The organism is Corynebacterium tuberculostearicum, assembly GCF_046097255.1.
Classification (GTDB): domain Bacteria; phylum Actinomycetota; class Actinomycetes; order Mycobacteriales; family Mycobacteriaceae; genus Corynebacterium; species Corynebacterium tuberculostearicum_J.
Window position 1 is genome coordinate 450,341 of sequence record NZ_CP175770.1, and the last position, 112,516, is coordinate 562,856.

Annotated in this window: 107 protein-coding genes, 4 tRNA genes and 6 pseudogenes (1 of these 117 only partly in view); 49 read left to right on the forward strand and 68 right to left on the reverse strand. The window is 60.5% G+C overall.

Features of this window, described 5'->3' with window-relative positions; translation table 11 throughout:
• On the reverse strand, positions 1–561 hold the 5' portion of the coding sequence (locus ACKFRY_RS02290) for a TSUP family transporter (protein WP_408923111.1). Its footprint begins 210 nt before the window's first position; the window shows 561 of its 771 coding nt (coding positions 1–561); its start codon is at positions 559–561; the stop codon falls past the left edge of the window.
• Between the two features lie 113 nt (positions 562–674).
• On the opposite strand from ACKFRY_RS02290, the gene ACKFRY_RS02295 reads away from it, so the two are divergent.
• Positions 675–1,766 (forward strand): AbrB family transcriptional regulator, encoded by a 1,092-nt coding sequence (locus tag ACKFRY_RS02295; protein ID WP_408923112.1) that lies wholly within the window; start codon positions 675–677, stop codon positions 1,764–1,766.
• Here ACKFRY_RS02295 and ACKFRY_RS02300 read toward each other — a convergent pair.
• A complete protein-coding gene (locus tag ACKFRY_RS02300; RefSeq protein ID WP_408923113.1) occupies positions 1,763–3,433 on the reverse strand; it encodes a DUF885 domain-containing protein in 1,671 nt (556 codons plus the stop codon). The two genes, ACKFRY_RS02295 and ACKFRY_RS02300, sit on opposite strands and share 4 nt — an antisense overlap.
• Positions 3,434–3,502: 69 nt before the next feature.
• Positions 3,503–4,072 carry a TIGR00730 family Rossman fold protein gene (locus tag ACKFRY_RS02305; RefSeq protein WP_408923114.1) on the reverse strand — a complete coding sequence of 190 codons (570 nt, stop codon included), beginning with the start codon at positions 4,070–4,072 and terminating at the stop codon, positions 3,503–3,505.
• Between the two features lie 108 nt (positions 4,073–4,180).
• On the opposite strand from ACKFRY_RS02305, the gene ACKFRY_RS02310 reads away from it, so the two are divergent.
• A complete protein-coding gene (locus ACKFRY_RS02310) occupies positions 4,181–5,314 on the forward strand; it encodes an ROK family transcriptional regulator (protein WP_408923115.1) in 1,134 nt (377 codons plus the stop codon).
• On the opposite strand, the gene ACKFRY_RS02315 is transcribed toward ACKFRY_RS02310, so the two are convergent.
• From ACKFRY_RS02315 to kdpF, 12 genes are all read right to left on the reverse strand, one after another.
• The gene (locus ACKFRY_RS02315) at positions 5,297–5,893 is read right to left on the reverse strand and encodes an HAD-IA family hydrolase (protein ID WP_179387232.1); all 597 of its coding nucleotides are present in this window, start codon (positions 5,891–5,893) and stop codon (positions 5,297–5,299) included. The two genes, ACKFRY_RS02310 and ACKFRY_RS02315, sit on opposite strands and share 18 nt — an antisense overlap.
• Before the next feature lie 13 nt (positions 5,894–5,906).
• Positions 5,907–6,260 carry a hypothetical protein gene (locus tag ACKFRY_RS02320; protein WP_179387231.1) on the reverse strand — a complete coding sequence of 118 codons (354 nt, stop codon included), beginning with the start codon at positions 6,258–6,260 and terminating at the stop codon, positions 5,907–5,909.
• 82 nt (positions 6,261–6,342) lie between these two features.
• Positions 6,343–6,843 carry a ferritin gene (locus ACKFRY_RS02325; protein ID WP_005326358.1) on the reverse strand — a complete coding sequence of 167 codons (501 nt, stop codon included), beginning with the start codon at positions 6,841–6,843 and terminating at the stop codon, positions 6,343–6,345.
• Between the two features lie 284 nt (positions 6,844–7,127).
• Positions 7,128–8,609, reverse strand: coding sequence for a SulP family inorganic anion transporter (locus ACKFRY_RS02330; protein WP_408923116.1), 1,482 nt, complete (start codon positions 8,607–8,609; stop codon positions 7,128–7,130).
• A 21-nt stretch (positions 8,610–8,630) separates the two neighbouring features.
• Positions 8,631–9,143 (reverse strand): phosphoribosyltransferase, encoded by a 513-nt coding sequence (locus ACKFRY_RS02335; protein WP_005326355.1) that lies wholly within the window; start codon positions 9,141–9,143, stop codon positions 8,631–8,633.
• Between the two features lie 73 nt (positions 9,144–9,216).
• The gene (gene amn / locus ACKFRY_RS02340) at positions 9,217–10,620 is read right to left on the reverse strand and encodes an AMP nucleosidase (RefSeq protein WP_408923117.1); all 1,404 of its coding nucleotides are present in this window, start codon (positions 10,618–10,620) and stop codon (positions 9,217–9,219) included.
• Between the two features lie 88 nt (positions 10,621–10,708).
• Positions 10,709–11,428 carry a response regulator gene (locus ACKFRY_RS02345; RefSeq protein WP_179387227.1) on the reverse strand — a complete coding sequence of 240 codons (720 nt, stop codon included), beginning with the start codon at positions 11,426–11,428 and terminating at the stop codon, positions 10,709–10,711.
• Entirely contained in the window at positions 11,421–14,015 is a 2,595-nt protein-coding gene (locus ACKFRY_RS02350) for an ATP-binding protein (protein WP_408923118.1), read from the reverse strand. Before ACKFRY_RS02350 ends, ACKFRY_RS02345 begins: the two co-directional genes overlap by 8 nt.
• Before the next feature lie 12 nt (positions 14,016–14,027).
• The gene (locus ACKFRY_RS02355) at positions 14,028–14,579 is read right to left on the reverse strand and encodes a potassium-transporting ATPase subunit C (RefSeq protein ID WP_200436192.1); all 552 of its coding nucleotides are present in this window, start codon (positions 14,577–14,579) and stop codon (positions 14,028–14,030) included.
• 17 nt (positions 14,580–14,596) lie between these two features.
• Entirely contained in the window at positions 14,597–16,660 is a 2,064-nt protein-coding gene (gene kdpB / locus ACKFRY_RS02360; protein ID WP_408923119.1) for a potassium-transporting ATPase subunit KdpB, read from the reverse strand.
• On the reverse strand, positions 16,657–18,372 hold the full coding sequence (gene kdpA, locus ACKFRY_RS02365) for a potassium-transporting ATPase subunit KdpA (protein ID WP_005326333.1): 1,716 nt from the start codon (positions 18,370–18,372) through the stop codon (positions 16,657–16,659). Before kdpA ends, kdpB begins: the two co-directional genes overlap by 4 nt.
• A complete protein-coding gene (gene kdpF / locus ACKFRY_RS02370; RefSeq protein ID WP_005328272.1) occupies positions 18,369–18,464 on the reverse strand; it encodes a K(+)-transporting ATPase subunit F in 96 nt (31 codons plus the stop codon). Before kdpF ends, kdpA begins: the two co-directional genes overlap by 4 nt.
• A gap of 535 nt (positions 18,465–18,999) precedes the next feature.
• On the opposite strand from kdpF, the gene ACKFRY_RS02375 reads away from it, so the two are divergent.
• Entirely contained in the window at positions 19,000–19,989 is a 990-nt protein-coding gene (locus tag ACKFRY_RS02375) for an esterase/lipase family protein (RefSeq protein WP_408923120.1), read from the forward strand.
• Here the strand turns inward: ACKFRY_RS02375 and ACKFRY_RS02380 are convergent, their stop codons facing one another.
• From ACKFRY_RS02380 to bioB, 3 genes are read right to left on the reverse strand one after another with little or no spacing between them, the layout of a single operon-like run.
• Entirely contained in the window at positions 19,990–20,913 is a 924-nt protein-coding gene (locus tag ACKFRY_RS02380) for a Sir2 family NAD-dependent protein deacetylase (protein WP_150850253.1), read from the reverse strand. It abuts the gene before it with no gap.
• 10 nt (positions 20,914–20,923) lie between these two features.
• Positions 20,924–21,196 (reverse strand): hypothetical protein, encoded by a 273-nt coding sequence (locus tag ACKFRY_RS02385; protein WP_239282944.1) that lies wholly within the window; start codon positions 21,194–21,196, stop codon positions 20,924–20,926.
• Positions 21,196–22,176: a biotin synthase BioB gene (bioB, locus tag ACKFRY_RS02390; protein ID WP_239194695.1), complete on the reverse strand. Its 981-nt coding sequence runs from the start codon at positions 22,174–22,176 to the stop codon at positions 21,196–21,198. Before bioB ends, ACKFRY_RS02385 begins: the two co-directional genes overlap by 1 nt.
• A gap of 78 nt (positions 22,177–22,254) precedes the next feature.
• Between bioB and ACKFRY_RS02395 the strand changes: the two genes are divergently transcribed.
• Positions 22,255–23,565, forward strand: coding sequence for a M20/M25/M40 family metallo-hydrolase (locus ACKFRY_RS02395; protein ID WP_408923121.1), 1,311 nt, complete (start codon positions 22,255–22,257; stop codon positions 23,563–23,565).
• A gap of 22 nt (positions 23,566–23,587) precedes the next feature.
• Positions 23,588–24,148, forward strand: coding sequence for a hypothetical protein (locus tag ACKFRY_RS02400; protein ID WP_408923122.1), 561 nt, complete (start codon positions 23,588–23,590; stop codon positions 24,146–24,148).
• On the opposite strand, the gene ACKFRY_RS02405 is transcribed toward ACKFRY_RS02400, so the two are convergent.
• From ACKFRY_RS02405 to ACKFRY_RS02415, 3 genes are read right to left on the reverse strand one after another with little or no spacing between them, the layout of a single operon-like run.
• A complete protein-coding gene (locus ACKFRY_RS02405) occupies positions 24,145–24,450 on the reverse strand; it encodes a CHY zinc finger protein (RefSeq protein WP_408921678.1) in 306 nt (101 codons plus the stop codon). The genes ACKFRY_RS02400 and ACKFRY_RS02405 overlap by 4 nt on opposite strands.
• Positions 24,428–25,267: a hypothetical protein gene (locus tag ACKFRY_RS02410; protein WP_316981373.1), complete on the reverse strand. Its 840-nt coding sequence runs from the start codon at positions 25,265–25,267 to the stop codon at positions 24,428–24,430. The genes ACKFRY_RS02405 and ACKFRY_RS02410 overlap by 23 nt, the downstream gene beginning before the upstream one ends.
• A complete protein-coding gene (locus tag ACKFRY_RS02415) occupies positions 25,267–25,632 on the reverse strand; it encodes a heme transporter (RefSeq protein WP_408923123.1) in 366 nt (121 codons plus the stop codon). Before ACKFRY_RS02415 ends, ACKFRY_RS02410 begins: the two co-directional genes overlap by 1 nt.
• Positions 25,633–25,750: 118 nt before the next feature.
• Here ACKFRY_RS02415 and ACKFRY_RS02420 point away from each other — a divergent pair, with 118 nt between their 5' ends.
• From ACKFRY_RS02420 to ACKFRY_RS02435, 4 genes are all read left to right on the forward strand, one after another.
• Positions 25,751–26,185 carry a hypothetical protein gene (locus tag ACKFRY_RS02420; RefSeq protein ID WP_408923124.1) on the forward strand — a complete coding sequence of 145 codons (435 nt, stop codon included), beginning with the start codon at positions 25,751–25,753 and terminating at the stop codon, positions 26,183–26,185.
• Positions 26,182–26,982, forward strand: a complete 801-nt coding sequence (locus tag ACKFRY_RS02425) for a PrsW family intramembrane metalloprotease (protein WP_408923125.1) — start codon at positions 26,182–26,184, stop codon at positions 26,980–26,982. Before ACKFRY_RS02420 ends, ACKFRY_RS02425 begins: the two co-directional genes overlap by 4 nt.
• 95 nt (positions 26,983–27,077) lie before the next feature.
• Positions 27,078–28,274, forward strand: coding sequence for an HNH endonuclease signature motif containing protein (locus ACKFRY_RS02430; protein ID WP_408923126.1), 1,197 nt, complete (start codon positions 27,078–27,080; stop codon positions 28,272–28,274).
• Positions 28,275–28,302: 28 nt separating this feature from the next.
• On the forward strand, positions 28,303–28,881 hold the full coding sequence (locus ACKFRY_RS02435; RefSeq protein ID WP_005326299.1) for an LURP-one-related/scramblase family protein: 579 nt from the start codon (positions 28,303–28,305) through the stop codon (positions 28,879–28,881).
• 90 nt (positions 28,882–28,971) lie between these two features.
• Here the strand turns inward: ACKFRY_RS02435 and ACKFRY_RS02440 are convergent.
• The 5 genes and pseudogenes from ACKFRY_RS02440 to ACKFRY_RS02460 form a co-directional block, all read right to left on the reverse strand.
• Positions 28,972–29,683, reverse strand: a pseudogene (locus ACKFRY_RS02440) (IS6 family transposase).
• A gap of 93 nt (positions 29,684–29,776) precedes the next feature.
• Complete coding sequence (locus ACKFRY_RS02445) at positions 29,777–32,011, reverse strand: copper-translocating P-type ATPase (protein WP_034668361.1); 2,235 nt, start codon at positions 32,009–32,011, stop codon at positions 29,777–29,779.
• Between the two features lie 51 nt (positions 32,012–32,062).
• The gene (locus tag ACKFRY_RS02450; RefSeq protein ID WP_005328297.1) at positions 32,063–32,389 is read right to left on the reverse strand and encodes a heavy-metal-associated domain-containing protein; all 327 of its coding nucleotides are present in this window, start codon (positions 32,387–32,389) and stop codon (positions 32,063–32,065) included.
• A gap of 140 nt (positions 32,390–32,529) precedes the next feature.
• Positions 32,530–33,657: a cell wall metabolism sensor histidine kinase WalK gene (locus ACKFRY_RS02455; protein ID WP_005328299.1), complete on the reverse strand. Its 1,128-nt coding sequence runs from the start codon at positions 33,655–33,657 to the stop codon at positions 32,530–32,532.
• Positions 33,654–34,376, reverse strand: a complete 723-nt coding sequence (locus ACKFRY_RS02460; protein WP_100067814.1) for a response regulator transcription factor — start codon at positions 34,374–34,376, stop codon at positions 33,654–33,656. The genes ACKFRY_RS02455 and ACKFRY_RS02460 overlap by 4 nt, the downstream gene beginning before the upstream one ends.
• Before the next feature lie 404 nt (positions 34,377–34,780).
• On the opposite strand from ACKFRY_RS02460, the gene ACKFRY_RS02465 reads away from it, so the two are divergent.
• Positions 34,781–35,356, forward strand: a complete 576-nt coding sequence (locus tag ACKFRY_RS02465; RefSeq protein WP_040425527.1) for a CueP family metal-binding protein — start codon at positions 34,781–34,783, stop codon at positions 35,354–35,356.
• A gap of 71 nt (positions 35,357–35,427) precedes the next feature.
• The gene (locus tag ACKFRY_RS02470; protein ID WP_200436179.1) at positions 35,428–36,909 is read left to right on the forward strand and encodes a multicopper oxidase family protein; all 1,482 of its coding nucleotides are present in this window, start codon (positions 35,428–35,430) and stop codon (positions 36,907–36,909) included.
• On the opposite strand, the gene ACKFRY_RS02475 is transcribed toward ACKFRY_RS02470, so the two are convergent.
• Together ACKFRY_RS02475 and ACKFRY_RS02480 are read right to left on the reverse strand one after the other, a co-directional pair.
• Complete coding sequence (locus ACKFRY_RS02475) at positions 36,900–37,196, reverse strand: 3'-5' exonuclease (RefSeq protein WP_200436178.1); 297 nt, start codon at positions 37,194–37,196, stop codon at positions 36,900–36,902. The two genes, ACKFRY_RS02470 and ACKFRY_RS02475, sit on opposite strands and share 10 nt — an antisense overlap.
• 342 nt (positions 37,197–37,538) lie before the next feature.
• Positions 37,539–37,626, reverse strand: a tRNA-Leu gene (locus tag ACKFRY_RS02480).
• 199 nt (positions 37,627–37,825) lie between these two features.
• On the opposite strand from ACKFRY_RS02480, the gene ACKFRY_RS02485 reads away from it, so the two are divergent.
• From ACKFRY_RS02485 to ACKFRY_RS02525, 9 genes are all read left to right on the forward strand, one after another.
• Entirely contained in the window at positions 37,826–38,659 is an 834-nt protein-coding gene (locus tag ACKFRY_RS02485; protein ID WP_005326268.1) for a DUF3662 and FHA domain-containing protein, read from the forward strand.
• 25 nt (positions 38,660–38,684) lie between these two features.
• The gene (locus tag ACKFRY_RS02490; RefSeq protein WP_005329668.1) at positions 38,685–39,137 is read left to right on the forward strand and encodes an FHA domain-containing protein; all 453 of its coding nucleotides are present in this window, start codon (positions 38,685–38,687) and stop codon (positions 39,135–39,137) included.
• Positions 39,134–40,498 (forward strand): PP2C family protein-serine/threonine phosphatase, encoded by a 1,365-nt coding sequence (locus ACKFRY_RS02495; protein WP_408923127.1) that lies wholly within the window; start codon positions 39,134–39,136, stop codon positions 40,496–40,498. The genes ACKFRY_RS02490 and ACKFRY_RS02495 overlap by 4 nt, the downstream gene beginning before the upstream one ends.
• Positions 40,499–40,501: 3 nt before the next feature.
• A complete protein-coding gene (locus ACKFRY_RS02500) occupies positions 40,502–41,854 on the forward strand; it encodes an FtsW/RodA/SpoVE family cell cycle protein (RefSeq protein ID WP_408923128.1) in 1,353 nt (450 codons plus the stop codon).
• A complete protein-coding gene (locus ACKFRY_RS02505) occupies positions 41,851–43,281 on the forward strand; it encodes a penicillin-binding transpeptidase domain-containing protein (RefSeq protein ID WP_408923129.1) in 1,431 nt (476 codons plus the stop codon). Before ACKFRY_RS02500 ends, ACKFRY_RS02505 begins: the two co-directional genes overlap by 4 nt.
• A complete protein-coding gene (locus tag ACKFRY_RS02510; RefSeq protein ID WP_005329675.1) occupies positions 43,281–44,726 on the forward strand; it encodes a serine/threonine-protein kinase in 1,446 nt (481 codons plus the stop codon). Before ACKFRY_RS02505 ends, ACKFRY_RS02510 begins: the two co-directional genes overlap by 1 nt.
• 3 nt (positions 44,727–44,729) lie before the next feature.
• Positions 44,730–46,688, forward strand: a complete 1,959-nt coding sequence (gene pknB / locus ACKFRY_RS02515) for a Stk1 family PASTA domain-containing Ser/Thr kinase (protein ID WP_408923130.1) — start codon at positions 44,730–44,732, stop codon at positions 46,686–46,688.
• Between the two features lie 64 nt (positions 46,689–46,752).
• Complete coding sequence (gene crgA / locus ACKFRY_RS02520) at positions 46,753–47,022, forward strand: cell division protein CrgA (RefSeq protein WP_005326260.1); 270 nt, start codon at positions 46,753–46,755, stop codon at positions 47,020–47,022.
• Between the two features lie 74 nt (positions 47,023–47,096).
• The gene (locus ACKFRY_RS02525; RefSeq protein WP_286688558.1) at positions 47,097–47,660 is read left to right on the forward strand and encodes a hypothetical protein; all 564 of its coding nucleotides are present in this window, start codon (positions 47,097–47,099) and stop codon (positions 47,658–47,660) included.
• On the opposite strand, the gene ACKFRY_RS02530 is transcribed toward ACKFRY_RS02525, so the two are convergent.
• The 3 genes from ACKFRY_RS02530 to ACKFRY_RS02540 all read right to left on the reverse strand — a co-directional run bounded on the left by ACKFRY_RS02530 (position 47,632) and on the right by ACKFRY_RS02540 (position 50,663).
• A complete protein-coding gene (locus tag ACKFRY_RS02530; RefSeq protein ID WP_408923131.1) occupies positions 47,632–49,065 on the reverse strand; it encodes a phytoene desaturase family protein in 1,434 nt (477 codons plus the stop codon). The two genes, ACKFRY_RS02525 and ACKFRY_RS02530, sit on opposite strands and share 29 nt — an antisense overlap.
• Before the next feature lie 306 nt (positions 49,066–49,371).
• Complete coding sequence (locus tag ACKFRY_RS02535) at positions 49,372–50,025, reverse strand: rhomboid family intramembrane serine protease (protein WP_408923132.1); 654 nt, start codon at positions 50,023–50,025, stop codon at positions 49,372–49,374.
• Between the two features lie 107 nt (positions 50,026–50,132).
• Complete coding sequence (locus ACKFRY_RS02540) at positions 50,133–50,663, reverse strand: peptidylprolyl isomerase (protein WP_005326254.1); 531 nt, start codon at positions 50,661–50,663, stop codon at positions 50,133–50,135.
• 69 nt (positions 50,664–50,732) lie between these two features.
• Between ACKFRY_RS02540 and ACKFRY_RS02545 the strand changes: the two genes are divergently transcribed.
• Positions 50,733–51,392, forward strand: a complete 660-nt coding sequence (locus ACKFRY_RS02545) for an HAD family hydrolase (protein WP_408923133.1) — start codon at positions 50,733–50,735, stop codon at positions 51,390–51,392.
• On the opposite strand, the gene ACKFRY_RS02550 is transcribed toward ACKFRY_RS02545, so the two are convergent.
• Positions 51,352–52,989, reverse strand: coding sequence for a dihydroxyacetone kinase family protein (locus ACKFRY_RS02550; protein WP_408923134.1), 1,638 nt, complete (start codon positions 52,987–52,989; stop codon positions 51,352–51,354). The two genes, ACKFRY_RS02545 and ACKFRY_RS02550, sit on opposite strands and share 41 nt — an antisense overlap.
• A gap of 142 nt (positions 52,990–53,131) precedes the next feature.
• Here ACKFRY_RS02550 and ACKFRY_RS02555 point away from each other — a divergent pair, with 142 nt between their 5' ends.
• Positions 53,132–53,770, forward strand: coding sequence for a DedA family protein (locus tag ACKFRY_RS02555; RefSeq protein ID WP_200436172.1), 639 nt, complete (start codon positions 53,132–53,134; stop codon positions 53,768–53,770).
• Between the two features lie 50 nt (positions 53,771–53,820).
• Here the strand turns inward: ACKFRY_RS02555 and metE are convergent.
• Both metE and ACKFRY_RS02565 read right to left on the reverse strand, forming a co-directional pair.
• Positions 53,821–56,092: pseudogene (gene metE / locus ACKFRY_RS02560) on the reverse strand (5-methyltetrahydropteroyltriglutamate--homocysteine S-methyltransferase).
• Positions 56,079–57,011: a methylenetetrahydrofolate reductase gene (locus ACKFRY_RS02565; protein WP_179387196.1), complete on the reverse strand. Its 933-nt coding sequence runs from the start codon at positions 57,009–57,011 to the stop codon at positions 56,079–56,081. Before ACKFRY_RS02565 ends, metE begins: the two are co-directional and overlap by 14 nt.
• A gap of 283 nt (positions 57,012–57,294) precedes the next feature.
• Between ACKFRY_RS02565 and ACKFRY_RS02570 the strand changes: the two genes are divergently transcribed.
• From ACKFRY_RS02570 to ACKFRY_RS02580, 3 genes are all read left to right on the forward strand, one after another.
• Complete coding sequence (locus tag ACKFRY_RS02570; RefSeq protein WP_239228757.1) at positions 57,295–58,035, forward strand: hypothetical protein; 741 nt, start codon at positions 57,295–57,297, stop codon at positions 58,033–58,035.
• Between the two features lie 133 nt (positions 58,036–58,168).
• Positions 58,169–58,372, forward strand: a complete 204-nt coding sequence (locus ACKFRY_RS02575; protein ID WP_005326240.1) for a hypothetical protein — start codon at positions 58,169–58,171, stop codon at positions 58,370–58,372.
• A 100-nt stretch (positions 58,373–58,472) separates the two neighbouring features.
• Positions 58,473–58,943, forward strand: a complete 471-nt coding sequence (locus tag ACKFRY_RS02580; RefSeq protein WP_150851190.1) for a GNAT family N-acetyltransferase — start codon at positions 58,473–58,475, stop codon at positions 58,941–58,943.
• On the opposite strand, the gene ACKFRY_RS02585 is transcribed toward ACKFRY_RS02580, so the two are convergent.
• Both ACKFRY_RS02585 and ACKFRY_RS02590 read right to left on the reverse strand, forming a co-directional pair.
• Positions 58,940–59,188: a hypothetical protein gene (locus tag ACKFRY_RS02585; protein WP_408923135.1), complete on the reverse strand. Its 249-nt coding sequence runs from the start codon at positions 59,186–59,188 to the stop codon at positions 58,940–58,942. The two genes, ACKFRY_RS02580 and ACKFRY_RS02585, sit on opposite strands and share 4 nt — an antisense overlap.
• Before the next feature lie 256 nt (positions 59,189–59,444).
• Positions 59,445–59,517 (reverse strand) — tRNA-Ala (locus ACKFRY_RS02590).
• Between the two features lie 167 nt (positions 59,518–59,684).
• Between ACKFRY_RS02590 and ACKFRY_RS02595 the strand changes: the two genes are divergently transcribed.
• Positions 59,685–60,542, forward strand: coding sequence for a polysaccharide deacetylase family protein (locus ACKFRY_RS02595; RefSeq protein ID WP_408923136.1), 858 nt, complete (start codon positions 59,685–59,687; stop codon positions 60,540–60,542).
• The gene (locus ACKFRY_RS02600) at positions 60,542–61,090 is read left to right on the forward strand and encodes a DNA-3-methyladenine glycosylase (RefSeq protein WP_284811928.1); all 549 of its coding nucleotides are present in this window, start codon (positions 60,542–60,544) and stop codon (positions 61,088–61,090) included. The genes ACKFRY_RS02595 and ACKFRY_RS02600 overlap by 1 nt, the downstream gene beginning before the upstream one ends.
• An 18-nt stretch (positions 61,091–61,108) precedes the next feature.
• Here the strand turns inward: ACKFRY_RS02600 and ACKFRY_RS02605 are convergent, their stop codons facing one another.
• Together ACKFRY_RS02605 and ACKFRY_RS02610 are read right to left on the reverse strand one after the other, a co-directional pair.
• A complete protein-coding gene (locus tag ACKFRY_RS02605) occupies positions 61,109–61,594 on the reverse strand; it encodes a MarR family winged helix-turn-helix transcriptional regulator (protein ID WP_408923137.1) in 486 nt (161 codons plus the stop codon).
• Between the two features lie 66 nt (positions 61,595–61,660).
• A complete protein-coding gene (locus tag ACKFRY_RS02610) occupies positions 61,661–62,038 on the reverse strand; it encodes an MmcQ/YjbR family DNA-binding protein (protein WP_408923138.1) in 378 nt (125 codons plus the stop codon).
• 347 nt (positions 62,039–62,385) lie between these two features.
• Between ACKFRY_RS02610 and ACKFRY_RS02615 the strand changes: the two are divergent.
• A pseudogene (locus ACKFRY_RS02615) lies at positions 62,386–63,593 on the forward strand (IS110 family transposase).
• A gap of 316 nt (positions 63,594–63,909) precedes the next feature.
• Positions 63,910–64,389 (forward strand): esterase/lipase family protein, encoded by a 480-nt coding sequence (locus ACKFRY_RS02620; RefSeq protein ID WP_408923139.1) that lies wholly within the window; start codon positions 63,910–63,912, stop codon positions 64,387–64,389.
• A 281-nt stretch (positions 64,390–64,670) separates the two neighbouring features.
• On the opposite strand, the gene ACKFRY_RS02625 is transcribed toward ACKFRY_RS02620, so the two are convergent.
• The 7 genes from ACKFRY_RS02625 to ACKFRY_RS02655 form a co-directional block, all read right to left on the reverse strand.
• A complete protein-coding gene (locus tag ACKFRY_RS02625) occupies positions 64,671–66,404 on the reverse strand; it encodes an ABC transporter ATP-binding protein (RefSeq protein ID WP_408923140.1) in 1,734 nt (577 codons plus the stop codon).
• Positions 66,401–68,179 carry an ABC transporter ATP-binding protein gene (locus ACKFRY_RS02630; protein ID WP_238801895.1) on the reverse strand — a complete coding sequence of 593 codons (1,779 nt, stop codon included), beginning with the start codon at positions 68,177–68,179 and terminating at the stop codon, positions 66,401–66,403. Before ACKFRY_RS02630 ends, ACKFRY_RS02625 begins: the two co-directional genes overlap by 4 nt.
• The gene (locus tag ACKFRY_RS02635) at positions 68,176–68,859 is read right to left on the reverse strand and encodes a trans-aconitate 2-methyltransferase (protein ID WP_034668635.1); all 684 of its coding nucleotides are present in this window, start codon (positions 68,857–68,859) and stop codon (positions 68,176–68,178) included. Before ACKFRY_RS02635 ends, ACKFRY_RS02630 begins: the two co-directional genes overlap by 4 nt.
• Positions 68,860–68,932: 73 nt before the next feature.
• Positions 68,933–69,670 carry an ABC transporter permease gene (locus ACKFRY_RS02640; protein ID WP_005325972.1) on the reverse strand — a complete coding sequence of 246 codons (738 nt, stop codon included), beginning with the start codon at positions 69,668–69,670 and terminating at the stop codon, positions 68,933–68,935.
• A complete protein-coding gene (locus ACKFRY_RS02645) occupies positions 69,667–70,419 on the reverse strand; it encodes an ABC transporter permease (protein ID WP_005325973.1) in 753 nt (250 codons plus the stop codon). Before ACKFRY_RS02645 ends, ACKFRY_RS02640 begins: the two co-directional genes overlap by 4 nt.
• Complete coding sequence (locus tag ACKFRY_RS02650) at positions 70,416–71,459, reverse strand: ATP-binding cassette domain-containing protein (RefSeq protein WP_086589202.1); 1,044 nt, start codon at positions 71,457–71,459, stop codon at positions 70,416–70,418. The genes ACKFRY_RS02645 and ACKFRY_RS02650 overlap by 4 nt, the downstream gene beginning before the upstream one ends.
• Complete coding sequence (locus ACKFRY_RS02655; RefSeq protein WP_284788909.1) at positions 71,456–72,127, reverse strand: hypothetical protein; 672 nt, start codon at positions 72,125–72,127, stop codon at positions 71,456–71,458. Before ACKFRY_RS02655 ends, ACKFRY_RS02650 begins: the two co-directional genes overlap by 4 nt.
• A gap of 553 nt (positions 72,128–72,680) precedes the next feature.
• On the opposite strand from ACKFRY_RS02655, the gene ACKFRY_RS02660 reads away from it, so the two are divergent.
• Together ACKFRY_RS02660 and ACKFRY_RS02665 are read left to right on the forward strand one after the other, a co-directional pair.
• Positions 72,681–73,001 (forward strand): transposase, encoded by a 321-nt coding sequence (locus tag ACKFRY_RS02660; RefSeq protein ID WP_408923141.1) that lies wholly within the window; start codon positions 72,681–72,683, stop codon positions 72,999–73,001.
• Positions 72,925–73,143: pseudogene (locus tag ACKFRY_RS02665) on the forward strand (IS110 family transposase); the annotation flags it as partial. The gene ACKFRY_RS02660 and the pseudogene ACKFRY_RS02665, both read left to right, overlap by 77 nt.
• A 355-nt stretch (positions 73,144–73,498) precedes the next feature.
• Here ACKFRY_RS02665 and ACKFRY_RS02670 read toward each other — a convergent pair.
• The 4 genes from ACKFRY_RS02670 to gyrA form a co-directional block, all read right to left on the reverse strand.
• Positions 73,499–73,571 (reverse strand) — tRNA-Ala (locus ACKFRY_RS02670).
• Between the two features lie 9 nt (positions 73,572–73,580).
• Positions 73,581–73,657 (reverse strand) — tRNA-Ile (locus ACKFRY_RS02675).
• A 162-nt stretch (positions 73,658–73,819) separates the two neighbouring features.
• Positions 73,820–74,158 carry a DUF3566 domain-containing protein gene (locus ACKFRY_RS02680; RefSeq protein ID WP_408923142.1) on the reverse strand — a complete coding sequence of 113 codons (339 nt, stop codon included), beginning with the start codon at positions 74,156–74,158 and terminating at the stop codon, positions 73,820–73,822.
• Positions 74,159–74,161: 3 nt separating this feature from the next.
• Positions 74,162–76,714 carry a DNA gyrase subunit A gene (gene gyrA / locus ACKFRY_RS02685; RefSeq protein ID WP_005326873.1) on the reverse strand — a complete coding sequence of 851 codons (2,553 nt, stop codon included), beginning with the start codon at positions 76,712–76,714 and terminating at the stop codon, positions 74,162–74,164.
• Between the two features lie 79 nt (positions 76,715–76,793).
• Here gyrA and ACKFRY_RS02690 point away from each other — a divergent pair, with 79 nt between their 5' ends.
• From ACKFRY_RS02690 to ACKFRY_RS02710, 5 genes are read left to right on the forward strand one after another with little or no spacing between them, the layout of a single operon-like run.
• Positions 76,794–77,015, forward strand: a complete 222-nt coding sequence (locus ACKFRY_RS02690; protein WP_250409439.1) for a CopG family transcriptional regulator — start codon at positions 76,794–76,796, stop codon at positions 77,013–77,015.
• Positions 77,016–77,021: 6 nt separating this feature from the next.
• On the forward strand, positions 77,022–77,282 hold the full coding sequence (locus ACKFRY_RS02695; protein ID WP_408923143.1) for a cell filamentation protein Fic: 261 nt from the start codon (positions 77,022–77,024) through the stop codon (positions 77,280–77,282).
• A gap of 38 nt (positions 77,283–77,320) precedes the next feature.
• Positions 77,321–77,677: a hypothetical protein gene (locus ACKFRY_RS02700; protein ID WP_239283037.1), complete on the forward strand. Its 357-nt coding sequence runs from the start codon at positions 77,321–77,323 to the stop codon at positions 77,675–77,677.
• A 20-nt stretch (positions 77,678–77,697) separates the two neighbouring features.
• On the forward strand, positions 77,698–78,135 hold the full coding sequence (locus ACKFRY_RS02705) for a DUF6918 family protein (protein ID WP_150850214.1): 438 nt from the start codon (positions 77,698–77,700) through the stop codon (positions 78,133–78,135).
• Positions 78,136–78,177: 42 nt separating this feature from the next.
• Positions 78,178–79,653 (forward strand): MFS transporter, encoded by a 1,476-nt coding sequence (locus tag ACKFRY_RS02710; protein WP_408923144.1) that lies wholly within the window; start codon positions 78,178–78,180, stop codon positions 79,651–79,653.
• 69 nt (positions 79,654–79,722) lie between these two features.
• Here the strand turns inward: ACKFRY_RS02710 and gyrB are convergent, their stop codons facing one another.
• The 5 genes from gyrB to dnaA all read right to left on the reverse strand — a co-directional run bounded on the left by gyrB (position 79,723) and on the right by dnaA (position 87,236).
• Positions 79,723–81,792 carry a DNA topoisomerase (ATP-hydrolyzing) subunit B gene (gene gyrB, locus ACKFRY_RS02715; RefSeq protein ID WP_150850216.1) on the reverse strand — a complete coding sequence of 690 codons (2,070 nt, stop codon included), beginning with the start codon at positions 81,790–81,792 and terminating at the stop codon, positions 79,723–79,725.
• Between the two features lie 157 nt (positions 81,793–81,949).
• Entirely contained in the window at positions 81,950–82,519 is a 570-nt protein-coding gene (locus ACKFRY_RS02720) for a DciA family protein (RefSeq protein WP_150850217.1), read from the reverse strand.
• Positions 82,512–83,687, reverse strand: coding sequence for a DNA replication/repair protein RecF (gene recF, locus ACKFRY_RS02725; RefSeq protein WP_408923145.1), 1,176 nt, complete (start codon positions 83,685–83,687; stop codon positions 82,512–82,514). The genes ACKFRY_RS02720 and recF overlap by 8 nt, the downstream gene beginning before the upstream one ends.
• Positions 83,687–84,868: a DNA polymerase III subunit beta gene (gene dnaN / locus ACKFRY_RS02730; protein WP_005325994.1), complete on the reverse strand. Its 1,182-nt coding sequence runs from the start codon at positions 84,866–84,868 to the stop codon at positions 83,687–83,689. The genes recF and dnaN overlap by 1 nt, the downstream gene beginning before the upstream one ends.
• Before the next feature lie 745 nt (positions 84,869–85,613).
• The gene (dnaA, locus tag ACKFRY_RS02735) at positions 85,614–87,236 is read right to left on the reverse strand and encodes a chromosomal replication initiator protein DnaA (RefSeq protein ID WP_150850218.1); all 1,623 of its coding nucleotides are present in this window, start codon (positions 87,234–87,236) and stop codon (positions 85,614–85,616) included.
• Positions 87,237–87,906: 670 nt separating this feature from the next.
• On the opposite strand from dnaA, the gene rpmH reads away from it, so the two are divergent.
• From rpmH to ACKFRY_RS02775, 8 genes are read left to right on the forward strand one after another with little or no spacing between them, the layout of a single operon-like run.
• Positions 87,907–88,050, forward strand: coding sequence for a 50S ribosomal protein L34 (gene rpmH / locus ACKFRY_RS02740; RefSeq protein ID WP_003847033.1), 144 nt, complete (start codon positions 87,907–87,909; stop codon positions 88,048–88,050).
• Between the two features lie 3 nt (positions 88,051–88,053).
• Positions 88,054–88,416, forward strand: coding sequence for a ribonuclease P protein component (gene rnpA / locus ACKFRY_RS02745; RefSeq protein ID WP_005326013.1), 363 nt, complete (start codon positions 88,054–88,056; stop codon positions 88,414–88,416).
• A gap of 47 nt (positions 88,417–88,463) precedes the next feature.
• Positions 88,464–88,679: a membrane protein insertion efficiency factor YidD gene (gene yidD / locus ACKFRY_RS02750; protein WP_005326014.1), complete on the forward strand. Its 216-nt coding sequence runs from the start codon at positions 88,464–88,466 to the stop codon at positions 88,677–88,679.
• Between the two features lie 13 nt (positions 88,680–88,692).
• Positions 88,693–89,670: a membrane protein insertase YidC gene (yidC, locus tag ACKFRY_RS02755; RefSeq protein WP_005326885.1), complete on the forward strand. Its 978-nt coding sequence runs from the start codon at positions 88,693–88,695 to the stop codon at positions 89,668–89,670.
• Between the two features lie 29 nt (positions 89,671–89,699).
• The gene (gene rsmG / locus ACKFRY_RS02760; protein WP_225747357.1) at positions 89,700–90,299 is read left to right on the forward strand and encodes a 16S rRNA (guanine(527)-N(7))-methyltransferase RsmG; all 600 of its coding nucleotides are present in this window, start codon (positions 89,700–89,702) and stop codon (positions 90,297–90,299) included.
• A gap of 10 nt (positions 90,300–90,309) precedes the next feature.
• On the forward strand, positions 90,310–91,158 hold the full coding sequence (locus ACKFRY_RS02765; protein WP_005326017.1) for a ParA family protein: 849 nt from the start codon (positions 90,310–90,312) through the stop codon (positions 91,156–91,158).
• Positions 91,159–91,164: 6 nt separating this feature from the next.
• Positions 91,165–92,205, forward strand: coding sequence for a ParB/RepB/Spo0J family partition protein (locus ACKFRY_RS02770; protein WP_250411830.1), 1,041 nt, complete (start codon positions 91,165–91,167; stop codon positions 92,203–92,205).
• 9 nt (positions 92,206–92,214) lie between these two features.
• Positions 92,215–92,793: a hypothetical protein gene (locus tag ACKFRY_RS02775; RefSeq protein ID WP_198492269.1), complete on the forward strand. Its 579-nt coding sequence runs from the start codon at positions 92,215–92,217 to the stop codon at positions 92,791–92,793.
• A 9-nt stretch (positions 92,794–92,802) separates the two neighbouring features.
• Here the strand turns inward: ACKFRY_RS02775 and ACKFRY_RS02780 are convergent, their stop codons facing one another.
• The 7 genes from ACKFRY_RS02780 to ACKFRY_RS02810 all read right to left on the reverse strand — a co-directional run bounded on the left by ACKFRY_RS02780 (position 92,803) and on the right by ACKFRY_RS02810 (position 99,632).
• The gene (locus tag ACKFRY_RS02780; protein ID WP_040425444.1) at positions 92,803–93,984 is read right to left on the reverse strand and encodes an N-acetylmuramoyl-L-alanine amidase; all 1,182 of its coding nucleotides are present in this window, start codon (positions 93,982–93,984) and stop codon (positions 92,803–92,805) included.
• Between the two features lie 87 nt (positions 93,985–94,071).
• On the reverse strand, positions 94,072–94,395 hold the full coding sequence (trxA, locus tag ACKFRY_RS02785; RefSeq protein WP_005326021.1) for a thioredoxin: 324 nt from the start codon (positions 94,393–94,395) through the stop codon (positions 94,072–94,074).
• Between the two features lie 6 nt (positions 94,396–94,401).
• Complete coding sequence (trxB, locus tag ACKFRY_RS02790) at positions 94,402–95,328, reverse strand: thioredoxin-disulfide reductase (protein WP_005326896.1); 927 nt, start codon at positions 95,326–95,328, stop codon at positions 94,402–94,404.
• An 84-nt stretch (positions 95,329–95,412) separates the two neighbouring features.
• Positions 95,413–95,961 (reverse strand): RNA polymerase sigma factor, encoded by a 549-nt coding sequence (locus ACKFRY_RS02795; RefSeq protein WP_005326897.1) that lies wholly within the window; start codon positions 95,959–95,961, stop codon positions 95,413–95,415.
• Between the two features lie 82 nt (positions 95,962–96,043).
• Positions 96,044–98,569, reverse strand: a complete 2,526-nt coding sequence (gene pepN / locus ACKFRY_RS02800) for an aminopeptidase N (RefSeq protein ID WP_408923146.1) — start codon at positions 98,567–98,569, stop codon at positions 96,044–96,046.
• 252 nt (positions 98,570–98,821) lie between these two features.
• Entirely contained in the window at positions 98,822–99,055 is a 234-nt protein-coding gene (locus tag ACKFRY_RS02805; RefSeq protein ID WP_150850460.1) for a hypothetical protein, read from the reverse strand.
• A 4-nt stretch (positions 99,056–99,059) separates the two neighbouring features.
• Positions 99,060–99,632 (reverse strand): hypothetical protein, encoded by a 573-nt coding sequence (locus tag ACKFRY_RS02810; RefSeq protein ID WP_150850461.1) that lies wholly within the window; start codon positions 99,630–99,632, stop codon positions 99,060–99,062.
• 240 nt (positions 99,633–99,872) lie between these two features.
• Here ACKFRY_RS02810 and ACKFRY_RS02815 point away from each other — a divergent pair.
• Positions 99,873–100,073, forward strand: a pseudogene (locus ACKFRY_RS02815) (IS256 family transposase); the annotation flags it as partial.
• Between the two features lie 190 nt (positions 100,074–100,263).
• On the opposite strand, the gene ACKFRY_RS02820 reads toward ACKFRY_RS02815, so the two are convergent.
• The 5 genes and pseudogenes from ACKFRY_RS02820 to ACKFRY_RS02840 all read right to left on the reverse strand — a co-directional run.
• On the reverse strand, positions 100,264–100,689 hold the full coding sequence (locus tag ACKFRY_RS02820; RefSeq protein WP_150850462.1) for a hypothetical protein: 426 nt from the start codon (positions 100,687–100,689) through the stop codon (positions 100,264–100,266).
• A gap of 286 nt (positions 100,690–100,975) precedes the next feature.
• Positions 100,976–101,509, reverse strand: a complete 534-nt coding sequence (locus ACKFRY_RS02825; protein WP_408923147.1) for a YceI family protein — start codon at positions 101,507–101,509, stop codon at positions 100,976–100,978.
• 183 nt (positions 101,510–101,692) lie between these two features.
• Positions 101,693–105,121: a murein biosynthesis integral membrane protein MurJ gene (gene murJ / locus ACKFRY_RS02830; protein WP_408923148.1), complete on the reverse strand. Its 3,429-nt coding sequence runs from the start codon at positions 105,119–105,121 to the stop codon at positions 101,693–101,695.
• 18 nt (positions 105,122–105,139) lie between these two features.
• Complete coding sequence (locus ACKFRY_RS02835) at positions 105,140–107,335, reverse strand: DUF6049 family protein (protein WP_408923149.1); 2,196 nt, start codon at positions 107,333–107,335, stop codon at positions 105,140–105,142.
• Positions 107,335–107,838, reverse strand: a pseudogene (locus ACKFRY_RS02840) (NUDIX hydrolase); the annotation flags it as partial. The pseudogene ACKFRY_RS02840 and the gene ACKFRY_RS02835, both read right to left, overlap by 1 nt.
• A gap of 178 nt (positions 107,839–108,016) precedes the next feature.
• Between ACKFRY_RS02840 and ACKFRY_RS02845 the strand changes: the two are divergent.
• From ACKFRY_RS02845 to ACKFRY_RS02860, 4 genes are read left to right on the forward strand one after another with little or no spacing between them, the layout of a single operon-like run.
• Positions 108,017–109,453 (forward strand): CCA tRNA nucleotidyltransferase, encoded by a 1,437-nt coding sequence (locus tag ACKFRY_RS02845; protein WP_239282568.1) that lies wholly within the window; start codon positions 108,017–108,019, stop codon positions 109,451–109,453.
• Entirely contained in the window at positions 109,453–110,049 is a 597-nt protein-coding gene (locus ACKFRY_RS02850; protein WP_150850467.1) for a YqgE/AlgH family protein, read from the forward strand. The genes ACKFRY_RS02845 and ACKFRY_RS02850 overlap by 1 nt, the downstream gene beginning before the upstream one ends.
• Positions 110,050–110,088: 39 nt before the next feature.
• Positions 110,089–110,817, forward strand: coding sequence for an AzlC family ABC transporter permease (locus ACKFRY_RS02855; RefSeq protein WP_200435899.1), 729 nt, complete (start codon positions 110,089–110,091; stop codon positions 110,815–110,817).
• Entirely contained in the window at positions 110,818–111,150 is a 333-nt protein-coding gene (locus ACKFRY_RS02860; RefSeq protein ID WP_200435898.1) for a branched-chain amino acid transporter permease, read from the forward strand.
• 12 nt (positions 111,151–111,162) lie between these two features.
• Here ACKFRY_RS02860 and ACKFRY_RS02865 read toward each other — a convergent pair whose 3' ends face one another.
• Entirely contained in the window at positions 111,163–111,471 is a 309-nt protein-coding gene (locus ACKFRY_RS02865; RefSeq protein WP_034667948.1) for a hypothetical protein, read from the reverse strand.
• A gap of 15 nt (positions 111,472–111,486) precedes the next feature.
• A complete protein-coding gene (locus ACKFRY_RS02870) occupies positions 111,487–112,452 on the reverse strand; it encodes a bile acid:sodium symporter family protein (protein ID WP_200435897.1) in 966 nt (321 codons plus the stop codon).
• Between the last annotated feature and the right edge of the window lie 64 nt (positions 112,453–112,516).

The following is a 112,516-nucleotide window of genomic DNA, read 5'->3' on the forward strand; positions in this document are numbered from 1 at the left end:
ATTGACCACCTTGGCCATGGCCGCAGAGGTCAAGAAGTTCTGCGCAAAGATAGAGGTGAAGGCCATGATCAAAAACATGCCGGTACCCGGCCCGAAGATGCCATCATAAAAGGAAATGATGCCGGAGAGCACCAGCACCACGACGGTCCGCCAACCACCACGGGTACCGGCCGAATCGCTGCTGCCAAAATCTGGCTTGAACGCAACAAAGATGCCCACGGCCACCATGAGCACGATGATGATGGGGCGCATGACGTCCTTATCGAGGCTCGAGGCCACGCTCGCGCCTAGGCCTGAGCACACCAGCGCGATGAGGAGGAAGCGCGCCATTTCCGCTTTATCCAGCTTCACCTTGCGCGCAAGCGTTACGGCCGCAGAACCAGTGCCGGTCACCGCGGCAAGCTTGCTGGTACCCAGGGCCGCCGCGGGCGCGAGGCCCGGCAGAACCGCAAGCAGCATCGGAATCAGGATCAATCCGCCACCGCCAATGACCGCATCGACCCACCCCGCGGCCGCGGTACCGAAGAAAAGAATCACCCACTGCGCTACATCGATTTCCATGCCCACGATCATAAATCTTGAACGATGTAAGGTGATAACCCGCCTATCGCCCTCTCCGTAGGGGAGCAGAAAGAGGCACTATACTTTTGTCGCAGCAGAACTAGGAGGCTCGCATGGCCGCACAGCAGGAAGGCACCGGGCTTAGTGCCCATACCGTGGCACGGTGGGCCATTGTCGTTCCGGCATCGGTCGTATTGGGTTGGCTGTTTAGCATGTGGCACGTACCCGCGGCCTGGATCTTGGCAGCGATCCTCTCCTCCGGCGCCATGGCGCTTTTTACTGGGGAAGATCTGCGCGTGAACCGCAGTTTTTATAGCATGTCGCGTGGTTTTATCGGCATGATGGCTGCCATCCCGCTGACCGTGGTGCCGGTGGGCCAATTGCTTGGCTTCCTGCCTGCTGCCCTGACGATCTCCTTTGTCACACTGATGGTGGGAGTTATCGGCGGCCAACTCTTACACCGCGCGCAGCCCCACGATGTCTCCTCCGAAACCGGCATTTTATCCATGCTGCCGGGTGGTGCTTCGATCATGCCCGCGCTTGCCGACGAACTCGGTGCCGACTTCCGCTACGTCGCCCTTACTCAATACCTGCGCCTATTGGTGGTTTCGGTATCGCTACCGGCCGTGGTCGCCTTATTAGACACGCCCGCCGGCGAGGGCGCGGATCTTTCGGTTGACGGCGAAACCACCTGGTGGATAGTTGCCCTAGTGATCGCCATTGCCTTCATCGGCGAAAAGGTAGGCTCGTTTCTCCACCTCCCCGCCGCCGCGGTGCTCGGGCCCTTGCTGCTGACGGTGCTGGTCTCTTTCGTGCTGCCGGAGGGCCACACGCTCGAGCCGCTCTACGTCTTTAAGGTGATGGCGTTTTTGTCCATTGGCTGGGTCTGTGGCGGCGGGCTTTCGCTGCCCGCACTCAAGGCCTTTGCCAAGCAATTGCCCGCGACAGTGCTTTTCATCGTGGCCATCATCGGCATCTGCGCGGCCACCGCCTGGCCGCTAACCAAGTGGCTGCATATCACCTACTTCGAGGCCTACCTGGCCACCAGCCCCGGCGCGCTGGAGACCGTTCTCGCGCTCTCAGCCGAGGGCGGAGCCGGGCCCGCGGTCATCGCAGTCCAGCTCACCCGACTCATCGCGGTCCTGGTCGTAGCGGGCTACCTGCCGCAGTTGCTGCGGCTGGCCCAGCGGCTGCTACGCCGCTAGTTGTCCAAGACGGCCTCGCGCAGGACGGACATCGGCACGGAGCCTAGGGCGAGGGCCTCGGAATGGAACTCGCGCGCGCTCATGCCCTGCTTTTCGGCCTCGGCGCGGGTTTCCTGCCACAGGCGCTGGCCCAAAGCATAGGACGGCGCCTGGCCCGGCCAGCCCAGGTAGCGGTTGACCTCGAAGTTGAGGTTCGCATCATCCATAGCGGTGTTCTCACGCATGAAGGTCTTCACGTGCGCCTTGTCCCACACGCCGGAGGTCGAGCAATCCGGCAGCTGCTTGCCCAGGTGCAATCCGATGTCCACGACCACGCGGGCGGCGCGCAGGCGCTGGGCATCCAACATGCCCATGCGGAAGCCCGGATCGTCCATGTAGCCCAGCTCGGCCATGAGCTGCTCGGCGTAGAGCGCCCAGCCCTCGCCGTGGCCGGAGTTCCACGTCACGGCGCGGCGCCACAGGTTGAGATCTTCTTGCACCAGCGCGGATCCGAGCTGCAGGTGGTGGCCCGGCACACCCTCGTGGTGGACGGTGGTCAGCTCCTGCCAAGTATGGAAGGTGTCCTGGCCCTCCGGCACGGACCACCACATGCGGCCCGGGCGGGAGAAATCATCGCTCGGCGGGGTGTAGAAAATGCCGCCGGTGCCGGCCGGATCGATGCAGCACTCGATCTCTTCTACTTCCTCCGGAATATCGAATTCCTTGCCGTTGAGTTCAGCAATGACGCCATCGGCGGTGGACTGCATCCACTCCACCAGCGCATCGGTGCCACGCAGGGTATAGCGGTCCTCATGGTTGAGCTTGCGCATCGCCGAGCGCACCGAACAATCGGAGCCGTAGAGCTCGTGGGCGATCTTTTCCTGCTCCGCGCGCAGGCTCCGCACCTGATCCAGGCCCCACTCATAGGCCTCATCGAGGTTAACGGCATCGCCCACAAAGAGCTTGGAAAAACGCTCGTAGCGCTCGCGGCCCACGGCGTCCTTATTAGGCGCCTGGGGCTGCAGGTCATTGGAGAGCCAATCGGAGAACTCACCAAAGGCCTCCTTGGCCTGCTGCACCTCGGCGGAGTCGGCGTCGAGGCCGAGGGACTCGAGCATCGAGTCGGCGTCGGCAAGCCGCTCGCACTGCACAATGACCTCGGAGAGCTGGCGGTGCGGTGCCACCATGCCGTGGGAGGCCGCTTCCTCCAAGGAGCTGCGGTAGCCGGCCAGGGAGGTCTTCACCTTGGACAGGCGGGAGCGAATGGCATCGCGGTCCTCGTCCGTGTCCTGCGGCATAAGCAGCAGGGTATCGCGGATGGTCTGGACCGGGGAGGCGATGTTATTCAGGCAGCGCACATCCTCGCTGTGGTGGTGCAGATCTAGTTCAAGGCAAAGGCGATCGCGCAGGACGGCCGCGGTGACATAGTCCACGTCATCAAAGTCATCCTCATCATCGGACTCATCGGTGGTGTCATCCAAGGCATCCAAGTCCGCCACCATTTCGCGGGTGCGGTCTGCGATGGCGGTAAAGTACTCGGGGGAGAAATCCTGCAATTCGCCCTCGTAGCCGTCAATGCCCCACGCGGTGGCATCGGTGGGGGAAAGCTCGGCTAGGTCGTGAACGAAGTTATCGCACGAAGCGTCCAGTAGAGAGGGCTGGCGCTTAGCGGTCTGCTCAGAACTCATAACGAGGAAGTCTATCCCTAAGTATCGCCTATAGGCCACCCAAGCGGGCCGAAGTTGCGAACTTGTTAACTAATCGTTGTCCCACTTTGTACCGGGATAGCTCCAGCTGCTGAATTTATCCAGGATATCCTGCGGTTTCTCTTCCATCACCAAGGCATCGACAAAGCGCGGCAAGATGAAGCCGGACTCGGCCATGGCGGCGTACATGGCATGGAACGGGCGCCAAAAATCCTCCGTATTAACTAGACCTACCGGGCCGCGGAGGTGGCCCAGCTGCTGCAAGGTGAGCACCTCGGTGAGCTCTTCGAGGGTGCCGACGCCACCGGGGAGACAAATATAGGCGTCAGCAAGCTGCTCCATGCGGGTCTTGCGCTCGGCCATGGAGCCGACTACTTCGAGGGTGGTCAGGCCGGGGTGGGAGATCTCCAGATCCACCAGGGACTGTGGCATCACGCCGGTGACGGTACCGCCGGCGGCCAGGCAGGCCTCTGCAACCTCGCGCATCAAGCCGATATTGCCGCCGCCGTAAACCAAGGTGAGGCCGCGTCGGGCCAGCTCCGTACCCAATTCCTGTGCCGCCTGCGTATAGGCCGGGGAGTTTCCTGTTGCTGAACCACAATAAACCGCTACTGACTGCATGCTCTCCAGCATAGGTATCTGCGCGCCCACCACCACCTTTAGACCATTCGGTACATGGTGAGTTTATGAGATTAGACAAAGCAGTCTGGAATATTTATACTTCTTTTTATGATCAAACCTGGCCCAGTGTTCACGCGGCCCCGCACGCCGGCCGCAAAGTGCCTCCATTTGGTGCGCCTGAACCCGATCATCACCCGGAGCGAGCTGGTGGAAGCCACCGGACTTTCCCAGCCCACCATCACGCGCGCTACTACTTCCCTACTCAACGCGGGCCTTATCCAGGAACGCACCGACCTCACCCAGTCCCGCGGGCGCGGCCGGCCCACAGTGCCGCTCGAGGCGGCCGATAATGACTGGGCGCTCGGCGGAATCTCCGTGGGCACCAAGCAGACCTACATCGGCCTCTATGACACCAAGGGCCGCACCTTGAGCGAGGAAGAACTAGCTACCCCGGTGGCCGCGCTCAGCGAGGATGACTTCCTCGAGCACATCATGGCCGGCATCAATCGCATGATGACGAACCTGGATCACCGCCTGGTGTCCCTTGGCGTGACTACCTCCGGCACCGTGGATGATAACGGCCTGGTCACCGCGGAAAACCTCAACTGGCACGGCGTGGACATTGCCGAGCGCCTGCGCTTCCAGTTCGGCGTGCCCGTGGTGGTCTCCTCCGCCATCCCGGCCATCCTCGGCTCCGAGACCCAGGCGGCCGAGATTGGCACCAGCGAGCGCGTTCTGGTGCTCTTCGCGGACGATTCCATCGGCTCGGCGCTCTCCGTCGAGGACGAGGTCAGCCCCATTATTCCCGTACCCCAGACGCACTCCGAACTCCTGGGCCATGGCGCGTCCGAGCACCTGCTGGCCACCCAGCACATCCTGGAGGCGGTCCGCCACGAAGGCGTGGAGGCCGCCTCGCTTGCCGACGCCGCCCACGTAGCCGACTCCCACCCCGCCGTCCGCGCCATTTTGGACGAGCGTGCCCGCCAATTGGGCACCATCACTGCGGAACTAGTCAAAGCCCACTCCCCGGCCACCGTGGTTATCGCCGGCGGCGCGTTTACCGACGACCCACATACCCCCAAACAATTTGCCGCCACCGTCCGCGCCTCCGCGGGCGATGAGTTGCAGCTGCGCATGATCCCCAGCCATAAGGAGATTGTCCGCGCGGTAGCCCGCACCGTGGCCACCGACCAGCTCCTGCGCCAACCGCTGGAGCTAGGCCGCTCACTCCAGTGTGCTTAGCACCTCACGTACCGAGTCGATGCCGCGAAAGAGATGGGCATTGAGCCCGCAGTAGCTAGCGCCCTCCACGTAGTCGATGCGGTCATCAAAAAAGTGCGTATCCTTCGGCTGCGCGGAGAGCGCATCCACGGCCACACGATAGGCTTCTGGGTGCGGCTTGGCCACGCCAATATCGCAGCTAAACGTCACCGCCGCACAATCCTCCAGCCACGGCTGCTTCTTTCGCACTTGGCCCGCCAGCGTGGTGGGGATATTGGACAAGATGCCCACGCTATAGCCTTCCCCGATAAGCCCCTTGACCAGCGCCACCATGTCCGGGTCCGCCTCCAGTAGGCCGCTGTTTTCGCACGCTACCGCCTCCGCGACGGGAACCTCCCCCAACCCGGCGCGGGCCGCTACCTCGTTCCAGTAGTGGCTATCGCTAAAGATACCGGCATCGTAGTCCGGCCGATAAAACCCGTAGGCCTCCCACATCGCCTCTGTATTTGGCGGCGCGAGGAGGCGCTCCAAGTCCGCATGGCTTTCTGGGGTGGCCGGGCGCATGAGCACGCCATACATATCAAAGAGGAGTTTGGGCATAACGGGGGCCAGTTTATGCGCGTTTAGGCGCTTGGGTCAGCACGGCCACGATCCCCACGCCCGCACCAGCGACAAAGAGAGGCAGCATCGCAGACGCCTGGTCCATGGACAGGGCGAAGATGCCGCCGATGGCTCCAATGAGCAGCATGCCGCCGAGGCTATAGAGCGAGCGCGTGACTACCCCACGCTTGCCGGCGACGCCATAAACCAGCAGTGCGAGCCCGGCGAATGGGCCGAGCATCAGCGCCGCAGTGGTCAGAAATACCCCCAAGGCCATGTGCGTGGACATGATTGCCGCTCCCACGATGAGAAAGAGCGCCAGAACTAACAGGGTTATGGCGCACAAAGCCTTGCGTTGCGTTGACATAGAAACAATCCTCCCACCGCACCGCAGTGCCATGGGAGGATTGAGCTAAATCTTGATGGGTTTGTTATTCACCCACGCGCGCTTAGGCAGCACCGCCATCGGGGCGGCCGGCCAGGCGCTCATCGATACGCAGCAGGCCAGAGCCGTCATTGCCCACCAGCTTGATCTGGTCCAGAATCTCAGAAACGGTAGCTTCTTCTTCCACCTGCTCGCTCAGGAACCAGTCAACGAGCTGGCGGGATTCCAGATCCTGTGCGTCCAGCGCCGCGCGAGCGATGGTGCGGATTTCCTCGGAGACCTTCTGCTCGTGCTCCAGGGAAGCCTGGAAAGCATCCTGCGGGTTAGCAGCCTTCACGGAACCAACCGGGATGTCAGTGAGCTCTACGCGATAACCGCGGGAGAGCAAGTGGTCCGCAATCTTCTCGGCATGCACGCGCTCTTCAGCGGCTTGGCCCATAAACCAATCGCGCATACCCGGGAAGGAGAGGTTGTCCATCTCGAAGGCCAGCTGGGTATAGACCATGGAAGCGCCGTACTCGCTAATGACCTGGTTATTCAGGAGGGTTTGCAGTTTCTCGTCCATTGTAAAAACCTTTCTGTGCAGGGAAATCAATAAGTGCTAAACACTACACTACCGAAGATTCTCCCGTGATCCAGCAAGGCCTACTTAAGTAAACTTGCACGTCATTATGCTTTTTAGATTGGATAACCTAAGTTAGCCAAGACAAAGCTAGCCATCGCGCGCAGGCAAAGTTCCCCTAAGAACGCGAGGTCATCGCGGATCCTTTGCATTTACGCCAACGCGAACTCAAGGTCAGTTCGGCGCCTACTGCTTGAGCCCTCACACCCCAGTCCATAAATGTGATGTTAGTCACCTAAGCGGCCGCTAAGGTGATTCAGGCGCTGCGCACTAGCTCCCTCCAGGCCACGAAACTCTACTTCGATGCCCCGCTCGGCATATTTCTTCTGCACCGCATCCAGCGTCGCCACCGTAGAGGCATCCCAGACCTCGGCCTCCGTCATATCTACCACTACACGCTGGGTGTCCAGCGTGTAGTCAAAGGCATAGACCAAGTCATTGGAGGAGGCGAAGAACAGCTGGCCACGCACCGCATACTCGGCATCGCCTACTTGCTCTACCTCCACCAGGTGAGCCACGCGGCGGGCAAAGCCAATGGATGCTGTCACCACACCGAGCACCACACCGACCGCCAAGTTATGCGTGGCCAGCGTGCCTACCACCGTTACCAGCATCACCAGCGTTTCTGATAGCGGCATGAGCTTAAGCGTGCGCGGGTGAACTGAATGCCAATCCACCGTAGTTGCGGCCACGATGATCATCACCGCCACCAAGGCGGCCATCGGAATGCGACCGACGGTCTCGCCAAGAAGAAGGCACAGGATAAGGAGGAAGGCGCCCGCGAGGAACGTCGACAAGCGCGTGCGCGCCTGGGATGCCTTCACGCCGATCATGGTCTGGCCAATCATGGCGCACACGCCCATGCCGCCAATGGCCGCGGCGAGGATATTGCCCACGCCCTGGCCAAAGGACTCGCGCGTCTTATCGGAGTGGGTATCCGTAATATCATCGACCAGCTTAGCCGTCAGCAGCGATTCCATCAGGCCCACCAAAGCCATGCCAAAGGCATACGGAGCAATAAGCTGCAGAGTATCCAGGTTCCACGGAATATCCGGCACGAAAAGCCCCGGCAGCGAGGTGGGCAGCTCGCCTTGGTCCGCCACATCGGGCACCTTCCACCCAGCCGCCACCGCAATGATGCTGACCACCACGATGGTAACGAGCGGGGCGGGAATCACCGTGGTCAACCGCGGTAGCCCCAGCATGATAGCCAGACCAATGGCCACCAGCACATAGACCATCCATGGCACATCGATAAGGTGCGGCAGCTGCGTAGTAAACATCATGATTCCCAACGCATTCACAAACCCCGTCATCACCGAGCGCGGGATAAAGCGCATGAGCTTGGCGACGCCCACCGCGGCCAGCACCACCTGCATGATTCCCGCCAAGAGTACCGCGGCGACCACGTAGTCATGCCCATGTTCATGCGCGAGCGGTGAGACAACGAGTGCCACCGCGCCGGCCGCCGCGGAAATCATCGCCGGCCGGCCACCGGTAAAGGCAATGGACATTGCCATCACGACGGAGGAAAACAATCCCACCCGCGGGTCCAAGCCCGCAAGGATGGAAAAGCTTAAGACCTCCGGGATCAAAGCAAGCGCCACCGCTAGCCCGCCGAATACCTCCTTGCGCAGGCGCGCAGGCGAGGAACATGCATAACGGAAACTGGCGATGACGCCGGTTGGGGCAGGCTGTTCTTTAATCACGCCTGCACATCCTAGTGGACTTTAGGAGCCTTCCTTAAAGGAGCCATCTGCAGTGATAACTGGCAGCACGGACCAGGCGAAGTTGATCCACTGATCGGTCTTCTTCCACGAAAAGTCCGGTTCAAAAATGGTCTTCGGCTTGGTGTAAATGACGGCCGAGCGCACCTCGTCTGCGGTTTCCTTAAGCAGATTTACCACCAGATCCAGGGTCTTGCCGGAGTCCGCGACGTCATCTACGACCAGTACCTTCTTGCCCTTGAGCGAATCCGTGTCCAGCTGCGGGGACAAGATGATCGGCTCTTCCAGGGTCTGTCCGATATCGGTGTAGAACTCCACGTTGATAGCGCCCATGGCCTTGACACCGATGGCATAACCGATAGCACCGGCTGGGATGAGGCCGCCGCGGGCAACACCCACGATAAGGTCAGGGAACCAACCAGATTCCACAATCTGTTCCGACAGGTTACGGCTCGCCTCGCCGAAGACCTCCCAGGTGAGGTTTTCCCGGTCCGGGTGGATCCAATTTTCAGTCACGATTGTGTGGCTCCTTTTGCGTCATGGGATTTCTTTGTAGTTTAACGAGCATTGCCTGCCAAAGAAAAGGCACCTACCGGAATGGAACCTCGCCCAAAGTCCGGCGCAGCTTGCGCGTGCGCAGGCGCTCCGGATTTTCGGCTAGATGCTCCATCGCCCGCACCGCGCACATTACGTGAGCTTCCTTCGAGTTGGAGTAGAAGGCCTGCGCCTGAGCCGGCAGCTTCGGCACCGCATGCAATGGCAGGTCAGAGACCGAAAGGAGTGTGCCATAGGGAACGCGGTAGCGATAACCGTTGGCCGCGAGGGTGCACGATTCCATATCTACGGCCACCGCGGTAGAGGTACGCAGCCACTCCCACAGATCCCGGTTAGTGCGCCACTCCCAATTGCGATCATCAGTGGAGAGCACCGTACCGGTGCGCATGAGCGAATTATCGTCGCCATATACCGCCTTCACCGCAGACTCGAGCATGCGCTGTACCTCCGGAATCGCCGGGATGGGAGAGCTCGCCGCGACCTTTTGGTCCAGGATGTGGTCATTGCGTTGATAGGCATTGCCCAAAATTAGGTCACCGATGCGCATGCGGCCGTCCATGCCAGCGCAGTGGCCGATCATGATCCATGCTTCCGGCCGCAGCACCGCCAAGCAATCCGTAATGGTCTTGGCATTCGAGGGGCCTACGCCGATATTAATCATCGTGATGCCATCACCACCGGCAGTAATCAGATCAAAGCGCGGCATCTGGTACCGAGAGGTTAAAGTCAGACCATCCACATCAAGGTCCACCGCATCGTTGGGGTGAATAGTCTCCCCATTGGGCAGCACCAAGGCGGTATAACGCGAGTCTTCCCTAGTCAGCTCGCGCAGACCAAATTTCACAAACTCGGTGGTGTGCATCGCGTAGTTAGTAAACAAAATGTACTTTTGCACCGTATCGACCTCGATGCCGGTGTAGTGCTCAATGCGTGCACACGCGATATCAAAGCGCTGGGCGCCGAAATGAAAAAGCGGCTTTTCCGCACCGTGGAAGGCATCCCATTCGCCATCAATGATTGCATCATTGACCTCATCCAGCGTCGGACGCGGAATAGGCCCGCGTTCCTGCGGGGCTTTCCTTGTGTCCTTGATGTACTCCGGTGGAATGCGCTGGTCGGATTGGCCAACAAAGATATCGCACGGATAATTCCCCGCCAAACGAGTCAGCTGCTCGTGCAGGTAGTCCCGAATGATGTGCGGCTTGGAGATTACCGCCGAGTACTTGCCGGCCTCGTTAACGTAGCCGAAGGGCTCGGAACGATCGATCGGCTGCCATTTGCGGATATCCACCGTGACCTTGGGATAAACCACATAGCGATAGTCATCAAGGTTTCCTGATTCCAAAGTCTTGCGCGCGAGCTCGCAGGAATTCTCGTAAATCTCGATCAGGCGGTTTACCGCCTCATCAACGGAGTGGACATGCTGCAGATCGGTCATAAGCGCGAGTGTAGCGGGGACTTTGCAGTGCGGCAGCGGTCCGCGCATTTCATTATCAACAACAAGGCGCAGTAAAGTCGAAGGATGCCTAAGCCTGTACTTCTGGGGAGGTAACGAAGCGGTATCCCAATCCGGGTTCAGTGAGCAGGTATTGGGGGTTAGATGGATCGGTTTCCAATTTGCGGCGCAATTGCGAGGTGTAGATGCGCAGGTAGTGGCTTTGTCCTTCGAAACCCGGGCCCCAGATTTCTGCGAGAAGGTCTTCTTTGCGCACTAAACCGCCGTGGGCACGCAGCAGCGTCGTAAGCACGCCCCACTCAGTGGGGGTCAGGTGAAGGGGCTTTCCTGCCTTGGTGATGGAGTGTCGAGGGACGTCGATAAGCACATCGCCCGCCCGCACCATCGTGGCTTCCCGCTGGGCAGATGGATGCTGGGGACTGCCATGCCGCAAAGCCACGCGCACACGGGCCAAGAGCTCTTCCATGGAAAAGGGTTTGGTCACATAATCGTCAGCACCGCGATCTAGGGCCGAGGCACTAAATAGGGGATCGGACCGGGCTGTAAGAATCAGAACTGGGATTGCTGACCACCCACGAATCCCGTCGAGGACCTCCCGCCCATCCATATCCGGCAGACCCATATCCAAAATCACCACATCGGGCTGGTGCTGGGAGACCACCTGCAGACCCTCCGCCCCGGTGCTGGCTGAATACACCTCATACCCACGCGCTTTAAAATTAATACTCAAGGTGGTGAGCAAACGCGGATCATCATCCACAATGACAATCGTGGCCTTCTTATCAGTCATGGCTTTTCTCCTCCCGCAGCGGGAAACTCAGGATAAAGGTCGCTCCTGGAGTGGCCTCTACGGTGATAGTACCGTCCATGGCCTCCACAAATCCGCGTACGACGGAGAGGCCTAAACCCACCCCGTTGTCATTGCTAGTATCTCCCAAGCGCTGAAAGGCTTGGAAAAGCTCCCGCTGCTTTTCCGGTGAAATTCCCGGCCCCTCATCGCTCACACTCAGCTCCACGCGCCCATCCCTAACCTGCGCATCAACGTTGACTGGTCCGCTCGGCGCATAGCGCAAAGCGTTATCGAAAAGGTTCGCCAGCACGCGTTCCAGCAAAACGCTATCCGCGCAACAGGTGCGGCCACGGAGTCCAGAACCAATATGAATGCGACCAAGTTGGTCCTTGCTATGTCCAAAGGCACAGGAAGCAATAGCCCGATTGGCTACCTCGTATAACTCCACAGTATCCCGGCGTGCAGTTACCGCTCCTGCACTCAAACGCGAGTGATCCAATAGGTTGGTCACGAGCAGCGTGAGTTGATCGATGCTAGCTGCGGTTTCCGCCAGCAGTATTTCTTGATCCTCTGGACTGAATTCGATTTCGGAATTCCGCAAAGAGGACACAGCCAGCTTGGCCGTTGCTAGGGGCGTGCGCAGATCGTGGCTCACGCTCGATAGCAGCGCACGACGCAATTCATCAGCGGCAGCAATGGCATCGGCACGTGCGGCTTCAGCCGAAAGCTTGTCGCGGCGCACGATGCCGGCTAAGTAACCTGCCACAACCGCCACCAAAGCACGGTCGCGGGCGGATAACGCTGGACCCTCCATCACAATCTGGACCGTAGTGTCCTCGCTGGAAACCAACGTTTCTACCTCGCGTTTATGAGTCTTAGCGGGGATATGCAGGTGTTTACTCTGCCGGGGCGAGGCCGCCGAAGCGTGCCAGGTAGAGAGTATGTCCCCGGAGGCGTCAAGAAGCACGGCCTTATGGCAGCCGAAAGTCTCTCCTACCTTGCGAAGCACTGCGTCGATGGGAGATACGTCCGCACGGCGGTTGAGGGCTGCGCGGGAAAAGACCGTCAAGAGCTCAGCATCGCGCGTGGCAATGGCCGCATTATGGTGCTCTATTTTGGTGCGCCGTACTTGTAAACCCACGGCCAGGGCAATGGCTACCATGACCACGAGGATGACAGCGTTAGCTGGCTCAGCAATATCGAACGTGTACAGGGGCTCGGTAAAGAACCAATTGACCGCCAAGCCCGAGGCAAACGCAATAATTACCGCCGGCCACAGGCCAGCGAGCATGCTCACGAGGAGGATCAGCGCAAAGTAAAAAGCAGAACACGTGCCTGTTCCCAATGCTGAGCCGTCGATGCCTTGCAACAGTGCGGTCAAGGCGATGAAAGCGACAGCCGCGCCCACCCAAGACACCGCCCGGCGCGGAAGGGAATGCAATGGTCGCAGCAGTGGTGAAAGAGGCGAGGGTTTATCAGACGGAAGATTAACAATGTGACAATCGATCTTGCCTGAATCCCGCAACACGGCCTCAGCAACGGTGCCGCGCCAGTGCAGGCCTAAGCGACGCCGTGGTGAAACCCCCAGGACCAACTGGGTGGCGTTAACGCTGCGGGCAAAATTAAGCAGCGCTTCTGGCACCGAGTCACCGGTGACCTGATGCAAACGGGCACCCACGTCCTGAGCCAAGGATTGTAATTTGGACAGTTGTTGAGCGGAACCTGCAACAGAAGATTCACCGGAAGAAAAGGAGTCCCCAAAAATTACGTGGACGACATGTAGCTCGGCTGAGGATTTGGACGCGATGCGGCGCCCGCGGCGAATGAGCAGTTCTGCGTGCGCGACGTTCTGAATGGCCACAACCACCCGTTCCCGCGCTTCCCAGGTATCAGTAATGTCTTGTTCAGAGCGGTAGGACGCGAGAGCCTCATCAACCTGGTCCGCCAACCACAACAGGGCAAGCTCCCGCAGTGCAGTCAGATTGCCCACCCGAAAATAATTATTCAACGCTGGGGCAATGCGCGCTTCTTTATAGATTTGGCCATCACTCAAGCGGGTACGCAAGAGCTGCGGGGATACATCCACCAACTCGATCTCGTTCGCCGCACGCACCACCTCGTCTGGCACCGTCTCCTGCGGGGAAATACCGGTGATCTGCTTTATTACGTCATTGAGGCTTTCAAGGTGCTGGATGTTCAGGGTAGAAATCACATCGATTCCTGCGGCTAGGATTTCCTCTACGTCTTCCCAGCGCTTAGCGTGTTCCTCACCGCGCGGATTGGAATGGGCATATTCATCGACCAGAACGGTTTCCGGCTGGCGCGAGATGATGGCTGCAGTATCGAGTTCTCCGGTAGATAGCCCGGCGGCGTAGCGCCGCGGGATGGTCTCAAGGCCATCACACAGCGCCCGAGTGAATTCGCGCCCATGATCTTCCACGATGCCAATGACCACATCGCGGCCGGCCAGCACAAGGCCGTGCGCCTCGTTGAGCATTGCACAGGTCTTACCAGACCCAGGCGCCGCGCCGAGGTAGATCTTCAAAGCGCCACGCTTGGTGCGCGCCGGAACTTTCTTGTCGTTCATATGGCACTCATCTTATGAGCAGGACGGTGGAATGGGCAGTGCTCGGTTGAGAGTAGTGACGTTGACTGCGTCTTCGCCCAGGAACCCGAGGCTGGCATGCTCTGTGTTGTCTTCGATGAGGCTTCGCACTTCTTCGGTGCTCATCCCCTGCTCTCGTGCGACACGCGGAGCCTGTAGTTCAGCGTACGCAGGGCTAATGCCAGAATCGACACCAGAGCCGGAACCGGTTACCGCATCGGTGGGCACATCTTCTGGGGCGGCGCCTTCGCGCTTGGCGATGTCCCCGCGCCGCTCCTGCACGGCTTTTTCTAGCTCGGAGCTGCTAGCGCCGTAATTGCTCATGCCTTCGGAACGGGGGAAGAAGTACGGGCCTTCGGTCTGGCCATCTTGAAGCTGGGTCGAACCAGCTAGGCACTCACCTTGGTAAATGAGGTTGCCCTCGGCGGAGTCCGGCTTGATGCGGGAGATTCCCCACACGGCAGCGGGATAGATCATTCCTAGTGCGACAACGCACAATAGTACGGCTACGAATCCAGCGGCGAGGTTACGAAAATAGACACGCATTTTTGGTCCTTCTTTTTCTATATACCTGGAAGCAGGTTGACTACCTGGTCAATGAGCCAGATGCCTAGGAATGGGGTGATCACGCCGCCCAGTCCCCAAATGCCCAGGTTACGGCGGAGCAGGGACGAGGCAGAGGCCGGCTTATAGGCCACGCCCTTGAGCGCCAATGGGATAAGAGCAACGATGATGAGCGCGTTGAATACGACTGCAGACACAATGGCGGATTGCGGCGAGTGCAGGTGCATCACGTTGAGGCGCTCGAGGTGCGGAAGCTGGGTAGAAAACAGGGCCGGCAAGATGGCGAAGTACTTCGCTAAGTCATTGGCCAAAGAGAAAGTGGTAAGCGCCCCACGGGTGATGAGCAACTGCTTGCCAATGCGCACGACATCGATAAGCTTGGTCGGATCAGAATCCAAGTCCACCATGTTGGCGGCTTCCTTCGCTGCAGAGGTACCAGTATTCATGGCCACACCCACGTCCGCCTGCGCCAGCGCCGGCGCATCGTTGGTACCGTCACCGGTCATAGCGACCATGCGGCCGTGCGCCTGTTCCTCGCGGATCCTGGCCAGCTTGTCTTCTGGGGTGGCCTCCGCGATGTAATCATCGACGCCTGCCTCATTAGCAATGGCCGCTGCCGTCAACGGGTTATCGCCGGTCACCATGATGGTTTTGATGCCCATCTGGCGCAGTTCGGCGAAGCGCTCCGCCATGCCCGGCTTGACGACGTCACTGAGCTGCACCACCGCAATAACCCTGCGGGTGCCGTCGGATTCTTCCACAGCAACGGGCAGCGGGGTTCCACCACCTTCAGCAATCTGGGTCACGGAGTCTTCAATTTCTTGCGGCCAGTGGCCACCCGCCTCGGTTACCCACCGGCGTACAGCATCGCCGGCGCCTTTACGCAGCTTTCGGCCTCTGAGGTCAAGCCCAGACATGCGGGTAGAAGCGCTAAATGGAATGACCTCAGCGGTCTTTTCTTCCTCTCCTGCTGCGGTAGAAAGGTGGTAGTTTTCAGTCAACCACGACACGATGGAGCGCCCCTCCGGGGTCTCATCGGCAACCGAAGCAACGCGGGCTATCTCCGCAGCTTCCTGCTCATCGACACCGCGCGCAACGATAAGCCCGGTGGCCTGCCGGTTGCCATAGGTGATGGTGCCGGTTTTATCCATGAGTAGGGTCGCTACGTCGCCCGCCGCCTCTACCGCGCGTCCGGACGTAGCCAGAACATTGTGGTGTACTAGCCGGTTCATTCCCGCGATTCCCACCGCGGATAGCAGGGCAGCGATGGTGGTTGGGATGAGGCAGACCAACAGGGCCACCAGCGAGAGCGGGGAGAGCTCCGCGCCGGTAAACAACCCCATTGGGGCCAGTGCGGTAACCGCAATGAGGAAGAGGATAGTCAGGGTAGACAGGAGGATGCTCAGCGCTATCTCATTCGGGGTCTTGCGTCGCTCCGCCCCCTCCACCAAGGCAATCATCGTATCGACGAAGGTTGCTCCCGGCTCCGAGGTGATCTGTACCAAGATGGAATCAGACAGGACCACGGTTCCGCCGGTTACAGCACAGCGATCGCCACCGGCCTCGCGAACCACGGGAGCAGACTCGCCGGTAATGGCAGATTCATCGACGGTTGCCGCGCCTTCAATGACGTCGCCGTCACCCGGGATAGTTTCTCCGGCCTCCACGCGCACGATGGCGCCCTTGGTGAGCTCAGAAGCGGCAATGACCTCGATGCCGCCATCGGTGACTAGGTTCGCGGTGGCGTCATCGCGCACGGCGCGCAAGCTATCCGCTTGGGCTTTACCGCGGCCTTCGGCATATGCCTCAGCAAACGCGGCGAACGCAATGGTAAACCACAACCATACGGTTACCACCCAGCCATAAACGCTGGGGCTAAAGATGGACCACAGGGTAGTCAGCGCGGCACCTACCCACACCACGAACATGACGGGGTTGCGGGCTTGGGCGAGTGGGGACATCTTGTGCGGCAACGACTTTAACGCTGCCGCAGCCAACCCACTGTTTTTGGTGGCAGGGCGCTGAGGAGTGCGTTGCTCAGTGGTCATAGTTGGTGTTGTCATGAGAGTGCCTCCGAAATGGGACCCAAGGTAAGAACGGGGAAGAAGGTAAGGGCGGCGACCAACACAATGACGCCGATGGTAAGCAGCGCGAAGGTCACGCCGGACGTCGGCAAGCTGCCGGCGGTAGTGGCCTGCCGGCGTTGACCGGCTAGGCTGCCCGCCAAGTACAGGGTGAAAACGATGGGGAGGAATCGGCCCAGCAGCATGGCGATACCGAGGGTGACTTGCCACCAGGGCTCGGTTACCGTCAGGCCCGCGAAGGCCGAGCCGTTATTATTCGACGCCGAGGTAAAGGCATAGAGCACCTCGGAGAGACCGTGCGCGTTATCCGGGGTTCCCGGCGCGCCGAAGTTGGTCGCGGAAAGCTCCACCAGCTTGCGCTGAGCCACCGATGCCCCCACGCCTACCAGGACGAGGACCGGCATGGTGAGGATGTACAGGCTCACCGCGGAGATTTCCTTGCGGCCGACCTTATTGCCCATGAACTCCGGTGTGCGCCCAACGAGCAGGCCGCCGATAAAGACGGCGAGGATTGCCACCATCAGCAGACCGTAGAGGCCAGTGCCCACGCCGCCCGGTGCAATTTCGCCCAGGAGCATATTGAGGATCAACAAGCCGCCACCCAATGGTGAATAGCTATCGTGCATCGAATCGACCGCACCGGTAGAAGTGCCCGTGGTAGACACCGCAAAGAGTGCGGAAGCGTCAATACCTAGGCGCTGTTCGATGCCCTCCAAGTTGCCGCCCGCGGCTTGGGCTGCCGCACCGGTGGTAGTGTGCTGCGCCCATACCACCAAAGCAACCATTACGGTCCAAATGCCGCCGATGACGCCAAGCAGGGTCCATGCATGCTTTTGGGATTTCAGCATTACTCCGTAGGCACGGATAAAGCAGAAAGAGATAACCAGCAAAGAAAAGATTTCTACCAGGTTGGTAAAACCAGTGGGGTTCTCAAAAGGGTGCGCCGAGTTGGCACCGAAGATGCCACCACCATTGGTTCCCAGCAATTTAATTGCTTCCTGGCTAGCCACCGGAGCGCGCGGAATATCCACGCCCGCGGAGCTCACCAGGTTGGACCCGAAGGTTTGCATGGTTCCGCCCAAGATAAGGACGAAGGAAATCAATAGAGAAAGCGGCAAAAGAATGCGCACCAAACCACGCGTGAGATCAACCCAGAAATTTCCGATGAGGTGCTGCCCACTCTCAGTGCCCAGCTTGTCTCGGCTATATCCCAAGTGACCGATACCGCGAATGAGCGCAACCGCCACACACATGCCGACAGCCGCGGAGGCGAAGTTCTGAACGGTCAGGCCAAGCATCTGCGCACCATTGCTCAGGGTTTCTTCGCCCGAATAGGACTGCCAGTTGGTATTGGACACGAATGACGCCGCGGTATTAAACGCCATCCACGGTTCCACCGCTGCGGAGCGGGAATTGCCAAAGCTAGGCAAAACGGTTTGTAGGCGCTGCACCGCGTAAAGAACGAGTACGGATGCCAAGCTGAAACCAAGCAATGCACGGCTGTAATTCTTGCTGTTATGCCCGCGGTTTGGGTCAACGCGCAGGACCTTATACACCGCACGCTCTATCGCCCAGTCCTTGTCAGAGGTGTAGCTGCGTGCGATCCAGTTGCCCAAAGGAACATATGCCGCCGCGAGCAAGACGACGAGGGCGAGGAACTGCGGTAACACCGCCCCAATGCCGGCGATCATGCGAAACGCTCCGGATCAACTAAGGAAATGATGAGGTAGGTCACCAAGGCCACAACAATGACGAGGCCAATGACCGCTGTAATGGTGTTCATGGTTATGCATCACCGTCCAGAAGCTCGTTGAGGACGGAGGGACAGCCAACCGTCAGGATGGCTATCAGGATTGCCACGATGTCTAACATGTGGGAAACCCCCTTGTGCGAGTGAAACTTTCCTGTGCCTGACAGATATGCCTGCCAGGTGCCGGTACCAAGGCAGCACCTGCTACGCACAAACGTTAGGACCACACCCCCGCTGCCCTAGGCAATCTTTGCGCTATCTTTACGCCTCTCGCTCGCAATTTTTATATTTCCTTTACACCCCTTTTGCGCCACCTTTTCTTCAGGCCGGGAACCGCCCTTTATCCACAACGAAGGCCCGCCGACAGCACATCGGCGGGCCTTCTCCCCATGACTAATCTCTCGGTACCCAAGGAGGGAATGGAGCGCACCCTCCTGCAGGCACCGCCCGTGATTAGGCAAGCCTAAGTTTATAAACCTTTCGTAGGATGGTCAAGGGTTTGCCCATAAATTTCTTCACCCCTGATAAAAACACAGTTAACCTGCAATAACGAGTACAATCCGGAACCATGGCTGAGTTGAAATCCACCATTTCCGAGCAACTCCGCAAATTCTGGCGTGCCAATGAGAAGGAATTGACCGATTCCCCGCGTCGCGGCATCGCCTCCCCTGCCGAAGCCACAGCACTACGCGAGGAGGTCGCGGCCGAGATTGCGGACCTCATCAAAGCCCAGAAGATCAAGACCAGCCCCGGCGATACCGCCCTCGACGCCGATGCCGCCGCTACCCTTCCCCTTGGTGCCCGCATTAAGCCGCGCGGCGTCTTTGAAGATGACTGGAGCGCGCGTCCCACCGCACAGCGCCCCTGGCCAGTCATCCTCATCCACGGCACCTGCGATACCAAAGGCGTATGGCAGCTCCTAGGCAATGAACTGCGCCAGGACGGCTGGGCCGTCTTCGCCCCCGATTATGGGCACCGCGCTACCCAGCCCCTCGCGGAATCCGCGAAGGAGCTTGGCGCCTATATTGATGTCGTGCGCGCAGTCACCGGCGCGGACAAGGTCATCCTCATCGGCCACTCGCAGGGCGGGCTGCTTGCCCGCTATTGGATGCGAATGATTGGCGGCGCCGAAAACGTCCTGCACCTGATGTGCATCAGCGCGCCGAACCACGGCACCACCTATGGTGGCATCGTCAGCCGCCTCATTCGCACCCCGCGCCAAGAAGCGGTAATGCGCTCCGTCATCGATGGTTGGTTCGGGCCGGCGGGCATGGACCAGGTCGTCGGCAGTGAGGCGCTGCGCGAAACCAACCGGGACGGCGATCTGGAATCCGGCGTAAGCTATACCTGCATTGCCACCCGGTCTGATGCCGTCGTGGTCCCACCCGAGACCTGCTTCCTCGACCCCCGCGGCGTCGCAGAGGGCACGGTTCGCAATATCTATGTCCAAGACTTCGACCGCCGCGCGATGGTCATGCACGAGGATATGCCGATGGATAAGCGCGTCTGCGCCATCGTGCGCACCATTTTGGAACTGGTGGAAAGCATCCCGCGCTAGTTATAGCCCCAGCTCATCGAGCAGCGCATCGAAGGCGGGACCTACCTGCGTGCGCCACAGCGTATCCACCTTCTGATCGCCCCGGCCGGGCCCGCCATTGATGACGGCCACGCGCTTGCCCTGCTTCTTTGCCTCCAGCACAAAGCGGTATCCGCTCATAACCGCCAGCGAGGAGCCAGCAACCATCAGCGAGCGGGCCTGGCCTAGCACGGCAAAAGCGGCATCGCGGCGCTCGGGCGGCACGGGCTCACCAAAGTAGACCACGTCCGGCTTCAATAATGCAGAACCACAGCGCTCGCACCCTGCCATGCGGAACGCAGCCACGTCAGCTTCATCAAGCGTCACGTCACCGTCCGGGTTCACTTGGTCCGCCTCCACGACGAGGCGCTCCAAGTACCCCGGGTTCGCTGCGGCTAGTCGCGCATCGAAGTGCGGCCGCGCCTCCCGCTGCCCACACATTAAGCACACGACGGTTTCCATATCGCCATGCAGCGCAACCAGGTTCATGGTGCCTGCCTGTTTATGCAGGCCATCTACGTTTTGCGTGACCACACCATTAACCAGCCCGGCGCGCTCTAATTCCACGAGCGCATAGTGCGTGCGGTTCGGCACCGCGGAATCCATGACCCGCCACCCCACAAAGCTACGGGCCCAATACCTATGGCTCGCGGCCGGGTCGTGGCGAAATTCCTGATAGGTCATCGGCCGGTGCCTACTCAGCGAGCCGCGCGGGCCCCGATAATCCGGCACGCCCGACTCCGTGGACACCCCTGCCCCGGTGAGCACCATCACTGGGCCCTCGCGCAGCTGCTTGACGACGTCCCCTAAAGCCTTCCCTTCCTCCGTATGCGGCGCCGATTCCTCGACCACTCGGGCTATCGAACGCAGCGCGGACTGATGAGCAAGGGAGACGGCGGGATCCATGCCCCCGATGCTAGCTTTCGGGCAAGTGCTCTACGTATAGCCACTCCGAATCCAGCTCCCCGTGGCGCGAGCACTTAGTATGCCAGCCATCGGGGCGCACCTGGGCCACCATGCGGCGGCCACAGATCTGGCAGTAGCGCGGCACGTCGAGGCCGGCTGCAGCCGCGGGGTGCAGCGTGAAGACCTCTTCGATCGGCTTGCCGGTATTCGGATGGAAGATCGGCTCGTCCCCAGAAAGGACGGCGGCAGCCAATTCTGATGTTGGCTCGGATAAACCAGGCACTACAGGGCCTTAATCGGCAGGTCGATGCGGTTCAACATGTCCACATCCTTTTCAATCTGCTGGCCCAGGGTGGTCAGGTAGTTGCCGGCGATAATGGCGTTGATGCCGCCGAGGAGGCCGCGCTCAGTGCCGTCGTCGCCAAGCGAAAGCTCGCGGCCACCAGCAAAGCGCAAGGTGGTAGACGGCATGGCCAGACGGAACGCCGCCACGGCGCGCAGGCCCTCACCCAAGGGAACCAGCGGGCGATCCGCGAAGGGGGTGCCAGGGCGCGGGTCAAGGAAGTTCATCGGTACCTCGCACGGATCAATCTCTGCCAGCTGCGCGGCGAACTCGGCGCGCTGCTCCAGGGACTCGCCCATGCCGATGATGCCGCCGCAGCAAACCTCCATGCCTACCTCGCGCACATAGTCGAGGGTCTGCTTGCGCTCCTCCCAAGTGTGGGTGGTGACCACATTGGGGAAGAAGGAGCGGGAGGTCTCCAGGTTGTGGTTATAACGCTGGGCGCCCATGTCCTTCAGGCGCTGTGCCTGCTCGCGGGTCAGGGTGCCCAGGGAGCAAGAAATCTCAATATCGACGGCGTCATTAATCGCGGCAATGGCCTCGCCCACCTGGTCCAGCAGGCGATCATCCGGCGACTTCACCGCGGCGACGATGCAGAACTCGGTAGCGCCGGACTTAGCGGTCTTCTGCGCCGCCTCCACCAGCTCAGGGATGTTCAAGCGCACTGCGCGCACCGGGGACTCAAAAAGACCGGACTGGGAACAGAAGTGGCAATCCTCTGGGCAACCACCGGTCTTAATGGAGATAATGCCTTCCACCGATACGTCCGGGCCGCACCACTTCAGGCGGGTCTGGTGGGCAATATCGGCGATCTCCTCCAGCTGGGAATCCGGAACCTGCAGTACCTGCAGCAGTTCTTCCTGGTTGAGGCCTTTGCCTTGCTCTAGGGCTTTCTCACGGGCGATGTCAACGATGCTCATGGTGCTAAACCCTACTTGAACGGCGTTCAACTTTGGTTAAAACCACATATAAATCTGTACGGAACTACCCTCGGGGGCATGACGCTTTATGATGACACCCTCTCCCTCCTCCAAGAGCTTATCCGCAATGCCTGCGTTAATGACCTCACCCCGGATTCCGGCCACGAGGTGCGCAATGCGGATAGCCTGGAAAAATTCTTCGCGGGCGAAGACGTGCAGATTGAGCGCTTCGAGTCCCACCCGGGCCGCGTTTCCATCGTCGTGACCGTTCCTGGCGATCCGGACAAGGAACCGCTGACCCTCATGGGCCACACGGACGTCGTTCCCGTAGATGAGCCGAAGTGGACCAAGCCGCCTTTCGAGGCACTCATCGAGGACGGCAAGCTCTACGGCCGCGGTTCCGTAGACATGCTCTTTATTACCGCCACCATGGCCGCCGTCACGCGCGAGGTAGCCCGCGCCGGTAACACGGGCGGCACCCTCGCCTTCGTCGGCATGGCCGATGAAGAGGCCCGCGGCGGCCTCGGCGTGCGCTTTATGTCCGAGAACCACCCCGATGCCTTTTCCTGGAAGAACTGCCTGTCTGAGACCGGCGGCAGCCACCTGCCCGACGCGGTGGGCTTCAACGTGGGAGAAAAGGGCGCCGGTCAGCGCCGCCTGCACGTACATGGCGATGCCGGCCATGGCTCCACCCCTTATGGCAAGGACTTTGCCATCGTAAAGATCGGTGAGGTGGCCCGCCGCATCGCCGCCGCTGAGCCGCCCACGGCTTCCAATGAGATCTGGGAGGGCTTCGTGCGCACCTTCAAGTTCGACCCCCAGACCGAGCAGGAGCTTATCGACGGCACCGGTGACTACTCCAAGTTCGGCAACCTCGACGCCTACGCGCATGCCTTTAGCCATACCACCATCGCCGAGACCGTCCTGCGCGCCGGCGGTGCCATCAACGTGCTGCCTTCACATGCCTACCTGGAAATGGACGTGCGCCCCTTCCCCGGCCAGACCCAGGAGGATCTGGATGACTTCCTGCGCAGCGCGCTCGGGGACATGGCCGATGAGGTAGAAATCGAACACCTCATTACTGAAGATGCCACGCAATCCTCCACCGATACCGAGCTGTGGCGTGCCATCGAGGCCACCTCCAAGGAATTCTTCCCCGATAAGGACGTCGTCCCAGTTCACGCCACCGGCGGCTCGGATCTGCGCTTCGCCCGCCGCAAGGGTGGCAATGCCTATGGTTTTGCCATGCACGCCGAGGGCCGCGATATGGCCAGCGCCAATTCGCAGCTGCACAGCCACGACGAGCACCTCTACCTAGAGGACCTCGAGCTCACCGTCCGCGCCTACCGCAGCCTGGTCAATCGCTTCCTTGGCCTGTCACAGGCGTAACAAGTGTGGCAAGATGTCTGGCATGAGCTTTGCACGTAAGTCCGCGCTGCTTTCTGCAGCCACCGCCCTGACCGTAACCCTCGCCGCCCCTGCCGCTGCCCATGCCGACGCCGTTGATAACCTCCTCGACAAGATTCCTGCCGGCCAGATTTCCTGCTCCCAGGCACAGCAGTACTGGACCAACTCCGCTGACTACAACCAGAAGAAGTCCCAGGCCCTTGCCGTTGCCACCGTGCACCCACGCGGCAACGAGGTCCGCGGCGCCATCGGCCGCATGGATGAGGCCATTGCCCGCTGCGGCCTAAACGGCACCACCGGTCAGGGCAAGCCGGTCAACACCGGCGGCCAGCGCGGCAATGCTCCTGCGCCAAAGCCGGCTCCGGCCCCCGCACCAGCTCCAGCCAAGAACGCCAAGGTCATCGAGCTGGGCACCATCCCGGGCCAGCCGACTGTCGACGTCCCATTCCTGGGCCAGACCTTCCGCATCCCGGACGCGGCCAAGATCGCCCAGAACGCCGTATCCCAGTTCCAGCTGCCACAGATTCCGCAAATCCAGCAGCTACAGCAGCTGTCTTCTTTCTAGCGGTCTAGCTGAAAATAGATCCCGGCATGCGCGATGCAGCCGGGATTAAATTTATGCCCGCAGTGGGGACACGCAGGCGCGGCGGAATAGGCGTGAAAGTTCATTTCGGTGCGGCAGGCGCCGCAGAGGACTGAGGGGACGTCGGCAAGCATGGGCCCAAACTCATGCTCAGTGAGCTCGGCGTGGCACAGCGCGCAGGCAAAATACTTCCCGCACGTAGCGCACTTATTGGCCACCACATCCAGCGGCGAATGCCAATGCTTGCACCGGCCCTCCGTATCAATCGCGCCGTGAATCTTCATGGCCGTCAGCATACGCGCCATCCTGTTGCCACTGCTGTTTCTTTTCCTCTGATTTCTTGGCATTGCGCACGGCCTGAATGCCCACCACGATGGCAATGATGAGCGGTACCCACACCTTGCTGTAATCCATGAGGAATACGAGCCAGTCGGGCGGATCGATGTCGATGTTGAAGTCGAAATTCGGCACCGGCAGCTCTATCTGCGGAAACTCCGGTACGGGGAGCGCGATATCCGGCAGGTTAATCTCCGGCAGCTCCCAATCCGGAAGCAACCGGGACAAAATGCGGCTGATAATCGGGCCGAGCACGATCACGCCAATGGCCCAGCCGGACTTTCCCAGCCCGCCTAGAAGCGGATACAGCACCCGTTTGAAAGAACTTTCCTCCATGGCGTGGCGGCGCTTCTCCCCCAAGGAGCCGGCCGGCGGGTCGAGGGCGACTGCCTCCTCGCCATTGCGGTAGTACACGTCCAGGAGCTCGCCAAAGGGTGATGCCTGAATGTCCAGATAAGGTTTGCTGCGCGGGGCGGAATTCTCAAGAAGGGTGAGGTCTTTTTCAATCTTCTTCTTGAGCGAATAGCGGCCCGCGCGGGGCCGCTCATGGCGGCTGCGTACCTGACCGTTCACCACAATCTGCAGGCGTGGGCTGGGATTTTTCCGCCAGAGTTGGACGCGCGCCGGCAGCGAAGCATCGCCTGGAACCGGGGTGAAATCCTTGGCCTTCTTCGGCCACTCGCCCATCTCCGCGAACTCGGCATCGTACCCGCGCTGCACCTCGATTGTGCCCACTTCTGGGTGCTCTAGGCGCCACGTCTCCATTAGCTCTTCCCTGCCTTAGAGCCCACCACGGCACCCAGCCTGCTCGCGGCCCACGCTAGGAACACGAATACTGGGAGGTATATCCAGGTGCCCTCGTTGAAGTACAGGGACATGGCGGCAAAATAGGCCAACCCTGCCACACAGAAGCTGGTCCAGGAGGCGCGGAAAGTGGCGCCGTCGGCAAGAGCAATGACCACCGTCAGCACGGCCATGAGGATGAGCAGAACTACGCCGGAGACTAGGTGATAGACCGCGGGCGGAAGGCCAACAAAGACCACGGCCATGGCGATGGGTGCCCACCACTGCCACCACACGCGGGTGGGCTCGTCCTTTGCCTCTGCTTCTTCCGCTAGCTCCTCAAACACGCACCCAACCTATCACAGGGCTTGATATTGCTTATGGAGGAGAAATCCTCCCCGTGGTCGGCCTAATCCTCCCCGCGGAGGATACCGCGCTGAACAGGGCGTACCTAGCGTTGAAGGCATGAAAAGCACACCACTCATCCTCGCGGCGGGCGTAATATTCGGCGCCATCTACGGCACCAATGCGCTCCTGCCAGACATATACGACAACCCCACCTCTGAGGTGCAGGCCGGCCAGGCGCGCATCCCCGGATTATCCTGCACGGAAGAAGATGGCTCTACCAGCAGTGAACCACGCTGGGACTGTGACGGCACCCAGATCCGCGCTAAAGAAGTCGGTGTACAGGACAAAGACCAAGCCACTCGGCGCTACCTCCGGGCAATGGGTGAGAGCACGGCCATGCCAGAAGGAGACATCGACCGCGACGGGGATAAGCGCACGCTTAGCGATGGCGACCTCGTAGCCATCAGCATCGAGGGAGATGGCCCCACCACGTTCCTCTCCTTGCGCGGACCGCGCGCTGCAGAACTTGCCCAGGAGGTAGAAAAGGCATGAAGAATCTGTACTGGCTATCTATCGCTTTCGGCCTGGTGGTCTCCGGCTTCTTTTTGGCTGGTCGTCGGTTTACCGAGGTTGGCCTCCTCGGCGCGCTCATCTGCGCTGGCCTGACGCTTGGATTGGGATTCTGGTGGTTTAGGCCGCGGCCGATGTGGCAGGGCATCCTATGGGGTGCGCTCGCCCAGCCGGTGGTGTTTAGCCTCAACAACCAAATGGTGGGGATCTCGGACAAGCTGTGGATCACCCACCTCGACGCAGCCTTATACTCGCCGCTTCCGGAAGAAACCATCAAGCTCCTCGGCGTTGTCATTATTATTGCAGCCTTTGGGAGCGTGCGGCACCCTTACCAAGCCGCCGCGATCGGAATGGCGGTAGGCCTTGGTTTTAATGCCATGGAAAATGTGCCGTTCATCCTCCACGCGGCCATCGATAACTTGGACGGCGACCTCTGGGGCGTACTCATTACCGGCACCGGGCGAATCCTCACTGGTGCCTTTAGCCATGCACTGTATACGGGGGTTGCGGCGTGGGGCGTCGGCAAGCTCTATGCGGGCGCGCGCCACGGATACTGGCAGGTGGCCGGATTCTGGCTGGCCGCTATCGCCCTGCATACCCTGTTCAATGCCTCGCTGATCATTACGGGTGATTGGCCGGTGACCTTTTTCCTTACCGCTCTCATTACGTGGACACTGATTATCTGGGGCCTGCGATTCATGCGCAAGCAAGATAGGAAATATGCGGCACAAAGCAGCGAAAATGTCCTATCCACTAAAGATCCGGAATATAGCTCCTGAGCTGGCTCAATGCGAAGAAAAAGGCTCGTGTCCGAGGGGTGTTATAAGGTGTGAATCGTACACAAGTTCACACGATAATTTAGGTACGATGCGCCATGGAAGAACCCTACTTTTCCACGACCAACACCACCGACCCCACCACACGCTTAGCCTTTGAGATGCGAAAGGCGGAGTACGAGTTCTGGGTAAACCAAGTCCCAGAACTCGATTCTGATTTCGAATTAGTTACCCAATCCCTCTACCGCACCACTGGCGTCAATGAAGGCCGGATTGGCCATATCCTCATGGCGCTGCACCGCTTGGAAGAGCTGCCCGAGCTCCAAGCGCTGCAGCACCGCCTCTATCACTTGGACCTCGACCGGATTATTGCCATCAATAAGTCCCTCAACCGCTTGGGCAATCCGACGCCAGAGGTGGTGGCGCGCATCGATGAGCAGCTCACCGCTTACCTCACCCCTACCCGGCCCAACCAGGCCATGCGCACACAGGCGCAGATCAAGCGCAAGCTCAACGAGCTCATCAACCTCGCCGATGACACGCTAGCCGTCACCCAGGGCCCTACACAGCCGCGCTACACCATGGAAAATTGGGGCGATAACACCTCGGCGGTGACTTTGAGTGCGGACCCGGCGGTTATCGCGAGCGTCGATAAGTGCATCCGGCAGACCGCGCTGGAGCTAGATTGCTCGCTTGCCGACGCCGCCGTTGCACTCCTCACCGGCCGCACCCAAGCCCCCGAGATCATCCTCAACGCCTACAAGGCCACCGACGTGCCCAATTCCCCGGCGTTTATCGAATCCGTGGGCTGGCTCGACCCGGCGCGCTCCAATGCGCTGCCCTACACCAAAATCCGGGAGATGGACCCTAACCACGAGGTCAAGGGCTACGTTACTCCCGCCGCCATGGCCGCGTACCTGGAAGGTTTCGACGGAACCTGCCGCTACCCCGGCTGCAACCGCCCGGCATCTGCCTGCCAGAAGGATCACCGCATCAACCACGCGGACGGCGGGCCGACCACGCCGGCAAACCTCACCTGCTTATGCCAGCACCACCACAACGTAAAGACCGACGGCCGGGCCTTTTATGTCATGGATCCACATACACGCGACATCATCTGGCTTTTTGAGGACGGCACCTGGACCACCACCGAACCCTCTGGCCCATTGGCGCAGAAGAACAAGAACTGGGTGCAGACCTTCGCCCAAACCATGACCTCCCACCGCGCCCGAGCATATGAAGAGGCGCAAGAACTCATGCGCCAGCAGAAAACCACCCCTAGGGAGGAGGAATAAAACCAGCAGCTTCCCTACAGTGGCTGGTATGACGCAAAATTTATTCACACTTGACGAGCTCGTAATTACCCAGACCAAGTCCTTCCTCAACGATCAGTTCATGATCACCGATCTAGACGGCACCCCTGTGGGCACCATCCTTCAGTCCACCAGTCTCAAAGACATGGTGTTTAAATCCTCTCGCAGCTTGGAGGTTGCCATCACGGATGCTGAAGGCAACCCGCTACAGACGGTCATGACGATTTCGGACCCGCCGAATTTTCTGCGGGATACCTATGAGGTGCACTTGCCGGGAATCGAAAAGCCCATGGCCGTCATTACCAAGCGTTTCTCCATGCTCAAGACAAAGTTGGACTTAACCATGGAGGGCTTTGCCGACGTCGAAATTCACGGCGACTTCTGGGATTGGAATCTTTCCATCACTTCAGAAGATCGCCTGCTTGCTGACGTCTCTAACGAATGGACTGGCATGGGCAATTTCTTCATGGGCAAAAACACGTATCGCCTGCGCATCACGCCGGGCCTCAATGAGCAACATCACGCCGCCATCATCGGCGCCGTAATGAGTATGGATATGCTGCGCACTAAGCAAAAGAACAGCGACTAGGAAAAATAAAAAGGTGCTGTTGCAAAGTTGGGCGGAGAGCAGCGCAGACTCAGTTTCTCATTCCCTGATGGCCGCTGCGTGTGGGCGTTGTTAGGCCGTCTCGAAGACTCGGTTGACGATCACCGCGTCCGGGTTCGGTTGCCCGTAGGCAAACATCGTGCCTTGCCCTTTCCGCAATGAGTGCATCGCCTCCATCCCTCTCAACGTCCGATATGCAGATGTCCGGTTCTTAAACGCGCCTTTCGGCCCGAGGATCCGCTTCAGCCGACCATGGTCGCCTTCCAGGATGTTGTTGAGGTATTTCACCTGCCGGTGTTCCACTGTTGGCGGGCAGATTCCCTCTGACTTCAACTCGGCGATTGCCCTGGCTAGTGAGGGTGCTTTATCGGTGTTGATCACTCTGGGATACCCGGCTGACGCATTGGATCTGACGGCCTTGGCCAGGAAGCGCTTCGCTGCGGCCACGTTCCGCTTCGAAGAGAGGTAAAAGTCCAGGGTCTGGCCACCGGCAGTGATCGCCCGATAGAGTTAGCACCACCTGCCGCCGACCCGGATATAGGTCTCATCCACCCGCCAGGAACTGGCCTGCCAGTCAGGTACCTGCCGGTACCACCGTGTTTGCTTGTCCAGCTCAGGGGCGTATTTCTGGACCCAGCGGTAGATCGTGGTGTGATCGACCGGCACGCCCCGCTGAAGTCATCATTTCCTCCAGATCGCGGTAGCTCACCCCGTAGCGGCAGTACCACCTACCGCTCACAGAATGACGCCACGAGGGGAAATGACAACCGGAGAAGACACCCATGGCTGTGACTATTTCACGTCGCCCTTCCTACTGCCCCAACTTTGCAACAGCACCTTTCAGGGTCATATGGGGGCAGTGGAGAGAAGTGGTGGATCAGTGGACGGCGGTGGATGCCGGAGTAGGCGTGGCGTGTTCCTCCTTCGACTCGGCCGGAGCCAGGTGAGCCGGATCCAGATCAATGCGGCGCAGCAGCTGGGCGTTCAGGGCCACCACGATGGTCGAGGCAGACATCAAGATCGCGCCCACGGCCGGAGACAGCACGAACCCGATCGAGGCGAGCACTCCGGCGGCCAGCGGCACAGCGAGGATGTTGTAGCCAGAGGCCCAGATCAGGTTCTGGATCATCTTGCGGTAGCTGGCCTGGGACAGCTCAATCATCGACAGCACTGCCCGCGGGTCATCACTGGCTAGGACCACCCCGGCAGATTCCATGGCCACATCCGTGCCGGCACCGATGGCGATACCGACGTCCGCGCGGGTCAGAGCGGGGGCGTCATTGACACCGTCACCGACCATGGCCACGCTCAAACCCCGGTCCTGCAGCTGCGTGACCTTGGTGTCTTTGTCCTGGGGCAGGACCTCGGCGAAGACCTCATCGATCCCCAGGTCCTGACCAACCGCCTGGGCCACCTGCTGCGCGTCGCCGGTGATCATCGCGACCTTCACCCCGCGGTCCTGCAGGGCTTTCACAGCGGCGCGGGATTCGGGGCGGATCTTGTCCTCGACGGCCACCGCACCGATGATCTGACCGTCGCGGACAATATGGAGCACACCGGCCCCACGCCCGGTCCAGGCGCTGATGGTGTCAGTGAGCTCGGCCGGGGTGGTGAGGTTGAACTCGCGCAGCATGTTCGGCCCGCCCACGAGGATCTCAGCGCCATCGACAGTGGCTCGGACCCCCCGCCCGGAGGCGGCGTTGAAACCAGTTGCAGGGATTTGCCGACGGGCGGCCTCGGGATGGGCGGCCGCGGCCGCCACGATGGCGCGGGCCACGGGGTGCTCGCTGTCGGCCTCCGCGGCGGCGGCCAGGGCCAGCAGCTCTCCCTCGGTGACGCCGACAGCTGCCGCGACACCGGTGACCGCGTGCGCACCCTCGGTCAGGGTGCCGGTTTTGTCGAAGAGCACCACGTCGATGGTGCGCATCCGCTCGAGCGCCATACGGTCCTTGATGAGCACCCCGGATTTCGCGGCCCGCTCGCTGGAGATCGCAATGACCAGCGGAATCGCCAGGCCCAGGGCATGCGGGCAGGCGATGACCAGCACCGTGACCGTGCGCACGACGGCATCGTCCGGGCTGCCGATAATGGTCCACACCACCGCGGTGATCAGAGCGGAGATCAGCGCGAACCAGAACAACAACGCCGCCGCCCGATCCGCCAGGGCCTGGGCCCGGGAGGAGGACTCCTGGGCGTCGGCAACCATGCGTTGGATCCCGGCCAAGGCTGTGTCACCGCCGGTAGCCTCCACCCGGATGCGGACGGTGTTGTCGGTGGCCACGGTACCAGCGACCACCTTGTCACCGGTGTCGCGGAAGACGGGACGGGATTCGCCGGTGATCATCGCCTCATCGAATTCGGCGGCTCCATCGAGGATGGTTCCGTCGGCCGGCACCCGGGCACCGGCCCTCACCAGCACGACGTCGTCGACGACCAGGTCGGAGATGGCCACGGTGCGGGTGGTCCCGTCGATGACTTTCTCGGCCTCATCCGGCAGCAGGGCAGCCAGCGCGTCAAGCGCGGAGGACGCGGCCCCGAGAGCGGACATCTCCAGCCAGTGGCCCAGCAGCATGATGGTCACCAGCAGGGCCAGCTCCCACCAGAAGTCCAGCTCAAAACCGCCCAGCCCCAGAGTGGTGACCCAGGAGGCGACAAACGCCACGGTGATGGCCATGGCGATCAGGAGCATCATCCCGGGTTGGCGGGATTTCAGTTCTCTCCATCCGCCCTTGAGGAAAGGCGTTCCGCCGTAGACGAAGATGATCGTGCCCAACACCGGGGGGATCCAGGTGGATCCGGGGAATGCCGGGAGGTGGTAGCCGAGCAGGTTGGCGACCATGGGGCTGAAAATAACGACGGGAATGGACAGAATCAGCGACCACCAGAAGCGGTCCCGAAACATTGCGGTGCTGTGTCCGGCGTGTTCGCCGTGACCATGAACGTGGTGGTCTTCGTCCAGGGCGGAGTGTGGGTGATCGTGGGGCATCGCCTGGCCGTGGGTGTCGGCATCCGCGTGGTGTTCCTGGCCGGCATGATCCGGGTGGTGGGTGTGGTCTGTTTCCGGAGCGGGGTGATCACCATGGTGATCACCCGAATGGTGGGGAGTGCTCATGACGTTCCTTTCGCTCAACCCGGTCGGGGTCGAGATGATGGGTAAAACTGATCAGGATAAGACGGTGTAGCCGGCCTCCTCGATGGCCCGGCGAACCATCTCCGGAGGTACGACACCGGTGACCGTGACGGTGGAAACTTCACCAGCAGCGAGATCAATCTGGACGTCGTCGACCTGGGGGAGGGCCTGAAGGGCCTGGGTCACGCTTTTCGCGCAGTGCCCGCAGGTCAGGCCGGTGACCTGGTAGCTAGGGGAGGACCCTCCTGCTGACGAGTCGCTGGTGGCAGGGGTGGAGGCGGTGTCGGCACGTGAGGCAGGTCCGCAACAGCTGCAGCCGTGGGAGGCCATCGGCAAGAGGCGGGGCGGGGAGGTGATCATGGGAAAGCTCCTTCGGTTCGGTGGGGTGCGGCGATGCCGCTCTCTAGCGTATACCCCCAGGGGGTATATTTTCAGCATACCCCCTGGGGGTATATTTTCAAGGGGTAGAGGGCACGGCCCTCACGCGGGGCAGGGTGTGGTCACCGAGCAGCCTCCTCACTTTCGGGAGGGGACAGCGGGAGGCGGAGGGCAAACACCGCTCCGCGACCAGGTCCGGGGGAGGTGGCGGTGAGAGTGCCGCCGTGGGCCTCGATCAATGCCTTGGAGATGGTCAGACCGATACCGGCCCCGCCGTTGTCCCGGCTGCGGGCGGCATCCCCCCGGTAGAAGCGTTCGAAGATGTGTCCGAGCTGGTCAGGTGGGATGCCCTCGCCATCATCGGCGACGTGGATGAGCGCGGTGGACGCCCCCTGTCGGTGGACGCTGATTCGGACCTGCCCGCCGGCCGGGGTGTGCCGTAGCGCGTTCGACAGGAGATTGCTCATCACCTGGCCGAAGCGTTGCCGGTCCACGAGCACCCGGGCGGTGTCTGCAATGCTCTCGACCTGTAAATCGACGCCTTTGTCAGCATAAGCTTCCCCCGCGGCAACAGCGGCGGTATGGAGCAGATCCCCGAGCCCTTCCTCCGCCAGGTCCAAATCAATCCGGTGTTCCTGGGCCCGGGAGACATCGTCGATGTCTTCCATCAACCGGGTCAGGCGGGTGAGTTGGTCAGCCATGATCGTGTGGGTGGCATTATTCCAGTCCACGACCCCGTCCTGGAGACCATCGAGGTAGACCGTGAGCACCGATAAGGGGGTGCCCATTTCGTGGGCCAGATCAGAGAGCATCTGGCGGCGGACCTGTTCGGTGTGTTCCAGCCGGTCGGCCATGGTGTTGAAGGCATGCGCCAGGGTGGTGAACTCGGGGCCTGCTTTTCCGGCGGGCACGCGGATACGGGAGTTGCCGGCCGTCAGGCTGGTAGCGGCGTGGGTGAGATCCTGCAGGGGGGTGCGCAGACGACGCGATAACCACAGGCTGGCCAGCAGGGCGCTGATCAAGGCGGTGGGCAGGGCGACGGCCAGGGTGATCAGGTTGGCGCCCCGGTAGGCCTGCTCGGCATGGAACAGCTCCAGCGAGGGGTCCTCCCGGCCGGTCATCAACATATGATCATGGAACAGGGTCGGACCCACCATCGTGGCCACGGCCGCGGCCACCAGCAGGCTAATCACCACGACCAACACCTGGGCGGCCAGGAAGCGGAAGGTCAGGCCGGGTCCGTGATTCATGGCTGCCCCACCCGGTAGCCCACGCCACGCACGGTGTCGATAAACCCCCGGCCCCGGGTGTCGGTGCCGAGCTTGCGACGCAAGTTGCCGATGTGGACATCGACGATGCGTTCATCACCGACCCAGGTGGTGTCCCAGACCTCGGTGACCAGGTCGTGGCGGGTCAGCACCTGGCCGGGGCGCAGGGCCAGGGCAACCAGCAGCTCGAACTCCGTGCGGGTGAGCTCCACGGTCGTCTCCCCCACCCGCACCTCATGGGCGACGGGGTCAAGGATGAGGTCCCCAACGATCAAGGGGGTGGTCACCTGCGGTGGGGTGATGCTGGTGCGCGGGCGGCGCAACACCGCATGCACCCGGGTCACCAGTTCCCGGATGCTAAAAGGTTTGGTGATGTAGTCATCCGCCCCCAGGGTCAAACCGCTGATCTTGTCGTCCTCGCTGCCACGCGCAGTGAGCATGAGGATGTAGCAGTCCGAGAAGGTGCGGATGCGTCGGCACACCTCCAGGCCGTCGAGTTCGGGCAGCCCCAAATCCAGCACCACAACATCGGGGGAAAAGCGACGGGCCTCGTCCATGGCCTGGGTACCGGTGTGCGCCTGGCGGGTATCGAAGCCGGCCCGGATGAGGTAGGAAGCCACCATCTGAGCCAGGGGTTGTTCATCATCGACGACCAGCACCCGCCCCGGGGGCGTGGCGGTGGTCGGTGTGCGGTCAGCCATAGACCCCAGTATCGCTCCGGCCAGGGGGGAATACCACCCTCGCTCAGTACCCGGCGGGGAAATCTTCATCAAATCTTCAAACATCACCCTTCGACCGCCGTCACCCCTGTGTCCCACCCTGGGTCGGCGGCATCGCCTCCCCTGGTCGGTTCAGCAGGTGCCACCAGGGATTTCACTGTCTGCACCGCATACCCGGGGCGGGTAGAAGTACATCACCCACGGCTGTGGGGTGGTGTCCCGGTGGTGACCCAGCCCACCGAATTCACCCCCTTTTCGCCCTGTTATAAGGCTGTGAACAGGGTTTTTGATTTCTAGTCCGTCAGGCACCCGTGCTAGATAAAGGTATGGCATCGACCTTGAGACGGTGTCTTCTCATGGTCTTACCACGATCCAAGGAGATTGACGTGAAACGAGCAGCGATCGCAGCCGCCGCCCTTGCCCTCGCCCTCACGGGGTGTTCGGCTGCCGACCCGGAACCCACCGCCGATGGGACGGTGTCGCAGGACACATTCCTGACTGCCCATGGCCTGGCCGACATGGACGCGGTGGAGATCATTGATCACCTCGACCGGCAGAAGGTCACTGAGCGTCCCACAGATCTGATCGCCTCAGTACGTGCCGATGAACTGCTGCTCTCGAGCGATGACCAGGAAGTTGTGCTCGATCTTCCCGACAATCAGACGTATGTCTCGATCGCACCCTATCTCACCTCCACCCACGACTGCTTCTACCACAGCCTCACGACCTGCCAGGGGGAACTCGACAATGAGGATATCCAGGTCACGATCACCGATGAGGCGACCGGTGAGGTGCTGGTGGACGAGACGACAACCACCTTCGACAACGGGTTTATTGGCTTCTGGCTTCCCGATGATGCCACCGGCCAGATTGAGGTCAGCTACCAGGGCCATACCGGCACCACGGAGTTTTCCACCGCTGACGACGGTGCCACCTGTGTCACAGACCTGCGCCTGACGTAATGGCTCAGCAGGATCCTCACCTGCGCCTGTCTCCCGTGTCACTGAAATCTAGCACCAAGGAAGGTCAAATCATGATGAACGCGTTTTCCCGACGACAGTTTCTGCTCGGCGGGCTCGTTCTCGCCGGCACTGGGGCCGTGGCCGCCTGCACCAGCGACCCTGGACCCGCTGCCTCGGCACCAGGTCCCTCCCTTCGCCCCACTCCCACCCCCACTGCGCTCGGTGAGCCGACGGTGCGCCGGACACTGAACGCCCGGCCCCTCTCTCTGGATATCGGCGGCATCGAAGCCAAGACGTGGGGATACGTCTCTGACACCGGGGATGCGGCCATTGAGGCCACCGCCGGCGACGTCCTCCAGGTCGATATCACCAATGAACTGCCTGAAAGCACCTCCATCCACTGGCATGGCATCGCACTCCACAACGCAGCCGACGGTGTGCCCGGCATGACCCAGGACCCCATTGAACCTGGCAAGTCTTTCTCCTATGTTTTTGAAGTCCCCCACGGTGGCACCTACTTCTACCATTCCCACTCCGGCCTGCAGCTTGATCGCGGCCTCCACGCCCCACTGATCATCCGTGACCCGCAAGACGCTGAGGACCAGGACGTCGAGTGGACCATCGTGCTCGACGACTGGGTCGATGGCATTCAGGGCACTCCCGACGATGAGCTCGACAAGCTCACCGGAATGGGTTCGGGCGACCATAACGGGAAGAAGGGGATGGGAGGCCACGGCCATATGATGCACGGCACCCCGGACCGGGTACTGGGCGGGGATGCCGGCGATGTGATGTATCCGCACTACCTCATCAACGGACGTATCCCCCGTGCTCACCGGACCTTCGAGGCTCGCCCGGGCGACAAGGCCCGCCTGCGGTTTATCAACTCCGGCGGTGACACCATCTTCAAGGTGGCCCTCGGTGGCCACCGCATGACCGTCACCCACACCGACGGCTTCCCTGTCCAGCCCCGGGAGACCGAATCGATCTACCTGTCGATGGGCGAGCGTGTCGACGTCGAGGTCATCCTCGAGGACGGCATCTTCCCGCTCACGGCTTTGGCGGTGGGTAAGGACGACCGCGCCTTCGCCGTCATCCGCACCGCCGGCGGCCAGGCCCCCCGCCCCGATGTCGACTTCCCCGAGTTGTCGTCCACCGGACTGCTTCTGTCCTCCCTGAAGCCAGCAGACCGTGCACTCCTGCCCGAGGGCACACCAGACCGAGAAGTCAGCATCGACCTGGGCGGGCAGATGATGCCGTATGAATGGAGCATTCTCACCGACGGCCAATCCTCCTCCGCGACCGTGCAGGAGGGCCAGCGCCTGCGGATGGTCATGCGCAACAGGACCATGATGCCCCATCCCATGCACATCCACGGCCACACGTGGGCGCTGCCCGGCAGCGACGGGCTACGCAAGGACACCGTCCTTCTCCGCCACGGTGAAACCATGATCGCCGACCTGATCGCTGACAACCCCGGTGAGTGGGCATTTCACTGCCATAACGCCTATCACATGGAAACCGGGATGTTCAGCTCGCTTCGCTACGAGTAACCCCCACAGCAGGGGTGGAGTGCCGAGGTGGGCGGGGGTGTCCCCCGAGTAGCGGACACGGTGTTGGTGTCAGGGTTGAGCAGTGTGTGCCAGGAGTCGACGGGATTGAAGTATGCGTCAGCGCGCACGGCAGCAAGTTCAATGATGCGGTCGTAGAGCTTGTTAAAGCCGGTGGTTTCGGTATCAATGACCACAAAGACCGGCTCGCACGGCATGCGTGGGGTGTAGCGGTTGAGAAGGTTTTCTAAGAAGCCTATGGCCTCAAGCCAAGAGGCCCATACCGACATGCCCGCCTAAACGCTATCGAACACTGCAACCAACGTGGATTTCTGTGGATAACCACCTAGCCGTGTGCGGGTTGTCCACAAGGTTAGTGTGGTTGCCTTAGTGCTATGAGCACGTCGCAGGACTATCCGAACTCCACCCCAACCCCCGCTACTACGACCACTGGGGAGGGTCAGCGGCGGGGGCCGAGTTTGCGGGATATTTCCCAGCAGGAATTAAATACTGCTACCCAGTACATGATTGATGAGCATGGATATGCTGCGCACGAAGCAGAAGAACAGCGACTAGGAAAAATAAAAAGAACCGGAGTGGAAACTTCTGTGGTTTCCATCTCCGGATTTCGATGGTGCCCGGGGCGGGACTTGAACCCGCACGTTCTTATCGAACACTGGCACCTGAAGCCAGCGCGTCTGCCAATTCCGCCACCCGGGCAGGGTGTGGTTGTCTTAGCGACTTGATAAAGATACCACGAAGATCGCACAGAACTACAAATCTGCAGGAAAAGTGGATTATTTCGAGGAGGGGGTGGCGAAATTTCTGGGAACTTTCGCGTCGCCATCTACGTTTCGAGGGAGTGAACAAACTATACTGATCGCTACTGATCGCTGCATGGTGGAAAGGAGAATGGCTCGTGGCGTTTTTAGAAAAGCTGGCGAAGCTGGACTCCGCCATGCAACGCGGCCTTGATAACGGCATGGCCCTTGTCTTCGGCGGCAAGGTCGTTCCCGCGGAAATTGATGAGCTTTTGAAGCAAGAGGCTCAGGACAATCTCGCGCGCGGCGACGATGACAACCTTTATAGTCCGAACGTAATGACTGTGGGTGTCTCCTCCAAGGATTTGGAGAACTTGTCGCAGGATCGCAATTTGCCGGCCGATTGTGCAGACCAGTTGTCGCGCTTCATTCGCAATAGCGGATGGTCCCTTGCGGGCCCCGTGATCGTGCGGGTGGCGGAGGAATCTGGTTTGCGCACGGGTCAGCTTCGCGTGTCCTCGTTTATTGATCACGAGCCCACGGAAGAGACCGGTTTTGAGGCTATTTTCCACGACTTTGATGGTCAGGAGGACCAGATGACCGAGCAGCACGAGAATACGGCTGATGACGCGGTAACTACCGCTTTCATCGCTCCAGATAGTCAACCCGCCCCGCAGCCGCAGGGCCCAGCAGTCAACCTGATGCTGCAGGACGGCTCGTCCCGCGTGTACCACGTCCAGGAAGGCTCCAATATTATCGGCCGCAGCAATGACGCGGACCTGCGCCTGCCGGATACGGGTGTTTCCCGCCAACACGCGGAGATCACCTGGAACGGCCAAGACGCAGTGCTGGTGGATTTGCAGTCCACCAACGGCACCACGGTGAATGAAACGCCAATTGATAATTGGCTGCTTGCCGATGGCGACGTGATCACCATGGGCCATTCCCACATCGAGGTCCGCATTACGGGCCTTGATTCGCACAGCTACTAAGTTCAGTTAAGGAAGAGAGGTCGCCATGGATGCAGTCATCATGCTGGCGCTTCGCATCGGCTTGTTGGCTCTGCTCTGGATTTTTATCCTGGTGGCCTTAAACGCCATGCGTCGCGATACCAATAAGTCCGCCGGCGCTATCCGCCAGCAGTCGAAGAAGGTGGGGGCACCGCGGCGTCGGGAAGCGATTAAGCAGCTGTCCATCGTGGAGGGGCCCCTGCAGGGTTCCCATATGGAATTGGGCACGTTGGAGGACTGCACGCTAGGCCGCGCCTCTGACTGCGACTTTGTCACGGGCGACGATTATTCTTCCGGCCACCATGCCCGGCTATTCCGCCGCGGCAGCGAATGGGTTGTGGAGGATTTGGAATCTCGCAATGGCACCTTTGTCAATGGCGTGCGCATCGACCAACCCGAGGTAGTCGGCGCGGACTCCGAAATTAAGCTGGGCCGCACCACCGTGAGGTTGAACGCATGACACTGAAGCTGAACTTCTTTGCTAAGTCCGATCGCGGCCTCATTCGCGACAACAACGAGGACTCGGGCTACGCCGGTCCTCACCTCTTGATCTTGGCCGATGGCATGGGTGGCCACGCGGCAGGCGAGGTTGCCTCCGAACTGATGGTCAACCACCTAGAAATCTTGGACCAAGATCCGGGCCAGGAAGACACCAAGGCCCTGCTGGAAGCGGCCGCCGAGCAGGCCAATGAGGCCATCAGTGACCACGTCAAGGCGCATCCAGAGACCGAAGGCATGGGCACCACGCTGTCCACCATGCTCTTTAACGGCACGGATTTCGGCGTCTGCCACGTGGGCGATTCCCGCGGCTACCTGCTGCGCGACGGCAAGCTCAAGCAAGTCACCAAGGACGATACCTACGTGCAGTCCTTGGTGGATAAGGGCGAACTGGACCCAGGAGATGTCTCGTCGCACCCGCAAAAGTCCCTCATTCTAAAGGCCTATACGGGCCGCCCGGTCGAGGCAACGCTATTTACCCTCGACGCCAAGCCCGGCGACCGCATCCTGTTGTGCTCCGATGGGCTTTCTGATCCGGTAACAGCCTCCACTATTGAAACCGCACTGGGACAAGGCAGCATCGAGCAGGCCGGATCCACCTTAGTGGACCTGGCTATCCGCTCCGGCGGCCCGGATAATGTCACCGTCGTAATCGGTGAAGTAACTGAAGAAAAGCCCAAGGAACATGAGCCGTTCCGCGTGGGCGCGCTCGCGGGTCCTACGGAAGAGCCCACCCATCCGGATTCTTCTGCTTCGCGGGCGGCACAGCTCTCCCGCAAGCCGCAAGTAATTCCACCGGCCGTCATGGCCGAGGGCGAGGACGAGCGCCCCGAGCCTGCTGACGACGAAACGGAGGACGAAACTTCCGGTCGAAAGATCGGCTGGAAGGTCCTCATTGCCTTGCTCATCGTGCTCGCGCTGGTCATCGGCTTCGGTCTGTGGGCGAAGAACTTCTTGTCCAATAATTACTACGTGGCCACCAACGAGGCGCAGGAAATCACCATCCAACAGGGTGCTGACTACTCCGTCTTTGGCAAGGAACTACACTCCACGCACCAAAACGTGTGCATCAATGACAGCAACTCGCTGCTCTTTTCTGGCCAGCCCTGCGAGGGCGACTTCGCACCGCTGAAGGTCACGGACCTGCCGGAATCTGAGCGCAGTGCCGTCGACCATCTCTCCACTGGTGATCTCGGTGAAGTGCAGCAACAGATCAATGATTTGGGCGATAAGGCGCTCAAGCCATGTATCACTGCACCGAGCCAAAAAGATAAAAAGGATGCCAAGAAAAACAAGCCTGGCGTTACCTGCCGGGAGGTGTAGGTTGTGAAAAAGTTTTTTAGCCGAGGAACCGAACTCGGCCTGCTCATCCTATCCGCCGTCGTCTTCGCTATCACTTTGGTCAGCCTGGAGCTATCCCAAGACAACGCGTTGACCATGGACCTGGTTTATCTCATCGGCGGATTCATCGGCGTCTTTACCGTTGCCCACCTGGTGATGTGCTTCTTAGCGCCTTATGCCGATCAGATCATGCTGCCCATCGTGGCGATCCTCAATGGCATCGGGCTCATCATGTTGGCCCGCCTAGATCTGGTTAAAGAAAGCGGGCTCGCGGTGCGTCAGGTCATGTGGACCGTCGTCGGACTCGTACTCTTCGTGCTGGTCTTGGCCATTCTGAAGGATCACCGCTCGCTGACGCGCTACTCCTATATCTTGGGTGCCGCAGGCCTTGTCCTGCTGGCCCTGCCGCTGGTATGGCCGCAGCCTGCGGACGTGGAGGCACGCATCTGGATAAACTTGGGTCCGTTTTCAATCCAGCCGGGTGAGTTCTCCAAGATCTTGTTGATCTTGTTCTTTGCCATGCTACTGACGCAAAAGCGCTCCCTGTTTACCGTAGCGGGATACCGAGTACTGGGTATCTCCCTGCCGCGCCTTCGCGACCTCGCACCCATCCTGATCGTGTGGGCCATCGCGATCGTCATCATGGGCATTTCCAATGACTTCGGCCCGGCACTTCTGCTGTTTAGCACCGTCCTCGGCATGCTATTCATGGCCACCGGCCGGGTGAGCTGGCTGCTTATCGGTGTCGTTCTCGTCGGCGTCGGAGGTTTTGGCATCTACCAGATTTCCTCCAAGATCCAGCAACGCTTTTCTAACTTCCTCGACCCTCTGGGAAACTATGACGTCACGGGTTTCCAGCTCTCCCAGTCGTTGTTCGGCTTGTCTTCAGGCGGAATCTCTGGCAGCGGCTTGGGCGAGGGGCATCCAGAACTAGTTCCGGTGGCACACTCGGATTACATCCTTGCCGCAATCGGTGAGGAGTTCGGTCTCATTGGCCTCGCCGCCGTACTGGTGCTTTTCGGTATGCTGGCCACCCGCGGTTTCGGTACCGCGCTGCGCACCCGCGATACCTACGGCAAGCTGGTGGCATCTGGTCTTTCTCTTACCTTGGCCGTGCAGGTTTTCGTGGTCACCGGTGGCATTTCTGCCCTGCTGCCGATGACCGGCCTGACCACGCCATTCATGTCTGCCGGTGGTTCCTCTCTCATGGCTAACTACGTGTTGTTGGCGATTCTGCTGCGGATCTCTAACGCGGCTCGTCGCCCCATGCAGGAGACCTCGGGCAATGCTCCGAGCGATACCTCCATGTTCCCGTCGGTCCAGGAGGCTCACCGATGAATCGATCCATCCGCCTAGTGTCACTGTTCGCCATCATTTTGACGGCCATCTTGCTGGTCAACTTGACGGTGATTCAGGCTTTTTCTGAAGATAAATATGCCCATAATCCGCGGAATATGCGCGGCTTCATGGAAATGCAGACCACCCCGCGCGGCCAAATCTTTGCGGGTAATACCGTATTGGCACAGTCGACGCAGAACCCAGACGAGACCTACTCGCGCTCCTACCCCATTGATTCACCGGCCTTTGGCAACCTGACCGGCTACTTGTCGAGCCAATTTGGGGCCTCGGAACTAGAGTCCTCCCAAAATGACATCCTCAATGGCACTGATGATTCTTTAATGAAGCAAAACTGGCTCGATGCTCTAGCCGATAAGCCGAAGCAGGGTGCAAATGTAGAGGTCACCATCGATCCTGCACTCCAGCAGGCGGCTTACGATCAGCTTGTGGGCCCAGGTTACGAGGGCTCGGCGGTTGCCATTCAGCCCTCCACCGGCAAGATTCTAGCTATGGCCTCCAACCCCAGCTACAACCCCAATGATCTAATGGGTGATTCCGCCGAGGATGTTTGGGCCAACCTGCAGGAGCAAGAGGGACAGCCGCTGGTCAACCACGCCGGTGCAGAAACGCTGCCTCCGGGTTCCATCTTCAAGATCATTACCACCGCGGCGGGCCTGAACAACGGTTTTAATCCTTCCTCCACCCTGACCGGTTCCAATGTCATTACCTTGCCAGACACGGTGACGGAGCTGACTAACTATGCCAACCAAAAGTGCAATGGTCAGGATGCGGTGACCCTGCAAACCGCCTTCGCGCTGTCCTGCAATACCGCGTTTGTGGAGATGTCGGAGCAGCTCGGCGCTGATGAGTTGCGCAAGTACGCCAAGGCCTTTGGCGTAGGCGAAAACTATGACCTCGGCGTGTCTACCTCCGCCGGCACCTTGGGCGATTTGCCGGATGGGGCGGCCACGGCGCAGTCCGCCATTGGCCAGCGCGACGTCACCATGACCGCGCTGCAGGCAGCCGTCATGGCGGGCACCGTAGCCAATAAGGGCACCCGCATGCAGCCCTACCTGGTCAATCGCATTACCGACGCCCAGATGAAGGACGTTCGCACCACCAAACCAAAGAAGGCGGACCAAGCGGTTAATGAGGAAACTGCGGCGACGCTCACTGACTTGATGTACGCCTCCGAGCGTTCCTCCGCCGGATATGACGGTAACGGCTTTGCCTCGAAGACCGGCACCGCCGAGCACGGCGAGGGGCTGGCCCCGCACGTGTGGTACGTCGCCTTCGATCCGGAGCGGGATATTGCAGTGGGCGTCGTGGTGAAAAATGGTGGTAACTTAGGTGAGTCCGCGACGGGCGGCAAGGTTTCCGGCCCGATTGGCCGCGCCATCCTGCGCGCATACCAGGGGGAGCAGTAATGAATAGCGCCGAGAATAAGGAACATCTCCAAGCACTGATTGGCAGCGACTACGAGCTGCAGTGGGTAATCGGCCACGGCGGAATGTCCACCGTGTGGCTGGCTGATGACACCCGCAATGATCGGGAGGTAGCGCTCAAGGTTCTGCGTCCGGAATTTTCCGATAACCAGGAGTTCCTCTCGCGCTTCCGCAACGAGGCGAAATCGGCCGAATCCATTCAGTCCGAGAACGTGGTGGCCACTTATGACTACCGCGAGCTAGAGGATAACGGCCGCAAGTTCTGCTTCATGGCCTTGGAGTATGTGCGCGGCGAATCCCTCGCGGACCTTTTGGCGCGCGAAAATACGCTGCAAGAAGAGCTCGCTCTCGACGTTCTCGAGCAAGCGGCGCATGGCCTATCCATCATTCACCGCATGGAGCTGGTCCACCGCGATATCAAGCCCGGCAACCTCCTCATTACGCAAAATGGCCAGGTCAAGATCACGGACTTTGGCATTGCCAAGGCGGCCGCGGCCGTTCCGCTGACCCGCACCGGCATGGTGGTGGGTACCGCACAGTATGTATCGCCTGAGCAAGCACAGGGCAAGGACGTCACGCCGGCTTCCGATGTCTATTCGCTCGGCGTCGTCGGCTATGAAATGCTCGCCGGCAAGCGTCCCTTTACCGGAGATTCCTCCGTATCCATCGCTTTGGCCCACATCAACCAGGAGCCGGAGCCACTATCGACGAATATCAGCGCCCCTGCGCGCGAGCTCATTCGCATTGCGTTGCGCAAGGATCCGGCCACCCGCTATGCCGATGGCAATGAGTTCACCCTGGCCATCTCCGCAGTTCGCTTGGGCAAGCGCCCGCCGCAGCCTAAGTCCGCCCCGCTAACGCAACGCGCACCCGAGCCCTCACCGTCAGCATCGACGGAGATGCTGGGAAACGTTGCCCAACCCACCACCATCCATCCGGCTGCAGGAACCGCTCCCACAAAAAAGTCCAAGGGTGGCTCCTCCTTCCTGAAGGGCCTGGGTATCACCCTGCTCCTCGCAGCCGTGGCCGGTGGTGGTTACGCTGCCTACCACAACTTGAGCGATAACGAGGGAAAAAGCGAGCCCTCCAGCACGCCGGAGACCTCGGTGGTTACGGAGTATCGCGATCCCACCACCACCCCGCAGGACACCCCGGACGAAGATACGGAAGAGGCCCCAGAACCGGTGACGGTGACAGAGACGGAGCCGCAGGAATCCAATCTGGAAGAAGCCCCGCGCACGACTCACCGCGAGGCACCCACGCGCCACTCGCCTACTCGCCAGGAACAGCCCCCGGCCGTACCAACGCAACAGAATCCGCAGGATACGCACGTTGAAACTACACCTGAGCTGGATACTCCAGTAAACTCGCAGGCTAATGAGCTCCCCGGAGACTTGGCCGATCTACTTACACAGGAGGGTGACTAAGCGATGGTCAATGACCGCTATCGGAGAGGCGAGATCATCGGCGCCGGTGGCATGTCTGAGGTCTATGCTGCCGAAGACACCGTCCTAGGCCGCCAAGTGGCGGTGAAGATGCTCCGACCGGAAATGGCGCGCGACGTCAACTTCCGCGAGCGTTTTTACCGCGAGGCCCAGAACTCGGGCAAGCTGAATCACCCCAATATCGTGGCGGTTTATGACACCGGTGAAACCGAGCTGGATGGCATGACCATCCCATATATCGTCATGGAGCGGGTCAACGGCCGCACCTTGCGCGATATCATTCGCGAGGATGGCGCTCTGTCCGCCCAAGAGGCCGCAGATATCCTCAAACCGGTAGCGGATGCACTACAAGCCTCGCACGAGGCCGGTATTATCCACCGCGATATCAAGCCGGCAAATATTATGCTCACCAACACCGGCCAGGTGAAGGTGATGGACTTCGGCATCGCCCGTGCCTTGGATGACTCCACCTCGGCGATGACGCAAACCTCCGCCGTTATCGGCACCGCCCAGTACCTTTCTCCGGAGCAGGCCCGCGGTAAGAACGCGGATGCCCGCTCCGATGTCTATGCACTGGGCTGCGTGCTCTATGAGGCCCTTACCGGTCAGACCCCATTTGAAGGCGAAACCCCCTTTGCAGTTGCATATCAACATGTACAGGAAGAGCCGACCCCGCCGTCGGAGCTCATCGCGGATCCCTCGCTGACTCCTACCCAACGCGTCAATATCGATGCGGTAGTACTTACCGCTATGGCCAAGCACCCGGCGGATCGTTATCAGTCCGCTTGGGAGATGGCCGGCGATCTGGAGCGCCTGCGCAACGGGCAGGTCACCGCTGCAGCGCGCATGCACGTCAACGAGGAAGAAGACGAGCAGCCTACCGAAATGGTCGGCGCCGCCGCACCAGCTGCGGCCGCGCACCGCGCGCCAATCCAGTCCACCCGCCCCACCGAGGACGATGACAATCAGGGTGGCGGCTGGATGAAGTGGCTGGCAGCCTTCCTGGCCGCCCTCTTGGTGGCCATCGTGGGCTACTTCGCCTGGGATTTCTTCTCCAACGATAAAGACTCTGAGGATAAGCCACGCCAGACCCAATCGGCCCGCGAGGACAAAATCACCGTGCCCGAGGTGGAAAACCGCCCGCGCAACGAAGTTGTCAAGGAACTAGAAGACATGGGTCTGCAGGTCACCGTCAATGAGGAGGCCAACCCGGATATTCCACGCAATAATGCCATCCGCATTAATCCGGCCCCAGGCTCCGAGCTGCAGAAGAATGCCTCGGTCACGCTGACTGTGTCCTCCGGCAAGGAGATTACGGATGTTCCAGATATCACCGGCATGACCTTGGACGAAGCCTCCCATGCCCTCGAAGAGGCAGGCTTGGCACTCAACTCCGATGTCTCGGAAGAAAACAATGAAGCACCAGCCGGCCAAATCATCAAGCAGGACCCGGCCGGCGGCACGCAGCTATCCAAGGGTTCGAAGGTACGGGTAACGGTATCTAAGGGCGTCGAGAAGAAGCGCGTGCCCGATGTTGCCGGCATGAGTGTCGAGGATGCCCAGAGCCGCCTAGAGTCGAATGATTTTGACGTAGACGTGCGCGAGGTAGATTCCTTGGAGCCGAAGGGCACGGTGCTTAGCGTCTCCAATCAGGGCGCGGAGCTGGAAAAGGGCAAGCCCGTTACCGTTGAGGTATCCAATGGAATGCTCTTTAAGGCCCCTGACCTGGTACGCAAGAATGAAGGCCAGGCCGAGGCTGCGCTGCGGGAGGCCGGCTGGACCGGGCGGTTCATCGTGGGCGAGCCGGCACCTACCGGTGCCTTGGTGGATGCCAATAAGATTGGCTGGGCGTCTGTGAACCCGGGCGATACCGTGCGCAAGGATCAAAATATTGATATCCGCCTGTGGAACTTCGACCCCGCTGCACTTCTGCCGCAGCCATAACTGCTGGTATCCTAAGGCCTCAGTACGAACTTAGATAAGAACTTAAATCTAGAAAAGGTATCTTATGCCGAAGTCAAAGATTTCCCAGAGCTCCTCCGTCCCTACCTCGAGCTCTGCTACCAACCGCACGCCCGTCAAGATCAATTCTGAGGGCACCCCGAAGTGGTACGTCGCCATCATGCTGGGCCTGATGGTCATCGGCCTGCTGTGGCTTGTGGTCAATTACCTCGCTGGCCAGGACATCCCGTTCATGGCAGACCTCGGCGCTTGGAATTACGGCATTGGCTTCGGGCTCGCCATCATTGGCCTGTTGATGACCATGGGGTGGCGCTAAACTAGAGCTCCCAGCCTGTTCCCTCGCTCCCTACTTCCTGTAGGTGGCGAGGATTTTTCATACCTAGGAGCCACATGTCTCGCCATATTCTTGCTGCTGGCCTCATCATTGCGGTTGCCTACGCGGTCGTGCATATCGCGTTTGCCGACGCCACCCTCCTCACCGGCGCCGCTCCCCTCCGCCTTTCCCTGCGCAACTACCTAGGCAACGTCTTGGGCTCGGGCATGGTGTGGGGAATCTTTAGCTACCTCATGGGTAAGGATTTTCCAGGCCGGTGGCTCAAAGCACTCCTGGCCGGTACGGGAATCATCGTTATGATGCTGGCCGTGCACTACGCCTTGCTCGTGGTCTTCGGTGTGTATAGCTGGCGCGAGGCATTCGAGTACAACGCCCAGTGGTTCCTCCTGGCGCTCATCTCTGGACCCGTTCTGGGGCTAGCCGGCGCGGCCGCAGCACGGTTCCGCTGGTTCGACTATCTCGCCGTCCTTGGCTTCCTCCTCGAGCCCGTGATTGCCGGGTTCATCCCAGGCAGTTCCTACCTGCCCCGCACCACGACCATTCCTGGGTACTTCGCCGCCGCGACTCTCTGGCTCATCGGTGCGGGCTTCTTTATTTGGCAGCGTCGCTCCACGCGCTAAGCGCTTCTTCGGCGGCCCACCACCCCGGCATGCCGTGCACGCCAGCGCCGGGCGCGGCCGAGCTAGAGGCCATAAAAACTCCCGGGGCGAGGCGGTGCGGATGGGCCGACAAGCGTGGACGCAGGAGGGTTTGCAGCCTAGTCATGGCACCGCCGGCAATATCACCGCCCACCAGATTGGGATTCCATCGCTCCAGATCGGCCGGGCTCGTAGCGTGGGTCGACAGGATGGTATCGCGAAATCCGGCGGCAAAGCGCTCGATCTGGGCGGCAATCAGCTCGGTGACCTCGCCTGGATAGCGCTCCACATAGCCGCGTGGGACATGCGCATAGGTCCACAGCGTTTGCCCTCGGGAGGGGTCTGCCACGTATTGCTGGCAGGCCAATACCAAGGGGCGCTTAGGCATGCGCCGCTTGCCGACGTCCCCCTCAGCCCCACATATCTCCTCCAGCGTGCCTCCCACATGCACGCTGCCGGCCTGACCCACGCGCGGATCGGCCCACGGGACGGGTTCGCTGAGATGGAAGTCCACTTTGAAGACGGCGCTGCCATAGCGCCAGCGGGCCAGGCTCCGCCGAGTGCCGTCCCGCAGTTCCAGACCGCCCAGCCGCATTGTCTGGCGCGGGGTGAGGTTCAGGATGGTCGCATCGGCCGGAGGCAGCTCCCGCAGATCGGTGACCTCGCATCCGGTGTGAAGGCGGGCGTGGTGGGAGCGCAGGAGGTTAAGGAGGGCGTCGATAAGAGCGCCGGTGCCACCCTCCACCACGGGCCAGCCGCGGGTCATGCCCAGCCCGCCAAAGAGCAGGCCGAACGCCGAGGTAAAAGGCGTAGTGGGCGAGGTGATCGCGTGTACCGCGCTGCCCGCAAAGAGGGCGCGTGCCTGGGGCGTGCGGAAGGCCGCGCGCGCCAAGCTGCTGGCGGGCAAAACTCCAGCCGCGCCAAACTGCGCCAAGCGCACAGGGCGATCTGGCCAGCGCACCAGCGGGGTAAGCGCGTTGTCCACATGCTCATCGATGTGGCGGACAATGTGCCCGTGCAGCCGCCTCCACGCCTGGGCATCGGTCCCCAACTCCGCCGCCGTATCCGCCAAGGAACCGTGCAGGATCCCGGCCGGCGCGCCTTCGAGCGGATGAGCCATGGGATAAGGAGCATTGCGCCACCGCACACCGTAGGCATCCAAGTTCAGGGCGCGAAAGGCCGGGCTCGCTATGCCAAAGGGGTGCCCAGCCGCACCGAGATCCACAATCGTGCCCGGGAAAATCTCCGCGGAGGATGCCGCCGCACCACCGGCCCGGCCGGCGCGCTCGTAGATATCCACACGCCATCCGGCCATAGCCAGCCGCGCCGCGGCCGTGAGCCCATTCGGGCCTGCGCCGACGATCACAGCGCGAGGTTGATAATCCACAATGCTCCTTATGCAGGTCAGTGCCCAAATTTATCAGTCTTGTTAACACAATGGGTAGAAAGTTATCCACAGGCTGTGGAGAAAACCTGTGAAATGTGAATTTCACACAATTATTAACACCCTGTGGATAACTGTTTTCACGGGCTTCCACAAGCTGATTTTCACCCTTTCACACGGCCCAGACCAGCGTGATCAGGGAAAACTCCGGAAAAGCGTTCGGTAAATTACAAAAATGTAGTTATTCACAATGTGGATAACCATTGTGGAATTCTTTCGCACACGCTTTCCGGTGATCAAATTCCACAGTTATCCCCAAACCCCAGCTTGGTGGCCTAATAGTGCGAGGACTACCGCGGCCACCGCAGCAACGCCGCCCCAGCGGAGGGCGGGACTTTTTCTATAGAGGAAGAGGCTCAACACGATGCCTGTGCACAACCCGCCAAGGTGTCCCCACAGGGATACGCCATCGGCTAGAAAGGTATAGGCCACATTCGCCAGAACGAGGGCGATGGGCGCGCGGAGATCGAGCCCGCGCTGGCGGTAGGCACCCACCAACATGGCCATGAGCGCGAAGAGCGCACCGGAAGCGCCGACGGTGGGGGTATTGAAGTCGAATTTCAAGATCATGGCGGACGCGCCGAGGCAAGAAATGAGGTAGGCGGCGAGGTACAGCGCAGTGCCAAGCGCCCGCTCCACTTCCCTGCCTATGAGCAAGAGCATGACCATATTCACCGCCAAGTGGCCCGCGTCTAGGTGCATAAACTCCGAAGACAGCGCAGCCTGAGGGCGGAAGGGATAATCCGGTCCCCACAGGCCCCAATCCGCTGCGAGCGGGGAATCATAGAAGGTGGTTCCTAGCGTGCGGGCCTGCACCGCGGTAACAAGCCAAGCAATGATGCAAACGGCGGCGATGAGCGCGGTCGCCGGGGTGGTGCGGACATAGTTTCTCACCATGGTCATGAAGTTGTCAGTCCTTGGGGCGGGTCTAGTGGTAGATAGCTCGGGAAAACTGCAACGAGCCCGCCGCCGCATGGATAATGCGGTGACGGGCCCGAGGAAAAAGGCGATTACGCGATATCGATGGACTCGATAACAACGTCCTCGTGCGGACGGTCCATGCGGTCGGTATCAACCTTGGCGATCTTGGATACAACCTCCTGGGAGGCAGCATCGGTAACCTCACCAAAGATGGTGTGGTGGTTGTTCAGGTGCGGGGTCGGCGCCACGGTGATGAAGAACTGGGAACCGTTGGTGCCTGGGCCAGCATTGGCCATGGCCAGCAGGAATGGGCGGTCAAACTGCAGCTCCGGGTGGAACTCGTCCTGGAACTGGTAGCCCGGGCCACCGCGGCCGGTGCCGGTAGGGTCGCCGCCCTGGATCATGAAGTTATCGATGATGCGGTGGAAGATTGCGCCGTCATAGAACGGGCCGGACTGCTCGCCCTTTGCGTTCTGGGTGGAGTAGTCCTTCTCGCCCTTGGCCAGGCCGATGAAGTTTTCAACGGTTACCGGTGCGTGGTTACCGAAGAGATCGATAACAATGTCACCGTAGTTGGTATGCATCGTTGCAGTTGCGGTCTTCTGAGTCATGCCAGCCATTGTAAAGAATTTAACGCGCGCCTGCCGCGCATGACATAACGCTGTCAGCGATCGCGCTAGCCTGAAGGCATGATTCGCGCGCTACTTTTTGATCTGGATGACACCTTGCTCGACCACACCGGCGCGGCCCGGGACGCGGTGGATCAGTGGTGCCGCGAGCTAGGCCTGCCCGAGGGTCAGCATGCGCGCTTTGCGGCCATCGAGCGCACCTGGTTCAGTGCCTACGAGCGCGGCGAGGTCTCCCACCACGGCCAGCGGGCGGCTCGCTGCCGCGAATTCCTCGGCCGGGAGATGAGCGATGCCGAGGCGCTGGCCGCCTATGACGGCTATCTTTCCGCCTACCGGGAGCAGTGGCGCGCTTTTGCCGACGCCCTGCCCACCCTCACCTGGGCCCTCGAGTCCGGCTTTCAGGTGGGCGTGCTCACCAATGGCGAGCGCGAGATGCAGCAGGCCAAGCTGGAGGCGACAGGCCTTGCGCTTGCCGACGTCCTCCTTATCCCCACCGTCGACCTCGGCTGCCCCAAACCACAACGGGAGGCCTATCTCGCTGCTTGCCGCCAGCTCGGAGTGACCCCCGCACACACGCTCATGGTGGGCGATTCCCTGGCCAATGATGTGGAGGGAGCTCGCGCGGCGGGGCTGCATGCGCTCCACCTCGACCGTGCGGGAAATGGGGATCTGCGCTCGCTTAGCGCACTGAGAGAGGTTCTCCCCCAAAGAGCCAGCTGACCACGATGGCGCCCGGATCGATAACTCCCTTGCTGCGATCTCCCAGGTAGGAGGCGCGACCCCTCTTCGCGGCGAGGTCCTCGGTATCGAGGGCTCCGGCATGGGCAGCTGTGAAAAGCGCCTGCAGAGTCTCCGCATCCGGATTCTTCGCCCCCAGTTCACGGGCCTTTTCGGCGGCCGGGATGAGGGCATCGAGCATGGTGCGATCGCCGCGCTTCGCGCCACCAAGCTCGTGGATGAGGTCGGCCGCGGCAGTAAGCCCGTCCGCCAGCGACTCCGCCCGGGCCAGCTCAGTAAAGAGCGTGCCGAAGACGGCCCCGGAGGTACCGCCGGCGAGGACGAGCAGGCGCTTGGCCAGCCCGGTGAGGATCTCCGTATCCGTGCCGCGCAGGGGAAGCTCGATGCCGCCGAAGGCCGCCTCCATGTTCTGGCCAAAGTCGCCGTCGCCGGCTTTGCGGTCCAGCTCAGTAAGCGCCTCGAAGGAGGCTTGGAGACGCTCCACAAAGGCGGTGAGCCACTGGTTCTCCTCGCCCTCGGTAGGAAGTTCATCCTGGAAGGTGATGGTGGCGGGTTCTACCGCCTTCGCGCGGCCCAGGGCATGGGGCCAGGCGGGGGCGGAGGTGGGGGCGTCGATAAGCTCGAGCAGCTCCGCATCCGCCTTGAGCAGCGTAAAGGAAGCGCCGTGCATATTGACCGCGGTGACATAGGATCCCACCAACGACCGGGCTACGGTGACGCCTCGCTGGGCCAGCTGCGCGGAGGCCTCACCAAAGAGCAAACTCAGCTCCAGCGGGGTGGTGCCGCCTAAGCCGTTGACCAGGCACACCACTTCATCGCCTTGACCCAGCTTAAGGGCTGGCACGATCTTATCCAGGACCTGATTCACGATGGCGCTCGCGCTACCCACCTGCTCGGTGTGCGTGCCCGGCTCGCCGTGAATGCCCACACCCACCTCCATCTGGCCGGCATCCAGATCGAAGGTTTCGCGGCCGGTGGTCGGCATGAAGCCGGCGCCCAGCGCCACGGACATGCTGCAGGAATTCTCCGCGGCACGCTTGCCCAACTCAGCGACCGTGTCCACATCATCGCCGCGGTAGGCAGCGGCGCCTGCGACCTTTTCCACCAGGATGGTCGCGCCCGTACCGCGGCGGCCGGGGCCGTCCTCGTTGCCATCGGTGGCAATATCATCGGCCACCAGTACCGTGCGGGTGTCTACCGCCTCGGCGGCGTTGCGGGCGACGGTGAAGTTCATGACGTCGCCGGTGTAGTTCTTCACCACGTGGACTACTCCCCTGCCCTGGTCAGCCCACTGGGTGGCCTCGCTGACCTGGACCGCGTTCGGGGAGGTAAAGAGCAATCCCGGGCAGGCCGCTGCGAGCATGCCCTGGCCGACGAACCCGGCATGCATCGGTTCGTGACCGGAACCGCCACCGGAAATCACCGCCACTGCCGGATCACCGTCCGCAGTGCGCAGCGGCGTGGTGCGGCCAATGAAGCCGACGTCGTGCCAGCGAGCATCGGGGTGGTTGGCGATGAGCCCAGCGAGGGCGTCGGAGAGAAAAGTGTCTTGACTATTGCGGAATGCGGAGTGGTTCATACTCCCACGTTAGTGATGTCGCTTACCCGGAAGCTAGGAGGAGAAAAGAAACATATCGGTTCCATTCGGACACCCAGTGGATTCGCAGCCACTTTGCAGTTTGCGGAGGATACTAGAAGAGCTACAACGAAAGGATCCACTCATGGATTTCTTGTCCTCCCTCCACAACCTTATGGACGCAGGTTCCCTGCTCCAAAGCTTTGGACCTTATATCCTCCTCGGCGTCGCCGTCGTCATCTTCATCGAGTCCGGCGTGCTTTTCCCATTCCTGCCAGGTGATTCACTGCTCGTTACCGCGGCCATCCTGCGCCACGAACTCGACATCAACGCCTGGCTGCTCTTTGTCGTGGCCGCGGTGGCCGCCTTTGCCGGCGACCAGGTGGGCTTCTACTTGGGCCGCCGCTTTGGCCGCAAGCTGTTCAAGGACGATGCCCGCGTTCTGCGCACCGAACACCTTGATAGCGCGGAAGACTTCTTCCAGCGCCATGGTCCGGTGGCCCTGGTATTGGGCCGCTTCGTGCCGATTGTGCGCACCTTCGTCCCCTTCGCCGCCGGCACCGCAGAAATGGGATACTCCTCGTTCCTGCGCTGGAATATCCTCGGCGGCGTGGGCTGGGTAGGTTCCATGCTCCTCGTCGGTGTCCTGCTGGGCGGTATCCCGGGCATTGCCCACTCCATCGACATCATCATGCTGATTGTGGTGGCAATTTCCGTGCTGCCGATGATCATCGGGTGGATCAACAAGCGCAGCAAGGCAAAACGCGAAATCCCGGCCAGGTAGGGACTTTCTGCCCATTTCCCAGCCGGGATTGCGGTGTGATTAGGGAGGATTTAGAGGGACTCGCGCACCTCATCGCGAGCCAGCACCATATTGCGCAGGGAGGCTTCGGTCTCCTCGTAGCCGCGGGTCTTCAGGCCGCAGTCCGGGTTGACCCACAGGCGCTCGACCGGCACGTGCTTGAGCGCGGCGCGGATAAGCTCGGCCATCTCCGCTACGGAAGGCACGCGCGGGGAGTGAATATCATAGATGCCCGGGCCGATTTCGGAGTGGAAGGTCTCGTCGATATCCTCCAGTAGTTCCATGCGGGAGCGGGCCGCCTCGATAGAGGTGACATCGGCATCCAGGCCGGCAACGGCATCGATGATTTGGCCGAACTCGGAGTAGCACAGGTGGGTGTGAATCTGGGTGGTCGGCTTCGCCTCGAGCGCGACCAGGCGGAAAGAACGCACGGCCCAGTCCAGGTAAGCCTTGCGGTCTTCCTCACGCAACGGCAACAGCTCGCGCAGGGCGGGCTCGTCGATCTGAATGATGTCGATGCCAGCCTCTTCCAGGTCATGCACCTCATCCGCCAGCGCGACGCCGAGCTGGTCCGCGGAGACGGACTGGTGTACGTCATCACGGACGAAGGACCAGGCCAGGATGGTCACCGGGCCGGTGAGCATGCCCTTGACGTGGTGCTCCGAGAGCGACTGCGCGTACTTGGACCACTCGGTGGTCATCGCAGCAGGGCGGGAGATGTCACCAACCACGATTGGCGGGCGGGTGCAGCGGGAGCCATAAGACTGGACCCAGCCGTTTTCGGTGGTGACGAAGCCATCGAGCAGCTCGGCAAAGTACTGGACCATGTCATTGCGCTCCGGCTCGCCGTGGACGAGGACGTCGAGGCCGAGGCGCTCCTGCAGCTCAATGACGGACTTGACTTCGTCCTTGAGGGCGGCGTTGTAGTCGGCGTCGGAAAGCTCGCCCTTGCGGTGCGCCGCACGCGCCTGGCGGATCTCCTTGGTCTGGGGGAAGGAGCCGATGGTGGTGGTTGGCAGCTGCGGCAGGCCGAGTTCCTTCTGCGCCTCGTTGCGCTCGGCAAAGGCGGGCTCGCGCTTGACCTCGCCGGCCGGCAGCTTTTCGATGCGCGCCTTCACCGCCGCGTTGTGGATGCGCTCGGATTCGGCACGGGTGCGCACCGCGCGGTCGCTGATGCTATATGCCTCCGGTGCCTCCAGCGGACCTTGGGAGAGGGCGACGACTTCCTTGACCTTCTCGTTGGCGAAGGAGAACCAGGTAGCGACGTCTGCAGGCAGCTTGGTTTCTGCCTCCACGGTGTGCGGCACGTGCTGCAAGGATACGGAGGTCGATACGGACAGGGAGTCGAGGCTGCCCTCCAGGTCCTCGTACTTGGAGCGCAGGTCGCGCAGGTTGGCGGCCCAGACATTGCGACCGTCGATAAGGCCGGCAACCACGTGGGATTTCAGGTTCTTCACGCGTTCGAGGTAGCCCTCATCCAGTGCCAGGGTTCCTACGGAAAGGTCCACCTGGACGGCCTCCGGCTTGAGCTCGGCTAGGACCTCGAGGCCCTTGCGGGCAGAACCGTACGGGGTGGTGAGGTATACCTGCGGGCGGTTGTCCGCGGCCAAAATTGCCTCATAAGCGCGCTTGGTGTGGGCGGCCAGTTCCTCATCGTTGGCAATGGTCAGAATCCGCTACCAGGGCAGGCTCGGCCAGCTGTACCCACTTCACGCCGGACTTATCCAGCTCGGCCAGGACCTCCTGGTAGGCCTTAACGGCATCATCCAAGCGGTCGAGCGGAGACTTAGTAGCACCCTCGGCCTGCTTAGACAGGGCCAGCAGAGTAACCGGGCCGACGAGGTACGGGCGCACGGTATGGCCTGCTGCACGGGCCTCTTCCACCAGCTTGATAACGCGTTGTGGGCGCGCCTTAAAGTCCTGGTCATCGGAGATTTCTGGGACGATGTAGTGGTAGTTGGTATCGAACCACTTGGTCATCTCCAGCGGCGCGGTGTCCTTGTTGCCGCGGGCCAAGGTGAACTCATCATCCAGGGTTTCGCCGGCTACGGCGCCTACGGTCAGTGCGGTCTCGAGCACCTGGTCGTAGTAGGCGACGTCGGCAGGAATGGCGTAGTCCTCGTTCAGGCCCAGGTCGCGCAAACGGTTATAGGTGTCCAGGCGCAGGGAATGTGCGGCGGACTCGAAGGTTTCCGCATCGATGCGGCCGGCCCAGTAGGATTCCAGCGCGCGCTTGAGTTCGCGGTTAGCGCCGACGCGAGGGTAGCCCTCAATCGTCGCCTTGGGGAAATTAGTGTTCGTCATTGTCTACTCCGATTCGAGATAACAGGTCTTGTGTAATGTCCGGATTGTTGTGGGTATAGATATGGAGGCCGTCCGCGCCGCCGGCCACGATGGTGCGGGCCAATTGGGCGGTAAGCTCCATGCCGATTTCGTATTCCTCTTCTGGGGTTGTCGCTGCCGCGAGCTGAGTGCGTACCCTCTCGGGTACGGTCAGCCCGGACAGCTGCCCCATTCGCTCCAACCGGCGCAGGCTGGTCATGGGCATAATCCCCGGAATGAGGGGAATCTTCACCCCGGCTAGCTTGGCTTTTTGGGCGAAGCGGAGGAAGTCCTCCGCATCGAAGAAAAGCTGGGTGATGGCGAAGTCCGCGCCGAGGCGCTGCTTATTGAGCAGAACATCGAAGTCTTCATCCTCGTTCTTGGATTCGGCATGGCCGCTGGGGTAGCACGCCACGCTCACCGCGAGGCGGCCGGCGGCGAAGCGGGCAGCCTGATGGCTTTCCAGCTGACGGATGAGGCGAACCAGCTCATCGGCATGTTGCAGGTAGTGCTCGGGCATGCCCCCTTCGGGGAGATCGCCGCGCAGGGCCAGCAGGCCGCGCACGCCGGCATCCACCAAGCGATTAATCCACCCGATGAGCTCGTCGCGCGTCCCGGCCGTGCAGGCCAAGTGCGCCAGGGGGCGCATAGAGGTGTTCTGCGAAATCTTCTCAATGAAGGCCGCGGTTCCCTCCAACCAACCGGAGCGCTGGGAACTGGTCACCGCGATGTAATCGGGGTGATAGCTTTCCAGAACTTCTAGTAAGCGGTCGATTTTGGCGGCATCGGCATCGTGGCGCGGCGGGATTACTTCAAAGGAAAGGGCCAAGCGCTCGGGCGCATGTGCTTCCTCTTCGCTTTCATAATCCAAGGGCGCGGAAGCCGAAAGTCGCGGGCTCATGGTCACCTCCTTTGCTGGTCGTCGTTGGTGTGTTGAGAAAAAACGTACCAAGCTGTTCAGTTAGCGCGGTAGCGATCGTGTAATGGTGATACCTTTGCAAGCCTGCAAACTGCGAGGTTGGCGAAAAATCAGGTGAATATTAATCGTTGATTCTGAACCGAGCGGTCTATTTCTAGCGCGTGCCCGCTGCACGCCACGCCGACAACGGTGGTACACCAACCACCACGTCACTATGCTGGGTGAAAGCGAATTGATAAATCTGAGTTAAGGAGTGTTCCACCCCATGAACCCCACCACGCTGAACGTGGCCTTTAAGACCGCATCGAACCTGTGGAGCCAGTTCAATAACTACCGCGAGGAAAAGTCCCGCGAGGCCTACACCGCCCTGGAAGAGGCCGCACAGAAGATGGACGAGCGCGATAACGGCACCTTCGCCGAGCCGCGCCGTCAGGCAGGCGCTGTTACCCGCGCCGCACACTCCCGCCTCGAGCGCGCCCTGGAGGAGTTCAACGACTACCGCGAAGACGCCACCGAGCGCCTGAACGACGCCAAGGAAGAGGCCACCAAGAAGGCTAAGAAGGCCCGCAAGCAGGCCAAGAAGGATTCTCAGAAGGCCCAGAAGAACCTCAAGAAGAAGTCCGCCAAGGTAGCCAAGAAGCAGAAGAAGAACAAGAAGTCCTCTAAGGGCTGGATCTTCGCCGGCATCATCGCCCTGCTGTCCGCTGCAGCCGGCGGCGCCTACTACTGGCTGCGCTCCAACGACAAGCCTTCCCAGACCCCGCCGCGCGTGGATGACTTCCAGTCCGATTCCCACACCGCTCCGGAGTCCACCTTGGTCTACACCTCCACCAGCGAGAATGACACCCAGTCTGACCTCGTTGAAGAAGGTGCCGTACGCGATGAGGAGCTCCTCGGTTCCATCGATGAGCAGCTGGCCAAGCACCGCGAGGAAGAAGCAGCTCAGCCGGCCGATACCACCCGCGTTACCGATGACCACCAAAACGAGGGCAAGCACCGCCTGTAAACCAAGGAATAAATACGCTTACCACCCCGCCGTGGGGGTATGAATAGCGTTGTCTAGATCTCATTGCTTTGCCTAAACAAAAGTCTCTTGATTGAATTCCCACATTAGGGATCTTTCTACAAGGAGATGAACAATGAGCTTTGAGTCCCTCACCGTCAAGCTCAAAGACGGCTCAACGTACTACTTCCCGGCGGGCGCGGTGTCCAAAGACCCTTCCTCTCGCGTGGATAACCTGCGCTTCGCCATCGATAACGGAACCACCTTCCACTCCGTGGATGAGGCCGGCATCGAGCGCGAGTTCAACGGTCACGACGTCCGCAATTACCACCTAGCCTAAGCGTTAGCACAATCCCTTCCCTGCAGGTCACCGGCTTGTACGGAAGGGATTTTTCGCGTGCCCACCCCACGCTACGACCTCGCGGTCTATCGTGGATTTCATGGAACTTCGCGCAACCCAAGAATCTGACCGCACCTATCTCGCCCGCCTCAATTTCCTTACCGATACTTTCGGTGACGAGCACGGCGAGCTTTCCCCCGATTTTGCCGATGACTTTGCCTTCTACGTGGAAAATTGGGATCCCAACCAGGGCGGTTTCATCGCCTGGCAGGAGCTCGTCCCAGCCGGCGGCGTGTGGCTCAATTGGGGTACGGAGGATAATCACGGCTTTGGCTTTGTCGAGCCCGCTATTCCGGAGCTCGCCATCGCGGTCGAGGCCCGCTATAAGGGCCAGGGCATTGCCACCGCGCTTATCGACGCCGCCATTTCCCTCGCCCAGACCCTGCGCGCCCCTGGCATCTCGCTAGCCGTCCACCCCGATAACCCCCGCGCCAAGGGTCTCTATGAGCACCTCGGATTCGAGCACGTGGGCAGCCACGAGGATCACTTTGTGATGGTCAAGCGCTTCTAAAGCGAACGCAGGCGGGCGTGGGTGACGTAAATCGGCTCGTTATCCACGGCCGTCTTAAATTCCTCGGTCAGGCCAGCCATAACTGCCTCACGCGCCTCTTCGCGGGTGCTGTGAAAGCTCATAACCTCGCCATCCACCGCGGACTCGCCGCGCTTGCGCACTACAACGAATTCCGCGCCCTCCGGCGCCGCAACTTCCTTGTCTGCGGAGGTAAAGGGATCACTGTAGCGAGCGTTGGCGGTCATGGTTGGTCTCCTGGTGGTATCGCGGGACAGTAATGATTCCCCATTCACTGTACTGAAAGTTTCTCCCCCGCGACCTTGCGCACTTCCGCCCTCCTCTTTCGCTGATCACGATTTTCGTCCATCTACACCGGCACAATCGTCGACGGAAACCACGGTTTATATGGACGAAAGTTGCGATCGCAGCCAATTCGACCCCTGAACCCCACCACGTAGAAAAAGTCCGGCCCCTCCGAAGAGGAAGCCGGACTTCATGCTGTGGAGCATAGGAGAATCGAACTCCTGACCTTCTGCTTGCAAAGCAGATGCTCTACCAATTGAGCTAATGCCCCAGTGCCTAGATACTTTACTACCGCAGCCGAAGTAACTACAAACCGCTCCCAACCTGAACCGCTCAAATCACTTTGGCCACTTTAGGCATGTCCTATCACTTCCGTAACACGCAGGCGCTAGGGTCATGGGCACATCGTGTCCACTTTCCCTCATCCTTAGGAAGACTATGCGTCGCATTCTCACCTCCGCCCTCACCGTGCTCGTCGCCGCTGCCGTTCCGGCGGCCGCTAATGCACAGTTGCCGCAGATTCCACAGCTGCCTGCGTCCTCCAGCTCGAATATCCAAGACGAAATTAACCACCGCATCGAGGACGCCCGCGCACAGGTCGAGGACATCTCCTCCAAGGCTTTCCCGCACAAGGCTCCTAAGCCAAAGGCACCTACCCCAGCGAAGAAGCCGCAGCCGCGCAACAATGGCGGCGTCGACTGCGCCAATTGCGTAGCTATCACCTACGACGACGGCCCAGGTGCCGAGACTAACCGCCTGCTGGACAAACTCAAGGCCAAGAACGCGCACGCAAGCTTCATGGTTCTCGCCCCCAGTGCTGAGCAGCACCCCGAGCTCCTCAAACGCATGAAGGCCGAGGGCCACACCATTGGCAACCACACCAAGAGCCACCGCCAACTCAACACGCTGTCGCCTGCGCAGGTATCCCAGGAAATCGACGCCGGCAACGCCGCTATTAAGAAGGCCACCGGCCAGAGCACGCGCTGGGTACGCCCGCCCTACGGCGCTACCAACGCCACCGTGGATCAGGTAACCCGCGATAAAGACGTCTCCCAGGCGCTCTGGGACGTCGACACCGTGGATTGGAAAGACCGCAACTCTGAGCACGTCTGTTCCTCGGCCGTGCAGGGTGCCCGCGCCGGTTCCATCGTCTTGATGCACGATATCCACCCCACCACCGTGGACGCCGCCGATTGCGTCATCGATGGCCTACGCGCCAAAGGCCTCGAGCCAGTGAGCCTGGATCGCCTCCTGCGCACCCCTGTGCCAGGTAAGCGCTACTATGCTCGTGGTTAATGATTGATTTTGCCCTGACTGCCGACGCCGTCGCTCCCCAACTCCTCGGCTGCACCCTCACCCATGCCGGGGTGAGCATCCGCCTCACTGAGGTCGAGGCTTACCTCGGCGCCGAGGACTCCGCGGCACACACATTTAACGGCAAGACCCCGCGCAATGCGGCCATGTTCGGTCCGCCGGGCAGGTTCTACGTCTATATTTCTTATGGCATCCACCGCAACGTCAATATCGTCTGTGCCCCTGAAGGCACTGGCCAGGGCTGTCTGCTGCGTGGCGGTGAAATCATCGAGGGCGCCGACACCGCCTTCGCCCGCCGTGGCACCTCTGATTTTCATAACCTCGCCCGCGGACCGGGAAACCTCGGCAAGGCCCTCGGCTTCACGCTCGAAGACAACCACCAACCAATACAGATTGTCGAGCGAACCACCGAACCAGAATGGGTGTGCGGACCGCGTATCGGTATCTCCAAAAACAAGGAAGCGGCCCTACGGTTTTGGATCCCCTTCGATAAAACCGTCTCGGGCCGCCGCGGCTATCCCAAGAAATAGCCCTCCTAGTTCCGCTAGCTAATAGCGCCCGCCGTAGCGCTCATCATTCTCGATGGCCTTAATGATCCGCTGATTAATCTGCAGCATCTGGCGAATCTGCGTACGGGTGAGGCTATCCATCACGGAATTGCGCGCCTGCTTAGCGTGCCCTGGCGCAGTCTCAACTACCTTGTCCCAGCCGCTATCCGTCAGCTGTGCCATGGTGGTGCGGCCGTCAGTCGGGCACGGCTGGCGCACGACCCACCCCTGCTTTTCTAGGCGCGTAACGACCTGACTCAAACGCGACAAAGAACCATTGGCGGTAATCGCCAAATCACGCATACGCATTTCGCGATTCTCTGCTTCAGAAAGCCGCGAGAGCACTGTGTATTCAAAAAAGCTCAAACCTGCGTCATCGCGCAGCTGAGCATCCAAAATATTGGTCAAGCGAATATTTACGCTCATTAGAGACATAAATGATGCCAGTTCTTCATCATTTAGCCAGTAGTCATCGCGCTCAGTCATGGGATTTATTGTATCAATTTGGCTTTAATTCTAAAGTGACTCGTCACTGTCCTAAACCCCAAGGCTTTAGTGCCCAGAGGACGGATCGATCGGCCGCTGCCCTCTCGGCAGCTTCTCCACCACCAAACGATAGGAATCTGTCACCAACTCCTCTAGCAGCTGTTGGTGCAGTTCTGCGTGTGGGTAGACGGAAACCCAATGTCGCTTATTCATGTGGTAGCCCGGCGCAATGAATGGATACTGCTGCTGTAGCGCTTGGCAGTCTTCCGGCTCGGCCTTAATGATCATTTGCTGTTGACCGGTCACCGCTGTCAACAGCAAGAAAATTTTGCCGCGTACTTTAAATACGTCCCAGTCGGGACCAAAAGGATGCAGCACCTGCGAACCGAGCATCTCTTCGGCGCGCTGCCGCGCAACCTTGTAGATGCCGCTCCCGTCCAACATCGCCCCCCATTTCGTTGTTAGCAGTTCCACCTCAGGGCACCGAAGATTCATAGCCTGTCCACCCGATTGGGCGGGTTATGTTTATTTCCGTTCCCTCCGTCTGAAAGGACAGTAGAACTAGTCGCTGGCTTCGGTATGGCTTATTCCCGCCCCTGTCTGAAAATGATCCGGGGGTGATGCCGCCGAAGACAGTGACATACTCAAACAGCTCAATAGGAACCTGACCCAGCCCAGGTGGTATGAGGTCTCACAGTAATGTAGATGCCAGTACTAAGTATGTCCGACCACCCCCAGCGATGAAGCTCAAATAGTCCAACTTCTAATTCATCGCTAGGAGGAACACACCCATGGCCTATGACTTCGTCATTGGCGTAGACGTCGGCAAATACTTCCACCACGCCTGCGTCCTCGATCCCCAAGGCAGGCAAGTCCTGTCCAAACGCATCAATCAGCATAAAGGCTCGCTCCGCAAGCTCTTCGGCCAATTCCTCGCCGACAACACCTCAGTCCTTGTCATTGTCGATCAGCCCAACAACATCAGCCGATTAACCGTCGCAGTCGCCCAAGACATGGGGGCAGACGATCGCTATCTACCAGGGCTTGCGATGCGACAGCTCTCTCGCATCCACGTCGGCAACTCAAAGACCGATGTACGCGACGCCTACGTCATCGCCCATGCCGGTCTTAACCTTCCAGACGCCCTGCGCAACGTCGACCGCGTTGAGAAAGTCTTTATCCAGCTGAAAGTTCTCAACGGTATCGACGAAGACCTCGCCCGAGCCTACACACGCCTAATTAACCAGATGCGATCCGCGCTCGTGGGAACCAATCCTGCCTTCGACCATGTCCTGCGCGGACAGATGATTCACCGAAAATGGATCCTCCACCTACTTGCAAAATACGGCGGCCCCACCAAGATTCGACGCATCGGTAAAACACGCCTAGCAGCCTTTGCGCGCAGTCACAAAGCGCGCAATCCCGAGCCTGTCATCCATGCCATGCTTGCTGCCATCCACACACAGACCGTGTCCATTGCCGGCGCAGAATACCCCGAACTTAGCGTAGCAATGTCCGCCAAAGACGCACTGGCCAAACTAGCACATCGCAAGGAAATAGAAGCACAGGTACTCAAGCTCATTCAAGACATTCCTCAAACCGAGATTCTTTTATCCATGCCCGGCATCGGCCCACGTAGCGCAGCACAGATCCTCATGACTGTTGGCGATATGTCCGACCTCCCCGATGCAGCGCACCTAGCGTCCTATACAGGCCTATCACCACGGACAAATCAATCAGGAACGTCCATTATGCCGAATTCACCCAACCGCGCTGGCAACAAAAATTAAAGAACGCCCTATGGCAATCGTCTTTTGCATCGATCAGATTCCACGAGCGTTCCCGGCAATTCTATGAACGAAAACGCAAAGAAGGCAAAAGACACAACACCGCAGTCGTCGCACTCGCACGCCGACGCCTCAACGCTCTCTTCTCCATGATGCGAAACGGCGAGCACTACCGAGACATCTCTACAGCTCAGGAGGCTGCAGCAGCCTAAAGCCAACAGACCCCCATCCAAGCCGATTGCACAGCAAGCCCAACCGGCTCCTCAAGGTACCCAAAACAACATCTACGAGACGAAGCAGAAACCCTTCACACCCCCAACAAGCCCACCCACGGAGTTGACAACCTATATAGGAACACCCCCGACGAGGTAACGAGAATCCCCTCGTCGCTGTCGGACGGCGGTTTCCCGACCGGTGGCCCGGCCGCCGGCAAACCTCACCCGCGGCCGCCCGGGCCCTGTCCATGGCCAAGCCCGGTCTGGTGCCCCCCGGCGCCAACGACTTCCGGTACCGCCCCGGGACGGTGAATTGCCCGTCATCCTCATTCCCGGGACCCGGGAGGACGCCTACGCGAAATGGGCGGGCCTCGCGTCCCGCCTCGCCCGGGCCGGGCTCTGCGCCTACACGTTCACCGACAACCCGCTCGTCGTCGATGGACACCCCGTCGAATGGGCCGTGTTCAGCGGCGACATCCGCCACAGCTCGAAAACACTGGATTCCGTCGTCGACCGGGTGCTGGCCGCGACCGGAGCCCCGGCGGTCAACCTCGTCGGGTATTCGCAGGGCAGCGGACCCCTGCCCCACCACTACATCCGGGAGCTGGGCGGGGACCGGGTCGTCGAACAGCTCATCGGTACCGGTGCCTCGAACCACGGGCCCCGGGCGCACAGCGCAGCCGATCGCTTTGACGTCCACCCCGAGATGCGCCACGGATACTCCCGAAACGCCGGCAAAACGAACGCGCTTGCCTGGGAACAGCAGAATCTCCGGTTCCATGCTGCTGAATGAGCTGACCATCGGCGACATCACTCGACCGGGCGTGCGGTACACCTTCCTGGGCCCGCGGCACGACAATGCCGTGCTCCCCCACTAAAACTCCTTCGTGCGGGAACCCGGCGTCACCAACATCACCGTCCAAGACGTGTGCCCCGCCCACCGCACCGAGCACTACGGCTTCAATTACGACCCTGTCGCCCAGGGCATCGTCGAGGACCCGCTGACCGGGACGGCGTGGCGGGACCACTGCACCGGTACCGGACCGGAGCGATGGTCCTCGACGGACGAGAGGATCAGGCGCCCGGGGAGCCTCCCGTCCGGCACGTCCACGACTCGGCGTAGCGGCCGCCCTTCGCCAGCAATTCATCGTGCGTGCCCCGTTCTGCGACCGTCCCGTCCTCCGAAAGCACGACGATGAGGTCGGCATCGCGGACGGTGTGCAGGCGATGGGCGACGACGATCACGGTGCGATCGCCGCGCAACGCTTCCATCGTGCCAACAATCGCCCGCTCAGTGGTCGCATCCAGCGAGGACGTCGGCTCGTCGAAAAGCACCACCGGGGAATCCTTCAGAAGCGCCCGGGCGATGGCGACGCGCTGCCGCTCGCCTCCCGACAGCAGCGTCCCCTCCTCCCCCACCGGGTTATCCCACCCGGAAGGCAGCAGCTCCACGATGCGGTCCACCCCGGATCGCCGGGCGGCCTCGCGCAAGCGGTCTCCGTCGCCGGGCCCGGAACCGAATCCGGGGTCGGCGAAGACCACGTTGTCCCGCACGGACGCGTCGAAGAGGAACGTCTCCTGGAACACCGGGGTCACCAGCGAGTTCACGCCGTCGGTGCCGATCCGAGGCAAGGGCACCCCGCCAATGAGGATCTCCCCCGAGTCCGGATCATGAAACCGCGACAGCAGCCGCATGACCGTCGTCTTGCCCGCCCCCGAAGGTCCCACTATGGCGACCAGCGCTCCCTGAGGCGCACGGAAGCTGACGCCGTCGAGGACCTTCTTCTCCCCGTACCCGAAGCTCACGCCGCGGAACTCCACGTCATGCCCGTCGGGCAGCTCCGGTGCGGCAGGCTCGGGAAGGACGGGGATCGCCCGCAGCTCACGCAGCGCAGCCAACGTGTTGCGGCCCGCGCCGAAACCGCCGGACAACGCTCCCGCCGTGGTGATCGGTCCGGTGAACTGGACGACCACAATGAGCATCGGCGCCAAATGCGCCGGTGACATCCCGCCCGTCGCGGCGACCGCCACGGCGACGACCACCGCCGCCGTGAACACCGCATGGACGACCGAGCCCAACCGTCCGATGGCCGCGCCTTGCGTCGACGTCGCCTTCGCGAACGCATCGTGTTGGGCCTGGATCGCCTCATCCACCATCGCGTCCGCCGCCGAACCGTCGCCCGCGGCGCGAATCACCTGCTGGCCGCGGGTGAACTCGATCAGCCTGCCGGAGACGGCAGCGACGGCGTCAGCATGCGCTTCGTCCGACTCCCCGCCGACCCGGCCAATGGCCCGGTAGGCGAAGAAGAGCACCGGCGCCGACGCGACGAGAACCAACCCGACGCGCCAATCCATCGCCAGAATTCCGAGAGCGATGACGGTCGGCGTAACCACAGCGGCGATGACGGGCCGCAGGATCACGTGCGGCACGGACGCCGCGAACGCCATGCCCGAAGACGCCATCTCCGAAAAGCGGCCGGCCGTGGACTTGGTGACGTACCCGAGTGGCAACGTCAGCACGCGTTCGCCCAGGGAACGCAGCAGGGACGACAGCACCGCTGCGGAATTCGCCCTGCCGACCGTCCCCGCGGCGAGGGACAGCACCACATGGGCGGCCGCGAGGCCGGCGATGACGCCGGTGAAACGCCACGCCGTCGCATCATCTCCCTCGGCCAGAGCCGACAGCAGCGGCAGCAGCGCGACGAACGCCGCTCCCTGTGCCAGCGCGGCAAGCGCGGCCAACGCAATGAGCCACGCCAGCGTCATCTTCGAGTGCCGATCCGTCATCGACCACAAGTCCCGGATCATCGGTTCCCTGCCTTTTCATCGTCTGCTTCAGTGCCCCGCGGGGCGGATGGTTCGTCGTCGAGGGCGAACGCGCGCCACAGATCCCGGTAGCGGCCACCGCGCGCAAGCAACTCGTCGTGGGTGCCCGCCTCCGCGACCGCTCCCCCATCGAGAACGAGGATGCGGTCAGCGTTGCGGATCGTGCTCAATCTGTGCGCAATCACGATCACCGTCCGCGAACGAGCCAAACGCTCGATTGCGGACTGAATGAGGGCCTCGGAAGCCGGATCCGCGTAAGCGGTTGCCTCGTCGAAGATGAGCACCGGCGCGTCCGTGACAATCGACCTCGCGATGGCCACGCGCTGCGCCTCACCACCGGAAAAGGTTACGTCGACGTTGACCACCGAATCCAGGCCCTTCGGCAGCGCCGCGATGACCGTATCGAGGTTCGCGAGCTTCGCGGCCGCCATGATTTCGCCGTCGGTGGCGTCTCTCCTGGCCAGCCGGATGTTCTCCCGCAAGGGCAGCGTGAGCAACTGCGGATCCTGGAACACCACCGACACCGAACGGTGCACGTCGCGCACGGCGATGTCGCGAAGATCGTCGCCGCCCAGCAGCACCGAGCCTTCGACAGGGTCGTGGAAACGCGCCAACAGCCGGGCGACGGTGGACTTTCCGGAACCGGAGGGTCCCACCAGCGCCGTGAGGGCCCCCGATTCGAACGTCGCGGACATCCCGTCGAGGACCCGCGGCCCATCCCCGTAGGAGAAGACCAGGTTCCGGACCTCGAGCGCGCCTCCGTGCACGGGCACCGGCTCGGCGGACTCGGTGATCGGCGGCGTGCCCAGCACCTCCGCGATGGACTTCAGGGCGGCGATCCCCGCGATGATGGGTTCGGAGTTCATAGCCACCCTCACGATCGCCGCGGAGAGTCCAAGGCCGAGAACCAGCCCGGCGACGAGACCCTCCGGTTTGCCGCCCGCGGTGTCCCTCAAAGCGAGGCCGGCGCCGCACACCACTGCGAGGACCGTGATCGGGGACGTCACCACGTCGATGAGCCCGAGATAGATGTTCGACTGCCGGGACCAGGCGGACCACGCGCGGACGAACGACGACGCCGCGGCATCGTAGCGGCCCGCGCCCTGGCTGGCGCGTCCGAAGGACTTCATCACCGGGATGCCGCGCACCAACTCGATGACCGCAGCCGTCACTTTTTCAGAGGCTCGCTCGTAGTCGCGCTGAAGACCGGCTCCGCGCGAAATCATCACGCCCATCAGGGCGAAGGTGACCAGCACCGGGACGACCGCCACCGCCGCGATCCGCCAATCGACCGCGACGAGCGCGATGAGGGAAAGCAGGGGAACCAGCACCGCCACCACGGTCTCGCCGACGGTGTGGCCCATGAGCTGGTGGACAGCCGCGACGTCCTTCTCAACCGACCCGATGATCCCCGACGAGCGCCGGGCGTCCAGCCAACCCAGCGGCAGCTTCCGGATATGGGCAACCAACCGGCGCCGGAGGTGGAGCTGCAGGTCGTTATCCGCCCGGTGCGAGAGCATGCCGGCGGCGCCGTCCGCAGCCATTCGCACCGTCGCGGCGACGACGATGACAACCACGGCCAACCACGTCCGATGCACCGGGGCCTCCGGGTACGTCATCGCGATGTCGATGATGCCGACCAGCGAAGCGACGGTAGCCACCGACGACAGGACGGACAACGCGACCACCGCACGCATCCGGGTCCGGATCGGGGCGAGCAGCGACCACGGGCCGACGGTCCCGTCCACGGCGCTCACTTCCCCGCCTCCCCGATCGCGCTTTTCTTCGCGAGAGTGCAGAAATACACCATGCCGGCGCGTGAGGCTCCGTCCAGCTTCAGCCCGTTGGCTTCGGCGAGGTCCTCGAGCTCGCTGCCCCGGAACACCCGGTGGCCCATCTTCGCCATGACGGCCATGTCGACCCGCTCGTTCACGTCGGGATCCTCGACGAACGTCTGCACGTAAGCGATGCCGCCGTCGGCGAGCAGCCCGGAGACCCTGCCGAGCGCGGCTCCCGCATCCTTCATTTGGTGGAGCGCGCCACACACCCAGATTTCACAGGCCCCGCCGGGCTCTCCCGCGAGCGGCGTGAGGATGTCGGCAACGTGGAATTCCGTCCGGGCCCCGAGCCCGTCGGCGGCGGCGCGTTCGCGGGCGATGCGGATCGCATTGGGCGACAGGTCGTAGCCGACGATGTTCGCCCTGCGATAGCGAGACTCAGCGGCGAGCGTGCGGGCGAGCCACCCGGTTCCGCAACCGAGGTCGAGGACCCGGGCCGGCGCATCCGGCCCGGGATCCAGCGCACGGAGCTTCCGGTACACGGCGGCGGCGTCCATCGGTTCGCGCGCATAGCGGCTTAGGAACCTCGGCTGGACCTTGTCCTCGTAGGCCGCGAGGAGCCTGCGGTTGTTCTGGACGATCTGGGCGATCGACTTCATCTGGTTCTGTCTCCGGGTGTGTGGGCCGCGTCCACGCGGCGGTTTCGGGTTAGATGCTCGGATTCGCGGGCCGTCATGCAGACTCCCCCGGCCTCGTTTTCACGGCGATGCCCCACGCCGCGAGCACGGCGATACCAAAGAACCAGGCCGCGCAGACCACCAGACCCGCAGCCCCGGTACCGTTGACGGCCTCGCCGGCCGCGGATACGGGGGTGTGCCCGGCGATTCCGCGCAGGAGGGGACGGAAGTGGTCGGCGGGCATGAGCACCGTGTTGACGAACATCGCAACGATTATCAACGGGATAAGGGCCACGGATCCCTGGGGGCTGGTGATGGAGAACGCGATGTACGTGCCGGTGCATGCGGCCGCCGCGGCAACCATCGCGCCGGTCACCGTGATCCTCCACCACCAGGACACCTCCAGGGGGCCGTCGGAAAGCAAGGCGGCCACCGCCGCGACGACGATCGTCATCGCCATGATCCGGATGAACTCGGCGATTATCCGTGCGGTCGGCACGGCCGCGTACGGTGCCGGCATTGTGATCAACCGCTCGTGGAGGCCATTGCTGCGTTCAACGAACACGGTGGACGATCCCGTGATGGCCAAGATGAACGCCCACGCCGTTACGACAAGGATGACCGCGTTCCGGAGTTCGAACTCTCCGGTGAGCTGCCTGACCAGGCTACCGAACATGCGGTTGACGATGAACAGGTACACGAGCGGAGCAATGAACGTCATGAACCAGAAGTCAGGGCGCCGCAGCCAAGTGTGGACGATGCGCCGCAGATGCACGAAAATGGCGTCGATCATGATTCGCTCCTCGAGGTGAACAGGCGGATGAACAGGACGATTCCGACGACCGTCGCGACACCGAGCCACAGGGCGGCCTCTTCCCCGGCGTGATTCGGGAAGGCGCCCGGGGACGCCGCCCTGATCACCTCGATCACCGGCGAAAAAGGCATGTGGCGCACGATGTCGCGCAGGGAGCCGTCCACAGCGGTCGTCGGAATGAACGCGGTGGAGAACATGAGCAGCAGCATTTCCAGCGCCTGGATCGATGAGGCCGTCGACACCGGAGCGGGCACCATCAGGATCACCCCGTCCGTGACCAGGGACAGGACCGCGGCAGCGAGCAGTGACCACAGGACTGTCCACGCGACGTCACCGAGAGCCATGTCGAGGCCACAGGCCCACGCGACGATCAGCAGCGCCGCGATCGACGCGGACATCCGCAGCACATCGGTGGCGAGCCTGCCGGCGACATAGCCGCCCGTGGCCCCGGGCAACACGCGCACACGGTCGACGAGCCCGGATTCGACGTCCTGTCCCACCGCCATCGCCGACGCCGCGGCGGTGAACATCGCCGCCTGGAACAGGCAGCCGCCGAGCACGAAACGCAGGTACCCGAAGCCGGATTGCCCTGCTGAGTACCCAAACACCGCGTACAGGCACAGCAGGAAGAGGGGAGGAACGACGAACATGGAGATCAGCGACGCGGTGTTGCGTCGCAACAGCAGCAGATCCCGACGGAGGAACGCCGCGACCGACGTCGCACTCATCGCGCCGCACCCCCCGCGTTCATCGATATGAACACCTCGTTAAGGGTGGGCGGCGACACGCTCAGCGAATCCGGCAACGCTTCCGAGGCCTCCATCGCCCGCGCCACCGCCTCGAGGACCTGCGGTCCGGGGTCGACGTCGAGGGACACCATCTTCCCCGCGACGCGGGCGCGGTCCAGACACGCTCCCCTTAGGCAGCGGGCGAATGCCTCCGCCCCGGCGGCGGTGGCGAAGGACACGCGGAGCACGTGCGACCCGAAGTCGCGACGCAATTCCTCCGGCGTTCCGCTGGCGACGATGCGGCGGTCCTTGAGCAGATGGACGTGGTCTGCCAGCGCCTCCGCCTCTTCCAGGTACTGGGTGGTCAGCACCAGGGTCATTCCGTCGTCCCGCAGTTGCCGGATGAAGCCCCACAACTCTTCGCGGCTGACCGGGTCCAGCCCCGTCGTGGGTTCGTCGAGGAACAGCAACCTGGGCACGACGCACAGCGACGCGGCGATGTCGAGGCGGCGCCGCATACCACCCGAATAGGCCGACGCCAACGTCGAGGCACTGTCCGCGAGCGAGAATTGCGCGAGCAGTTCCGTCGCGCGGGCGGCCGCGTCGGCGCGGTCGAGTCCGCGCAGACGCCCGAAGAACTCCAGGTTCTCCCGGCCGGTGAGGTTCTCGTCGATCGCCGCGAATTGGCCGGTGGTGGCAATGTCGGCGCGCACGCCCGCCGGATCCTCTTTCACATCGCGCGAGAAGATGCTCACCTCGCCGGAGTCTGCGGTGATGAGCGTCGACAGGATTCGGATGAGGGTGGTCTTGCCTGCGCCGTTGTGGCCGAGGAACGACACGATCGACCCGGCGGGCACGGTGAAACTCACGCCGTCGAGCACATGCTTGCGCATCCGGGCGCCGCGCTTTCCCTTGCGCCCGCCGTCCGGCGGAGCACCTGCCCCGCCTTCGGGCGCGGTGCCGGCTTTGCCCGCAATCGGGTAGCTCTTCGTGAGGTCGCGGACGACGATCGCCGCACCCCGTTCAGCTTGATCCGTCATCGTTTCTCCTTTTCTTTAGTGTCGCATTGGGCCGCTGCCGGCAGTGGCCCCGTGGTCGGGTTGTCATGCGGCGTTTCGATATGGATGCCCGCATCGCGGGCGAAGGCGAGGACCGGTTCGAGGAGCCGGGGGTGGCCGACGAGATCCCGGCACCCCGGCGCGACCGGCTTCCCCGCGACCGACGCAACGGTGGCGGCGGCAATGGCCGCGGTCATTTTGTAGGAACCCGGGCCAGTCGCCCGGACGACGGTTGTCTCGGCCGCCGACCCCGCATCGCCCGCGCCGGCGGAGGACAGTGCGACGACCAGCTCGGCGGGTTGCGGAGTGCCCTTCGCCCGCGCCTTCCGCGACGTCACGGCCGCCCCGAGACGGGCGAGCAGACCGGAGACGACGGGCATCGCGTACAGTCTCGACGTGCGGATCTTCTCCACCGACTCATCGGGGAGAGCATCGAAGGCGACGTGGTAGGAATATCCGAGGATCGAGGGGCACACCTCGCGTACGACGTCGATGTCCGGGCATTCGTAGCCGATTCCGCTTTGCGACGACACCGGGTTGCGCCGCACTTCGACGATGGCGCCGCCGAGCATATCGCGGGTGGATGGTCGGCCACCCGCTGCGACCGGTGCGACGTGTACCAACCGCCCATCGTCCGTCTGCGATGCCACGGCGTCGCCGTCGCCCGTCCCGTCCGGGCCCGCGTCCCCGACTCCCCCTCCGGAGAGGGGTTCTCTGGTCAATCCACGTTTTCTGTTCATCGTCGCCGCCTCGCTTCCGTTGCCGATTCCCGATCGGGAACATAACTTGAAACAGTATTAGGTTAGGCAATCCTTATCTACTTATGCCAGACTCGAATTATTGACTTTGCCCCCGCTCCCCCCCATTTCGTTGTTAGCAGTTCCACCTCAGGGCACCGAAGATTCATAGCCTGTCCACCCGATTGGGCGGGTTATGTTTATTTCCGTTCCCTCCGTCTGAAAGGACAGTAGAACTAGTCGCTGGCTTCGGTATGGCTTATTCCCGCCCCTGTCTGAAAATGATCCGGGGGTGATGCCGCCGAAGACAGTGACATACTCAAACAGCTCAATAGGAACCTGACCCAGCCCAGGTGGTATGAGGTCTCACAGTAATGTAGATGCCAGTACTAAGTATGTCCGACCACCCCCAGCGATGAAGCTCAAATAGTCCAACTTCTAATTCATCGCTAGGAGGAACACACCCATGGCCTATGACTTCGTCATTGGCGTAGACGTCGGCAAATACTTCCACCACGCCTGCGTCCTCGATCCCCAAGGCAGGCAAGTCCTGTCCAAACGCATCAATCAGCATAAAGGCTCGCTCCGCAAGCTCTTCGGCCAATTCCTCGCCGACAACACCTCAGTCCTTGTCATTGTCGATCAGCCCAACAACATCAGCCGATTAACCGTCGCAGTCGCCCAAGACATGGGGGCAGACGATCGCTCAACAAAAATTAAAGAACGCCCTATGGCAATCGTCTTTTGCATCGATCAGATTCCACGAGCGTTCCCGGCAATTCTATGAACGAAAACGCAAAGAAGGCAAAAGACACAACACCGCAGTCGTCGCACTCGCACGCCGACGCCTCAACGCTCTCTTCTCCATGATGCGAAACGGCGAGCACTACCGAGACATCTCTACAGCTCAGGAGGCTGCAGCAGCCTAAAGCCAACAGACCCCCATCCAAGCCGATTGCACAGCAAGCCCAACCGGCTCCTCAAGGTACCCAAAACAACATCTACGAGACGAAGCAGAAACCCTTCACACCCCCAACAAGCCCACCCACGGAGTTGACAACCTATATAGGAACACCCCCCTTTTCGAGACTGGCTTAGCGTTGTCTTCAACGATATCGTCCATCCAAAACTCGGTTTTCGTCGACGGTTTTGCTGGTCTATATGGACGAAAATGGTGATCCGAGTAGAGTGCTCGTCATTGTGTCACTTCTCAGAGCGCTTGGGAACGACCGCGGAAATAAAAAATGTCCGGCCCCTCCGAAGAGGAAGCCGGACTTCATGCTGTGGAGCATAGGAGAATCGAACTCCTGACCTTCTGCTTGCAAAGCAGATGCTCTACCAATTGAGCTAATGCCCCATTGTTCCGTGGTGGGCCTAGCTGGAATCGAACCAGCGACCTCATCGTTATCAGCGATGCGCTCTAACCGACTGAGCTATAGGCCCTTGTGCGGAACGAGAATTAACTCTACATACTATCCCCGGATTTATACAAATCGCCTGCTCAATGAGCATTTTACGCCATCAAACAAAGGAGAAAGATTCCTGCTGAAGAAAGGAAAATGCCGGCACCCGAAGGTGCCGGCATCCGCTATGGCGAGAGAGGCGCTAGCGGTTGTCTAGGTCGACTCGCAGGCCGCCAAAGACGTCCACGATGGCGTTATAAATAACCGCCATCAGAGGCGCCAGCAATGTAAGGAGAACGGCGAAAATAACGCCGATGAGCGCGGAGGCGGAGATGACGACACCGAAGGTGACCTCGAATCCGCCGCCGACGCCGCCGACGAGGCTATTGAGCGATTCCCAAATGCCCACCTGGTTCAGGCCGATGTAGAGCAGGCATACGGCCAGCATCCAGGCGATCAGTCCGACGAATGACAGGGCCAGACCGACACGGAACGCCGAGATAGGCGAGATTCGCGTAATCGTTACGTCTCGTCGTGCCATTAATTACTCCTCATCCTTGGAAGCATCGCCAGCCTTGTGCTCCTGCTGGACCTCATCCACGGTCTTTTCGCCCTTGGCTACAGCCTGAGCGTCTTCCTCACCATCTTCTTCGACGTTGCGGTCGATGGCAAGCAGTTCGACATCGTCAGCCAAGTTCACCAAGCGCACGCCCATGGTCGCACGGGAGGACGGACGAATCTGGTCCACCTCGGTGCGGATGACGCCGCCGGCGGAGGTGATGGCGAAGATCTCGTCATCCTCATCGACGGAGATGGCACCGATGAGCTTGCCGCGCTTCGGGGTGTACTTGAAGGTCATAACGCCCAAGCCACCGCGGCCCTGCGGGGTGTATTCCTCGATGGCGGTGCGCTTGCCATAGCCGCCAGAGGTGGCGACCAAAAGGAACTCGCCATCGTGGACCACGGACATGGATAGCAGCTGATCATCGCCGCGGAAGCGCATGCCCTTCACACCGGCGGTAGCGCGGCCCATGGGGCGCAGCTGGTCGTCGTCGGCAGTAAAGCGGATAGCTTGGCCCTGCTCGGAGGTAAGCAGGATGTCATCGCCCTCGGAGACGAGCTGTGCGCCGATGAGCGCATCGCCCTCGTTGAGGTTGATGGCGATAAGGCCAGCGGAACGCGCGGACTCGTAATCGGTCAGGCGGGACTTCTTCACGCGGCCCTGCTGGGTGGCGAGGACCAAGTAAGGAGCGTCCTCGTAGGACTGAATCTGGATGACCTGTGCGATCTTTTCTTCCGGCTGGAATTCCAACAGGTTAGCCACGTGCTGGCCGCGTGCGGCGCGACCGCCCTCGGGCAGCTCATAGGCCTTAAGACGGTAGACGCGGCCGAAGTTGGTAAAGAACAAGATCCAGTCGTGCGTGGAGCAGACGAAGAAGTTCTTCACAATATCGTCCTGCTTGAGCTCAGCGCCGCGCACGCCCTTGCCGCCACGCTTCTGTGCCTTATAGGAATCCACCTTGGTGCGCTTAGCGTAGCCAGTAGAGGTAATGGTGACCACGACGTTCTCGCGGGCAATGAGATCCTCATCGGTGACATCGCCGGTTGCCGGGATGATTTCGGTGCGGCGTTCATCGCCATACTTATCGACGATCTCTGCCAGCTCATCGTGGACAATCTGGCGCTGACGCTCCTCGCGGGCGAGGATGTCCTTCAGATCAGCGATCTCGCGCTCGATCTCGGCCAACTCGTCGATAATCTTCTGGCGCTCCAGAGCAGCCAGCTTGCGCAGCTGCATGGCCAGGATGGCATCGGCCTGGATATCGTCGACGTCGAGAAGCTCCTTCAAGCCTTCGCGCGCCTCGTCCACGGTGGGAGAACGGCGGATAAGGGCGATGACCTCATCGAGCATGTCCAGGGCCTTGACCAAGCCGCGCAAGATGTGGGCGCGCTTCTCGGCCTCGTTCAAGCGGTACTGGGTACGGCGAACGATGACCTCGATCTGGTGCTCCACGTAGTAGCGCAGCATTTGATCCAGGCGGAGGGTGCGCGGCACGCCGTCAACAATGGAGAGCATGTTGGCGCCGAAGGAGGTCTGCAGCTGGGAGTGCTTGTAGAGGTTATTGAGCACCACGCGAGCCACGGCGTCGCGCTTCAGGGTGACCACGATGCGCATGCCCACGCGGTCGGAGGACTCATCCTCGATCTTGGAAATGCCCGCAATCTTGCCGCTGGCCACGGACTCCGCGATATTGGAGATGAGGTTATCCGGGTTGACCTGGAACGGCAGCTCGGTAATGACGATGGTCTGACGGGAGCCAGACTCCTCGATGGAGGTCACACCGCGCATGCGGATGGAGCCGCGGCCGGTGGTGTAGGCATCCTTGATGCCCTGATCGCCCACAATGAGGCCGGCGGTGGGGAAATCCGGGCCCTTGACGCGTTCCATGCAGGCTTCCAGCGCAGCCTCTTCATCGGCGTCTGGGTTATCCAGCATCCAGTAGATGGCCTCGGCCAGCTCGTTGAGGTTATGCGGCGGAATATTGGTGGCCATACCCACGGCAATGCCGCCAGAGCCGTTCATGAGCAGGTTCGGAACGCGGGACGGCAGGACGTCTGGCTCGCTGGTCTTGCCATCATAGTTGGGCGAGAAGTCCACGGTGTTCTCGCGGATATCGCGCACCATCTCCATGGCCAACGGGGTGAGCTTACACTCCGTATAACGCATTGCTGCCGGGCCGTCGTTGCCGCGGGAACCGAAGTTACCCTGGCCATCCACCAGCGGATAGCGCATGTTCCAGGACTGGGCCAGACGCACCAAGGTGTCATAGATGGCGGAGTCACCGTGCGGGTGGAACTGACCCATGGTGTCCGAGACCGGGCGGGCGGACTTCACGTAGCCGCGCTCCGGGCGGTAACCGGAATCGAACATCGCGTAGAGGATGCGGCGGTGCACCGGCTTCAGGCCATCGCGCACCTCCGGCAGGGCGCGGCCGACGATGACGGACATGGCGTAGTCGATGTAGCTCGACTCCATCTCCTCATTAATGTCAATGGGAAATATGCGATCAAAAAGATCGTCGTTATTGTCACTCATAGCCCCAAATTCTACCCTCTAGCGCTTTTCAGGACTCGAATTGCCGCACGGGTGGTATCACCATGGTATCACTTGGGGCATGGCGATGACATTGCGACTTACGGACGAACAGGATCACGCGCTGACGCTACTGGCCTCCGCGCAGGGCACCTCCAAGCACGAGGCGGTGGTACGCGCCATCGTTGCGGCGGCAGCCCGCACGCTTGCCGACGCCCACGTGCAATCCACCGCCCGCACCCTCCTCCCCGGCCGCGCTGAGCTGGAGGCGGAAATCCGCCGTGCCCGGCCCGCACAGTCCTAGGCGAGCATGACTACTGAACAGCTCTACCTCTTGGCCCGCGAGTTTTGCGCTCGCTTTAACGTCCGCATCACCAGCTTCGCCGCCCTAGCGGCCGCGGCAGCTGCCAGCACCGCCAAGGTGGAGGGAATAGCCATTCATGACAACCACCGCGATGCTGCCCGCGCCATGGCAGAGGTATTAGCCCGCGTGCCGGCGCTGAGCGGGTATAACGCAGAGTTCGCAAAGTTCAGCGCGCGCGTCTACCTTAGTGTTAAAGAAGTTACCTAAGTTACTGGGGATAGTGACCCAAGAAAGGAACTACCACCATGTCCCACTTCAAAAAGATCGCCGCCTCGAGCCTGACCGCCGTGGCGCTAGCTGCCACCGCCGTCACTGCTCCTACCGCCACCGCCGCTGATGCCGATTCCTGGCAGGACAACGTAAATCCGGCCTTTCAGCCAGGCGAGGCCGGTAGTTCCTCTACCGGTTCTTCCCAGCTGGATCTCACCCTGATCATCACCGCAGCGGCCGCTGGCGTCGCCGCGCTGGCCAGCGCCGTGGCGCTGTACTCCCCTAACGTGGATCTGGAGAAGGCTGCACGCGATGCCGGCCTGGGCCAGATTGCTGATCAGATTGCTGCCATTCAGGCCAACCTCCCTGGCCTGCCGGGCCAGCCCGCCTAACTCGCGTAAGGTGGTGCAGCATGGCACATCTTTCTGAACTTATGTCAGGTCCGCAGCGCACTGCGGTGATTAACGATTGCGGCGAGCTGGTTGAGGGGGTCGTCGCCAAGCAATCGGGCATTACCGGCATGGCGCTCAAGGGCGCCGTCGCCGCCGCGAAGAAGGTAGACCCCGCCATCATCACCAAGGCCCTAGGCCGCGTGCTACCGGATATCCTCGACGCTTTAGATCCGCACTGGCAAGAGTTTGCACGCAGCTCCGAGCAGGATTTCGGTTCCTTCCTCGAGCCCCGCAGCACCCAGGTGAGCGATTCCATCATGTCGGTGGCCGATAAGCACGCCGAGCAGATTAACTCCCCCGCGCTGTCTAAGCCTTATAACTCCTTGCGCGGTAAGGCCTCGAAATTCCTCACCCCTGCGGTACCGGATTTCGGCCGCGTGCTGCAAAAACACATGTAGTTTCCGCGCGGTTGAACCTAGAACAAACCGCAGAGTATAAGTGTGGAAGTGACTACTTCCGCAGCTAACCAGACCGAGTACCCCGCCGGCCAAGATCCCGCCCGCTGGCGGGTCCTTATCGTTTTGCTTACGGCGCTCTTCATGTCCCTGCTGAGCGTGTCCATCGTGAACGTAGCCCTGCCCTCTATTCAATCGGGCCTGGGAGCCTCTGAGTCCGATGTGCAATGGGTGCTCTCCGGCTATGCGCTCACCTTTGGTGTCATCCTCGTGGCGGCCGGCCGTGCCGGAGATCTCGTCGGCCGCGGCGGCATCTTTCTAGCAGGCATTGCTATCTATTCCCTCAGCGCCGCCGTCGCCGGCTTTGCCCCCAACGCGGAGGCACTCAACGCCGCCCGCTTTATCCAAGGCATAGGCGCTGGGCTGCTCAATCCGCAGGGCGTGGGAATGATCCAGCAGTACTTCCGCGGTCCGGAACGCGCCCGCGCCTTCGGCTACTTTGGCTCCACGGTGGGCATCGCTGTGGCTATCGGACCGGTACTGGGCGGCCTACTCATCCGCCTCGGCGGCGCGGACCTAGGCTGGCGGTTGACCATGCTGGTCAATTTCCCCGTCGGCCTTATTGCCATCATCTTAGGATTGCTGTGGTTTCCCCGGCCGCTGTTCTCTCGCGTACGCGATGACGCCGGCAATAAATTGGGCCTCTTCAAGGCCCTCGCCACCCTGGATCCCATCGGCGCGCTGATCCTCGGCGCTGCCGTATGGGCCATCCTCTTCCCCTTCATGGAATCGTCCGCATCACCAGCCGTGTGGTGGCTCCTATTGTTGGGCGCCGTCCTCCTTGTGGGATGGGTGCTATGGGAGCGCCGCCACAAGGCCACCGGCCATCCGCCGATGGTGGATCTCACTATCTTCGCCACCCCGAGTTTTCGCAATGGCACCATCATCGCCACCTTGTGGTTTATGGGTATTACCAGCATTTGGGTGCTTGTCGCGCTCTACTTCCAAAGCGGGCTCGGCCATTCTGCCCTCGCCGCCGGCTCCGTAGGCATTCCGGCTGCCTTATTGAGCTCCATATCTGCCACACTGGCCGGCCGATCCGTATCCGTCCACGGCCGCAAGGTGGTGGTGCTGGGCATGCTCGTGACCATCTCCGGCCTCATTGCCACCATTGCGCTTATCTGGGCCACCGAGCAGTGGGGAGCCAGCGAATGGTGGATGGTCCTTTCGCTGGCCTTAGTTGGCGGCGGCCAAGGCTCGGTCATCTCCCCCAACCAAACGCTCACCTTGGCGCATGTTCCACAGGCCTACGCCGGATCGTCCGGCGCCGTCCTCCAAACCGGCCAGCGCATCGGTACGGCCATTGGGCTTGCCGTTATTACGGCCATCGTTTTTGCCACCTTGCACGGCACAAGCGCGGACTGGCCGCTTTCCATCATCGCCGGCTTCGGCGTCATCTTGGCCATGTGCCTAGCGTCTTTGGGATTCGCGATAGCAGACCAGCGCAGCTCCCAGGCCTAGGCCTCGCGCTTTTCGACGCCACAATTAAAGCCCACCGCGGGAATTCCACGGTGGGCTTTGTGCTGCGCTTTAGATATCCAGGAAGCGGACGTCCTTCGCGCGGCGGGTAATGAAGGAGCGGCGGGCCGAGACATCGTCACCCATGAGGATGGAGAAGAGCTCATCGGCGCGCTGCGCGTCTTCCAAGTCCACACGGCGCAGGATGCGGGTGCTCGGGTCGAGCGTGGTCTCCCACAGCTCGGAGGCGTTCATCTCGCCCAGACCCTTGTAGCGCTGGATGCCGTCATCTTTGTTGATCTTGCGGTTTTGCTCCAGGCCCTCGGCCAGCAGCTTATCGCGCTCGGCGTCGGAAAACGCATAGCCCGGAGTACCCTTAGACCACTTGAGCTTGTACAGCGGCGGGTTAGCTAGGAACACGTGGCCATCCTCAACCAGCTGCGGCATGAAGCGGAAGAGCAAGGTCAGAAGCAGCGTAGCAATGTGCTGGCCGTCGACGTCGGCATCGGCCATGAGCACGATCTTGTCGTAGCGCAGCTTCTTGATATCGAATTCCTCGTGGATGCCGGTACCCAGCGCGGTAATAATCGCCTGGACCTCAGCATTCTTGAGGACCTTATCCATGCGGGCCTTCTCCACGTTCAGGATCTTGCCGCGCAGTGGCAGGATGGCCTGGAACTTGGAATCGCGGCCGCCCTTAGCGGAGCCACCTGCGGAGTCACCCTCCACGATGTAGAGCTCGGAAATCTTCGGATCCTTCGAGCGGCAGTCTGCGAGCTTGCCCGGCAGGCCGCCGAGGTCGGTGGCGGACTTGCGGCGCACCATCTCGCGAGCCTTGCGGGCAGCCATGCGAGCATGCGCGGAGGACACAGCCTTATTAATAATGGCCTTCGCCTCAGCCGGGTTGGCATCGAACCAGTCATTGACGTGCTCGTTGACCGCGCGCTGGACAAAGCCCTTGATCTCGGAATTGCCCAGCTTGGTCTTGGTCTGGCCCTCGAACTGCGGATCGCCCACCTTGACGGAAATAACGGCCGCCAAGCCTTCGCGGCAGTCATCGCCGGAGAGGTTGCCGTCCTTTTCCTTGAGGAGCTTATGCTCCTTGGCGTAGCGGTTCATCAGGGAGGTTAGGGCCGCACGGAAACCCTCTTCGTGCGTGCCGCCCTCGTGGGTGTTGATGGTATTGGCAAAGGTGTGAACGGACTGCTTATAGCCCTGGTTCCACTGCAGCGCTACCTCTACCTCGTGATCCTCGCCCTTCGCATCGAAGGAAACGATGGTCGGGTGGATCGCGGTCTTGGACTTATTGAGGTACTTGACGTAGTCGGTCAAGCCATCCGGGTAGTGGAAGGTGACCTTCTTGCGGCGCTTCTTCTCTGCCGCAGCGTCCTTCGCCTCGCCGGATTCTTCGTTGAAGGTATCGCCGGCGTCCGGGGCATCATCAAAGGAGGTTTCATCCGCGCTGGTCTCGCCGGATTCTGCATCGGCGATTTCTTCCAGCTCGATCTGCTCTTCGGTGACGCGCTCATCAATGAGCTCAATGCTCAGGCCCTTATTCAGGAAGGCCATTTCCTGCAGGCGGCGGGCAATGGTGTCGTAATCGTACTCGGTAGTTTCAAAAACTTCCGGGTCCGCCCAGAAGCGGATCTTGGTGCCCGTGCCGCGGGCATTGCCGCCCTCAACGAGCTCGTCCGGGATGGCGTTCTGGAAGTTTTGGTACCAGTGCTTGCCGTCGCGCTTGATCTCCGCCTCCACGCGGGTAGAAAGCGCGTTCACCACGGAAATACCGACACCGTGCAGGCCGCCAGAAACGGCGTAGGAGTCGGAATCGAACTTACCGCCGGCGTGCAGCTGGGTCATGACCACCTGGACGGTAGGCGCACCAGAGGCGTGCATTTCTACCGGGATGCCACGGCCATTATCGATGACCTCGACGCCGCCATCCTCCAGCAGCTTGACGGTAACCTTATCGGCGTAGCCGGCCATGGCCTCATCGACGGAGTTATCAACGATCTCCCAAATGAGGTGGTGCAGGCCGCGCGAACCGGTCGAACCAATGTACATGCCGGGGCGCTTACGGACGGCCTCGAGGCCCTCCAGGATCGTAATTGACCCGGCATCATATGCGTGTTCTTCAGCCACGGATTCGTGCTCTCCTTTTGGCTATAGCTAATTCTAAGACCTTGACTATTCTACACGGATACCCCCTACTGAAAGACACCCCACACCCGTGAGAGATAGGAATCTGGCGCGCTCTGAGGTTCTTTACATTGTGCAGGTCTGAGTAAACCTCAGCCTATTAGCCGTAGGTATCTTGTGATCCTTGCGGTTTGACCCACTGCCGCCCCTCGTAATTGCGCCTTTGCTTCGGCCCGTGAATCCGCAGTTCCACAATGACATCGGGGCCCAGGCGGTCAGAGATTTTCCGCAGGATTTGCCGCTGCAGGTAGCGCAGCTCCGTTGCCCACGTGGAGTTGTCGCAGGATACGTAGACAATCTTGTCCTTAATCCGTTGCGGCTGCGTATGCGCGGCAATGCGCTCGCCCACCAGATGCTCCCAATTGCCCATCACCCAGCCATTGGCCAGGTCATGCTCCCACCCACGATTGACCACCTCGCGGTTAATTTGAGATCCCAGGCTCGGCACGGCCAGCGTGCGCCGCTTTTTCCTGCCATCCGGGCCAGTGGGTAAGCCCCGTTGATAGCCCATATACCCCTGCTTTTGCGCCTTCTCCAGCGAGGGCACCGGCATCTTCGGCACCGGACGGGTCAGCTTCGGCGGGTTTTTGGAGGTGGACCGAACCAGCTTGAAGTACTGGGTGACGGGATCGATGCGCTGCTTGCCGACGCCCCCTTGATCCTCACTCATTCCCCTCACCTTCCTCGACGCTGAGCTTGGAAATGCGGCCGGTCTCGGTATCTTCTACGCTCACGCGGTAGCGCACGATGGGTTCCAAGTTTCCGGGCAGATCCTCATCCACGGCCGCGGTGATGAGCACCTGTTCGGCCTCGGCGGCCAAGTGGACCAGCTGCTTGCGGCGCTTGGCATCGAGCTCGGCAAAGACATCATCCAAGATGAGCACCGGATCCGATCCTCCCTCCTGGCGCAGGAGGTTGAATTCCGCCAGGCGCAGCGCGATGGCATAAGACCACGTCTCACCGTGGCTAGCAAAGCCCTTGGCCGGCTGATCACCCAGGTTGAGCACCAGATCATCGCGGTGCGGACCAACCAGGGAAATGCCGCGTTCGATCTCACGCTGCCGGGCGGCGGCCAACTCGGTAAGCAGCATGGCCTCTAGCACCTCGCGATCGGAGGTATCGATCGTGGACTTATATTCCACGTACGCCGGTCGCGATTCTGGCGCCAGGCCGGAATAGGCGGCGGGGATGTGGTCCAAGAGGGCGTCGACAAGCGCAAGGCGTGCGGCGATCACCTGGGCGCCAAGCCGGGCAAGCTGCGCATCCCAGGTATCCAAGGTGGCCAGCGCGGCAGCGCCATCGCTATCGGAATAGCCGCGGCGCAGGCTGCCGGAGGCCGATTTCAGCAAGGCGTTGCGTTGCTTGAGCACCTTGTCATAGTCGGCCTTCACGCCCGCTAGGCGCGGAGTCCGCGAGGCAATGATGCTATCGAGGTAGGCGCGGCGCCCGGCCGGCTCCCCGCGCACCAGGGCCAAGTCCTCCGGGGAAAAGAGCACAGTTTTTACCACGCCCAGCAACTCACGAGGGCTGCGCAGGCGGGTGCGATTAATCTGCGCTTGGTTGGCCGCGTGGGGCTTAACCAGCAAATGGGTAGTAAGCTCGCGGCCTTGGTTCACCGCGGTAATGGATACCCGCGCGCTGTCCGCGCCCTGGCGCACCAGCGGTGCATCGTGGGAAACGCGGTGGGAAGAAAGGTGGGCGGTATAGCCAATGGCCTCAACGATATTGGTCTTGCCAAAGCCATTGCGGCCGACAAAAAGGGTGATCCCCGGCCCTAGCTGCACATTAAGTTCGGGCCACGAGCGAAAATCCCGAACATCGAGATCCCTGACGTACATTAGCCCGGCAGGCGAACCGGCATGAGCAGGTAGGTGAAGTTGGTCTCCGGCGTGGGGAAGTTGCCATCTTCATCGGCCTCAGGCAGCTCTTCCGGTTCTGGGATCATGATGGCTGGGCGCGAAGGCTCGGTAAAGCCGAAGACCACGCGGTCGGTATTGATGACGCCCAAGCCATCCTTGAGGTAGCCCGGATTGAAGGCGATGAGGAATTCATCGCGGCCATGGAATGCACACGGCAGGGTCTCGGTGGCGTTACCGGCATCCGCGCCGGCGGAAAGGGTCACCTGGCCATCGGCGAATTCCATCCGAATCTGCGCGTTGCGATCCGTCAGCAAAGAAACGCGGCGGATTGCTTCTTGCAGCGGGGCGACCTCAATGGAGGCAATATTGGTGTGATTCTTCGGCAGCAGCGGCTGCACATTAGGGAAGTCCGCATCCAGCATGCGCGTGGTGGTCTCGCGATTATCCGCGTGCAGGCCAAAGAGGCCATCGGCACCAATATTGTCATCGGTGCCCACAGCGATTTCCACTGGGATATTCAGGTGCGGATCCAAGGAACGACCGGTTTCCTGCAGGGTCTTCGCAGGCACCAAGAGCTTGGCTTCTACATCCGGCGACTTCGGCTCCCATTCCAAGGTGCGCATTGCCAGGCGGAAGCGGTCCGTTGCCGTCATCTCAATGTCCTTGCCACGGATATCCATGTGCACACCGGTGAGCATGGGCAGGGTGTCATCCTTGCCGGCCGCGGCGGCGACCTGGTGGATGGCCTCGACGAATAGCTGCGGCTGGATGGTGCCGGTAACCTCCGGTAGGACCGGAAGCTGCGGGTAATCATCCAGAGGGATCAGTGGCAGTTCAAAGCGGGAAGAACCACAGGTAACCAGGGCCTTGGAATCTACCTGGGAGATCTCCACTTCCTTGTTGGGAAGGGAAGCGACGATGTCAGAGAGGAGCTTGCCGGCTACCGCGATCTGTCCGGGTTCATCCACCATGCCGGCGATACGGACGCGGGTGGATACCTCGTAATCGAAGCCAGTGAACTCAAGACCATTGTCATCCGCGGTGATCAGCATCGCGCGGAGCACGGGCTGGGTGACCTTGGACGGCAGGCTGCGAGCAACCCACGCTACGGCGTTGGCAAGGTCATCTTTGGCAACGCGAAATGACACGGCTTCATCCATGGTGCGAAGAGCTCCTCTGGGGCAAGTAGGAAATTTGTTACTTACAAAAGACTGGCTTCCAACTTACCGCATCGGGCGGGGTGCGCCACAACGTGTAATTCCATCTCTGCCCGTTCGATCCGCGCCTGGCCGGAGGCAGGCCGGGCCGAACTCCACACACCCTCTTTCTTCTATACAGATCAGAGAAATAATTTAGTAGTAGTAATAAGCGCTGTGGGATCTGTGGGTAACCAGGTAAATGACAAGTTCAGGACATAGATCTGGGGTGTGCCAATTCTTGTGATCTTGCTGTGATCAATCGGGGCGAAATGTGGACAACTAACGGGATCACCGTTTTATCCACAGGTTTGGTCATTTGATCACCGATCTACACACAGCACTGATCACAGGGTGGTTCTCCCAGCATAGGGCCTGTGGAATTTAAAACTGTGAGTAAGATCTACGAATTACAAAGATGAAATTACACAAGTGTGAATAACGCTGTGGATAACTCTTTTCGCAGTTAAGAGAGTACTTTTCGCGAACCTTCTGGGTTCTTTGTGGAATTACACGAAGGTGTAGGCGGCTGTGTGGACGGTTTGAACCAGGTTTCGGCGTCTCAGTCAAGAATCTCTGATCTGGTAGTTCTGGTCTCACCTTTAAGTAGTGCGAGCAGAATCCTCGAAGTGACAAGGGGCAGACAAAAGCGCCCTCCTTTATATAAGGAAGGCGCTTAAGGAAGGAGCTGTAGAAAAGGTGACGAGATCTAGGCGCGACCGCGATTCTTGATGCGCTGGGTAAGCGCCTGGATCTCGTCGTAGGTATTGCGCTTTTCAGTCATCTCTTTGCGGATCTTGCGATCCGCGTAAATGACGGTGGTGTGGTCTTTGCCGCCGAACTGTTCACCGATCTTGGGAAGGGATAGCTCCGTGAGCTCGCGGCACAGATACATAGCCAACTGGCGTGCATGCGCCACCGCACGCTTTTTGCCAGCGCCGCGCAGAGTCTCTACATCAATATCGAAGAATTCTGCCGTGACCTCCATGATCGAGGTAGCGGTGATTTGCCTATCGGCGGAATCTGGGGCCAAATCGCGCAACGCGATTTCTGCCATCTCCACGTTGATTGGCTCATTCACCAAGGAAGAATAGGCCGAAACGCGGATCAGTGCGCCTTCGAGCTCACGAATAGATGACTCAAAACGAGAGGCAATGAGCTCAAGCACGGAGCGATCCACTTCGGTGCCGTCATTGGCCGCCTTCTTCATCAAAATCGCGATACGCGTTTCTAGATCTGGCGGCTGAATATCGGTGATAAGACCGCCTTCAAAGCGGGTGCGGAGGCGATCTTCCAGCGTGGTTAGTTGCTTCGGTGGGCGGTCCGAAGACAAAATGATCTGCTTATTGGCTTGGTGCAGCGCATTGAAAGTATGGAAGAACTCTTCCTGGGTGGATTCTTTGCCTTCCAAGAATTGGATGTCATCGACCATCAAAATGTCGAGATTGCGGTAGCGCCGCTTGAATGATTCCTGACGGTCATCGCGCAGGGAATTAATATAGTCATTCGTGAATTCTTCCGAAGACACATACTTCACGCGCAGACCCGGATGCAGTACCTGGGCGTAATTGCCGGCGGCATGCAAAAGGTGCGTTTTACCCAGGCCAGAGCCACCCCAGATAAATAGTGGGTTGTACGCACGGGCGGGATTCTCGGCCACAGCCACGGCGGCACCATTGGCAAAACGATTCGAAGAACCGATGACGAAGCTATCGAAAGTGTGCTTCGGATTGAGGGAAGTTTCACGGTTGGGATCGTGCGCAGGGGCCTCGCGCGGGATGCGGGCAGAATTGGTGGCAGCACCGGAGAAATTTCCCGCGGATTCTGCCTGCTGTTGGTTATAGTGCTGGGCCAGCTCATCCAGGCTTGCAGGGGCGTGACTCGACTGCCAATTGTTCTGGGAAGGGGCCTGCTGTGCAGCGGCATCCGTTTGCTGTGGGCGCGGAATGTAGTTCTGGGTAGATTCCGTGTTCTGCGGCGGTTGCTGTTGTTGAGGGGGTGTTGGCTGTGGTGCAGGGTCCGCGGCCGGCGGCTGTGGCTCTTGCGGGGTGGCAAGGGTAACCGCAAAGGAACACGGTCGGCCTAGGTGGCGGGTTAATGCCTTGGCAATGTGCTCGCCCAACTCATTTTCGACCACATTTTTGGCATCCAGGTTTTCGGCGGCAACGAGGGTGTAGCCCTCAACCATCATGATGGGGCGAACCAGTTGGAGGTAAAGGCGCTGTGAGTGCGAAAAACTGGGGACCTCGGAATTGGGTTGCTCGGATTGTGCGAGCAGGTCATCAACGACCGCGCGCCAAACGGCATGCAGGTTCGCTTGTGGGTCAGTCACAACAGGCTACCTTTGTGGAATTTAGTCGGGGACGGGTGGACATTGAATAACAATTTTCACTGCGGATTCCACCGTGGTTTTCACATCGGTTTTTATCGAGTCACCTCGATCTCCACAGAGTTATCCACAGGTGTGGATGAAATAGTTATTCACAGCTTAGTTCATGACTGTGGATAACTCTTCATTGGTCAATTTATGGCCCTATGCTGCGGAAACTGCAAAAGTCTCAAGCGTTGATTTAGAGTTATCCACATGACCGGTTGGGCTGTGGAATTTGATTCTTCTGTTCTACCGCCGAAATGGCGGGTGTGTCTAGCGAGAAAAATTCACCACTCGGGTGTGGGTTGGGGTGGGTCTTACTGCGTGATGGATTAGGTGCAGTAAGAGCGCAGAATCTGGCCCTCTAGCTGCAGGAAAAAACATTTATGTAATTTCGGGTGTACCCGGGTGTCGATTTGTTCCCAGCGGCAGAAATCACGTAATCTGGCATGGTCTATTGCAACAAAGAGTTGCGCGTGAAAGTGACAGCGTCACCTCGCACCGGCTGGGCCCGTCGGCTCGCCGTGCACCGGAGAGACTGTGATGCGTCAGGTTCATGGAATCTATTCATCAGTGGGCGTGCCGCTGCATTGCGGTGGTGTGCCTACGCACAACTTCAAGGAGAATTAACGTGGCAAAGGGTAAGCGCACGTTCCAGCCGAACAACCGTCGTCGTGCTCGCAAGCACGGCTTCCGCACCCGCATGAGCACCCGTGCAGGTCGCGCCATTGTTGCAGCTCGTCGCAAGAAGGGCCGCGCAAAGCTGACTGCATAAGTTATGCTTCCAGCCCAGCACAAGCTCACGTCGCCGACGCAATTTCGGCGCACGATGAAGGGTAGTCGCCGGGCGGGCACTCGTACGGTCGTCGTGCATGCGCGCGACAACGCAGGTACGGACAAAGCAGCCGATATCGCCGCCACTGGGCCGCGATTTGGGCTGATTGTTTCGAAAGCCGTCGGGAATGCAGTGGTTCGCCACCGCACCTCCCGGCGGCTTCGCCATGTGTGCATGACATTCATTCCCAAGCTGCCCGCCAGCGTGGACGTTGTTATCCGTGCCTTGCCCGCCAGCGCCACTGCTAGCAGTGAGCAATTAGAAAAAGATCTTGCCAAAGCACTGCGCAAGCAATGGGATATCTAAATTCCCGCGGGGAGGAAATTCCCCCAGCCAGAGGATTGGCCAAACCAATGGTCAAAGTGGTTCGTTTCTACCAAAAACATGTCTCTGGCCTTAAAATGGTATCGACCTGTCGGTTCGAGCCGACATGCAGTGCTTATGCCCTAGAGGCGCTTTCTCAACACGGCGCAATCAAGGGTACGGCGATGGCAATAGCCAGGGTCTGCAAATGCGGCCCCTGGCATCCGGGCGGATTCGATCCGGTCCCGGGTACCAACAACAATTGAGGATTAAACACTCGTGCTTAATTTCATTTACTGGCCAATTTCGGCCGTTTTGTGGTTCTGGCACTGGCTGCTGTCCCTCGTAATGGACCCTGCCTGGGGCATTACCTGGATTCTGGCCATTGTGCTGCTGACCTGGACGCTTAAGGCACTAATGGTCAAGCCGACCATTAGCCAGATTCGTTCCTCGCGCAAGATGCAGGAAATCCAGCCTAAGGTGCAGGAAATCCGCGCGAAGTACGGTAATGACCAAACCAAGGCCGCGCAGGAAATGCAGAAGGTCTACAAGGAGTCCGGCGTTCGTCCGATGGCCGGCTGCCTGCCGGTCTTCGTGCAGATTCCAATGTTCGTTGGTTTGTTCCACGTGCTGCGCTCCTTCGACCGCACCGTTGCGGTAGCCGGTGGTATTGGCCACCCCAGTGGTGACCCAATGTCCATTGAGGATAACGCCAATACCGCGAACTACATCTTTAAGCCGGACCTGGTCCAGCAGTTCTTGGATGCCAAGATTTTCGATGTCCCGTTGGTGACCAACCTGCGCTTGAACTCGCCGATTGTGGAGGGTGTTACTACCAGCCAGGCCGCCGTCATCATCGTTCCGATGATCGCCATCATTGCGGTCATGACGCACTTCAACGCCCGCATGAGCCTCAACCGCCAGGAAAAGCGCCGCGCTGCTGGCAAGACCCAAGCACCGCAGGGCCAGAACGCGGAAATGATGCAGCAGCAAATGGCCATGATGTCCAAGATGATGCTGTGGGTCATGCCGGCCATGCTGGTCTTCTCCGGCTCCATCTGGCCGATTGGTTTGCTGTTCTACATGATGGCCAATACGGTCTGGACCTTCTTCCAAACCCGCATCGTCTATGCCAAGATGGACCGCGAGGAAGAAGAAGAGGAAGCCGCTAAGGTTGAGGCCAAGCGCACTTCCGCGCCTAAGCCGGGTGCCCGCAAGAAGGACAACCGCACCAAGAAACAGCGCAAAAACAAATAAACACGGAGGAGAACCCCATCGTGTCCGAGATGGACCCGTCAGTAGTATTCGGCTCCCGCTTGCCCCTCGCGCAGGCTTACCATGATTCGCTCGCTACAGACGGGTCCACTCGTGGTTTTATAGGCCCCCGCGAGGTGCCACGCTTGTGGGAAAGGCACATTATTAACTGCGCCGTCGTCAAGCAAGCAATCCCGGAGGGCGCCACGGTTATCGACGTCGGCTCAGGGGCCGGATTGCCCGGCATTCCGCTGGCCATTGCGCGCCCGGACCTGCAGATCACCCTGATCGAGCCGCTGCTCAAGCGCTATAACTACCTCAACGAAGTCGTAGAAGAGCTTGGCCTAGACAACGTGACGGTCCTGCGTGGCCGTGCCGAGGAAGGCCCGATTAAAAAGGCCGTGGCGGGAGCAGACGTGGTCACCTCCCGCGCCGTCGCGCCCCTGGGCAAGCTGGCGAAATGGTCGCTGCCGCTCGTGCGCAAGGGTGGTGAAATGATCGCGCTGAAGGGTTCTTCGGTACACGAGGAACTGGAACGCGATGCCGCTGATATTAAGAAGGCCGGCGGTGGAAAGGCCGAGGTCAGCACCATCGAGGGAACCACGATCATTCGTGTCCCGCGCGTGAACTAAAGTAGACGGCATGACTAATCCGCGCCTTATCACCATTGCTAACCAGAAAGGCGGCGTAGGCAAAACCACCTCCGCCGCCAACTTGGCCGCAGCGCTAGCCACAGAGGGCAAAAAAGTGCTGGTGATCGACCTCGACCCGCAGGGAAACGCCTCCACGGCCATGGGCGCGGAACATAATTCCGGCACCGATTCCAGCTATGAGGTGCTCCTTGGTGATTGCACCGCCGAGAAGGCCATGCAGCCCTCCTCGCACAACGAGAACCTCTTTTGCATCCCCGCCACCATTGATCTGGCCGGCGCGGAGATTGAAATGGTCTCCTTGGTACGCCGTGAATTTCGGCTGTACGACGCCCTACATAATGGCTTCCTTGAAGAGCACGGCTTTGAATATGTCTTCATTGATTGCCCGCCATCACTGGGTTTGCTCACCATCAACGCCATGACGTGCGCTGAAGAGGTCATCATCCCGATTCAGTGCGAGTATTACGCCCTGGAGGGCGTGGGCCAGCTGCTGGGCAATATCTCCATGATTCGCGAGCACCTCAACGAGGATCTGCATATTTCCGCCGTGCTGCTGACCATGTATGACGCCCGCACGCGCTTGGCCGAGGACGTGGCCGATAACGTCCGCGAACAGTTCGGAGCCGTGGTGCTGGCCAATGTTATCCCGCGCTCCGTGCGCGTTTCCGAGGCGCCGGGGTACGGTACTACGGTTATTGATTACGCTCCCTCGTCCACCGGTGCCCGCGCCTACCTTGCGGCCGCGCGCGAGCTTGACCGGCGTGGCGATTACCGCCCGCACCCGACCACCGGGGCGATTGGCGTGAGCCCAGAGATTTACGCGGAATTGGAAGGATAGGAACTCATGGCAGAACAGAAGCAAGGCGGCCTTGGCAAAGGCCTAGCCGCACTCATCCCGTCCGGTCCTGATGCTCCTACCCGCAAGCCGCGCCTGGGTGATTCCGCCGCGGATATTATTTTGGGCAATTCCACCCCGCAGCCGGGCCGGAAGGGCGGCGAAGGCAAGCGCGTAAAGGGCGCCCCCACCATTCAGCAGGGTTCTGGCTCTAAGTCCTCCAAGAAGCGCCAGGCCACCCCGGCTCCTATCGGTGCGACCTACCGTGAGATTTCCATTGGGGATATCATCCCCAACCCGAAGCAGCCGCGCACGGTCTTCGACGAGGATGAACTCGGTGAGCTCGTCCACTCGATCCGCGAGTTTGGCCTGTTGCAGCCCGTGGTCGTTCGTCCTTCCGAGGAAGGCGGCTTCGAGCTCATCATGGGTGAGCGTCGTTGGCGTGCTTCCTCCAAGGCGGGCTTGGCCACGATTCCGGCGATCGTGCGCGATACCAAGGATGACAACCTGCTGCGCGATGCTTTGCTGGAGAACATCCACCGCGTACAGCTCAATCCCTTGGAAGAGGCACACGCCTACCAGCAGCTGCTGGAAGAGTTCGGCGTTACCCAGAACGAGCTGGCGGATCGCATTGGCCGTTCGCGCCCGCAGGTGACCAATATGCTGCGCCTGCTCAAGCTGCCGGTAGAGGTACAAAAGCGCGTAGCTGCTGGTACGCTATCTGCCGGCCACGCGCGTGCGCTATTGTCCTTGGATGACACCGAGGCCATGGAATACATTGCCAACCGCATCATCGCGGAGGGCCTGTCCGTACGCGCCACCGAGGAGGCAGTCACCCTCTACAAGCGCGATGGTAAGCCGGCCGAATCCAAGAAGAAGCAGCCGGCACCGCAGCCGCAGTACTTTACCGATTCCGCTGAGCGCCTGTCCGATCGCTTCGATACCAAGGTCACCGTGACCATGGGCAAGCGCAAGGGCAAGATGGTCGTGGAATTTGGTGACCAAGAAGATTTCGAGCGCATCATGACGCTCATTGAGGGCCAGCACTAAACCGGGGCGATGATCCTCGAGCCGGTACGCGAAGGCGCGCGCATTCACCGCCAGGCTGCGCGCAGCACCTTTTGGGAGCTGGAGGCCTCCGTGGTCGATCCCGCCTTTGAAAAGGAAGCGTGGCTGGCTACTACCCTGCTCTCCTTTGGTCAGTGCGGCTTTACCGTGGGCGAGGACGCCACCATTCTCTTTTGCTCCCGCGAGGATGCTGCCGGCGCCGCCAAGCTTCCCACCGCCCCCATTTCAAACGATGCGGAGATCATTACCTCGCTCTTCGTTAAGGCACATTTAATGGGGCGTGGCATTGAAGCAGTGCTTGTCGACGCCGCCATTATGCACCTCACCAACCGCGGCAGCACCGCCGTGGAGGCCTTTGGCTATTACGGCGATCCTGCGGCAGCGGCGGATTTCTTGGGCCATAAACCGGCCTATATTGGGCTGATGTCTTATGAGACTTTGCGCTCCGCCGGCTTTGAGGTAGCCGCTGATCACCCAGTACTCCCCCGCTTGCGGCTCGAGTTGCCGCCAGAGCACGATATGCTCAGTGCGGCAGCTGCCGAAGACCTTTTAGCCCGCGCCTTGGCCTAGATTCTAGGCCTAGGCCTGCTCGGCCTGGAGCAGCTCGGAGAACTTATAGGTGCCGGTTACGGCGGTGTCCTGCTCCATGAGGTACATGCGCTTTACGGCAATCACGATCGCCTCCGCAATGTCATCGCGGCGGGACGGGTTGGTGAGGATCTTTATGTCCTCTGGGTTGGTCAGGTAGCCCAGTACGATCTGGATGACCGGCATCTGGGTCAAGCGCAGCAGGTCCCAGGTGCGGCCGTGGTTGCCGCAGTCCAGCAGCTCAGTGCGCGCGACAATCTCGCGCTGGATGAAACCGGAAAGGGTCTCACCAATGAGTGAGGAGTTGCCGGATTCGGACCCGAAGTAGAAGGTGGCAACACCATTGGCCTTCTCATTGGGGTAGGAATCGCAGGCTAGGGAAATGACCATGTCCGCATCGAAGGCGTTAGCCAGTTCGGCGCGGGACTTGACGTCCGCATCGGAGGTCCGAGGACGGGAGATGATGGTCTCCATGCCTGCGGCAATCATGCGCCCCTCGATGCGCTGGGTGAGGTCCCACAGGATTTCCTGCTCGGAAATATCACCGAAGCGACCCTTGACCAACTGGCCGGCGTCGCCGCCGCTCAAGGCGGGATCGATGACAACGCGCTTGCCCGCCAGCTTAGGGCCGGCATTGCGGACGCGCTCACGCTCTTGGATATTGTGCGCGGAACCACCGGTAATACGGCGGCCGAGCAGTCCAAGGGCGCGGATGGTGGCCGGGCCGCACACACCATCTTCTTGCAGGCCGCAGTTGTGCTGATATTCCTTCAGGGCCGCGTGGGTATTAGTACCGAAGTGGCCGTCTACCCGCTGCTGGTAGAAGCCGAGCTCCTGCAGCTGCTGCTGGAGCTGCGAGATATCGTCACCCACCAGCTCATTCGCAGGCTCGTAGCTAAGGACGCGGCTGCCGAGTGTGTATGAGGCTTGGCGCAGTTCGCGCAGGGTGAGATCGTCGATTTCGCCCGTGGGCACGATACCGCGGGATTGCTGGAAGGCCTTGAGGACCTCAGACAAATTGGCATCAAAGCTCTTGTCACTCTCGGAGTACTTCTGCTTCTTCCACGCAGAAAGTTCCCCCTTGAAATCTGACAAGAGGCCGAGACGGGCCAAGGTAGCGCGAGCCTCAGCTACACGCACGCTTGTATCGCCGACTCGAAGAACGCGATTCACGCCTTATACCCCTTTCACAGCCCGCTTTAGTTAGGGCCGCATTCCAGAATTTCTACACGCTTAATCTAATAGGAATTAGATTAACAGTTAAAGCTGCTTTTTCACTTGCGCCACGATGTCATCTTTAGAACGCAGACCCACAAATTCGTCTACCTTCTCGCCGTGGTTGAAAATCAGCACATTGGGGATGGACATGATCTGGAACATGGCGCCTAGGTTGCGCTCTTCATCGACGTTAACCTTGGCGACGGTGACTTGGCCGTCCAACTCCTCCGCTACCTCTTCCAGGATGGGGGAAAGCTTCTTGCACGGGCCACACCACTCGGCCCAGAAGTCGACGATGACGGGCTTATCGGACTCGATGACGTCCTTACGGAACGTATCGGTGGTTACTTTCTTGACGTTGCTCATACTGAATTAACGGTTTTCTGCGAGGAAATGTTCCGCATCAATTGCCGCACGGCAACCGGAGCCGGCCGCGGTAATTGCCTGCTGGTAGTGGTCATCCACCAAGTCACCGCAGGCGAAAACGCCTGGCAGGGAGGTCTTGGTGGTGGGTTGTTCAACTACAACATAGCCGTTGTCATTGAGCTTGACCTGATCATTGAGGAAGGAAGAGCGCGGATCATGGCCAATTGCTACGAACATGGCAGTGACGTCCAAAGTGGAAGTCTCGCCGTTGGTGACGTCCTTGAGTTTGAGTCCGCCGACCTTGCCATCGGCTTCAATAACTTCTTCGACGACCTTATTGGTCTCCCACTTGATCTTTTCGTTGGCCTGGGCGCGCTCCAGCATGATCTTGGAGGCGCGGAAGTTCTCGGAGCGGTTCACAATGGTGACAGAGTCCGCGAACTTGGTGAGGAAGGTAGCCTCCTCCATGGCGGAGTCGCCGCCGCCGATAACGGCAATATTGTGGCCCTTGAAGAAGAAGCCATCGCAGGTAGCGCAAGTGGATACGCCACGGCCGGAGAGTTCTTCCTCACCGGGAACGCCGAGGTGGCGCGGGGCGGCGCCGGTGGCGAGGATAACGGTGCGGGCCTCAAAGAGCTCGTCACCCACGTGCAGCTTTTTAATATCGCCTTCCAGCTCTACGGAGTCAACGACCTCCATGCGGAGATCCGCACCGAAGCGGATGGCCTGGGCGCGCATTTCTTCCATGAGCTCTGGGCCCATGATGCCCTTTTGGAAGCCGGGGTAGTTTTCTACCTCGGTGGTATTCATAAGCTCTCCGCCGTACTCGAAGCCCTCGAAGACAATCGGGTTGAGCTCGGCGCGTGCCGCGTACAGCGCGGCGGTGTAACCGGCAGGGCCGGAACCTACGATGGCAACATCGTGGACGGTCATTGCTAACTCCCTTAAATCAGAGTGTGGTTTCGCGTAACGCCCTGAGTCTACCCGCCGCGCTGACAAACGTCGGTATTAGCAAACTCACCCCATGGCGGCGCGTAGGACTTCCCTCGCTCGGGCGCGGCGGGATTTGATGGTGCCGGGCTTTACCCCTTGGGCGGTGGCAACTTCGCCGACGCGGAATCCGGCGACGTCGGTAAGCACCAGCGCCTCGCGCTGATCCTCCCGCAGCAACTGCATTGCCTCGCGCACCACCAGCTGCTCCGCTAGGTTTTCGGAAGGGTTATGCGCGAGCAGCGGGTTGCGATCGTCATCAAAGTCCTCCGCATCTAATGAAGCATTTTCCCTGTTAGAACGGTGGTTCAAGTAGTCATAGCCAGAGTTTTTCACCAGCCGGTGCAGCCAGGTCGATAGCGCAGACTCGCGGCGATAGGAGTGCAGGTTGCAGCTGGCGCGCAGGAAGGCTTCCTGGACCACATCTTGGGCATCGTGATCGTTTCTGGTGTAGCGCCGCGCTACCGTGGTCAGCCGCGTGCGGTGGCGTTCCACGATGGCGGAAAAGGCCTTATTGTCCCCCTCAATAAAAGCATCAACTAGTTCTTCGTCACTGCGGTCATGACTGAGCGTCATATGTAGATTCCCCCCGGATCAACAACTGTTATACACAGTGTGGCCCGAGGGGAATTAGGGCGCGAGCGCTGGGCGGTACAGTCTATTGACCAGCCCGCACGCGTAGGGTGCGCCGCAGGTTATCGCGGCATTCCAGCAAGATGCGGCGCAGCGCTCCTGGCAGCTCCCGGTGCAGCAGGCGCGTGGTGGCGGCATCGGCCATCGGCAACTCTGGGTAGAAGCCGCGGATGAGGCGGTTAGCAATCTCAATCGGGTGCGCGGCCCAGATGTCTTCCACGCGGGAGAAGAACTCCTCCGCAAAGGCCTCCTGCAGGCTAGCTGAGCGCGGGGCATTGAAACCGGCGACCAGTGCGTCGACCTCGGCATTGGAGTATGCGCCGGGCGTGAGGGCCTTATCGAACGCGGAGCGCTTGGTCTCCGGCGTGGGGAAGGCGTGGCTGGCGCCGAGGAATTCGGTAGCGCCGGTCAGCGTATTATCGCGCTGCTTTTCCTCTTCGAGCTCGGCCGGGGTTACGGCATTGCGGGCCGCGAGGGCGCGCAAGATCGACCAGCGGATTTCGGGGTCCACGCGAAGGCCGGCAATGTCACCGGAGAGCAGGGCCTTAAGGCGCGCGGTGCCGGACTCCTCCGGCGTTGCGGCGAGTGCGCGGATGGCGGCGCGAGCGAGCACAAGCTGCGCGTCCGAGGCTGGTTCGGCCTCGTCCAGATGGCCCCAGATCGCCTCGGCATAGTCGGTGCGGACCTGCTCGCGGTCGGCGTCTGCAACATAGTGGGCAATGGCAAAATTGGCATTGGCGCAGGCAGCAGCCAGCAGCGTCGTGTTGGTCTCGTAGGCTTCGTGCTTGACGACGACCCCCACATAGTCAATCGCCGACATTTCCCCATCGCGGGTGAGGTTCCACAGGGCGGTCCAGATTACCGCGCGGGTCAATTCATCCTCGATGTCGGTCAGGCGCTCACTCGCTGTGTCTAGGGAGGCCTCGTCGAAGCGGATCTTGGCGTAGGTATGGTCGGCGTCGTTAAGCAGCAGCAATGCCGGGGCCGGAAGGCCTGCCGCTTCATCGATGATGGTGCGGGTGGTGCCATCGCCGCCGGGGAGATCGATGTCGATCTCGCGGTACTTGTGCAGGGACGCATCAAAGAGCGAAGCGGTCAGGCGGTGCGGTCGGGTGACGTCCTCGGCGTCTGCACTGATGGCCAGCTCCGCAATTTTCTCGCCTTCGGTGTGCAACTCCGGGGTGAGGGTGTCCGGGCCCCAGGTGCGCAGCCAGGCCTGCGACCAGGCATCAAGATCGCGGTCCGTGTGCTTCTTGAGCGCCTGCAGGAGGTCATCAAAGGTGGCGGCGGCAAAGGCGTGCTCTTGGAAGTAGTCGCGCGCCCCGGCGTAGAAATTATCGCGGCCGACGTAGTGCACCAGTTGCTTGAGCACCGCCGCTCCCTTGGCATAGGTGATGCCATCGAAGTTCTGGCGTGCGGCATCCACGTCCGGGATCTCCGCCTTGATGGGGTGCGTGGTAGGCAGCTGATCCTGCAGGTAGGCCCAATTTTTACGGGCGCCGGCAAAATTGGCCCAAGCCTCGGCGTAGTCGGTGCCGTGCACGGAAGAATCCGCGCCCATGAACTCCGCGAAAGATTCCTTAAGCCATAGATCATCCCACCACTGCGGAGTGACCAGATCACCGAACCACATATGGGACATCTCGTGCAGAATGGTATTTGCACGGCCGGCATGCTGCGCGCGGGTAGCGCGGGAGCGGAAGATGTAGTTCTCCGTAAACGTCACCAGGCCGGGATTTTCCATCGCGCCGAGGTTGTATTCGGGTACGAAGATGGAATCGTACTTGCCCCACGGATAGGGATAGCCAAAGTTCTGGTGGAAAAAGTCCATGCCTTGGGCGGTAAGTCCTAGGATTTCGTCGTCTAGGTGCTCAAACATGGACGCGCGCGCAAAGGCGCGCAGCTGTGCCGAGTGGCTGCCATCCGGGGCGGTCCAGGTGCGCTCTTGGTACTGGTAGGGGCCAGCGGCGAAAGAAGTCAGGTACGTCGACAGTGGCGGGGTCGGCGCGAAGGTAACGGTGGCTAACTCCCCCTCCTCGCTGCGTTCGACTTCCGGTTGGTTGGAAAGGATCTGCCACTTTTTCGGTGCGGTCATGCGCACGTGGAAGACGGCCTTGAGATCCGGCTGCTCCAGGCAGGGGAAGATGCGGCGGGCGTCGGAAGGCTCGAGGTGTGAATACAGGTAGGTCGCGTCATCGGCCTGATCGTGCATCCGATGCAGACCCTGGCCGGTGCGCGAATAGCGCGAGTGGCCGGTGACCTCGATGGCGAACTCCTCCCCTACCGGCAGGCCGTGGAGCCGGATGATGCTGCCATCAAAGTCCACCTCCTGCGGGGTGCCATTGACCTTGACCTCCGCGACGGATTCGCCCAGGTAATCAAGGAAAAGCTCGGGTTCGCTGCTGCTGAGCTCGAGGCGGGTAGTCACGCGGTAGGTGGGGCTATCGAGTACCTCTGAGAGGTCAAGGTGGAGGTGATAGGCGCGCAGGTCCACCGTCGCTGCGCGTTCTTGGAGCAACTCGTGCTGCGTCTTAGTTTGTGGTGCGGTCATATCTACGAACTATAGTTACCGCCGTCACGTAGGGTGCGGGGTTGGGGTCCTAAGCTCCGCTGCCTTTTAGGGCCCCATTACCCGCTGGGTAATGGGGCCCGCTGTGGACCTGTTGGATCAGTTTTGTCCGGCCCACACTCTTCAAGTGGCGCAAGATGTCAGTCACTATTAGCAGGCGTTACACCACACTAAAGGACGCAACCACTGCGCTGTCACTCTTTTGCCTATCTGGTATTTACAGTCCCAGTATTTTTAGCTGACCGATTTTAGTAATCTAACCAAGAACAAGACTAGAAAAATAATCCCGCAGGCTGTAGCGGCAATGAACATTTGTTGAGCTTGCTCAAGCAGCCGTGTTGCCTCGTCCAATGCATCTCCAGTGTGAATATAGGTCAGTGCATTGTGGGTTGCATTAAATCCGATGGCGAATCCTACGCAAGTTATTAGCAACGCTATCAGCTCGAGCAGCTGAAGAAGTAATTTCATTTGTTTAACCTATGTGGTGGCACTGCTCACCCCGGAACTTACCAGCGATGTACAAGCGCGCACATTGCTGCGAACCGGATTTCACATAAACATTATGTGGTCCATTATCGGCCACGGCACCAAAACCGCAGCCCGTGTGGGTTTTGCCAACAAAAGTACGGTAGATTTGTGCCCCGTTGCGATTTTGATAGTCGACTCGCCAGTTGCAAACAGTTGAAGGGACCCGATACTGCACCCCTTCATTCTCAATATGGTTCCGAGAGCCGATTATCCTATGCTGCAATTCTCCTGTGGTGACTTTGAAATTGTTTCCTTTGTAAGTGAAGCCAAACCCGTTGATTGGTTGATATCCAGAGGCGCTGAGGGGCTGAATTGCTTTCCCAGGGGCACTGTTTTCTTTTGGCACATAGTTATACGCTGTAGGGTCAACACTTTGGACCTCTCCTCCTTCAATAATCTGGTAAGAGGCCTTTTCTACAGAAGGGGCGGATTTTACATCGGCGGCATTGGCTATCCCTACTGATGTAACAGTAGATGCAGCAGCCAACACGGAAACCATTAAGAATTTTTTAATCATATAAAAACTATGTCATGGCTTCCTGTGCTCCGCAACTTCTGCCGCATGGTTTGCGTCACACTTGAGCATCATCTGAGATGGCCCACTTCTTGCCCTAGTGGGGGTTGTCTGCAAATCGTGGATACGTTGTAGGGTTACCTAGTGGTTGGGCGGCTATTTCTTTTTTGCTGGTGGTTAGACCAATTGGGTTCTCGAGGTCGACAGGGCTGACCATCCCGAGTGTGGAGTGCCGGCGGTCTGGTCCAGTCGCTCAACGCTGAATTGCGTAAATCCACCCGTAACAGGGGGCAACTCCCGAACGACACTGCGGCGCTGAAAGCGCTGTGGCTAATGATCTCCAACATCGAAGAGAAGCGCGCTGCCCAGCGAGCGAAGAAAGCGAAGCGCGACATTGAATGCAACAGCTTTATTGAAGGGGTAAAAGCCACCGAGTGGAAATAAGCTATCAACCAACTAGCCGTCGCTTGCCCAGACCGATTTGCTGACTACTTGTAAACCAAACTCCGCACACAAAGAAACGGACACCCTCAATTAAATCGTAAAATCGTGATGCAAGAAAAGTGACCTTAACTAACTGCTTTCGTTAAAGTCACTTTTGTTTGTGGTAATGATTTTCATCGACTGGACAAGATTAACCGATGGCACAAACTAACCAGTTGGTGCCGCCGCGGAAATCGCGGGCGCGACTCCCCTGCCCTCGTGTGAATGTCACGTCCTGGCACTCGTTTGCACTTACGAGGCCTGACGTTTTGAGTGCTCCATCTCTCACATGACGATGCATGATTGGGCGGCGCGACAGTCTGAGGTTGAGTACCTCGAGAAATCTTCTGTGCGATCCAATCGATTTTTCTTGATGCTCCTGTAAATGCTCTAGGCCGAGACTTTTGTCAGAGACTCCCAACACGATGTAGCCGACTCCCGCATCTGTGTTGGAAAACCAGGTCGTTTCATCAATGAGAAACTCTATGAGGGTCGCTTCAGGATTTTGATTTCTGGGGAAACGGGCAGGATTTTCTTTGAAATTCAACAGTTGGCTTTCTTGGCTATTCCCAGTCATTCCTGATTGGATAGCTGCAAGAGCGGCGAGGATACTTTCTAATTCTGCCTCTCAAATGGGTGCATGGTAGCGCAAGTTGTTTGAAACAACTCGACAACAACTAATGCAATTTAGTCGAGTCTATAAGACGATATCTGCAGGTAAAAACTACAAAACAAAGTTGTTTCAAGTTGTTTTGGAATTGACCAAGTGAATGGAGTGCTATTCCGCATGAAGAAAAAGCCCGCAGCCAAAGGTGGCTGCGGGCCAAGAGATGCTCTAGACCTTAGTGTCTAAGGCTGCCGGCCTACTGCTTGATAGCGGAGACCTCGAGCTCAATCTTGATCTCCTCGGAGACCAGCACGCCGCCGGTCTTCAGCGGAGCGTTGAAGTCGATGCCGAAGTCCGTGCGGTTGATCTTGGTGGTTGCCTCGAAGCCCAGGCGGGTATTGCCAAATGGGTCCTCGGCGGTAGCAACGTCTTCAACGTCGAGGTCGACGGACTTGGTGGTGTCCTTAATGGTGAGGTCACCGGTGACGGTGCCATTGCCATTTTCATCAACGTTGAGGTTGGTGGCCTTGAAGGTGATCTCCGGGTACTGCTCTACCGCGAAGAAGTCCTCGTTCTTTACGTGTGCATCGCGGTCATCGTTGCCGGTGGAGATGGAAGCGGTGCGGATGGTTGCCTCAGCAGCGGACTCGGCGATGTTCTCGGCCACGGTGATGGTGCCTTCGAAGTCTGCGAAGTTACCGCGAACCTTGGTGACCATCGCGTGCTTGGCGACGAATCCGATAACGGTGTGGGCTGGGTCTAGTGCGTAGGTACCTGCTGCGAGGGACATGATGAATACTCCTAAGGCTGTTGTTTTCGTTACATCCCACAGTGTAAGTACCACTTCTAAATAGTCAACACGTGAAGTAAAAAATTTTTGAGTGTGCAGGTCAAAGAAGTTTGATTGGGAAGAATTTAAAAAAGAAGGCCGAATCGAGGGTCGTGTTCCTCGATTCGGCCGTGTGGGTTGTGCCTAGGGCTGCCCGACGAGACCAATGTCTGCGATGGTTGCCTTATCGGACTTGGGCAGCTTGGTGATCATGAGGAGGAGGCCGTCGAATTGCTCGGTGGTTTCCTCCAGCTCGATATCTTCCTTGCCGGCTTCGAACTTGCCCCTGGCCAGTTGATGCAGGGAGCCAGCTTGTGGGTTCTCCGGATTGAAGCTGTCCTGATTTACGCCATAGACGGCGTACCTCGCCCCAGTGGAGTTGGACTGCACCACCGGCAGGACCGCAAGGTGCGTGGGCGTATCCAAAGTGACGAGGACGCCGGTGTCCTCCTCGGCGGTGGACCACGTGGTGGCCGTTTTGCCGTCGATAAGCGCTGCATCGTCTTGGTTATCGGGGACGGTAACCGCAGAGGAAGGCTGGAGACGCACCGGCGGGGTATCCGGAATGTCCGTGCTGCCATGGATGGTCTCGCTGACCGGGTTGGATGCCTCCACATTGCTGAGCAAGGACATGATCCAGGTGGTGAGCGCGGCCATTGCTACGACGAAGATGGTGGCGAAGATGCCGATGACGATGACGCCGGAACCGGAATAACCGCGGCCGCCAAAGCCGGGTTCTTGCGCCGGGTCATCCTCTTGATCCGGTTCTACCTGTGCCTTCACCGGCAGGGCCTCAGGTGCTTCTTCTGGCTCTTCCGGAGCGAAGTCGCGCAGGCGCTGGGCGATGCCGGCCAAGGTTAGCGCCTGTGCCTCTTGCAGCTCCTCCATCTTTTCCTCGCGGCTGTCCTCATCAGCACTATCGAGTCCGTAGTGCGCATCTTCGACGCGCTGGGCGGCCTCGTCCGCGGGAAGGTTGGCGTCCTCAGAAATATCGCGCAGCTTCTTCGGCGAAGGCTCCGTGGACTCTACGAGCAGCTCGAGGGCGGAGCTTAGAGCCTCGCGGTCGGTAGCGGCGGAGGTGCCATCCAGCACGGCGGGGAAGGCAACCTTGACCACGCCATCGGTAGAAACGCGGAAACGATCGCGGTGTTCCACGCCGAGGATGAGGCCGGCATCGTGGGCAGCGGCGGCGTCAGCAAATAGCGGTGCAGTAGCACGAGCCACGGAATGGGGATCGAGGTTATCGGCCTCAGCCACCTGCTTAAGGGAGGTGCCCTCAAACCAATCCGCCACTACCAGGCAGCCAGTGCGATAAGACAGAACTTGGATATTATCCGCCACGGTATCGAGCTCCAGCTCGGCAAGGCGGCGGGTATTGCGCGAAATCTCTGCGGAGCGACGGGCTGCAACTCCCGGCGTCGCCGGCGCAATTGGCGCCAGGCTATTGGTATCGACGAACGTCAAGGCGACCAGGCGACCGGTGGACTGTTCGCGTGCCTGCCAGAACTGCGCACCAGTGACCGCACCGTGATCTTGGAGCAGGCGGAAGCGACCATCCGATACCGGGGCACCCGGCACGAGGCGTGGTCCGCGGACGATGCCAGCGGACATCGGCGGCGGTACCAGGGTGGCGTTGAAGGCGTCCTGGGAGAATACCGGTTGAATTTCCGGTACGTCGGGCTCCTCCAGCTCGATGGCCTTGGAAGAATCGACCTTGATGAAGCGGGACATGCCCGGGATGCGCTGTAGGGCACGGGCCAGGTTCTGGACCTCCGGCAAGGAGGACTTGGACAGCACCAGGCCGGTGGCGATGAGGAAGATGATGCCAAGCACCGCGACCTTGATCAGCGAGACGATGGACGGCAGATTCTCCGGGAGGAGCCAATTCACGCCCCAATACAGCGCCCAGGAGACGACCAAGCCCACTAGGCCGGCACCGGAAGCCCACAGCACGGTTTGGGTGACGGCCTTGCCGCCGAGGCTACCGAGCTTGCGCTTGAGCAGGAAGCCGCCAATGACCGCACCGGAGACGAAGCCAAAGCCATTGGCCGTACCAAGCAGAATCACCACGCGGTCCGGGTTGGACGTCATCAATGGTGCCAAGAGCGTGAGGACGATCTTGGTCAGCGTGATGCCGGCGATGATGAAGGTAGGCGTCCAGGCTTCCTCGCGGGCATAGAATACGCGCAGGTGCAGCAGCACCAAGGCATACGGGATGAGCGTGAAGGCGGAGAAGCTGATGGTCAGGCCGAGCTGCTCGGCGCTTTCGGCGCCGTAGGCACCGTACTGGAAGAGGGCGCGGGCGATAGGAACGCCGAAGCCGGTCATGAAGATGACGATGGGGATAAGCGCGATGAAGGTCAGCTTGGAGCCCAAGGTGAGATCGCGGACCACGGCATCTACATCGCCGTCGGCGGCGTTGCGGGACAGGCGCGGCATAATCGCCGTCAGGAGCGTCACGCCGATAACGCCATAAGGCACCTGCAGCATGAGCCAGGCATTCTGATAGACCAGCGGGGCGCCGGCATCCGCATAGGCGGCCACGCGAGAGGTGACCACGTAGCCCAGCTGGGAGATGGCCACATAAGTAATAATGGCCAAAGCCATGCCGCCGAATTGCTTGATGCGGGCATCCAAGCCCCACTTAGGGCGCAGATTAATTCCGGCCTTCTTGAGATACGGCAATAGGATGAGGCACTGCACCATGACCGCTGTGGTGGTGCCCAAGCCCAAGAGCATGACGTGTGGATCGGCCACCGGCGTGGGTTCATGCGGGTCGAGCTCGCCTGGCAGGAAGCGATAAGCCAGCAGCACGCTAATGGAGATGAAGTTATTGATCACCGGCGCCCAGGCGCCCGGACCAAAGACATTCTTGGTATTAAGGACGGCCTGGAAGAGGGCGAAGAGGCCGTAGAAAAGAATCTGCGGCAGCAGCAAGAAGGCCAAGGAAGTTGCCTGTACGGCATTGGCCTTGGAATCTTCCGGCAGCATCATCCTGGTTAAGAAGGGTGCTAGCACCACTGAGGCGATGGTAACTATGCCCAGGATGGAAAAGGCCAGGGTAAATAGCCGCCGGACAAAGGTCTCACCGCGGTCCGTGTCTTCCTTTTCGGCCCGCACGAGGACGGGCACGACCAGAGAGGTCAGCACCGCACCCAAAACGATCTCGGTGACGAGGTTGGGGATCTGGTTGGCGCTACTAAACGCAGTTCCCACCGTGGCGCCGAGCGTGGCGCCGATGAGCATCTGGCGCAAGAAGCCAGTGATGCGGGACAGCAGCGTCGCGATGGCCATCGTGCCTGTTGCGCGGATGACATCCTGATTGGATGATTCATTGTCCGCGTTGCGTCCAGTGAGCGCGGACTTATCCTCCTCAGGAGGAACGGTGGTGTCCTTCACCGCTGGGGTGGGGCGCTTTTCTGGTACCGGAGCGGGAGGAGAGGCCTGGACGATGCGGCCGCGGGCACCCGCCGGGGCGGGGTGCTCTGCCGGCACGGCGGCATCCTTCGGGTCAACTACACCCGCAGGTGACTTCTCCACGTGTTCGGCCTCGCGGCCAGTCTTATCAGTCATAGAGGATACAACTTCAACTTACTTTTTAAGCCTTTGTGATTTTTTGCGCCGATGGCGGCCTAGCCGGAAGAGCGTGGCTAAGACCAGCGCAAGGGCGCCGGCTATGCCGACGCCATACACGCCTACGATACCGGCACGCGTTTGCACAGCGATATTGATGGGCTCGGAGATGGTTTGCTTTTCTGGGGTAGCAAGCCATAGGCCAATGTCCGTGCGATCGGCGTCCTTAGGCATATCGGCGGTCATGGATACAGTAATAGAGCCCTTGGCCGGAATACGGACGCTCTTGGGTGTGTTGAGGCGCGCGCCATCGGGGGCATCGTATTGCAGCTTGGCCTCCACCGGTAGTGGCAGGCCATTTTCTGCCACGATGAGCAGCGGCGATGACTCAGATACGCGGGTATAGACATTGCCCGGTGGGATAAGCGCCACAGAAGAACGCAGGTCCCGCAGCGTATCCGAATGCACGTCCATCGTGTCAGTGAACCGGCGCTGCGCCTCAGCATTGCTTCCCAAGCTATCGCGGTTGGTCAGCGAGAGGGCGGCGAGCAGATCCCGGCGCAAAGGCAGGACGAATTCATAGCGAGTGAGCGCGATATCTGGATCATCGACCATGATATTCATCAGCTCATCGGTATAGCGGGCCTGCTGCTCCACGCGGACGATATCGGATTCGGCAAAGGCGGCGGGATCGCTAAAGGGGCTGCCGGGCAGTGAACCGGGCTCCGCGGTCTCCTGCTTTAGGCTGCCGACGGTGCGCGGATGGGACTTACCGGAAGCGATGAGCGCCTCGGCAGAGTCGAGTGCGTACTCGGCCGCGCTGGGATCCAAGTAATTGGGCAAGCGTGCCACGGTGTCATCGCTCGCGGCCAAGCTCAGTGCGGCGCCGCCGGTGATGGCACGAGAAAGATCGGAATCGAGCGAGTAATCGTAGCGCAGCTCTGGGTTGGAATAGCCCACCGTCTGTGGTTTGGAACCGGTTTGGGCGAGGAGGGCGCCCAGGGAGGCGTCGAAAGTCACGGCGCGGCCAGGCCACGAAGTATTATCCGCCACCAATGCGGGCAGGGGAAGCTGCTGGTCCACATAGCCGGAGCCGACCGCGAGCACGGTGGTGGCCGGCTTGGCACCGAGAATTCGCTCGATGGTGTGATTGCCGCGTTGCAGTCCCTCGTAGGTAAGGAAGGGATTATTCGCCTTGGCCACGGAGGAAGCATTGGCATTCGCCCACGGCATAGACATAAAGCAATCGAGCTCGCGCAGGCGCTTGAGCCAGCGGGCAGCATCCTCTTTCCCCGTGCCGGGTTCGAGGTGCACATCGTCCTCGTTAGTAAACCACGAATCGCGCAGGCGCTTAGGGCGCTCGGCTTGAGGTGGGCGGGCCGAACCTACCTTATAGCCCTCCGCCATGCGGTTGACCGTATCCAAGAGGGCGGGATCGATGGCTACGCAGCCTGCCCCGCGCAGATCGTGGCTGGCATACGTGCTGACCAATCGATCGAGCCGGCCGCCCTCCGCCAGCTCATCGGCCAGCTCATCAGAGGAGAGGATAAGGTCCTCTCCCCCAGCGCCGCCTGGTACCGAGTCAATATCGGCGCTGATGGGATAGATCACGGTGAGATCGTGGGGTGTGGGATCCGAGGGGGCATCGCCAAGCGCCTGCTTCTTCCCCTTTATTTGGCCTACGAGGCGCTCCTCCGCAAAGCTGACCGCCTCGCCGCCTACGGTGCCGGTGAGGGTAAACAGCAGCGGATAGGAGCCAGGCTCTTCGATGGCCAGGGTCTGCTCGCCGTGCAGGGAGGTAGGAACCTGGAAGGTGACCTCCCGGGATTCGCCCGGCTGCAGGGGCGCGGTGGTGGTGCTGGGACCGTAATACGGGAACTCGCCGGTGGCCAACTGCGTGCGGGCCTGCGCGGTATCCTCCACGGCATCGCCGCGGCGGCTCGTGAGCTGGAGATCCTCCATGGTTTCATCGGTAGGATTGTGCAGCCGGAAGGTCAGTTTGAGGTCTTTGCCCACGGAAAAGGGCTCGGCCGCAAGGAGATCAAGGTCGGCCCGCTCCGGCCCGCGCGCGCCCAACCATGCCTGGATATCCTGCTGCTTTTCGGCGGCCGAGTCCATCTGCGCGGCGGCTTCTGGTAGCGGCAGGCACAATCCCCACCCCGCTACCGCCATGCAGCCGCCCACGGCGGCCCAAGACTTCAGGCGCTGGCGCATTACCGTGGCGTCACTTTCCCCGCCGCGGCTTCCTTTCGTGCGAGATCGGGAAGGAGATCATGCGCGATGCGCGCCAGCTTGCGCTCATCGGCGTAGGCCAAGTGCTCGATGAGTTCGGAGACGGGGATCCACGAGACCTCGGTGACCTCTGGATCCTCATCGTTCATAATGCCGTCCACAAAACGCAGCAAGTGGTGGTGCACGGTTTTATGAATGCGTACCCCATCAGAGACGAACCAGTAATCAATCATGCCGAGGTCCGCAAAAACCTCACCAGAAATGCCGGTTTCTTCCCATACCTCGCGTTCAGCGGTGACCTCCTTGGCCTCGCCATTTTCCACGTGGCCCTTAGGCATGGACCACAGCAGGCGCCCGCGGCGGTCGAGGCGGCCGATGAGCGCCACATAGAGCCGGGAAAGGTCGACATTGCCATTGGCATCGACGCACTCCGCCAAGCCGGAGACAACGAGGCCGCCCGCGGAGGTTTCATCGCGGGTTTCCATGGCCGTGGATTGGCCATTGCCACCGCGGTAGGGCTTGCGCTGCTGGGTGGTGCGGCGCGCGCGATTATCCGGCCGGCGGCGCCGCCTGCGCCGAGACCGGTTGCGGTTGCGGCCGCCTCCCTTGGAGGGGCCCTGTTCTTGGTTAGTCATCCCTGCCAATCGTAGTAGACTCTCACCCGTGAATTTTCAGGACACTCAGCTAATCGGCGTTCTTGCCCGCGCGGAATCCACCGTTTCTTCCCTCAGCAGCCTGCTGGGTGGGCTGGTGGAGAAATTTGCCGCGCGCGGCTACTCGCTCTACCTCGTGGGCGGCTCTGTGCGCGATGCGCTTTTGGGCCGCTTGGGAAATGACCTGGACTTTACTACCCCGGCCCGACCTGAGGTGGTCAAGGAGATTCTCGATGAGTGGGCCGAAACCGTGTGGGATACCGGCATAGACTTCGGTACCGTCTCCGCGGCCTACAAGGGCCAGCAGATTGAGATCACTACCTTCCGCTCCGATTCTTATGACGGCCAGTCCCGCAATCCAGAGGTGGTTTACGGCGACACCTTGGAAGGCGATCTTGTCCGGCGCGACTTCAAGGCCAATGCGATGGCCATTGAGCTGCTTGCCGACGCCTCCTTTAAGTTCCACGATCCCCTCCATGGCCTCCAAGACATAGCTGACCGGGTGCTCGATACCCCGGATAAGCCGGAGATCTCCTTCCACGATGATCCGCTCCGCATGCTGCGTGCGGCTCGCTTTGCCTCTCAGTTGGAATTCCGCGTGGCCGATCGCGTCGTGGAGGCTATGCGGGATATGGCTGGCGAGATCCAGCGCATCACCGTGGAGCGCGTGCAGGTGGAGCTGGATAAGCTCATCTGCGGCACGGCCCCGTGGGATGGCATTGATCTACTGGTATCTACGGGAATCGCGGACTATATTTTCCCCGAGATCCCCGCGCTCCGCATGACCGCGGACGAACACGCGCAGCACAAGGACGTCTATGCGCACTCGCTCAAGGTGCTGAGCCAGGCCATGGACCAGGAAGAAGATGGTCCAGACCTCGTCCTGCGCTGGGCGGCGCTGCTGCACGATATTGGCAAGCCGGACACCTTTGATAACACCGATGGCAAGGTCTCCTTCCACCACCACGAGGTGGTGGGCGCCAAGCTCGCCCGTAAGCGCCTGCGCAAGTTGAAGTATCCCAAGGCCACCACGGAGTCCATCGGCCAGTTGGTGTACCTACACATGCGCTTCCACGGGTTTGGGGAAAATCAGTGGACCGATTCCGCCGTGCGCCGCTATGTCACCGACGCCGGCGATCTCCTCCCCCGCCTGCACAAGCTGGTGCGCGCCGATTGCACCACCCGAAATGCCAAGAAGGCCCGTCGCCTCCAGCGCACCTACGATCAGCTGGAAGAGCGCATCGAAGAGATTGGCCGCAAGGAAGACCTGGCGCGCGTGCGTCCAGACCTCGACGGCAACGAGATCATGGAGATCTTAGGCCTCCAGCCCGGCCCTGAGGTGGGCCAGGCGTGGTCCTATCTCAAGGAGCTGCGCCTCGAGCATGGCCCCCTCGAGCGCGAGGAAGCGATTGCGAAGTTGCGCGAGTGGTGGGATTCTAAACAGTGATGTTTGCCGATAGATTATTCAACGCCCTCGAGCGCAATGACCCCGCCCCCGGCCAGCTGCTCATCGCCGCTCCGGGCATGCTTTCGCCGGAATTCGCCCGTTCCGTCATCCTCGTCATTGAGCACAATGACATGATGACCTTCGGCGTGGATCTGACCAAGCGCTCCGAGGTGGCGATTTTCAATGTGCTGCCAGAATGGCTTCCCGTTGTGGCCAAGCCGCAGGCGCTGTACATCGGCGGCCCGCTCAATCAGCAATCCGTCGTAGGACTCGCGCAGACCAACCAGGGCGTCGATCCGGACAAGCACGACCGACTCACCCGCCTCGCCCCGCGCCTCGCGCATGTGGATCTACGTGCCGACCCAGAAGAGATTGAGCCCTTGGTCTCAGGCATGCGCATGTTTGCCGGCTATGCCGAGTGGGGCCCGGGCCAGTTGGAGGAGGAAATCGAGGCCGGCGAATGGTTCGTCTCCCCTGCCCTGGCCCAAGACGTTATTACGCCGGGCCCGGCCGACCTCTGGTCCGATGTTATGAAGCGCCAACCCATGCCGTTGCCGCTGTACTCCACCTACCCTGTCAACGTGGAAGACAATTAATTCCTATCGCGCTGCAGGCAGTGGGCTACACTAGCCCGCATGCGTGAGGATATTTCACAAGGTTTGGGGGATACCTGGGCCGCCGCCATCGGCCTCATTCCCCTCGGCCTAGCCTTCGGCCTGCTCATGGTCCAACCCGGCTTCAGTTGGTGGTGGACGCCGATTTTTTCCATCGTCATCTACGCCGGCTCGATGGAGTTCCTGGCCATTTCCATGGTCACCGGCGGCGCCACAGCCGTGGCTTCCCTGGTTACCGGATTCATGGTGAACTTCCGCCATATTTTCTATGGTCTCACCTTTCCTCGCCACCGCATTAACTCGCGCCTGGGCAGGGCTTATTCCACCTACGCGCTTACCGACGAAACCTATGCCATCGTCTCCTCCCTACCCACCGATGACCGCCCGACCGGGGCCCGGATCCTCACCATCCAAATTTTTTGTCAAGCTCTGTGGGTAGGCGGTGGCATTGTCGGTGCTCTCGCCGGTCAGGTGATTCCCTCTACCGTGCAGGGCATGGAATTCGCCCTAGTGGCGCTCTTCGTCGTACTGGCGATGGATTCCTTCCGCAATAACCAGGACTTCTCTTTACCCCTAAGCGCGGCTCTGGTGGGGATTCTCGCGGCCGCCTTCGCCCCTGGTCAACTCCTCATGGTGGCCCTGAGCGCCTACTTCATCCTGCTGATTATTCGGTACCTATCTCCACGCGTCGATGCGGCTTTTACCTTGCGTAGGCGAGGCGACCTTAAGCGACTCCGGGAGGGGTGCTAAATGCCGGCTGGAGTCACCCTTGCTTCCATCGCGGCCGTCCTAGTTCCCGTCGGCCTCATTACCGTTGTACTACGCCAACTTCCTTTCTCCTTTGTGAAATGGATGAAGGATAGTCAGTTCTTTTCCTTGCTCGGCATGATGATGCCTGTGGGCGTGATGACCATCTTGGTCGTCTATACCGTCCACGGGCAGTCCAGCGCCCCCGGTGGCATCTGGGCGGCTCTCCTCGGAGTGGTGGTCACCTTCCTGCTTCACCTGTGGAAGCGGGACTCAGCGATGTCCATCTTCGGAGGAACCGCCTTCTATATGCTCCTCGTCAACGTAGTCTTTTAGCCCTTGCGATTCTTATAGGCCGAACTTGGCGGTGGCTTCGGACCACAGGGCGTCGAACCGAGACTGGTCCACGTACTGCGCGCTGATGTCCGGAAAATCGTCGTAGGTGTCCGGGTGAGGGACAACCTCTTGCGGCTGATCCACGTTTCCCGTGGAACTGGTAGGTGTTGCTACCCCGACGATGGCATCCGAGGGATCAAGCGCAATCATGCGCACCATGCGGCAGCTGCTTGCGTCGCGCTCTTCCATTTCCGCCATGTGAATTGCTGAGCCGACGCCGGGCACATTCAGTTCGGTTCGTACGTACAGGTAATTCGTCATGGCACTTAAGTGTAGTTACGTGCCGGGGTGCTGCGCGTAACGGGCCGCTAGCCACGAACACATCATCAACTGAACCTGGTGGTAAATCATCAACGGGAGGATCAGTAGACCAAGAGACGCACCACCAGAAGCAAAGATGACCGAGGCCATGGGTAGCCCCGTGGCCAATGACTTTTTCGATCCGCAAAACTCGATTGCGATGGTATCGGCGCGGTTGAATCCCATCTTTTGGCTCGCCTTTCTGGTGAGCCACAGCATGAAGGCAACGAAGATTGCGGCGAAGACGACCAGGAACGCCAGGTCCCACAGAGAAATAGAGGACCAAATTCCGTCCACCACACCCTTAGAAAAAGCGGAATACACCACCATCGCGATTGAGCCGCGGTCCACGACTTTAGTGGCCTTGCTTTGTGCAACCTTGCCTACCCAGCGCCGAGTAAGCTGACCTAAAACAAATGGCGCTAACAATAGAAGGGCGATTTCGCCGAATACTGACGTATCGATGTGAACTCCTCCCCCAGTTCCCATGAGGAACATGACGAGCAATGGAGTGATGATCACTCCCACTAAGTTTGAGGCAGAAGCCGATACGATTGCGCCCGCCACGTTTCCCTTCGCGATTGAGGTGAAGGCAACCGACGACTGCACCGTGGATGGGACTAGCGTGAGGAATAAGATGCCCAGGTACATGTCGTGCGATATGACAGCGGTGAGTGGGCGCAGAGCTATGCCTATAAGCGGGTAAACCACAAAGGTGAAAGCGAGAATTGTGAGGTGTAGCCGCCAGTGCTTGAGCCCGTTGAGGGCTTCTTGAGTGGAAAGCCTCGCGCCATACAAAAAGAAGAGTAGCGCGATGGCCACGTTTGTTAATTGGCCGAATATGTCGGCAAAGTTCCCGCGGGCTGGTGCGATTATCGCAATGATGACCGCCAGGATAATCAGGACAATTAGCGGGTCGGGCTTCTTCAAACGCTGCAGCATGCTAAGAGTTTAAACCCCACCACTCTTCACATGCTGCAGATACTCGGGGCAAGAATAGACCCGT

Excerpts from the sequence above, each read along its gene's own strand:
- ACKFRY_RS02295 (WP_408923112.1), top strand. The coding sequence starts at position 675 with ATGGCCGCACAGCAGGAAGGCACCGGGCTTAGTGCCCATACCGTGGCA.
- ACKFRY_RS02300 (WP_408923113.1), bottom strand. The coding sequence starts at position 3,433 with ATGAGTTCTGAGCAGACCGCTAAGCGCCAGCCCTCTCTACTGGACGCT.
- ACKFRY_RS02305 (WP_408923114.1), bottom strand. The coding sequence starts at position 4,072 with ATGCAGTCAGTAGCGGTTTATTGTGGTTCAGCAACAGGAAACTCCCCG.
- ACKFRY_RS02310 (WP_408923115.1), top strand. The coding sequence starts at position 4,181 with ATGATCAAACCTGGCCCAGTGTTCACGCGGCCCCGCACGCCGGCCGCA.
- ACKFRY_RS02315 (WP_179387232.1), bottom strand. The coding sequence starts at position 5,893 with ATGCCCAAACTCCTCTTTGATATGTATGGCGTGCTCATGCGCCCGGCC.
- ACKFRY_RS02320 (WP_179387231.1), bottom strand. The coding sequence starts at position 6,260 with ATGTCAACGCAACGCAAGGCTTTGTGCGCCATAACCCTGTTAGTTCTG.
- ACKFRY_RS02325 (WP_005326358.1), bottom strand. The coding sequence starts at position 6,843 with ATGGACGAGAAACTGCAAACCCTCCTGAATAACCAGGTCATTAGCGAG.
- amn (WP_408923117.1), bottom strand. The coding sequence starts at position 10,620 with ATGACCGATCTGCAGCATGTCCACTCCGTTGATGAGGCGGTAAACCGC.
- ACKFRY_RS02345 (WP_179387227.1), bottom strand. The coding sequence starts at position 11,428 with ATGACTGATAAGAAGGCCACGATTGTCATTGTGGATGATGATCCGCGT.
- ACKFRY_RS02350 (WP_408923118.1), bottom strand. The coding sequence starts at position 14,015 with ATGAACGACAAGAAAGTTCCGGCGCGCACCAAGCGTGGCGCTTTGAAG.
- ACKFRY_RS02355 (WP_200436192.1), bottom strand. The coding sequence starts at position 14,579 with ATGCGTGTCTATTTTCGTAACCTCGCCGCTGGATTCGTAGCCGTACTA.
- kdpB (WP_408923119.1), bottom strand. The coding sequence starts at position 16,660 with ATGACAACACCAACTATGACCACTGAGCAACGCACTCCTCAGCGCCCT.
- kdpA (WP_005326333.1), bottom strand. The coding sequence starts at position 18,372 with ATGATCGCCGGCATTGGGGCGGTGTTACCGCAGTTCCTCGCCCTCGTC.
- kdpF (WP_005328272.1), bottom strand. The coding sequence starts at position 18,464 with ATGAACACCATTACAGCGGTCATTGGCCTCGTCATTGTTGTGGCCTTG.
- ACKFRY_RS02375 (WP_408923120.1), top strand. The coding sequence starts at position 19,000 with ATGGCTGAGTTGAAATCCACCATTTCCGAGCAACTCCGCAAATTCTGG.
- ACKFRY_RS02380 (WP_150850253.1), bottom strand. The coding sequence starts at position 20,913 with ATGGATCCCGCCGTCTCCCTTGCTCATCAGTCCGCGCTGCGTTCGATA.
- bioB (WP_239194695.1), bottom strand. The coding sequence starts at position 22,176 with ATGAGCATCGTTGACATCGCCCGTGAGAAAGCCCTAGAGCAAGGCAAA.
- ACKFRY_RS02395 (WP_408923121.1), top strand. The coding sequence starts at position 22,255 with ATGACGCTTTATGATGACACCCTCTCCCTCCTCCAAGAGCTTATCCGC.
- ACKFRY_RS02400 (WP_408923122.1), top strand. The coding sequence starts at position 23,588 with ATGAGCTTTGCACGTAAGTCCGCGCTGCTTTCTGCAGCCACCGCCCTG.
- ACKFRY_RS02405 (WP_408921678.1), bottom strand. The coding sequence starts at position 24,450 with ATGAAGATTCACGGCGCGATTGATACGGAGGGCCGGTGCAAGCATTGG.
- ACKFRY_RS02410 (WP_316981373.1), bottom strand. The coding sequence starts at position 25,267 with ATGGAGACGTGGCGCCTAGAGCACCCAGAAGTGGGCACAATCGAGGTG.
- ACKFRY_RS02420 (WP_408923124.1), top strand. The coding sequence starts at position 25,751 with ATGAAAAGCACACCACTCATCCTCGCGGCGGGCGTAATATTCGGCGCC.
- ACKFRY_RS02425 (WP_408923125.1), top strand. The coding sequence starts at position 26,182 with ATGAAGAATCTGTACTGGCTATCTATCGCTTTCGGCCTGGTGGTCTCC.
- ACKFRY_RS02430 (WP_408923126.1), top strand. The coding sequence starts at position 27,078 with ATGGAAGAACCCTACTTTTCCACGACCAACACCACCGACCCCACCACA.
- ACKFRY_RS02435 (WP_005326299.1), top strand. The coding sequence starts at position 28,303 with ATGACGCAAAATTTATTCACACTTGACGAGCTCGTAATTACCCAGACC.
- ACKFRY_RS02445 (WP_034668361.1), bottom strand. The coding sequence starts at position 32,011 with ATGAGCACTCCCCACCATTCGGGTGATCACCATGGTGATCACCCCGCT.
- ACKFRY_RS02450 (WP_005328297.1), bottom strand. The coding sequence starts at position 32,389 with ATGATCACCTCCCCGCCCCGCCTCTTGCCGATGGCCTCCCACGGCTGC.
- ACKFRY_RS02455 (WP_005328299.1), bottom strand. The coding sequence starts at position 33,657 with ATGAATCACGGACCCGGCCTGACCTTCCGCTTCCTGGCCGCCCAGGTG.
- ACKFRY_RS02460 (WP_100067814.1), bottom strand. The coding sequence starts at position 34,376 with ATGGCTGACCGCACACCGACCACCGCCACGCCCCCGGGGCGGGTGCTG.
- ACKFRY_RS02470 (WP_200436179.1), top strand. The coding sequence starts at position 35,428 with ATGATGAACGCGTTTTCCCGACGACAGTTTCTGCTCGGCGGGCTCGTT.
- ACKFRY_RS02475 (WP_200436178.1), bottom strand. The coding sequence starts at position 37,196 with ATGTCGGTATGGGCCTCTTGGCTTGAGGCCATAGGCTTCTTAGAAAAC.
- ACKFRY_RS02490 (WP_005329668.1), top strand. The coding sequence starts at position 38,685 with ATGGATGCAGTCATCATGCTGGCGCTTCGCATCGGCTTGTTGGCTCTG.
- ACKFRY_RS02495 (WP_408923127.1), top strand. The coding sequence starts at position 39,134 with ATGACACTGAAGCTGAACTTCTTTGCTAAGTCCGATCGCGGCCTCATT.
- ACKFRY_RS02505 (WP_408923129.1), top strand. The coding sequence starts at position 41,851 with ATGAATCGATCCATCCGCCTAGTGTCACTGTTCGCCATCATTTTGACG.
- ACKFRY_RS02510 (WP_005329675.1), top strand. The coding sequence starts at position 43,281 with ATGAATAGCGCCGAGAATAAGGAACATCTCCAAGCACTGATTGGCAGC.
- pknB (WP_408923130.1), top strand. The coding sequence starts at position 44,730 with ATGGTCAATGACCGCTATCGGAGAGGCGAGATCATCGGCGCCGGTGGC.
- crgA (WP_005326260.1), top strand. The coding sequence starts at position 46,753 with ATGCCGAAGTCAAAGATTTCCCAGAGCTCCTCCGTCCCTACCTCGAGC.
- ACKFRY_RS02525 (WP_286688558.1), top strand. The coding sequence starts at position 47,097 with ATGTCTCGCCATATTCTTGCTGCTGGCCTCATCATTGCGGTTGCCTAC.
- ACKFRY_RS02535 (WP_408923132.1), bottom strand. The coding sequence starts at position 50,025 with ATGACCATGGTGAGAAACTATGTCCGCACCACCCCGGCGACCGCGCTC.
- ACKFRY_RS02540 (WP_005326254.1), bottom strand. The coding sequence starts at position 50,663 with ATGGCTGGCATGACTCAGAAGACCGCAACTGCAACGATGCATACCAAC.
- ACKFRY_RS02545 (WP_408923133.1), top strand. The coding sequence starts at position 50,733 with ATGATTCGCGCGCTACTTTTTGATCTGGATGACACCTTGCTCGACCAC.
- ACKFRY_RS02550 (WP_408923134.1), bottom strand. The coding sequence starts at position 52,989 with ATGAACCACTCCGCATTCCGCAATAGTCAAGACACTTTTCTCTCCGAC.
- ACKFRY_RS02555 (WP_200436172.1), top strand. The coding sequence starts at position 53,132 with ATGGATTTCTTGTCCTCCCTCCACAACCTTATGGACGCAGGTTCCCTG.
- ACKFRY_RS02565 (WP_179387196.1), bottom strand. The coding sequence starts at position 57,011 with ATGAGCCCGCGACTTTCGGCTTCCGCGCCCTTGGATTATGAAAGCGAA.
- ACKFRY_RS02570 (WP_239228757.1), top strand. The coding sequence starts at position 57,295 with ATGAACCCCACCACGCTGAACGTGGCCTTTAAGACCGCATCGAACCTG.
- ACKFRY_RS02575 (WP_005326240.1), top strand. The coding sequence starts at position 58,169 with ATGAGCTTTGAGTCCCTCACCGTCAAGCTCAAAGACGGCTCAACGTAC.
- ACKFRY_RS02580 (WP_150851190.1), top strand. The coding sequence starts at position 58,473 with ATGGAACTTCGCGCAACCCAAGAATCTGACCGCACCTATCTCGCCCGC.
- ACKFRY_RS02585 (WP_408923135.1), bottom strand. The coding sequence starts at position 59,188 with ATGACCGCCAACGCTCGCTACAGTGATCCCTTTACCTCCGCAGACAAG.
- ACKFRY_RS02595 (WP_408923136.1), top strand. The coding sequence starts at position 59,685 with ATGCGTCGCATTCTCACCTCCGCCCTCACCGTGCTCGTCGCCGCTGCC.
- ACKFRY_RS02600 (WP_284811928.1), top strand. The coding sequence starts at position 60,542 with ATGATTGATTTTGCCCTGACTGCCGACGCCGTCGCTCCCCAACTCCTC.
- ACKFRY_RS02605 (WP_408923137.1), bottom strand. The coding sequence starts at position 61,594 with ATGACTGAGCGCGATGACTACTGGCTAAATGATGAAGAACTGGCATCA.
- ACKFRY_RS02610 (WP_408923138.1), bottom strand. The coding sequence starts at position 62,038 with ATGTTGGACGGGAGCGGCATCTACAAGGTTGCGCGGCAGCGCGCCGAA.
- ACKFRY_RS02625 (WP_408923140.1), bottom strand. The coding sequence starts at position 66,404 with ATGATCCGGGACTTGTGGTCGATGACGGATCGGCACTCGAAGATGACG.
- ACKFRY_RS02635 (WP_034668635.1), bottom strand. The coding sequence starts at position 68,859 with ATGAAGTCGATCGCCCAGATCGTCCAGAACAACCGCAGGCTCCTCGCG.
- ACKFRY_RS02640 (WP_005325972.1), bottom strand. The coding sequence starts at position 69,670 with ATGATCGACGCCATTTTCGTGCATCTGCGGCGCATCGTCCACACTTGG.
- ACKFRY_RS02645 (WP_005325973.1), bottom strand. The coding sequence starts at position 70,419 with ATGAGTGCGACGTCGGTCGCGGCGTTCCTCCGTCGGGATCTGCTGCTG.
- ACKFRY_RS02650 (WP_086589202.1), bottom strand. The coding sequence starts at position 71,459 with ATGACGGATCAAGCTGAACGGGGTGCGGCGATCGTCGTCCGCGACCTC.
- ACKFRY_RS02660 (WP_408923141.1), top strand. The coding sequence starts at position 72,681 with ATGGCCTATGACTTCGTCATTGGCGTAGACGTCGGCAAATACTTCCAC.
- ACKFRY_RS02680 (WP_408923142.1), bottom strand. The coding sequence starts at position 74,158 with ATGGCACGACGAGACGTAACGATTACGCGAATCTCGCCTATCTCGGCG.
- gyrA (WP_005326873.1), bottom strand. The coding sequence starts at position 76,714 with ATGAGTGACAATAACGACGATCTTTTTGATCGCATATTTCCCATTGAC.
- ACKFRY_RS02690 (WP_250409439.1), top strand. The coding sequence starts at position 76,794 with ATGGCGATGACATTGCGACTTACGGACGAACAGGATCACGCGCTGACG.
- ACKFRY_RS02695 (WP_408923143.1), top strand. The coding sequence starts at position 77,022 with ATGACTACTGAACAGCTCTACCTCTTGGCCCGCGAGTTTTGCGCTCGC.
- ACKFRY_RS02700 (WP_239283037.1), top strand. The coding sequence starts at position 77,321 with ATGTCCCACTTCAAAAAGATCGCCGCCTCGAGCCTGACCGCCGTGGCG.
- ACKFRY_RS02705 (WP_150850214.1), top strand. The coding sequence starts at position 77,698 with ATGGCACATCTTTCTGAACTTATGTCAGGTCCGCAGCGCACTGCGGTG.
- ACKFRY_RS02720 (WP_150850217.1), bottom strand. The coding sequence starts at position 82,519 with ATGAGTGAGGATCAAGGGGGCGTCGGCAAGCAGCGCATCGATCCCGTC.
- recF (WP_408923145.1), bottom strand. The coding sequence starts at position 83,687 with ATGTACGTCAGGGATCTCGATGTTCGGGATTTTCGCTCGTGGCCCGAA.
- dnaN (WP_005325994.1), bottom strand. The coding sequence starts at position 84,868 with ATGGATGAAGCCGTGTCATTTCGCGTTGCCAAAGATGACCTTGCCAAC.
- rnpA (WP_005326013.1), top strand. The coding sequence starts at position 88,054 with ATGCTTCCAGCCCAGCACAAGCTCACGTCGCCGACGCAATTTCGGCGC.
- yidD (WP_005326014.1), top strand. The coding sequence starts at position 88,464 with ATGGTCAAAGTGGTTCGTTTCTACCAAAAACATGTCTCTGGCCTTAAA.
- rsmG (WP_225747357.1), top strand. The coding sequence starts at position 89,700 with ATGGACCCGTCAGTAGTATTCGGCTCCCGCTTGCCCCTCGCGCAGGCT.
- ACKFRY_RS02765 (WP_005326017.1), top strand. The coding sequence starts at position 90,310 with ATGACTAATCCGCGCCTTATCACCATTGCTAACCAGAAAGGCGGCGTA.
- ACKFRY_RS02770 (WP_250411830.1), top strand. The coding sequence starts at position 91,165 with ATGGCAGAACAGAAGCAAGGCGGCCTTGGCAAAGGCCTAGCCGCACTC.
- ACKFRY_RS02775 (WP_198492269.1), top strand. The coding sequence starts at position 92,215 with ATGATCCTCGAGCCGGTACGCGAAGGCGCGCGCATTCACCGCCAGGCT.
- trxA (WP_005326021.1), bottom strand. The coding sequence starts at position 94,395 with ATGAGCAACGTCAAGAAAGTAACCACCGATACGTTCCGTAAGGACGTC.
- trxB (WP_005326896.1), bottom strand. The coding sequence starts at position 95,328 with ATGACCGTCCACGATGTTGCCATCGTAGGTTCCGGCCCTGCCGGTTAC.
- ACKFRY_RS02795 (WP_005326897.1), bottom strand. The coding sequence starts at position 95,961 with ATGACGCTCAGTCATGACCGCAGTGACGAAGAACTAGTTGATGCTTTT.
- pepN (WP_408923146.1), bottom strand. The coding sequence starts at position 98,569 with ATGACCGCACCACAAACTAAGACGCAGCACGAGTTGCTCCAAGAACGC.
- ACKFRY_RS02805 (WP_150850460.1), bottom strand. The coding sequence starts at position 99,055 with ATGAAATTACTTCTTCAGCTGCTCGAGCTGATAGCGTTGCTAATAACT.
- ACKFRY_RS02810 (WP_150850461.1), bottom strand. The coding sequence starts at position 99,632 with ATGATTAAAAAATTCTTAATGGTTTCCGTGTTGGCTGCTGCATCTACT.
- ACKFRY_RS02820 (WP_150850462.1), bottom strand. The coding sequence starts at position 100,689 with ATGACTGGGAATAGCCAAGAAAGCCAACTGTTGAATTTCAAAGAAAAT.
- ACKFRY_RS02825 (WP_408923147.1), bottom strand. The coding sequence starts at position 101,509 with ATGTCCCTCGCAGCAGGTACCTACGCACTAGACCCAGCCCACACCGTT.
- murJ (WP_408923148.1), bottom strand. The coding sequence starts at position 105,121 with ATGACTGATAAGACTGGCCGCGAGGCCGAACACGTGGAGAAGTCACCT.
- ACKFRY_RS02835 (WP_408923149.1), bottom strand. The coding sequence starts at position 107,335 with ATGCGCCAGCGCCTGAAGTCTTGGGCCGCCGTGGGCGGCTGCATGGCG.
- ACKFRY_RS02850 (WP_150850467.1), top strand. The coding sequence starts at position 109,453 with ATGTTTGCCGATAGATTATTCAACGCCCTCGAGCGCAATGACCCCGCC.
- ACKFRY_RS02855 (WP_200435899.1), top strand. The coding sequence starts at position 110,089 with ATGCGTGAGGATATTTCACAAGGTTTGGGGGATACCTGGGCCGCCGCC.
- ACKFRY_RS02860 (WP_200435898.1), top strand. The coding sequence starts at position 110,818 with ATGCCGGCTGGAGTCACCCTTGCTTCCATCGCGGCCGTCCTAGTTCCC.
- ACKFRY_RS02865 (WP_034667948.1), bottom strand. The coding sequence starts at position 111,471 with ATGACGAATTACCTGTACGTACGAACCGAACTGAATGTGCCCGGCGTC.
- ACKFRY_RS02870 (WP_200435897.1), bottom strand. The coding sequence starts at position 112,452 with ATGCTGCAGCGTTTGAAGAAGCCCGACCCGCTAATTGTCCTGATTATC.